The sequence below is a fragment of the Corticimicrobacter populi genome, from assembly GCF_003123725.1.
GTDB classification, from domain to species: Bacteria; Pseudomonadota; Gammaproteobacteria; order Burkholderiales; family Burkholderiaceae_B; genus Corticimicrobacter; species Corticimicrobacter populi.
This window is the reverse complement of record NZ_QETA01000001.1, coordinates 173,015-288,357: the sequence shown is the minus strand read 5'-3', so window position 1 is coordinate 288,357 and position 115,343 is coordinate 173,015. Positions and strand designations below refer to the sequence as shown.

General features: G+C 61.2%; 98 protein-coding genes and 8 tRNA genes (2 of these 106 running past the window's edge). 30 read left to right on the top strand and 76 right to left on the bottom strand.

Going from position 1 to position 115,343, the window contains the following annotated elements; translation table 11 throughout:
* Together DD235_RS01310 and DD235_RS01305 are read right to left on the bottom strand one after the other, a co-directional pair.
* Window positions 1-100, bottom strand: the 5' portion of a protein-coding gene (locus DD235_RS01310) for a hypothetical protein (RefSeq protein ID WP_109060253.1). Its footprint begins 287 nt before the window's first position; the window shows 100 of its 387 coding nt (coding positions 1-100); it begins with the start codon at window positions 98-100; its stop codon lies off the left edge, out of view.
* Between the two features lie 47 nt (window positions 101-147).
* Window positions 148-669: a hypothetical protein gene (locus DD235_RS01305; RefSeq protein ID WP_109060252.1), complete on the bottom strand. Its 522-nt coding sequence runs from the start codon at window positions 667-669 to the stop codon at window positions 148-150.
* A 76-nt stretch (window positions 670-745) separates the two neighbouring features.
* Between DD235_RS01305 and DD235_RS16935 the strand changes: the two genes are divergently transcribed.
* A complete protein-coding gene (locus tag DD235_RS16935; RefSeq protein WP_239989993.1) occupies window positions 746-1,609 on the top strand; it encodes an HD domain-containing protein in 864 nt (287 codons plus the stop codon).
* A gap of 163 nt (window positions 1,610-1,772) precedes the next feature.
* Here the strand turns inward: DD235_RS16935 and DD235_RS01290 are convergent, their stop codons facing one another.
* The 18 genes from DD235_RS01290 to DD235_RS01205 all read right to left on the bottom strand — a co-directional run bounded on the left by DD235_RS01290 (window position 1,773) and on the right by DD235_RS01205 (window position 19,269).
* The gene (locus DD235_RS01290) at window positions 1,773-3,407 is read right to left on the bottom strand and encodes an ABC-F family ATP-binding cassette domain-containing protein (RefSeq protein WP_109060249.1); all 1,635 of its coding nucleotides are present in this window, start codon (window positions 3,405-3,407) and stop codon (window positions 1,773-1,775) included.
* A gap of 244 nt (window positions 3,408-3,651) precedes the next feature.
* Window positions 3,652-3,730: transfer RNA gene (locus tag DD235_RS01285), tRNA-Ile, on the bottom strand.
* Window positions 3,731-3,790: 60 nt separating this feature from the next.
* Window positions 3,791-6,046, bottom strand: coding sequence for an RNA polymerase sigma factor RpoD (rpoD, locus tag DD235_RS01280; RefSeq protein WP_109060248.1), 2,256 nt, complete (start codon window positions 6,044-6,046; stop codon window positions 3,791-3,793).
* A gap of 132 nt (window positions 6,047-6,178) precedes the next feature.
* A complete protein-coding gene (gene dnaG / locus DD235_RS01275) occupies window positions 6,179-8,287 on the bottom strand; it encodes a DNA primase (protein ID WP_109060955.1) in 2,109 nt (702 codons plus the stop codon).
* 67 nt (window positions 8,288-8,354) lie between these two features.
* The gene (gene rpsU, locus DD235_RS01270) at window positions 8,355-8,567 is read right to left on the bottom strand and encodes a 30S ribosomal protein S21 (protein WP_066130597.1); all 213 of its coding nucleotides are present in this window, start codon (window positions 8,565-8,567) and stop codon (window positions 8,355-8,357) included.
* A 110-nt stretch (window positions 8,568-8,677) separates the two neighbouring features.
* Entirely contained in the window at window positions 8,678-9,229 is a 552-nt protein-coding gene (locus tag DD235_RS01265) for a phosphoribosyltransferase (RefSeq protein ID WP_109060247.1), read from the bottom strand.
* An 8-nt stretch (window positions 9,230-9,237) separates the two neighbouring features.
* Window positions 9,238-10,533 carry an adenylosuccinate synthase gene (locus DD235_RS01260; RefSeq protein ID WP_109060246.1) on the bottom strand — a complete coding sequence of 432 codons (1,296 nt, stop codon included), beginning with the start codon at window positions 10,531-10,533 and terminating at the stop codon, window positions 9,238-9,240.
* A gap of 81 nt (window positions 10,534-10,614) precedes the next feature.
* Window positions 10,615-11,778: an ATP phosphoribosyltransferase regulatory subunit gene (locus tag DD235_RS01255; RefSeq protein ID WP_109060245.1), complete on the bottom strand. Its 1,164-nt coding sequence runs from the start codon at window positions 11,776-11,778 to the stop codon at window positions 10,615-10,617.
* Between the two features lie 222 nt (window positions 11,779-12,000).
* Window positions 12,001-12,885, bottom strand: a complete 885-nt coding sequence (gene hflC / locus DD235_RS01250) for a protease modulator HflC (RefSeq protein ID WP_109060244.1) — start codon at window positions 12,883-12,885, stop codon at window positions 12,001-12,003.
* A gap of 13 nt (window positions 12,886-12,898) precedes the next feature.
* Complete coding sequence (gene hflK, locus DD235_RS01245) at window positions 12,899-14,236, bottom strand: FtsH protease activity modulator HflK (RefSeq protein ID WP_109060243.1); 1,338 nt, start codon at window positions 14,234-14,236, stop codon at window positions 12,899-12,901.
* Window positions 14,202-15,308, bottom strand: a complete 1,107-nt coding sequence (gene hflX, locus DD235_RS01240; RefSeq protein WP_109060242.1) for a GTPase HflX — start codon at window positions 15,306-15,308, stop codon at window positions 14,202-14,204. The genes hflK and hflX overlap by 35 nt, the downstream gene beginning before the upstream one ends.
* Before the next feature lie 145 nt (window positions 15,309-15,453).
* Window positions 15,454-15,690 (bottom strand): RNA chaperone Hfq, encoded by a 237-nt coding sequence (gene hfq / locus DD235_RS01235; protein WP_109060241.1) that lies wholly within the window; start codon window positions 15,688-15,690, stop codon window positions 15,454-15,456.
* 181 nt (window positions 15,691-15,871) lie between these two features.
* Window positions 15,872-16,258 (bottom strand): EF-hand domain-containing protein, encoded by a 387-nt coding sequence (locus DD235_RS01230; protein WP_109060240.1) that lies wholly within the window; start codon window positions 16,256-16,258, stop codon window positions 15,872-15,874.
* Window positions 16,258-16,506, bottom strand: a complete 249-nt coding sequence (locus DD235_RS01225) for a glycine zipper 2TM domain-containing protein (protein WP_109060239.1) — start codon at window positions 16,504-16,506, stop codon at window positions 16,258-16,260. The genes DD235_RS01230 and DD235_RS01225 overlap by 1 nt, the downstream gene beginning before the upstream one ends.
* Before the next feature lie 298 nt (window positions 16,507-16,804).
* Window positions 16,805-16,889 (bottom strand) — tRNA-Leu (locus tag DD235_RS01220).
* 51 nt (window positions 16,890-16,940) lie between these two features.
* Window positions 16,941-17,411 carry a preprotein translocase subunit SecG gene (secG, locus tag DD235_RS01215; RefSeq protein ID WP_109060238.1) on the bottom strand — a complete coding sequence of 157 codons (471 nt, stop codon included), beginning with the start codon at window positions 17,409-17,411 and terminating at the stop codon, window positions 16,941-16,943.
* A 24-nt stretch (window positions 17,412-17,435) separates the two neighbouring features.
* Entirely contained in the window at window positions 17,436-18,188 is a 753-nt protein-coding gene (gene tpiA / locus DD235_RS01210; RefSeq protein ID WP_193519534.1) for a triose-phosphate isomerase, read from the bottom strand.
* A 103-nt stretch (window positions 18,189-18,291) separates the two neighbouring features.
* Window positions 18,292-19,269, bottom strand: a complete 978-nt coding sequence (locus DD235_RS01205; protein ID WP_109060236.1) for an NAD(P)H-quinone oxidoreductase — start codon at window positions 19,267-19,269, stop codon at window positions 18,292-18,294.
* A 151-nt stretch (window positions 19,270-19,420) separates the two neighbouring features.
* On the opposite strand from DD235_RS01205, the gene DD235_RS01200 reads away from it, so the two are divergent.
* From DD235_RS01200 to DD235_RS01190, 3 genes are all read left to right on the top strand, one after another.
* Window positions 19,421-19,510, top strand: a tRNA-Ser gene (locus DD235_RS01200).
* Window positions 19,511-19,515: 5 nt separating this feature from the next.
* Window positions 19,516-19,602 (top strand) — tRNA-Leu (locus DD235_RS01195).
* A 21-nt stretch (window positions 19,603-19,623) separates the two neighbouring features.
* Window positions 19,624-19,926 carry a hypothetical protein gene (locus tag DD235_RS01190; RefSeq protein WP_109060235.1) on the top strand — a complete coding sequence of 101 codons (303 nt, stop codon included), beginning with the start codon at window positions 19,624-19,626 and terminating at the stop codon, window positions 19,924-19,926.
* Between the two features lie 41 nt (window positions 19,927-19,967).
* On the opposite strand, the gene DD235_RS01185 is transcribed toward DD235_RS01190, so the two are convergent.
* Both DD235_RS01185 and DD235_RS01180 read right to left on the bottom strand, forming a co-directional pair.
* On the bottom strand, window positions 19,968-20,132 hold the full coding sequence (locus tag DD235_RS01185) for a DUF1328 domain-containing protein (RefSeq protein ID WP_109060234.1): 165 nt from the start codon (window positions 20,130-20,132) through the stop codon (window positions 19,968-19,970).
* Window positions 20,133-20,190: 58 nt separating this feature from the next.
* On the bottom strand, window positions 20,191-20,391 hold the full coding sequence (locus tag DD235_RS01180) for a CsbD family protein (protein ID WP_109060233.1): 201 nt from the start codon (window positions 20,389-20,391) through the stop codon (window positions 20,191-20,193).
* A 374-nt stretch (window positions 20,392-20,765) separates the two neighbouring features.
* On the opposite strand from DD235_RS01180, the gene DD235_RS01175 reads away from it, so the two are divergent.
* Window positions 20,766-20,842: transfer RNA gene (locus DD235_RS01175), tRNA-Arg, on the top strand.
* Window positions 20,843-20,910: 68 nt separating this feature from the next.
* On the opposite strand, the gene DD235_RS01170 is transcribed toward DD235_RS01175, so the two are convergent.
* A complete protein-coding gene (locus tag DD235_RS01170) occupies window positions 20,911-21,810 on the bottom strand; it encodes an alpha/beta fold hydrolase (protein ID WP_109060232.1) in 900 nt (299 codons plus the stop codon).
* 127 nt (window positions 21,811-21,937) lie between these two features.
* Here DD235_RS01170 and DD235_RS01165 point away from each other — a divergent pair, with 127 nt between their 5' ends.
* From DD235_RS01165 to DD235_RS01150, 4 genes are all read left to right on the top strand, one after another.
* Window positions 21,938-22,348, top strand: a complete 411-nt coding sequence (locus DD235_RS01165; protein ID WP_109060954.1) for a hypothetical protein — start codon at window positions 21,938-21,940, stop codon at window positions 22,346-22,348.
* A gap of 3 nt (window positions 22,349-22,351) precedes the next feature.
* Window positions 22,352-22,555, top strand: coding sequence for a helix-turn-helix transcriptional regulator (locus tag DD235_RS01160; RefSeq protein ID WP_109060231.1), 204 nt, complete (start codon window positions 22,352-22,354; stop codon window positions 22,553-22,555).
* Window positions 22,556-22,695: 140 nt separating this feature from the next.
* Complete coding sequence (locus DD235_RS01155) at window positions 22,696-23,301, top strand: PIN domain-containing protein (protein WP_239989992.1); 606 nt, start codon at window positions 22,696-22,698, stop codon at window positions 23,299-23,301.
* A 134-nt stretch (window positions 23,302-23,435) separates the two neighbouring features.
* A complete protein-coding gene (locus DD235_RS01150) occupies window positions 23,436-24,872 on the top strand; it encodes an FAD-binding oxidoreductase (protein ID WP_109060229.1) in 1,437 nt (478 codons plus the stop codon).
* Between the two features lie 44 nt (window positions 24,873-24,916).
* Here DD235_RS01150 and DD235_RS01145 read toward each other — a convergent pair whose 3' ends face one another.
* The 12 genes from DD235_RS01145 to rnr all read right to left on the bottom strand — a co-directional run bounded on the left by DD235_RS01145 (window position 24,917) and on the right by rnr (window position 38,348).
* Window positions 24,917-27,046 carry a TonB-dependent siderophore receptor gene (locus DD235_RS01145; RefSeq protein ID WP_204524167.1) on the bottom strand — a complete coding sequence of 710 codons (2,130 nt, stop codon included), beginning with the start codon at window positions 27,044-27,046 and terminating at the stop codon, window positions 24,917-24,919.
* Entirely contained in the window at window positions 26,991-27,383 is a 393-nt protein-coding gene (locus DD235_RS16885; RefSeq protein ID WP_204524166.1) for an STN domain-containing protein, read from the bottom strand. Before DD235_RS16885 ends, DD235_RS01145 begins: the two co-directional genes overlap by 56 nt.
* A 115-nt stretch (window positions 27,384-27,498) precedes the next feature.
* Window positions 27,499-28,509: a FecR family protein gene (locus tag DD235_RS01140; protein WP_109060228.1), complete on the bottom strand. Its 1,011-nt coding sequence runs from the start codon at window positions 28,507-28,509 to the stop codon at window positions 27,499-27,501.
* Window positions 28,506-29,021, bottom strand: a complete 516-nt coding sequence (locus DD235_RS01135) for a sigma-70 family RNA polymerase sigma factor (protein ID WP_109060227.1) — start codon at window positions 29,019-29,021, stop codon at window positions 28,506-28,508. Before DD235_RS01135 ends, DD235_RS01140 begins: the two co-directional genes overlap by 4 nt.
* 105 nt (window positions 29,022-29,126) lie before the next feature.
* Entirely contained in the window at window positions 29,127-30,344 is a 1,218-nt protein-coding gene (locus tag DD235_RS01130) for a threonine ammonia-lyase (RefSeq protein ID WP_109060226.1), read from the bottom strand.
* A gap of 174 nt (window positions 30,345-30,518) precedes the next feature.
* Complete coding sequence (gene pnp / locus DD235_RS01125; RefSeq protein ID WP_109060225.1) at window positions 30,519-32,687, bottom strand: polyribonucleotide nucleotidyltransferase; 2,169 nt, start codon at window positions 32,685-32,687, stop codon at window positions 30,519-30,521.
* An 89-nt stretch (window positions 32,688-32,776) separates the two neighbouring features.
* Entirely contained in the window at window positions 32,777-33,046 is a 270-nt protein-coding gene (gene rpsO, locus DD235_RS01120) for a 30S ribosomal protein S15 (protein ID WP_109060224.1), read from the bottom strand.
* Between the two features lie 110 nt (window positions 33,047-33,156).
* Window positions 33,157-33,232 (bottom strand) — tRNA-Val (locus DD235_RS01115).
* Window positions 33,233-33,279: 47 nt separating this feature from the next.
* Window positions 33,280-33,552 carry an HU family DNA-binding protein gene (locus tag DD235_RS01110; protein WP_109060223.1) on the bottom strand — a complete coding sequence of 91 codons (273 nt, stop codon included), beginning with the start codon at window positions 33,550-33,552 and terminating at the stop codon, window positions 33,280-33,282.
* Window positions 33,553-33,799: 247 nt separating this feature from the next.
* Entirely contained in the window at window positions 33,800-35,041 is a 1,242-nt protein-coding gene (locus tag DD235_RS01105) for a cystathionine gamma-synthase family protein (RefSeq protein ID WP_109060222.1), read from the bottom strand.
* A 26-nt stretch (window positions 35,042-35,067) separates the two neighbouring features.
* The gene (gene rlmB / locus DD235_RS01100) at window positions 35,068-35,805 is read right to left on the bottom strand and encodes a 23S rRNA (guanosine(2251)-2'-O)-methyltransferase RlmB (RefSeq protein ID WP_109060221.1); all 738 of its coding nucleotides are present in this window, start codon (window positions 35,803-35,805) and stop codon (window positions 35,068-35,070) included.
* Between the two features lie 74 nt (window positions 35,806-35,879).
* Window positions 35,880-38,348, bottom strand: a complete 2,469-nt coding sequence (gene rnr / locus DD235_RS01095; protein ID WP_109060220.1) for a ribonuclease R — start codon at window positions 38,346-38,348, stop codon at window positions 35,880-35,882.
* Between the two features lie 182 nt (window positions 38,349-38,530).
* On the opposite strand from rnr, the gene DD235_RS01090 reads away from it, so the two are divergent.
* From DD235_RS01090 to DD235_RS01075, 4 genes are all read left to right on the top strand, one after another.
* Window positions 38,531-38,615: transfer RNA gene (locus tag DD235_RS01090), tRNA-Leu, on the top strand.
* A gap of 100 nt (window positions 38,616-38,715) precedes the next feature.
* Window positions 38,716-38,800, top strand: a tRNA-Leu gene (locus DD235_RS01085).
* A gap of 222 nt (window positions 38,801-39,022) precedes the next feature.
* Entirely contained in the window at window positions 39,023-40,384 is a 1,362-nt protein-coding gene (locus DD235_RS01080; protein WP_109060219.1) for a c-type cytochrome, read from the top strand.
* Window positions 40,385-40,397: 13 nt separating this feature from the next.
* On the top strand, window positions 40,398-41,288 hold the full coding sequence (locus tag DD235_RS01075; protein ID WP_239989991.1) for a c-type cytochrome: 891 nt from the start codon (window positions 40,398-40,400) through the stop codon (window positions 41,286-41,288).
* Between the two features lie 122 nt (window positions 41,289-41,410).
* On the opposite strand, the gene DD235_RS01070 is transcribed toward DD235_RS01075, so the two are convergent.
* Window positions 41,411-41,902, bottom strand: coding sequence for an Lrp/AsnC family transcriptional regulator (locus tag DD235_RS01070; protein WP_109060217.1), 492 nt, complete (start codon window positions 41,900-41,902; stop codon window positions 41,411-41,413).
* Between the two features lie 106 nt (window positions 41,903-42,008).
* Here DD235_RS01070 and rarD point away from each other — a divergent pair, with 106 nt between their 5' ends.
* Window positions 42,009-42,911 carry an EamA family transporter RarD gene (gene rarD, locus DD235_RS01065; RefSeq protein ID WP_109060216.1) on the top strand — a complete coding sequence of 301 codons (903 nt, stop codon included), beginning with the start codon at window positions 42,009-42,011 and terminating at the stop codon, window positions 42,909-42,911.
* Window positions 42,912-42,936: 25 nt separating this feature from the next.
* Here rarD and DD235_RS01060 read toward each other — a convergent pair whose 3' ends face one another.
* The 4 genes from DD235_RS01060 to DD235_RS01045 form a co-directional block, all read right to left on the bottom strand.
* Window positions 42,937-43,569, bottom strand: coding sequence for a response regulator transcription factor (locus DD235_RS01060; RefSeq protein ID WP_109060215.1), 633 nt, complete (start codon window positions 43,567-43,569; stop codon window positions 42,937-42,939).
* Window positions 43,532-45,286, bottom strand: a complete 1,755-nt coding sequence (locus DD235_RS01055) for a sensor histidine kinase (RefSeq protein ID WP_204524165.1) — start codon at window positions 45,284-45,286, stop codon at window positions 43,532-43,534. The genes DD235_RS01060 and DD235_RS01055 overlap by 38 nt, the downstream gene beginning before the upstream one ends.
* A gap of 124 nt (window positions 45,287-45,410) precedes the next feature.
* Window positions 45,411-45,881 carry a hypothetical protein gene (locus DD235_RS01050; protein ID WP_146193370.1) on the bottom strand — a complete coding sequence of 157 codons (471 nt, stop codon included), beginning with the start codon at window positions 45,879-45,881 and terminating at the stop codon, window positions 45,411-45,413.
* 82 nt (window positions 45,882-45,963) lie between these two features.
* Window positions 45,964-47,358, bottom strand: coding sequence for an aminotransferase-like domain-containing protein (locus DD235_RS01045; RefSeq protein ID WP_109060212.1), 1,395 nt, complete (start codon window positions 47,356-47,358; stop codon window positions 45,964-45,966).
* 203 nt (window positions 47,359-47,561) lie between these two features.
* Here DD235_RS01045 and ccoG point away from each other — a divergent pair, with 203 nt between their 5' ends.
* Together ccoG and DD235_RS01035 are read left to right on the top strand one after the other, a co-directional pair.
* Window positions 47,562-48,974 (top strand): cytochrome c oxidase accessory protein CcoG, encoded by a 1,413-nt coding sequence (gene ccoG / locus DD235_RS01040; protein ID WP_109060211.1) that lies wholly within the window; start codon window positions 47,562-47,564, stop codon window positions 48,972-48,974.
* A gap of 181 nt (window positions 48,975-49,155) precedes the next feature.
* Window positions 49,156-50,193 carry a DUF3829 domain-containing protein gene (locus DD235_RS01035; protein WP_162300382.1) on the top strand — a complete coding sequence of 346 codons (1,038 nt, stop codon included), beginning with the start codon at window positions 49,156-49,158 and terminating at the stop codon, window positions 50,191-50,193.
* Window positions 50,194-50,290: 97 nt separating this feature from the next.
* Here DD235_RS01035 and DD235_RS01030 read toward each other — a convergent pair whose 3' ends face one another.
* The 17 genes from DD235_RS01030 to DD235_RS00950 all read right to left on the bottom strand — a co-directional run bounded on the left by DD235_RS01030 (window position 50,291) and on the right by DD235_RS00950 (window position 74,667).
* A complete protein-coding gene (locus DD235_RS01030; RefSeq protein WP_109060209.1) occupies window positions 50,291-54,229 on the bottom strand; it encodes a type VI secretion protein IcmF/TssM N-terminal domain-containing protein in 3,939 nt (1,312 codons plus the stop codon).
* A complete protein-coding gene (locus DD235_RS01025) occupies window positions 54,226-54,921 on the bottom strand; it encodes a DotU/TssL family secretion system protein (RefSeq protein ID WP_109060208.1) in 696 nt (231 codons plus the stop codon). The genes DD235_RS01030 and DD235_RS01025 overlap by 4 nt, the downstream gene beginning before the upstream one ends.
* A complete protein-coding gene (tssK, locus tag DD235_RS01020; RefSeq protein ID WP_109060207.1) occupies window positions 54,915-56,312 on the bottom strand; it encodes a type VI secretion system baseplate subunit TssK in 1,398 nt (465 codons plus the stop codon). Before tssK ends, DD235_RS01025 begins: the two co-directional genes overlap by 7 nt.
* A gap of 22 nt (window positions 56,313-56,334) precedes the next feature.
* Complete coding sequence (gene tssJ / locus DD235_RS01015) at window positions 56,335-57,015, bottom strand: type VI secretion system lipoprotein TssJ (RefSeq protein ID WP_162300381.1); 681 nt, start codon at window positions 57,013-57,015, stop codon at window positions 56,335-56,337.
* Window positions 57,016-57,035: 20 nt separating this feature from the next.
* Window positions 57,036-57,440, bottom strand: a complete 405-nt coding sequence (locus DD235_RS01010; protein WP_109060205.1) for a DUF4150 domain-containing protein — start codon at window positions 57,438-57,440, stop codon at window positions 57,036-57,038.
* Window positions 57,441-57,451: 11 nt separating this feature from the next.
* Complete coding sequence (locus tag DD235_RS01005; protein WP_109060204.1) at window positions 57,452-58,156, bottom strand: DUF3540 domain-containing protein; 705 nt, start codon at window positions 58,154-58,156, stop codon at window positions 57,452-57,454.
* Between the two features lie 15 nt (window positions 58,157-58,171).
* Window positions 58,172-59,128, bottom strand: coding sequence for a pentapeptide repeat-containing protein (locus DD235_RS01000; RefSeq protein ID WP_162300380.1), 957 nt, complete (start codon window positions 59,126-59,128; stop codon window positions 58,172-58,174).
* On the bottom strand, window positions 59,121-61,892 hold the full coding sequence (locus DD235_RS00995) for a DUF2169 family type VI secretion system accessory protein (RefSeq protein WP_162300379.1): 2,772 nt from the start codon (window positions 61,890-61,892) through the stop codon (window positions 59,121-59,123). The genes DD235_RS01000 and DD235_RS00995 overlap by 8 nt, the downstream gene beginning before the upstream one ends.
* A gap of 7 nt (window positions 61,893-61,899) precedes the next feature.
* Window positions 61,900-64,803, bottom strand: a complete 2,904-nt coding sequence (locus tag DD235_RS00990; RefSeq protein WP_109060201.1) for a type VI secretion system Vgr family protein — start codon at window positions 64,801-64,803, stop codon at window positions 61,900-61,902.
* A 3-nt stretch (window positions 64,804-64,806) separates the two neighbouring features.
* Window positions 64,807-67,452 (bottom strand): type VI secretion system ATPase TssH, encoded by a 2,646-nt coding sequence (gene tssH, locus DD235_RS00985; protein WP_109060200.1) that lies wholly within the window; start codon window positions 67,450-67,452, stop codon window positions 64,807-64,809.
* Between the two features lie 20 nt (window positions 67,453-67,472).
* Complete coding sequence (gene tssG, locus DD235_RS00980) at window positions 67,473-68,462, bottom strand: type VI secretion system baseplate subunit TssG (RefSeq protein WP_109060199.1); 990 nt, start codon at window positions 68,460-68,462, stop codon at window positions 67,473-67,475.
* A complete protein-coding gene (tssF, locus tag DD235_RS00975; RefSeq protein ID WP_109060198.1) occupies window positions 68,459-70,174 on the bottom strand; it encodes a type VI secretion system baseplate subunit TssF in 1,716 nt (571 codons plus the stop codon). The genes tssG and tssF overlap by 4 nt, the downstream gene beginning before the upstream one ends.
* Before the next feature lie 30 nt (window positions 70,175-70,204).
* Window positions 70,205-70,624, bottom strand: a complete 420-nt coding sequence (gene tssE / locus DD235_RS00970; protein WP_109060197.1) for a type VI secretion system baseplate subunit TssE — start codon at window positions 70,622-70,624, stop codon at window positions 70,205-70,207.
* A gap of 13 nt (window positions 70,625-70,637) precedes the next feature.
* Window positions 70,638-71,126, bottom strand: coding sequence for an Hcp family type VI secretion system effector (locus tag DD235_RS00965; protein WP_109060196.1), 489 nt, complete (start codon window positions 71,124-71,126; stop codon window positions 70,638-70,640).
* A gap of 129 nt (window positions 71,127-71,255) precedes the next feature.
* On the bottom strand, window positions 71,256-72,743 hold the full coding sequence (gene tssC, locus DD235_RS00960) for a type VI secretion system contractile sheath large subunit (RefSeq protein WP_109060195.1): 1,488 nt from the start codon (window positions 72,741-72,743) through the stop codon (window positions 71,256-71,258).
* The gene (gene tssB / locus DD235_RS00955) at window positions 72,740-73,249 is read right to left on the bottom strand and encodes a type VI secretion system contractile sheath small subunit (protein WP_109060194.1); all 510 of its coding nucleotides are present in this window, start codon (window positions 73,247-73,249) and stop codon (window positions 72,740-72,742) included. The genes tssC and tssB overlap by 4 nt, the downstream gene beginning before the upstream one ends.
* Window positions 73,250-73,263: 14 nt before the next feature.
* A complete protein-coding gene (locus DD235_RS00950) occupies window positions 73,264-74,667 on the bottom strand; it encodes a TssA family type VI secretion system protein (RefSeq protein ID WP_109060193.1) in 1,404 nt (467 codons plus the stop codon).
* A gap of 197 nt (window positions 74,668-74,864) precedes the next feature.
* Here DD235_RS00950 and DD235_RS00945 point away from each other — a divergent pair, with 197 nt between their 5' ends.
* Entirely contained in the window at window positions 74,865-78,503 is a 3,639-nt protein-coding gene (locus DD235_RS00945) for an ATP-binding protein (protein ID WP_162300378.1), read from the top strand.
* Window positions 78,504-78,575: 72 nt separating this feature from the next.
* Here the strand turns inward: DD235_RS00945 and DD235_RS00940 are convergent, their stop codons facing one another.
* Window positions 78,576-79,526, bottom strand: a complete 951-nt coding sequence (locus DD235_RS00940; RefSeq protein WP_109060953.1) for an MBL fold metallo-hydrolase — start codon at window positions 79,524-79,526, stop codon at window positions 78,576-78,578.
* A 246-nt stretch (window positions 79,527-79,772) separates the two neighbouring features.
* Between DD235_RS00940 and cycA the strand changes: the two genes are divergently transcribed.
* Window positions 79,773-81,176 carry a D-serine/D-alanine/glycine transporter gene (gene cycA / locus DD235_RS00935; protein WP_109060191.1) on the top strand — a complete coding sequence of 468 codons (1,404 nt, stop codon included), beginning with the start codon at window positions 79,773-79,775 and terminating at the stop codon, window positions 81,174-81,176.
* Between the two features lie 9 nt (window positions 81,177-81,185).
* On the opposite strand, the gene DD235_RS00930 is transcribed toward cycA, so the two are convergent.
* Together DD235_RS00930 and DD235_RS00925 are read right to left on the bottom strand one after the other, a co-directional pair.
* Window positions 81,186-81,752, bottom strand: a complete 567-nt coding sequence (locus tag DD235_RS00930) for a cob(I)yrinic acid a,c-diamide adenosyltransferase (protein ID WP_109060190.1) — start codon at window positions 81,750-81,752, stop codon at window positions 81,186-81,188.
* 49 nt (window positions 81,753-81,801) lie between these two features.
* The gene (locus tag DD235_RS00925) at window positions 81,802-82,698 is read right to left on the bottom strand and encodes a LysR family transcriptional regulator (protein ID WP_109060189.1); all 897 of its coding nucleotides are present in this window, start codon (window positions 82,696-82,698) and stop codon (window positions 81,802-81,804) included.
* A 122-nt stretch (window positions 82,699-82,820) separates the two neighbouring features.
* Here DD235_RS00925 and DD235_RS00920 point away from each other — a divergent pair, with 122 nt between their 5' ends.
* Window positions 82,821-85,001, top strand: a complete 2,181-nt coding sequence (locus DD235_RS00920) for a malate synthase G (protein WP_109060188.1) — start codon at window positions 82,821-82,823, stop codon at window positions 84,999-85,001.
* A 129-nt stretch (window positions 85,002-85,130) separates the two neighbouring features.
* The gene (gene hemN, locus DD235_RS00915; protein WP_109060952.1) at window positions 85,131-86,552 is read left to right on the top strand and encodes an oxygen-independent coproporphyrinogen III oxidase; all 1,422 of its coding nucleotides are present in this window, start codon (window positions 85,131-85,133) and stop codon (window positions 86,550-86,552) included.
* A gap of 152 nt (window positions 86,553-86,704) precedes the next feature.
* Here the strand turns inward: hemN and DD235_RS00910 are convergent, their stop codons facing one another.
* Window positions 86,705-87,904, bottom strand: coding sequence for an NAD(P)H-dependent flavin oxidoreductase (locus DD235_RS00910; RefSeq protein ID WP_109060187.1), 1,200 nt, complete (start codon window positions 87,902-87,904; stop codon window positions 86,705-86,707).
* Window positions 87,905-88,061: 157 nt separating this feature from the next.
* Window positions 88,062-90,038, bottom strand: coding sequence for a BCCT family transporter (locus tag DD235_RS00905; protein WP_109060186.1), 1,977 nt, complete (start codon window positions 90,036-90,038; stop codon window positions 88,062-88,064).
* 188 nt (window positions 90,039-90,226) lie between these two features.
* Between DD235_RS00905 and DD235_RS00900 the strand changes: the two genes are divergently transcribed.
* Entirely contained in the window at window positions 90,227-90,391 is a 165-nt protein-coding gene (locus DD235_RS00900; protein WP_109060185.1) for a DUF1328 domain-containing protein, read from the top strand.
* Window positions 90,392-90,443: 52 nt separating this feature from the next.
* Here DD235_RS00900 and phaR read toward each other — a convergent pair whose 3' ends face one another.
* The 5 genes from phaR to DD235_RS00875 all read right to left on the bottom strand — a co-directional run bounded on the left by phaR (window position 90,444) and on the right by DD235_RS00875 (window position 95,426).
* Window positions 90,444-91,007: a polyhydroxyalkanoate synthesis repressor PhaR gene (gene phaR / locus DD235_RS00895; RefSeq protein WP_109060184.1), complete on the bottom strand. Its 564-nt coding sequence runs from the start codon at window positions 91,005-91,007 to the stop codon at window positions 90,444-90,446.
* Window positions 91,008-91,024: 17 nt separating this feature from the next.
* A complete protein-coding gene (gene phbB, locus DD235_RS00890) occupies window positions 91,025-91,762 on the bottom strand; it encodes an acetoacetyl-CoA reductase (RefSeq protein WP_109060183.1) in 738 nt (245 codons plus the stop codon).
* A gap of 93 nt (window positions 91,763-91,855) precedes the next feature.
* On the bottom strand, window positions 91,856-93,445 hold the full coding sequence (gene phaC / locus DD235_RS00885; RefSeq protein ID WP_109060182.1) for a class I poly(R)-hydroxyalkanoic acid synthase: 1,590 nt from the start codon (window positions 93,443-93,445) through the stop codon (window positions 91,856-91,858).
* A 136-nt stretch (window positions 93,446-93,581) separates the two neighbouring features.
* A complete protein-coding gene (gene pgeF, locus DD235_RS00880; protein WP_109060181.1) occupies window positions 93,582-94,391 on the bottom strand; it encodes a peptidoglycan editing factor PgeF in 810 nt (269 codons plus the stop codon).
* A gap of 48 nt (window positions 94,392-94,439) precedes the next feature.
* Entirely contained in the window at window positions 94,440-95,426 is a 987-nt protein-coding gene (locus tag DD235_RS00875) for an RluA family pseudouridine synthase (protein WP_239989990.1), read from the bottom strand.
* Between the two features lie 109 nt (window positions 95,427-95,535).
* Here DD235_RS00875 and DD235_RS00870 point away from each other — a divergent pair, with 109 nt between their 5' ends.
* The gene (locus tag DD235_RS00870) at window positions 95,536-96,327 is read left to right on the top strand and encodes an outer membrane protein assembly factor BamD (protein ID WP_109060179.1); all 792 of its coding nucleotides are present in this window, start codon (window positions 95,536-95,538) and stop codon (window positions 96,325-96,327) included.
* Between the two features lie 79 nt (window positions 96,328-96,406).
* Here the strand turns inward: DD235_RS00870 and DD235_RS00865 are convergent, their stop codons facing one another.
* Window positions 96,407-98,383 carry a DNA repair helicase YoaA gene (locus DD235_RS00865; protein ID WP_109060178.1) on the bottom strand — a complete coding sequence of 659 codons (1,977 nt, stop codon included), beginning with the start codon at window positions 98,381-98,383 and terminating at the stop codon, window positions 96,407-96,409.
* A 99-nt stretch (window positions 98,384-98,482) separates the two neighbouring features.
* On the opposite strand from DD235_RS00865, the gene DD235_RS00860 reads away from it, so the two are divergent.
* Window positions 98,483-100,885 carry a Tex family protein gene (locus tag DD235_RS00860; RefSeq protein ID WP_109060177.1) on the top strand — a complete coding sequence of 801 codons (2,403 nt, stop codon included), beginning with the start codon at window positions 98,483-98,485 and terminating at the stop codon, window positions 100,883-100,885.
* A gap of 8 nt (window positions 100,886-100,893) precedes the next feature.
* Window positions 100,894-101,532, top strand: a complete 639-nt coding sequence (gene grxB, locus DD235_RS00855) for a glutaredoxin 2 (RefSeq protein ID WP_109060176.1) — start codon at window positions 100,894-100,896, stop codon at window positions 101,530-101,532.
* Here the strand turns inward: grxB and DD235_RS00850 are convergent.
* The 3 genes from DD235_RS00850 to DD235_RS00840 all read right to left on the bottom strand — a co-directional run bounded on the left by DD235_RS00850 (window position 101,526) and on the right by DD235_RS00840 (window position 103,741).
* Window positions 101,526-101,717, bottom strand: a complete 192-nt coding sequence (locus tag DD235_RS00850; protein WP_109060175.1) for a YgaP family membrane protein — start codon at window positions 101,715-101,717, stop codon at window positions 101,526-101,528. The genes grxB and DD235_RS00850 overlap by 7 nt on opposite strands.
* Window positions 101,714-102,247 carry a rhodanese family protein gene (locus DD235_RS00845; RefSeq protein WP_109060174.1) on the bottom strand — a complete coding sequence of 178 codons (534 nt, stop codon included), beginning with the start codon at window positions 102,245-102,247 and terminating at the stop codon, window positions 101,714-101,716. Before DD235_RS00845 ends, DD235_RS00850 begins: the two co-directional genes overlap by 4 nt.
* Before the next feature lie 120 nt (window positions 102,248-102,367).
* The gene (locus tag DD235_RS00840; RefSeq protein ID WP_109060173.1) at window positions 102,368-103,741 is read right to left on the bottom strand and encodes a tryptophan--tRNA ligase; all 1,374 of its coding nucleotides are present in this window, start codon (window positions 103,739-103,741) and stop codon (window positions 102,368-102,370) included.
* 54 nt (window positions 103,742-103,795) lie between these two features.
* Here DD235_RS00840 and DD235_RS00835 point away from each other — a divergent pair, with 54 nt between their 5' ends.
* The gene (locus DD235_RS00835; protein WP_109060172.1) at window positions 103,796-104,176 is read left to right on the top strand and encodes a DUF423 domain-containing protein; all 381 of its coding nucleotides are present in this window, start codon (window positions 103,796-103,798) and stop codon (window positions 104,174-104,176) included.
* Here DD235_RS00835 and zapE read toward each other — a convergent pair.
* Window positions 104,146-105,240: a cell division protein ZapE gene (gene zapE, locus DD235_RS00830; protein ID WP_109060171.1), complete on the bottom strand. Its 1,095-nt coding sequence runs from the start codon at window positions 105,238-105,240 to the stop codon at window positions 104,146-104,148. The genes DD235_RS00835 and zapE overlap by 31 nt on opposite strands.
* A gap of 171 nt (window positions 105,241-105,411) precedes the next feature.
* Here zapE and DD235_RS00825 point away from each other — a divergent pair, with 171 nt between their 5' ends.
* The 5 genes from DD235_RS00825 (at window position 105,412) to DD235_RS00805 (ending at window position 111,458) form a co-directional block, all read left to right on the top strand.
* The gene (locus DD235_RS00825) at window positions 105,412-106,206 is read left to right on the top strand and encodes a MipA/OmpV family protein (RefSeq protein ID WP_109060170.1); all 795 of its coding nucleotides are present in this window, start codon (window positions 105,412-105,414) and stop codon (window positions 106,204-106,206) included.
* The gene (locus DD235_RS00820; protein WP_109060169.1) at window positions 106,206-106,892 is read left to right on the top strand and encodes a response regulator transcription factor; all 687 of its coding nucleotides are present in this window, start codon (window positions 106,206-106,208) and stop codon (window positions 106,890-106,892) included. The genes DD235_RS00825 and DD235_RS00820 overlap by 1 nt, the downstream gene beginning before the upstream one ends.
* Window positions 106,861-108,210: an ATP-binding protein gene (locus tag DD235_RS00815; protein ID WP_109060168.1), complete on the top strand. Its 1,350-nt coding sequence runs from the start codon at window positions 106,861-106,863 to the stop codon at window positions 108,208-108,210. The genes DD235_RS00820 and DD235_RS00815 overlap by 32 nt, the downstream gene beginning before the upstream one ends.
* A 162-nt stretch (window positions 108,211-108,372) precedes the next feature.
* Window positions 108,373-109,533 (top strand): YncE family protein, encoded by a 1,161-nt coding sequence (locus DD235_RS00810; protein WP_109060167.1) that lies wholly within the window; start codon window positions 108,373-108,375, stop codon window positions 109,531-109,533.
* Window positions 109,534-109,535: 2 nt separating this feature from the next.
* Window positions 109,536-111,458: a TonB-dependent receptor plug domain-containing protein gene (locus DD235_RS00805; protein WP_204524163.1), complete on the top strand. Its 1,923-nt coding sequence runs from the start codon at window positions 109,536-109,538 to the stop codon at window positions 111,456-111,458.
* Window positions 111,459-111,539: 81 nt separating this feature from the next.
* Here the strand turns inward: DD235_RS00805 and DD235_RS00800 are convergent, their stop codons facing one another.
* From DD235_RS00800 to DD235_RS00785, 4 genes are all read right to left on the bottom strand, one after another.
* Window positions 111,540-111,962 carry a hypothetical protein gene (locus tag DD235_RS00800; protein WP_146193366.1) on the bottom strand — a complete coding sequence of 141 codons (423 nt, stop codon included), beginning with the start codon at window positions 111,960-111,962 and terminating at the stop codon, window positions 111,540-111,542.
* A gap of 131 nt (window positions 111,963-112,093) precedes the next feature.
* Window positions 112,094-113,524: a dihydrolipoyl dehydrogenase gene (gene lpdA, locus DD235_RS00795; RefSeq protein ID WP_109060165.1), complete on the bottom strand. Its 1,431-nt coding sequence runs from the start codon at window positions 113,522-113,524 to the stop codon at window positions 112,094-112,096.
* 34 nt (window positions 113,525-113,558) lie between these two features.
* Window positions 113,559-114,770, bottom strand: coding sequence for a 2-oxoglutarate dehydrogenase complex dihydrolipoyllysine-residue succinyltransferase (odhB, locus tag DD235_RS00790; protein WP_109060164.1), 1,212 nt, complete (start codon window positions 114,768-114,770; stop codon window positions 113,559-113,561).
* Window positions 114,771-114,861: 91 nt separating this feature from the next.
* Window positions 114,862-115,343, bottom strand: partial view of a 2-oxoglutarate dehydrogenase E1 component gene (locus tag DD235_RS00785; protein ID WP_109060950.1) — the final stretch only. The gene runs 2,386 nt beyond the window's last position; 482 of the gene's 2,868 nt are visible here — the last part of the coding sequence; its start codon lies off the right edge, out of view; it ends in the stop codon at window positions 114,862-114,864.

Genomic DNA, 115,343 nt, shown 5'->3' with positions numbered 1-115,343 from the left:
ACGCCGTGCGACAGGCAAAGCAGGCCCAGCGGCTGCGGTAATCACGCGTATCTGCCTGTGCCACCACCGTTTGCAGCTCTTCACTCCATACTTTGCGCATCCTTGCTCTCTCCATCCGACCGATTCGCCCGACCAGGCCCGTATCGCTCAGGCCGTACTGTCCCAATAGAAATGCAGCCAGCCATCGCGATATTCTGCCAGCAGGGAAATAATCAGGTCACGATCGATTTCCTGCATCAGCAAAGCCCCGACAAAACCTGCCAGCGGCGGCAGAAACAGAGGATCCCGCAGGTCGCTGGCGCTGGCCTGCAGGCGCGTATTGAATTCGTCTTCACCTATGGGCCGGAATGCAGCACTGCGCAGATAACAGGTGAACACACTTGCACGGGTCGCTCCGCACCCCAAGCCTTCTGCCCCCACGACCTGCCCCTCTCCCGCCTGCCACTCCGCGGCCAGCCACATTGCCAGTCCATCATGCGCTGAAGATTTGCGCAACCAGCTCACACGGATGGTTTCCTCTGAACTGGCATGGCTGAATGCATCCGGTAGATACACCCGCGTCTCAAGCACACAAGCCGTGCGGCGGACCATGGCTTCGAGATCGCCAGCCTCAATCACCCGTTCAAGATCGGCTCGGGTAAACAAGTGGACGGGCTCAGGCAATGCCATATCGATTCCTCAGAGCGTCCGCCAGATAATGGCCGTAACCTGCAACGATAACCTGCTCGGCCGTCGGCATATAGCGATGTACTACATGCGGCTTGAGAAAATAGAGATCCCCGAACGGTGTGTCACAGCACACGCAAATCAGGCGTTTGTTCGACATGGCAGCCTCGATCCGATCAAGGTCATCCAGATCGACATACAGCGTATCGCACTCATGGCAATGCACCCAGATATGGCCGCAATGCGCGCAACGCAAAAACACCAGATCCTCGTCGCCACAGCAGCGAAAATGGGACGGATCAACCGGCTGATCTTCCGGAAACAGTACGCAATTGTTTGGCAGGCCACGCATTTGGACAAGGCAACTCAGAAAGTGATCGATGCAATAATGGTAGCCACAACCCTCATCGATATATACGGAAGAAGCATCGTGTCCATCGCATTCGAAGCCATGATTTTTGCACGACACGCGCACAGGAATCAGGTACGAAAATACTCCGGCACCCCTTATGCAGACCATCTGGCAGAAGTCGCCGGTATTGTAGCCACAGTCGCCCACGAGGCCCATGACGGTGCCACCGCAGACGCGATGATCGCATCGGCATGGCTGCACGACTGCGTGGAAGACCAGGATGTCACGCTAGCGGACATCGAGAGCCGCTTCGGCGCGACCGTCGCCCTGGGCGTGGCGGGTCTGTCCGACCTGGAGCAGGGCAACCGTGCCACGCGCAAGCGCCTGTCATGCGAGCGGCTGGCCGCCTGCCCCGGCTGGATACAAACCATCAAATGCGCCGACCTGATCAGCAATACCAGCAGCATCGTCAGGCACGATCCGCACTTCTCGATTGTCTACCTGCGTGAAAAGCGTGATCTGCTGAATGCGATGACGAAGGCGGATCGGCGGTTGTGGGCGTTGGCTTGGGAGGAGCCAGTGGTGGGATGATCGATTGTGGGTGACGGTTTTCGACCCATCGCAGCCTTTGGAGCCGGCCTAGCCCATGGCTGCCTTGCAGTGAACGCAGTCGGTCGCCAATCGCTTAAGGCTCATTGGAATTTCCCCCAATGAACTTCGACATCACTGGCGGTGCGCAACATGGCAGCGTGCTTTATTTCAGGGCCGTGTTGGCCTTGGCGTTCAGCTTGGTCTTGAATAGCCAGTCGCGGTAGTCGTTGAGGTCGCCGTCGAAGGGTTCGACCTGGCCGTCGGCTACGATGATGAACTGGTCGGTGGTGGCACGCAGTAAGTGGCGATCGTGCGATACCAGCATCAGAGTGCCTTCGAATTGCGCCAGGGCCATGGTAAGCGCTTCGCGGGTTTCCAGGTCCAGGTGATTGGTCGGCTCGTCCAGCAACAGCAGGTTGGGTCGTTGCCAGACGATAAGCGCCAAGGCCAGGCGGGCTTTCTCGCCGCCCGAGAAGGGCGCGATGCTGCTTGTTGCCATCGCCCCGGCGAAGTTGAAGCTGCCCAAGAAGTTACGCAGTTCCTGTTCGCGGGTGCCGGGAGCCTGCTTGATCATGTGCCACAAGGGCGATTCATCGTGGCGTAGCATCTCGACTTGATGCTGGGCGAAATAACCGATCGACAGGCCCTTGCCGAAAATCGCCTCGCCGCCCAGCGCCTGCAATTCCCCGGCGATGGTCTTGATGAAGGTGGACTTGCCCGCTCCGTTCACGCCGAGCAGTCCAATGCGCTGGCCGCCCTGCAGCGAAAAATTGATGTCCTTGATGACAATCTTGTTGGCACCGCCGTCGTCTGTGGCGGGGTAACCGGCCTGGACGGCGTCCATGAGCAGCAGCGGATCGGGTGCGCGGTCCGGCTCCCGGAATTCGAAGGAGAACTCTGCAGCGGCGCGCAAGGGTGCCAACTCTTCCATCTTCGCCAGTGCCTTGATCCGGCTTTGCGCCTGGCGCGCTTTCGAGGCCTGGGCTTTGAAGCGATTGATGAACGATTGCAGATGTGCGCGTTGGCGCATCTGCTTTTCGATGGCACCGGCTGCCAGTTCCAGTTGTGCGGCGCGCTGGCGTTCGAAGGCGGAATAGTTGCCCGCATAGCGCTTTAGTTTGCGCTCATCGACATGAACCACCACGTTGACCACCTCGTCGAGGAAGTCGCGGTCATGCGAAATCACCAGCAAGGTGCCGGGATAGCGCTTCAACCAGTCTTCCAGCCACAGGATGGCATCCAGATCCAAGTGGTTGGTAGGTTCGTCCAGCAACAGCAGTTCGGACGGGCACATTAGCGCTTGCGCCAGGTTCAGCCTCATCCGCCAGCCACCTGAAAAGCTGGTCAGGGGCTGGTCCATCTGAGCCATCGAGAAGCCCAGGCCGGTCAGCAACTGTTCCGCCCGCGAGCGGACGGTGTAGGCGTCGGCATCTGCCAGGGCTGCATACAGCTCGCCGATCAGCAGGCCGTTTTCGGGTGTGTCGGCAGCGGTTTCCACCTCGGTCAGCCGGGCCTCAAGGCGGCGCAGTTCTACATCGCCGTCGATTGCGTAGTCAATGGCCGAGCGATCCAGCGCCGGTGTTTCCTGCGCCACGTAGGCCACGCGCCAGTTCGGGGGGTAGCTGAGATCCCCCTGGTCGGTGTGAAGTTCACCGCGAAGCAGGGCGAACAGGCTGGATTTGCCCGCACCGTTGGCGCCGATAAGGCCTATCTTGTCGCTGGGGTTGAGGATGAGATCGACTTTCTCCAGCAAGGGCTTGACGCCTCTTGCCAGCGAGACTTGCTGAAACCGGATCATGCAGGGAAGGACCGCTTGGGAATAGAAGTAAGGCCGAAAACCGGCGGGGAGAGGATAACCGATTCAGGCGATGGCTGCCCGTACGGTATCCTGATAGGGGTGCGTAAGCGGTGGCCCACAACCGAATGACTGGTGGTATCCGGCCCCCCACGCAAACGTGGTCACGTTTTGGTCACAGCAAGACGTGGAAAGAGAAACGCCACCGGGCAGGGTGGCGTTAGTTGCTTGATTCAGCAAGGCTTTTTGGTACCCCCCCCGTGAGTCGAACACGGCACCAACGGATTATGAGTCCGCTGCTCTAACCAAGCATGAGCTAGAGGGGCGAAAAGAGGGCTATTTTACACATTTTGGTGTGCCATTGCCCCCTGATGCCTGCAAAAGGCTTACTGCCCTTCCAGGAAACTCTTGAGCTTGTCGGCGCGGCTCGGATGGCGCAGCTTGCGCAGTGCCTTGGCCTCGATCTGGCGGATGCGCTCGCGGGTCACGTCGAACTGCTTGCCGACTTCTTCCAGCGTCTGGTCGGTGCTCATCTCGATACCGAAGCGCATGCGCAGCACCTTGGCCTCGCGCGGGGTAAGCGAATCGAGTACTTCCTTGACCACGTCGCGCATCGAACCATGCAGCGCGGCTTCGGCCGGGGCCAGCGTAGCCGTATCCTCGATGAAATCGCCCAGGTGCGAATCGTCGTCGTCGCCGATGGGGGTTTCCATCGAAATCGGCTCCTTGGCGATCTTGAGGATCTTGCGGATCTTGTCCTCGGGCATGTCCATCTTCTGTGCCAGGGTAGCGGGATCGGGCTCGGCACCGGTTTCCTGCAGGATCTGGCGATTGATCCGGTTCATCTTGTTGATCGTTTCGATCATGTGCACCGGGATCCGGATGGTGCGGGCCTGGTCGGCGATCGAGCGCGTAATGGCCTGGCGAATCCACCACGTGGCATACGTGGAGAACTTGTAGCCGCGTCGATATTCGAACTTGTCCACCGCCTTCATCAGGCCGATGTTGCCTTCCTGGATCAGGTCGAGGAACTGCAGGCCGCGGTTGGTGTACTTCTTGGCAATCGAGATCACCAGACGCAGGTTGGCCTCGGTCATTTCGCGCTTGGCCTTGCGGGCCTTGGCCTCGCCGGTGGCCATGCGCTTGTTGACGTCCTTGAGTTCCTTGAGCGGCAGCACCACGCGCGTCTGCATGTCGATCAGCTTCTGCTGCAGTTCCTGCACATCAGGCAACTGGCGCTCCAGCGTGCCCGAGTAGGCATGGCCTGCCGCGATCTCGTCGAGTGCCCATTGAAGGTTGGTTTCGTTGCCGGGGAAGACCTTGATGAAATGGCTGCGCGGCATGCCGGCACGATCCACACAAGCCTTGAGCACGGCACGTTCAAGCTCGCGTACTTCATCGACCTGGGCACGCAGCGTGTCAGCCAGGCGCTCCACCATCTTGGCGGTCAGGCGCACGCCCATCATTTCCTGCAGGATGGCTTCCTGTGCCTGTGCGTAGGTCTGCGACTTGTAGCCGTCGTTTTCATAGGCCTGGCGCATCTTGTCGAACCACTGGGCGATCTGGTCGAATTTGGCCAGGCCCATCACGCGCAGCTCTTCAAGCTGCTTGCTGCTCATGCCACCGGCCGGGCCATCTTCGTCGGCACCACCGCGCGCGCCCGAACCGGCATATTCGGTGCCGTCGTCGGTATCGATCAGGCCATCGACGATCTCGTCGATCTGCATGTCGCCAGCCTTGACCTTCTCGATGTGCTCGAGGATCGCGTTGATAGTGGTCGGACACGCCGAGATCGCCATCACCATGTGCTTGAGGCCATCTTCAATGCGCTTGGCGATTTCGATTTCGCCTTCGCGGGTCAGCAGTTCGACCGAACCCATTTCACGCATGTACATACGCACCGGGTCGGTAGTACGACCGAAGTCCGAATCCACCGTGGTCAGGGCCGCATCGGCCTCGTCTTCGACATCGTCGTCGCTGGACGCAACCGGTGCGTTCTCGCTCATCAGCAGGGTTTCGGCATCGGGGGCCTGGTCATAGACCGCAATCCCCATGTCGCTGAACGTGCTGATGATACCGTCGATGGCCTCGGCGTCGACCAGATCGTCGGGCAGGTGATCGTTGATCTCGCCATAGGTGAGATAGCCACGATCCTTGCCCAGCTTGATCAGTTGCTTGAGACGGTTGCGACGGGCTTCATATTCTTCTGGCGTCACAGGACCACGTGCAATCAGATCCTTGGCATCTCCCTTACCCCGCTTGCCTCGCTTGGGCGGCTTCAGATCGGGCAGGATTTCATCCGACTCATTGTCGCCGTCATCGAAATCGACATCGTTATTGTGACGTGCAGGGCGACCAGGCTTGCGGCCCGACGGCACAGCCTTGGACGACTTGCGAGCCTTGGGCTTGACTTCATCATCGGTATCCACCGCTGACTCGTCCTGCGGCTTGGCTGCCTTGGCCACCTTGCGCACGATCTTGGGCGCTGCCGCTTCGGGCGCTGCCGCATCTGCCGACTTGCGCACCACACGCCGGACCTTGGATACGGCAGACGTGGCTGCCGCGACCTCGGCCTCGGCCGGCTTGGCAGCGGCGTCGGTCTTCGGGGTAGAGACTTTTTTCTTGATCGTGATTTTTGTCATATATATGCCTACAGCCCTGAAAGGGCTGCTACGGGAGAAGAAAGGGGGATGCTTTGGGGGTGTGTGACGTAATTAGACCAATGAATAAAACTGGAAGTTCCCCAAACACATGAAACAAAATGAAACTACAAATTAGAGCCGTGTCAACAGCAACAGCCGCATGGAAAGATCCTTGTACTGCTGGCGCGATGCCTCATCAGGCAACCCCGCCTGCGCCAGTGCCGCCTGCTGCACACGGATCGAATCAATCTCCGCGCGACGCAGCGCGTCATCCCATTCGGCCTGTGGATTGGGCAATTCTTCCTGGACCAGCGCCTCGGCTTCCATCCCGCGCAGCATGGCCTCCAGATCCGAACCGGGAGCAACTGCATGCTTGAGCGCACCGACGTGCTGGGCCCCGGAAGACTTGGCCAATGCAATCAATTCGACCACCAGGTCGAATCTGGGGATTTGTGCCAGCATTTCAATCTGCTGCTCGCCCATGCCCTCGACCAGCCCGGGATGCACCATCAGCAATCGCAACAGGCGCTTGGCCAGCGAAGGCACGACCTTGGGTTCATTGCGCACCGGCCCCTGGTCATCGTCGCGCCAGCCCTTTTTGCCACCCTTGCCCTTCCAGTCACCCTTCTTGCCTTTCCAGTCGCCTTTGCCCTGCCAAGCCCCCTTGCCGCCACCAGCCTTCCAGCCCGTGGACTGCGCCTGCTGCTGTCTGGCCTGCGACGGCATGCCTGCCGACTGCATACTATCGAATCCCCCCCCCTGATCGGGCGCATCAAACTCTGGATACCAGACCTGCCCGCCCTCGTCCTGCTCGTAGGGCACCAGATGATCGTCGGGCATCCAATGCCCCATGCCATCGGGATCATGCACAGCAGATGACTCATGCGGAGCACTGCCCACAGCGCCAGCCATACCGGCAGCGCGCCCGCCAGCAGGCGATACCACAGTAGTCGATACCCCCATGACGGCTGCCAGCTCTTCCGGCGTAAATTTGACGCGCTCGGCCAGGTCACGCTGCAACTGCATCTTCAGCACGCCTTCGGGCATCATGGCAAACAGAGGACGAGCTTCGTGCACGCAGGCCGAGCGCCCTTCTGCTTCGCGCAAGTCATGCCGGGAGGACAACTCGTCGAGCAAAAAGCGCGACAGCGCCACCGCCTCTCCCAGGCAGGCACGAAAAGCCTCCAGGCCCAGATCGCGAATATAGGAATCCGGGTCGTGCTCGGCAGGCAAAAAAAGGAAGCGGATCGAGACATCATCTCGCAACAGCGGCAGGCATGCCTGCAGGGCGCGCCAGGCTGCCTTGCGGCCGGCTCGATCGCCATCAAAGCTGAACACAATGCGCTCGCTGGCCCGCATCAGTTTCTGCACATGATGCTCGGTCGTGGCCGTACCCAATGTCGCCACGGCATTCTCGAGGCCATGCTGAGCCAGGCCGACCACATCCATGTAGCCCTCGACCACGATCACCTGACCTTCCTTGCGGATACCCTGTCGGGCTTCCCAGAGGCCGTACAGCTCGTGCCCCTTGGAAAACAACGGAGTCTCGGGCGAATTGAGGTACTTAGGCTCACCAGGCCGGATCAGGCGTCCGCCAAAGCCGATCAACACCCCCCGCCCGTTGCGGATCGGGAACATGATGCGCTCACGGAAGCGATCATAGCGCCGACCATCCTCCGACTCGATCACCAAGCCGGTTTCGACCAGCGAAGCCGCCTGGTAATCGGCAAATACACGCATCAGGCCCTGCCGCTCTTCTCCGGACCAGCCCAGCCCGAAACGCTGGGCGATCTGCCCGGTCAGGCCACGCTTCTTGAGATAGGCAATGGCATCGGGAGAGGCTCGGAGCGATTTGAGATAGAACTGCTGGGCACTTTCGAGCGCCTGCTCGTGCAACGAGCGTTCGGCACGGCGCTCACGATCTGCCGCCATCTGGCGAGGGCTGCGCGGCTCTTCGGGCACGCGCATGCCTACCGTAGCCGACAGATTGCGCACCGCTTCGGGAAAGCTGGCTCCGGTATGCTCGATCAGAAAGCCGATGGCCGTGCCATGCGCGCCGCAACCAAAGCAGTGATAGAACTGTTTGGATGGACTGACCGTGAACGAGGGGCTTTTTTCGTTATGGAAAGGGCAGAGGCCAAGCAGGTTGACCCCAGCCTTTCTGAGCTGGACATACTTGCCAACCACATCAACGATATCGACGCGGGCAAGTAGATCTTGTACGTATGAATCGGGGATCAATGCGGGCACCATCCCCAGGCCATAAACAAGGGCACCCTAAGGTGCCCGAGGTGGCCTGAAAAGAAAATCAGTACAGGCGCGGGGGCAGTTGCTGGCTGCGGATGCGCTTGTAGTGGCGCTTGACAGCGGCAGCGTGCTTGCGCTTGCGCTCGGCCGTGGGCTTCTCGTAGAACTCGCGTGCGCGCAGCTCGGTCAGCAGGCCGGTTTTTTCGATAGTGCGCTTGAAGCGACGCAGGGCGGCTTCAAACGGCTCGTTTTCTTTCAGGCGAACGATAGGCATGGATGGTCTTGTGATCTTTGATTGACTAAATATAGCTTGGAATCAACTGTGCATTCTAGCACGGTCGTAGCATAAAGCACAATGCGCGCCGACCATACGGCGCGCCTGCATCATGCTGCCTCGAATCCGCCCTTGCGCAGCCAGGGGCTGAGCTGGTGCGGGCGCAGGCCATCATATACCTCGAAAGGCTGATGGATCCAGGGATTTGTCGGCAGTTTGTCGACAAAATAGTCGGGGATGGCCTTGGAGTGGCCTTTCCACCACAGTACGGCGCTCTTCAACTCGGTGATGGCAGGAAACTGCTCGCGCAGGTGTTCGCGTACCTTGTTGAAGGTGTGGCCCGTATCGACCATGTCATCGACCAGCAACACACGACCATCGAGCGTACCGTCGGTGATCGTAATGTAGCGGGCGATATCAAGGCGGCCCTGCTGCGTGCCGGCGGCCTCACGATAGCTGCTGGTAGCCAGGATACCCAGTGGCACATCGAAAATGCGCGACATCACATCGCCCACGCGCACACCGCCGCGCGCCAGACAAATGATCTTGTCGAACGCCCAGCCCGATTCATAAACCTGCAGTGCCAGTCGCTCGATCAGACGGTTGTAGTCTTCCCAGCTGACCCAGACGTCGGTATCGGTGCTTTTCGGATTTTGAGTCATGATTCAATTCAACCCTTGAACGGATGGCGCAACACAATGGTTTCGAGCCGGTCCGGGCCCGTCGACACCAGGTCGATGGGTACGCCGCAAACCTCGGCAATCCGCTCCAGATAGCGCCGCGCGTTGACCGGCAGTTTATCGTATTCGGTGATGCCGACGGTGGATTCCGACCAACCCGGCAGCTCTTCGAGCACCGGCTCGGCGCGAGCCACAGCAGCCGCGCCATAGGGCAGCACGTCGCGGAACTCGCCATCCAGACGATAGCCGACACCAAACTGGATAGTTTCCAAACCGTCGAGCACATCCAGCTTGGTCAGGCACAGGCCGGAAATACCATTGAGCTGTACCGAGCGACGCAACGCCGCCGCATCGAACCAGCCGCAGCGACGCGGACGACCGGTCACCGAGCCAAACTCCTTGCCGACATCGGCCAGCCGCGCACCGACGTCATCATTCAATTCCGTCGGGAACGGACCCGAGCCCACGCGGGTAGCGTATGCCTTGGTGATGCCCAGCACGTAGTTGAGCGCATTGGGGCCGACACCGGCACCTGCAGATGCAGCACCTGCCACGCAGTTGCTGCTGGTCACATAGGGATAGGTACCATGGTCGATATCGAGCAGCGCACCCTGGGCACCTTCGAACAGCAGATTCTGGTCAGCCTGCTGTGCTGCATACAGCGCACGCGAGACATCGCCCACCATCGGCTTGATTACGGCAGCCAGCGCCTGGGCCTGGTCAAATACCTGTTGCGCATCGACTGCTTCGGCACCCAGGTACTGAGTCAGTACAAAGTTGTGATAGTCGAGCGCCTCATCGAGCTTGGCCCGGAAGGCTTCGACATCGTACAGATCCTGCACGCGAATGGCACGGCGGGCCACCTTGTCTTCATAGGCCGGGCCGATGCCGCGACCGGTCGTGCCGATCTTGCCCTCGCCCTTGCGACGCTCGCGCGCCTGATCGACGGCCACGTGGTACGTCAGGATCAACGGGCAGGCCTCGGAGATCAGCAGGCGCGAACGCACGTCCAGGCCAGCCGCTTCCAGCTCTTCGATTTCCTTGAGCAGCGCTTCGGGCGACAGCACCACGCCGTTGCCGATATAGCAGGTGACATCGGGATGCATGATGCCCGACGGAATCAGGCGCAGGATGGTTTTCTTGCCGCCGATCCACAGCGTATGGCCGGCATTGTGGCCGCCCTGAAAACGCACCACACCGCGCACGGACTCCGCCAGCCAGTCGACGATCTTGCCCTTGCCTTCGTCACCCCACTGGGTGCCAATCACAACAACGTTTTTGCTCATATCCGATCACATGAAAAAGTTTCGGCCACAAGCTGCGGCCACCCGCACGAGACGGGAAGTTCAAGATAAAAACTGCACGCCTTACAGCTGACGCAGCACCCACGCGCCATCCTGCCGCACCAGCTCACGATCGAAGAAAAACTCTTCCTGGTCGTGAACATGGCCCGGCAGCAACTGGATCACGATCTCGCCCTGCCGACGCAACTCCTGCATCCGCAGCGCAAGCGCCGGATCCTCGCTCCAGGGAGCTGAGATGGCACCACTGCGCCGGGCCGGGGGCAAGCCTGCCGCCACCTTGCGCAGATCGAAACTGAAACCGGTCGCAGGACGCGCCCGACCAAAGGCCGCACCGATATTGTCGTAGCGGCCACCCCGTACCAGGGCATCATGCCAGCCCTCGGCATACAGCGAGAACATGACACCCGAGTAATAGCCATAGCCACCGACATCGGCCAAGTCCAGGCTGATATCGATATCCGGCAAGGCCTGTACCAGCGCCTGAAGATCATCCAGCGCACGCGCGATGCCAAGCAACGGCGGCAACGTCTGGCGTGCCTCTGCCAGCACATCGGCAGGCGTGCCATACAGCATCGCCAGCGTGCGCAGCGCCGCCAGGGTTTCGTTGCGCGGCGCATCGCCCTGCCCGGCCAGGGCCAGCAGTGCGGGAACGTTCTTTTCGCTCAGCAGCCGATGGATCTCGTCTGCCTGGGCAGCCGCTCCCGGATCGGTCGCCAGGATGGCCCCGACCACGCCAGGATGACTGAGGTCAAGCCGCATGGTGCCGACATTGGCCAGTCGCATGCTTTCCATGACCAGTCGCAGGATTTCCAGATCTGCTTCCAGGCCGGCATGACCGTAGATTTCGGCCCCCAGCTGCAACAGTTCGCGGCGATCCAGCAAGCCGACGGGACGCGCATGGAAGACACTGCCGCAATAACAGAAGCGCCCCACCCCACTGCGATTGAGCAAGTGCGCATCTATGCGCGCCACCTGCGGGGTCATGTCAGCGCGCACGCCCAGCGTACGACCAGACGCCTGGTCCACCAGCTTGCAGGTGCGCAGGTTGAGATCGGTGCCCGCGCCAGACAGCAGGGAGTCGATGTACTCGACCAGCGGTGGCGCGACCAGCTCGTAGCCGTAGGTGCGGTAAAGATCCAGCATGACACGCCGGAGTTCTTCGATCCGCCTGGCCTCGGCAGGCAAAATATCCGCCAGTTGTTCTGGCAGCAGCCAATTACCCTTCATGACTTCGCAATACGTTGGTGAACGGCCCTGCCCGGCATTTGCTGCTCACCGGGTACGGACAAATAAAAAGCGGCTCGGGGACGTAAGCCCGGCGAGCCGCCTGCGAAATAGATATCAAGATATATCTAGCTTACGCGGTATTGTACATGTTCTGACAAAACGCGAAAGCCCGCTGCGGACAGCGGGCCGAAATCGGGCCCGTACTGTCCTCCTCATGCCACATCACTGCTGCTGGGGAGCCCCCTCGGCAGACTTGAGGAAACGGAAAAAGTCGGAACTGGGATCAACCACCAGCACATCGGATTCATCCTTGAAGGCTTGCTTGTAGGCGTCCAGGCTCTTGTAGAAACGGTAGAACTCGGGATCCTTCTCGAAAGCCTCGGCATAGATACCTGCAGCCTCGGCATCGCCCTCACCGTGGACTGCCTGTGCCTTGGCATAGGCATCGGCCAGGATCTCGTCGCGCTGGCGATCCGCATTGGCGCGAATGCGCTCGCTTTCTGCCGCGCCAACCGAACGCAGGTTATTGGCCGCCTGGGTACGCTCCGCCATCATGCGGTTGTAGACCGACTCGGAAATTTCGGGCGCGAACTCGATTCGCTTGAGGCGAACGTCGACCACTTCGACACCCAGCGGTGCAGCGCGTCGCGCTACGTTACTGAGCACTTCGCTCATGATCTTGTCGCGTTCCTTGGAAACGACATCATTGACGGTACGCACGTTGACCGACGCATTGAGCGCATCACGGATCTGTGCCAGCAGACGCTCCTGGGCGGCACGCTCGGTGGCACCAAAAGTCACGTAGTACAGACGCGGATCAGCGATTCGCCACTTGATATAGGAATCGATCAACAGGTTTTTCTTTTCGGAAGTCTGGATGCGCTCGGCATCCGGGCTCTCGATGCTGAGCACCCGCTTGTCCAGCAGAACCACGTTCTGGAATGGAGGCGGCAACTTGAAGTACAGGCCGGGCTTGTCGATGACGCGACGCACTTCACCCAGCGCGAACACCAGAGCGTAGTCGCGCTCGCGCACGATGAAGGTCATGGAAGAAAAGGCCGCCACAGCGATCAGGAGGCCGACGACGATAGGCACAAGACGATGCATGATCAGGCTCCAATCAACGGGAAAAACGGTCGCGCGTCAGGCCGCCGACATCGCCGAAACCGCTGGGAGCGGGGCGCGACGGGACGCTGGCGGGTTGCGGGGCAGCCTGCGCTGCCGCTGCGGCCGGAGCCGCACCTGCCTGACCGGAACTGCCTGCGACAGCATCCTGCCCGGCATCCGTGTTGGATCTGCTGGCCTGCTGGATGATCTTGTCCAGCGGCAGATAGATCATGTTGTTGCCATCCTTGGTATCGACCATGACCTTGCTGACGCGACCGAAGATGTCTTCCATGGTCTCGAGGTACATGCGGTCACGCAGCACCTGCGGCGACTTCTGGTACTCGGCCACGATGCTGTTGAAACGTGCGGCATCACCGCGGGCATCACCCACAACACGGGCACGATAACCCTCGGCCTGCTCCAGCAGACGCGAAGCCTGACCAGATGCCAGCGGCACGACCTTGTTGGCATAGGCCTGACCTTCGTTGATCTGGCGCTCGCGATCCTGACCTGCCTTGACGGCATCATCGAATGCAGCCTGCACGGCTTCGGGCGGCTGCACGTTCTGGATGGCCACGGTACTGACTTCGATCCCAGTCTTGTAGCGGTCGAGAATGCTCTGCATCAGCGCCTGCACTTCGCCGGCCACTTCGGTACGGCCTTCATACAGGACAAAGTCCATGTGTTTCTTGCCGACCACTTCACGCATGGCCGTCTCGGACGCCTGACGCACCGACTCATCGGGGTTGCTGGTCTTGAACAGGTAATCGGGTGCACCATCGGCACGCAGACGATACTGAACCACGAACTGCATGTCGACGATGTTCTCGTCGTCGGTCAGCATCATGGCCTCAGGCAGCACCTTGTTGCGTGAGCTGCCACGAAAGCCGACTTCAAACGTACGCAACTGGGAAATATTGACCAGTTCTTCCTGCTGGATCGGGTACGGCATACGCCACTGGAAGCCCGGCCCCACGGTCTTTTCGTACTGGCCGAACTGGGTGACGACGGCTACCTGACCTTCCTGGACGATATAGAAGCCACTGGCCAGCCACAGGCCCAACGCACCCACCACGACCACGCCCGCACCGATGCGGGTGGCACGAGGCGAAGGCATCTGCGGACCGTTACCGCCGTTGCCCCCGAATCCACCGCCGCCGCTGCGCTTCTTGCGTCCGAACAGCGAGCCGAGCTTGTCGTTGAAATCTCGCCAGACCTCGTCGAGGTCCGGTGGTTCATTATCACGCTGCGGCTTGCGAGGAGGCTCCGAACCCGGCTTGGATCCGTTGTTTTGGCTCCCCCGGCCCCAGCCCGGGTCATTCAGATTGAAGAGTTTGGTGATTGGACGCATTGTTTCCGATAGGTTGAGCCGCCTCGGCGATGGCGCTGCGCAGCAGGTCGAGTCCCGAGCGCTCTGCGGCGCTGACGAATACCCGCGCAATCGTACCATGCTCGTGACGTTCTATCCGGGGCGAAATACCGGCCCGGTCGATTTTGTTATATACAAGGATGCGAGGGGTATCGGCCGCACCGATTTCCGCCAGCACTTTGTCTACTTCCATGATCTGTTCATCGCGCTGCGGATTGGCTGCATCGATGACGTGCAGCAGCAGATCAGCCTGCACCGTCTCTTCGAGAGTAGCACGGAACGCCGCGATCAGCGCATGCGGCAAATCACGGATGAAGCCCACCGTATCCGACACGACAACCGACCCAGCCCCCTCGATCCAGATACGACGCGTCGTGGTATCCAGAGTGGCGAAGAGCTGGTCGGCCGCATAGGCACCAGCCCGGGTCAGTGCATTGAACAGCGTGGACTTGCCGGCATTGGTGTAGCCAACCAGCGATACCGACAGCACACCACCGCGTGCACGGGCACGACGCTGCGTGCTGCGCTGGCGAGCCAGCCGGGCCAGCCGCTCCTTGAGCGCCCGCACCTTGTCACCGATGATGCGTCGATCCATTTCGAGCTGCGATTCGCCCGGCCCACGCATGCCGATCCCGCCACGCTGGCGCTCAAGGTGAGTCCAGAGACGAGTCAGTCTGGTCGACAGGTGCTGCAATTGCGCCAGCTCGACTTGCAGCTTGCCCTCATGACTTTGGGCGCGCAGCGCAAAAATATCCAGAATCAGGGTTACCCGATCCACGACCCTCAGGTGCAGGACCCGCTCCAGATTGCGCTGCTGCGCCGGCGAAAGGGACTGATCGAAAAGAATCACTTCGGCCCCTTCGGCCTCGGCCATCAGTGCCGCCTCTTCGAGCTTGCCCGAACCGATATAGTGGGCCGCATCGGGACGCGCCCGGCGCACCTTGAGCGTGCCGACGATTTCGGCACCCGCCCCCCTGGCCAGCATATCGAATTCGGCAGCATGGGCCTCGTAGTCGGGCTGCCCCATATCTACGCTAATGATCAGCGCTTTCACGTGTAGTTCCTGCCGATGGGCAATAGGTCATCATGCATGCTGGCCGCATGAAGCGGATTCCGCCTTGCATGCCAGCGCAAAAAAATGGCGCAAGCCGCCGAAGCTGCCGCGCCATCGCAAGTCATGCCGAAGGGTGCAACCGCACTCAGTCTTCGGACTCCTCGACCGGCAGATTGACCGGACGGGCAGGCACGACCGTCGAGATGGCATGCTTGTAGACCATCTGGGTCACGGTATTGCGCAACAGCACGACATACTGGTCGAAGGACTCGATCTGGCCTTGCAGCTTGATACCATTGACCAGGTAGATCGACACAGGCACATGCTCTTTGCGCAGTGTATTAAGGAAAGGATCCTGCAGGATTTGCCCCTTGTTGCTCATTGACAAGGCTCCATCATGTTGTTGTTTGGTTCATCGGTGGCAACCACCTTAAAAGTGGTCGAATGCGTTACTTTACAGGGTTTTCCCGGCAGGCGCCACCTGGATTGGGCTTCTGGAGAACAGGCAAAATGCGAGGCCCGGCAACCCGGCAGAAGGATGATGCATCTGCCGGGCAACACGATCAACGACGCTTCAGGTATCCATCCCCATCGCGGTCCTGACGCTTGAATTCAGCCGTGACCTGCACGATGAATTCATCCAGCTCGACCTCGCCGTCCTTGTTTTTGTCGAGAAAATCAAACTGCTCCTCGGTGAGCACCTCAAGCGTCTCGGCACGGGTCAGGCGACCATTGCCATCCTTGTCGAGCTTGTTGAAAGCATCGCGCATGAAGATTTCATACTCTTCCACACTGACGCGGCCATCCTTGTCGATATCGATTTCCACGAAATAGGCATCATCCCATTGCATCGTAGAAGGAGCAGACTGTGCCATGGCTGATACGGGCAATACCATGGCCAAGGACAACGCCACGCGGCAGGCCGTTTTTGTGAAGGTGGTTTTGATCATCAGTGGCACCCCATGCTGTTACCCAGATAACCACCGGCACCGATGCCGGCGGCAGTTGCAACCGTGCGGCCGCGACCGCCTCCAATTGTGTTGCCCAGCAAGCCGCCGATAACGGCACCGCCGACGGTACCTGCAATGCAATCGAACTCTGACGTGCTCGATTGCGAGCCGCGCGAACCGGCTGGTGCCTGGCAGGCGGCAAGCGCCCCCAAGCTGACAATCGCAATAATGACAGTGGCTTTTCTCATGTTTTCGTTCCCACTCAATCCCCTTGGGGCAAAAGCGTTGCGGCGCAACGTTGAGAAACATCGTATTGCATGGTGGTGACAGACGCAATCGGGATAATGCCTGCCATCATCAAGAATCAAAAACTTCTGGCGCGCAGAAAAAAAGCACATGAACGGCAACATCGCGCAATCGAAACTGGCGAGCAACCAAATAGATGAAGAGTGATTGATGATCTTGAACGCAAGATCTGCTTGCGTTGCTTTAAACCTGTTGAATCTGATGATTTTTGATTCTGGATGATCAACAGGTTTAAATCTTTGGTGCCGTCGGCGAGACTCGAACTCGCACAGCTTTCGCCACTACCCCCTCAAGATAGCGTGTCTACCAATTCCACCACGACGGCATCAGGAAAGTCATAAATTATAGCACAACATTATGACCGTGTGCAAACTCGTTATTGTTGCGCTGGCTGCGTTTCTGCGGGCGCTTGCTGCGCCTCGGGCACAGCCGTCGGCACATCGCTGGCTGCAGGTGCCTGCGGCACAGCTGCCGGCGCTGTGGGCACCGATGCATCGGGCACACCAGCAGGCGCAGGTGCCGGCACAGGATCAGAACCCGGCAACTGCGGCACGGAGCGATCATTGCTGTATTCCTGCATCAGGCTGCCGCTATCAACAGCCTGGCGTGAACCATAACCCAGATAGGCCAGGCCGCCGGTAGCGCAAAAAAACACGATCGCGGCCCATTTGGTCATGCGCGACAGAAAGTTGGCTGCCCCGGTCGCACCAAAAAGACTGCCCGCCGAGCCGCTGCCGAACGAAGAGCCCATGTCGGCCCCCTTGCCCTGCTGCAACAGCACCAGAATGATGATCGAAAGCGCGGCAATGATCTGGACGACCATCAGGATATTGAGAGCAAATGACATCAGAAAAGACTCCGAAATACTTTTTTAAGCAGCAGCAATGGCAATGAATTCATCCGCATCCAGGGATGCGCCGCCCACCAGGGCACCATCGATATCTTCCATGGCAAACAATCCGGCGGCGTTGTCTGGCTTGACGCTGCCCCCATATAACAACCTGACCTGCGCCGCGCCGGCTGCCGCCAGCGTTGCACGAATAAACGCATGCACTTCCTGGGCCTGTTCCGGCGTGGCCGTCTGCCCTGTACCGATAGCCCAGACAGGCTCATAGGCCACCACGAGTCGGGCCAGCCGTTCGGCCCCAAGCGCGAGAACCGGCCCCAGCTGGCGCGCGATCACCTCATGAGCCAACCCATCCTGATGCTGCTGCAGGGTTTCGCCCACACAGACCACCGGCGCCAAGCCGGCAGCAAGCGCCACCTCTGCCTTGAGCGCCACCAGCTCATCGGACTCGCCATGATAGGCTCGTCGCTCCGAATGGCCTGCCAGCACCCAGCGCACGCCAAAATCATGCAGCATATCGGCCGACACCTCACCCGTGAAGGCACCACGCGCATGCACACTGACATCCTGCGCACCCCATGCAATGGCCGCCTTGTGCCCATCCAACGCCTGCGCAGCCTGAGCCAGATAGGGATAAGGCACGCAGACAGCCAGCTCGGCATCCTGTGCCCGGCCAGACTGATCAAGCAAGGCCGACAACAGCCGGCCATTCTCTGCCAGGCTGCCGTTCATTTTCCAATTGCCTATGACCAGGCGACGCATTGTGGAAGTATTCACTCGATGGAGACTGAGGTCTGGCCCGATTCGGGCGCACATGAAAACCCGCTATTGTAGCGTGTGTTGCGCCCGGTGTGTTGCTCCGCCCGACACATAGCTGCCATCAGGGCGTCAGCAGGATTTTCCCCGTATGGCCGCTCGACTCCATCAAGGCATGGGCCTGGGCCGCCTCACGCAGCGGAAAGGTAGCATGCACAACCGGCTTGATTCTCCCCTGCCCGATCAGTGGCCAGACCCTTTCGCGCAAGGACTGCGCAATCTGCGCCTTGAACTCTACAGAACGGGGACGCAGGGTAGAGCCGGTCAGGGTGATACGACGCAACAGAATATGGCTCATGCTGATTTCGGCCTTGCCTCCCCCCAGCAGCGCAATGACGACAATACGCCCGTCATCGGCAATACAGCGCAGATTGCGATTGATATAGTCGCCTGCCACCATATCCAGGATCACATCCACGCCACGCCCATTCGTGGCTGTCTTCACGACATCCACGTAGTCTTGCGTGCGGTAGTTGATGCCCCGTGTCGCCCCCAGCGCCTCGACGGCACGCACCTTGTCGTCGCTGCCGACCGTGGCATAGACCTCGTGCCCCAGCGCATGGGCAATCTGGATCGCCGTCGTACCGATCCCGCTGGCACCGCCATGCACCAGCAGGCGCTCGCCCGGTGCCAGCGCGCCGCGATCGAACACATTGCTCCAGACCGTAAAGCATGTCTCGGGCAACCCTGCCGCATCAATCACCGACAAGCCTGCCGGTACAGGCAGGCAGTTGCTGGCCGGCGCAACGCAGTATTCAGCATAACCACCACCTGGTGTCAGGGCACACACCGCATCGCCGATCCGAAAGCCGCCCGCTTGCACATCTCCCGCCACGATTTCGCCCGACACCTCGAGCCCCGGCAGATCGGAAGCCCCCGGCGGCGGTGCATAGCTGCCCATGCGCTGGAATACATCGGGTCGATTGATACCTGCCGCCGCCACCCGGATCAACACTTCCCCAGGACCAGGCTCCGGAATGGCACGTTCGACAGGTGCCAGTACGTCCGGGCCACCCGGTTTGGAAATTTCGATTGCCAGCATGATGCGGATTCCTGTGTTGTCTGTGTCCGTTTTTTTGCCGGACCTTTGCCTTGGATGTTGCAAATCGATTATCATGGCGCCCTTCATGCTGCTACGATGCAAGATCGCAGAGCACGAAACCTTCCATGAAGACCCCATGGAGTGTACACAAGGAAGCGTGGCAGAGTGGTCGATTGCACCGGTCTTGAAAACCGGCAAGGGTTTGCGCCCTTCGTGAGTTCGAATCTCACCGCTTCCGCCAGATCAGCCCGAGTGGTGAAATTGGTAGACACAAGGGACTTAAAATCCCTCGGCCTTGCGGTCGTACCGGTTCGATTCCGGTCTCGGGCACCAGCCAGATCAATCACTTGCCTTATGCTGAAAGACCGTCGATTTCAAGTATGGCTCGTCATCTTCGCCGTGGTTGCCATCCCGCTGGTTGCTTTGCTGTGGCCTCGCAGCCCGCATCACCCTTCCATAGGCGGAGGGTCGTACGATCTGAGCGGTTTTGTCTACACGCTTTGTCTGCTCGCCTTCAGTGGCCTGTGGTCCTTGATCGCCCTTCTCACAGCTTTCAGCCGTGACAATGCCTGGGCGGCCAGGCGTGCCTACTGGCTGGCTGGCGTCAGTGCCACAACCTTCGTTGCAGCACTGATCGCATTTGGCGACAACCTGTAATTATTATTCAGGCACACGCACACCTGACGATATGGCCCGCCTTATTTCTTTCTCAGCACGCCGCTCAGGATCGACAGAACGGCGAGAACCAGAAAGACAAAAAACAGAATCTTGGCAATCCCTGCCGCGCCTGCAGCAATACCGCCAAAACCCAGTACGGCCGCAACGATTGCAATCACGAAGAAAACTGCAGCATAGTAAAGCATCAGCCACCTCCCAGTTAATCCAGTTTATGGGTGCTTCCTGCCAAATACATACCGCCGGTCAGGGATTGTGCTTGAAAAATTCGCGCACTTCTTTCTCTGCCTGATCCCTGGTCTTGCCATAGCGCTCTTGCACCAACCCGACCAGGCGCTCGGCATTGCCTTCGGTTCGCGTCAACTCATCATCACTCAACTCTCCCCATGCGGCCTTGGCCTTGCCGGTCAACTGCTTCCATTTTCCAGCGACAATATCATTGTTCATTGATCAGCTCCTGAAAAATAGCGACTCACTATTTATTGGCCATAAAATCATCGAGAATCGCAGTTCATGAAATAACGGCCAGTTTTTATTTATGGATCACACCCGGAACAAAAACGTATGCTTTCATGTGAACCAATGATTTTCATACTGGCACACAGATTTCATGACCGCAAGAATAAATTTATTTTTTAAATTTAAATTTTAGTTTCATTCAAACGCAACAGACTCCGGGCGTCCCGAGCAATGTGGCCACGCAAGCGCACAGGCTTGCCAGCAACTCACTCTCCCCCCCAAAAAAAGCCTCTTGCAAAAGAAAAATCAGTCTGCTATAGTTCTCCCTCTTTGCTGAACACGCAGTTCGTGCCACAGCAAATGCGCCCGTAGCTCAGTTGGATAGAGTACTTGGCTACGAACCAAGGGGTCGTGGGTTCGAATCCTGCCGGGCGCGCCAATTCGAAGGGGTCTTCCATATGGAAGACCCCTTTTTCGTTTGGGTTGCCGCGCCCTGTAACCAAAAACTCACCGCAAAAACTCGAGCACTACGCGCTCGAACTGCGCCGGCTGATCCAGCATGATGAAGTGAAAGCTCTCATCGATGCGCCTGAAGACAACCTCCGGCACTTCATTGTAAGCATCACGGAAGGTCATATCGACGCTGGCCACCGGCACCCCATACGCTGTGTCATAGGCATAGACCACCTCCACGGGTACCGTGATACGGCTGATTTCCCCCCGCAGATCTGTCATCATCAATTCATGACTGGCATTGGCTACAGTCTGCCGATCAGAACGCATACTGGCAGCAAGCAATGCCGGCCTGGCAGCCTCATTGCGGACCAAGCTTGCCAGCGCGGCAGCCTGCATGATCTCGGCCTGCGTATCCGTTGCAGCCAGCCAGGCCGCCCGGAAGGCATCGGCACCCGGCCGGGCCGTCTCGCTGGTAGCCGCAGGATCGAACAACAAGCTGTAAAAAGGCAAGGCATCAACAATCATCAGCCTGCCCACCTGATCAGGATGGCGGGCACCCAGCATCAGGGCCACCTCCCCTCCCAGCGAGTGACCGATAATGGCCGGCCTGTCCAGGTGCTCGCGCTCGATGTAATCAGCGATGGCCTCGGCCACCGGCGCAGCCACAAGCCCATCGGCATCGCCTGCAACGGGCGACGAGCCAGCAAACCCTGCCACTTGCACAAGATGCAACCGATGGGTCTGTCGCAGGCGCGCCGCCAGGCCGGACCAGACTTCGCGCGAGGATGCCATGCCTGGCACCAGAATGACATCCGGCCCCTCCCCTGCGACCTCCACGGAAATCCGGTCGTGCCCGACGCCTTCGGCACCCATCATCACGGATTGAGCCAACGCGGCACTGGACAGTGAGAATGACAGTCCGACGGCTGCCAGCATGATTGATAGACGCATGAGGTGCTTCCTTTATTTGAACAGCTTTTAATGTAAAGCAAACTTTACTTATTGACAAGAAAACATGACACCCATACAGTCATGATTCCCTCATCCACATCCACTTTTCTCTATGGGCTGTCACACCATGCACACCGGCACCACTAACTCGGACATCCCTTCACCCGCCCGCATCTACATGATCCGCACTGCCACGCTCATGGGCATCTATGTGCTGCTCAATCTGGCCGCCATCCTGGGGGTGTTCGATGGCATTCTCGGACAGGCGCTCGGCTGGATCCTGGCAGTGGCAGTGGCGCTGCCCGTGATGGCCCAGATATGGGCCACCCTGCGATTGATGGCTGACAGCGATGAATACGTGCGAACCATCGTCGCCAAGTGCTTCATCATCTCGGCCGGCAGCACCATGGCCCTGTGGAGTGCCTGGGGGTTCGGGGAAACCTACGCAGCTGCCCCACACCTGCCAGGCTGGCTCATCTACCCGCTGTTCTGGGGCATCTACGCCCTGGTATCCCCCTTTGTTCGCACAAGCCACTGAAGCATGAAAAACAGATTGCGAGTACTGCGTGCCGAGGCCAGCTGGACACAGGCCGACGTCGCAACACGCCTGGGTGTCTCGCGCCAAGCGGTCAACGCACTGGAAACCGGGAAGCACGATCCTTCACTGGATCTGGCATTCCGGATCAGTGTCCTTTTCGAGCGCCCGGTTGAAGAGATTTTCGAAAATCCCCACACTATCCGGTAAGGGGAAGTTTTCCCCATCCATTGTGGACAACCCTGGGCACAACCCCGGCACATGTGGCGCGAACGGCACAGCTATGCGCATTGCCGGTTCCCTGCGCAAGAAAAGCGCAGCCCTGCAACCGTCCTGTAAGATGCGCACCCATGCTTTCCATGTCCCTGACTACACCACCGGTCTGTGTGCTCGATGCCTGCGTATTGATGTCGGGCATCGTGCGTCCCTTCCTGCTGAGGCTGGCCGATGCCGGTTGCCTGCGACCAGCATGGAGTCCTCGCATCGGCGAAGAATGGCGACGCAACGCGACACGCATCTGGCAGGTCGAACCGCAGGTGCTGGAGCAGGCCTGGGACGACATGCAACAGCAGTTTCCACAGGCCCTGACCCCCGATCCGTCGCAGTGGGAATCAGGCCTGCACTACAGCGACCCAAAGGACTGGCATGTCATTGCAGCCGCCCGCCACATCCAGGATCAGTTGCAACAGCAATCCGATACAACGGACACGCTGACCTGGATCATCACCTGGAACCTCAAGGATTTCAATCGTTCCGAGCTGCGCCGCCTGGGCTTGCGGGCCATGACACCGGATATGCTGATGCAAGCCCTCTGGCCGGCGCATGCCGATGCCATTATCGCGGCACTGGCGCAGACCCCCGATGATGCCCTGACATTGGGCCGCACAGACACCGATCTCCATGCCATTCTGAAACGCGAGCGGCTATTCTGGCTGGGTGGCAGGCTGCAGCCCTGATTCCGGGCCAGGCCTGAACACTGCAAAGCCCTGTTCAAACCGCTAAAATAGTCGTTTGCCTCCTGTATCGGCACAGTGTCCGAAACAGCCTGCCCGCACACGCTTTCCGTCTTTCTGACCGATCATTGCCTGCCATGTCGCATTCCTCCACGCCGCTGCCGGCACCCGCAGATATCCTGGCCCGCCTGAGTGCCGAACTCGACGCGTCCATTCTTCTGACCCAGCCTGACGACATCGCGCCCTACGTGCGCGACTGGCGCGGCATGTACCTGGGTCAGGCCGTGGCGGTTCTGCGCCCACGCAATACCGAAGAAGTGTCGCATTGCGTGCGCCTGTGCCACGAACTGCGTGCACCCATTTCACCCCGTGGCGGCAATACCGGGCTGTGCGGTGGCGCCACCCCGGATCAGGACCCGCGCAACGTGGTTATCAGCCTGGACCGGATGAACCAGATCCGCACTATCGACACGCTGGCCAACGTCATGGTGGCCGATGCCGGCTGCATACTGGGCGAACTACAGCGTGCCGCCGAGGCCGAACATCGCTTTCTGCCCCTGAGCCTGGCGGCACAGGACTCCTGCGTGATCGGTGGCAACGTCGCTACAAATGCGGGAGGCATCAATGTTGTGCGCTACGGCATGACCCGCGATCTGGTCCTGGGCCTGGAAGTCGTGCTGCCTGACGGTGAAATCTGGAACGGGCTGAATACGCTGCGCAAGGACAACACCGGATACGACCTCAAGCAACTCTTCATCGGTGCAGAGGGTACGCTGGGCATCATTACCGGCGTAGTCCTCAAGCTGTTGCCACAGTGCACGGCACGCGGCGTGGCACTGGCCGCAATCGACAACCCGCAACATGCACTGGAACTGTTCAGCCTGCTGTACCGCAGTTGTGGCCAGCGCATCCAGGCTTTCGAGTACTTCACCCACGATTGCCTGGAGCTGGTGCAGACACACGTGCCGCAGATGCGCTCGCCCTTCGATGCGCCCTACGCAGGCTACGTGCTGATCGAGCTGGGCGACACCACCGACGAGGCCGGCCTGTCGGCACTGCTCGAAGAAGCACTGGGCGAAGCACTGGAGCAGGAACTGTGCGTGGATGTAGCGATCTCCACGTCACTGGCGCAGACCACCCAGTTCTGGCGCATGCGCGAAGAGATTTCTGAAGCTCAGCGCGCCGACGGCCCCCACCTCAAGCACGATATCTCGCTGCCCATCGGTCAGATCCCGGATTTCATGGCATCCGCCGCCCAACGGGTCGAGGCGACCCGTCCCGGCACGCGCCTGTTCGTATTCGGCCACTTCGGTGACGGCAACCTGCACTACAACCTGTCTCGCCCGGAAGGTGCCGCCACCAGTTGGGCTTCCGATGAGGGAGATGCCCTGACCGAGGCAGTCTACGACGAAGTGATCAGGCACGGCGGCAGCATCAGCGCCGAGCACGGAATCGGCCAGCTCAAGCGCCATGCCTTCCTGGAATACAAGGATCCGCTGGCCCTCAAGCTGATGCGGCAGATCAAGCAGGCACTCGATCCACACGGCATCATGAATCCTGGCAAGGTACTGTAAAAACAGTCCCACTCGAACAGGCCCCGCAAGGGGCCTGTTCCACATCAGAACTGATAGCGCAGTGTCAGCATGGCATTGCGCGTCGGTGCGTACAGTCCGGTATGGAAGGTCTGGTCCAGACCCTGCAGGTATTTTCTGTCGAACACGTTATTGATATTCAACGTGGCCGACAACTGATGACTGAAATCATAGCGCGTCATCAGGTTCACCACGGCATATGCCGACTGCTGACCCTGCAACACAACACCAGGCAAATCCCATGTCGTGGCACTGTAGTGAATGCGACTCTGCCAATTGATGCCGCCGCCCAGCGTCAGTCGGTTCAGATCACCCGGCAACCTGTAAGTCGTCCACAGCTTGGCCATGTGGCGCGGGAAAATCGTGCGGATCTGTTCGCCATCGGCATTCCTGGACAGGGCATAGTTGTAACTCAACCCCAGTTGCCAGCCAGGCAGGACCTCACCCGCCAGTTCCATGTCCAGACCCGTGGTCTTCGCACCCTTGACCGCACGATAGGCGGCTTCCACCGGTGAAGTCCCCGGCACGGTCTGTCCCGGATCGAGCTCGGCCAGATTGTCCTGCCGGATCTGGTAGAGCGCAATCGCGCTGTTGAGCCGCCCCTCCAGGAATTCACTTTTGAGACCGATTTCAAAATTGTCTCCCTTGCGCGGGTCAAGTACGGCCCCGCTGCTGTCGCGCTGGCTCTGCGGCTTGAAAATACTGGTGTAGCTGGCATAGACCGAATGCGTATCGTCAAGATCGTAGACAATGCCAGCATAGGGCGTCACCACGCCGGATTCATGCATGCGGGTAACTTTGTTGAAACGTGCCAGGGCCGGGCTGGCATAGATCTGCGACAATTGGTAGTCGTAGCGGCTGAGACGTGCGCCCACGATCACCGCCAGATCATCGCGCGGCCTCAGGCGCAGGGCAGCATAGGCACCACGCTGTTTCTGCCAGCCGTCGTAGTCCATCAGCTTCCCATCCACGACCGATGACAGTGTGTCATTGTGCCAATGGTAGAGATTGACATCACGCCCTTCCATATCATCGTTCATGGGCTCATGATCATTTTCGTATTCTGACCAGTTGAACCCAAGCACGGCATCATGGCGTCGCCCCCATAGTTCAAACGGCCCCTGAAACTGCAAATCGATTCCGGTCTGGCGCTGGACAGCACGCCCAAGCCCACCATACAAACGCACGCCATCCCCCGTATGCCTGTCAGGGAATCCCCAACTGGCATCTCCGCCGGAGAACTTGCGCGTGCCTTCAAGATGATTGGCCGACACCTTGAAAGTCCAGTCTGCAGGCAATTGCTGCTCCACGCTCAGGAACGTGTTGTAGACCCTCATTTCGTTACGGTTCCAGCGTGCCGCTGCATTGTCCGAGGCATCGAAATCAGTCTGCGAGCCATCGTTGTAGAACAGAGGCAATCCGGTAGAGGACTGGCCGCGTGGATTGGTATGTTGGTAATCCACCCCCAGCGTGACCAGCGTACTGTCGGTGGCATCCGCCTCCAGCACGCCATACAGCACCGTCTTGTTCTGACTGTAGTAGTCGATATGGGTATTGCCTTCCTCATGGGCTCCCACGACCCTGCCTCTCAGGCGGCCATTGGCGGCCAGCGGCCCGGACAGATCCAGTTCGGCGCGGTAGCGGTCCCATGTACCGCCACTGACAGCAACATGCCCCTGGAATTCATGCGTGGGTTTCTTGCGGACCAGATTCAACGTCCCGGACGGGTCCCCTGCCCCGGTCATCAGGCCGGCCGCACCGCGCAAGACTTCGACCCGATCATAGATGGCCATGTCCGACTGGCTCTGGGGGATATTCTGCGACACGATATCCATGGCCGTCACGATGCCATCGAGCTGGAAATTGTCGATGGCATAACCACGCGAATAGATCGTATAGCGGCTTGCACCGACATTCTCTATCGAAATACCCGGTGTCTGGTTCAACACCGCCTCGACGCTGTTGAGTCCTTCGTCCTCGATACGCTGGCGTGTCACCACACTGATGCTCTGTGGCGTTTCGCGCAGCGTCATCGGCAGGCGCGTGGCCGTACGCGACACACCCGCCACGGCATAACTGCCGCTGCCTTCGGTGGCCGCATCAGAAGCGCCACGCACCGTGACAGCCTCCAGGGCCTGAATCTGCAGCAGGCGCACGCTCCAATGTCAGCACACCGCTTGCCGTCACACGCAGCACCAACCCGCTGCCTGCCAGCGCCTGCCGGACAGCCTGCTCGGCCGTCAGGTCACCACGCACTGCAGGTGCCTGCAGACCTCGCGTCAACGAGGGGGCAACAGAAATCAGGCGGTCGCTGCGGGCGGCAATGGCATTGAGAGTTTCGGCCAGTGGCGCTGCCGGCAGGTCGAATGCCTGAATCTCCGCACTGCCCTGCTCCGCCCTGACCTCCTGGTGCCAGAAAGTGGGTATGCACAGCGCCAGGGAAATGGCTGCCGCCAGGATGCCTGGACGAAACGGCATGTACTGCTTGCTCATTGAAACGCTCCTGATAGGTATTTCGTGTTGTGTTCAGGAGGTATGTGCATTGACACCAACACCATCGGACACGCAGTTACAAATTGCCCGCTGGCCTCGGCACGTCATGCAGACATCAACGAGGCCGCACCATGACAATCCAGCGGCTGTAGTAATCGATACGCAGAGGCTGCGTCTCGGCCAGAGCTCGCAGCGTCCGGTCGGTATCGTCCAGTGAAAACACGCCCTGCACGCGCAGGTCAGCCACGGCAGGATCCATCCGGATTATGCCGCTGCGATAGGGTCGCAAACGATCCAGCACATCAGACAAGGGAGCATCCAGCACGGCCAGGCGACCCTGTAGCCAGGCATCCGGGTCGATACTCGCAGACTGAGCCCCCACCCGATGCACACCATCGACATCGATCCAGGCCTGGTTGCCCGCTTCAAGCCGTAGCGACGCATCTGCGCTCATCCCTGCTGCCTGACCGGCAGAGGCTTGCACCGCATGTTCCAGCACACTCACCCAGGTACGCCCGCTGCCAGGATCGCAACGCACCAGGAAACGCGTGCCCAGCGCCCGCACCTGACCTTGTGCAGTACGGACGACAAATGGCCTGCCCGGATCGGAAGCCACCTGCACCAGCAACTCACCGTCATGCAGCGTCAGCAGCCGTTGCTCAGCATCGAATGCCAGATCGACAGCAGATGCAGCATTGAGATAAAGCGTGCTGCCATCGACCAGTTGTCGTTGCAATCGTTGTCCTGTCCCGGTTTGCAAGTCGGCGAGCATGGGTCTGGACCATTGAACGCCTTCCCTGACCAGCAATGCCGCCGCCCCCGCGCCCAGTCCCAACCCGAGCAAGTTCTTGAGCGTTCCGCGACGTCGTGGCTGTGTCAGCAGCTCGCGAACCTGCCGGGCCTGACCGGCGGCACGCCGGTCCACCGTTCGGACTGCAGCAGCAATCTCAAGGCGCGTCTGCAGGCGTGCCCAGGCATCGGCATGATCAGGGTCCTGGACCAGCCAGCGTTCGAAATCGGCCTGTTGCACAGGGTCCGGCATTTTTCCGGCACCCTGGCTTTGCAGGCGAACCGCCCAGTCAATGGCTTCGTGGATGGCACGCTCCAGCCGAGTGGTATTCGTCATGTATCCCACTCCGCCAGATAGCAGCAAGTCATGGCCAGCCGGATATAGCGACCGACCGTGCGCACGGATACATTGAGGCAGGCGGCAATCTCTTCGTGGTTCATGCCATCAAGCTGATTGCACAAAAAGGCCGTACGGGCCTCTACCGTCAGCGTTGACAGCGCATCGTCCAGCAGGCGAATCGCTTCCATCACCAGGAACTGATCTTCGGGAGAAGGTGCCAATGCTTCGGGCAACAGCGCCAGACGTTCGAGATAGGCCCGCTCAAGCGCGGCACGGCGCTGGAAGCGATACAGCAGGCGCTGTGCGATCGTGGTCAGGAATGCCCGGGGCTCGCCGAGCGACAGAGGATCGACACGCGAACGGACGATTTCGACGAACGTGTCTGCCGTGAGGTCTTCAGCATCGGCATGATTGCGCGTACGCCTGCGCAAGCGGGACAGCAGCCAGCCGTGATGGTCCAGGTACAACGTCCGTACAGCGGACTTGGGATCGGCAGAAGGCTCCGACATCGCTCAGCATCAAATGAAAACGCAAAGCATAATCAAAAAAATACAGCATGAGAAGCTTTCCGATTTTCGTGATGCCAAGCAAACCACAGTTATCTCAAGAAACGCTCAATGACCATGATCACCTGCCAGGAATCCGGCCGCATTGAGGCGTGCAATCACATCCTGCACATGCGCATGATCGCGAGTCTGGATCACGAAATCGACCTCGACATCCTGCACCGGCAATGCCGTGAAGGCGCGCTGGTGATGCACTTCGGTCACGTTGGCATGGGCATCGGCAATCAATTGCGTGGCACGTGACAGCGCCCCCGGCAGATCACGCAACTTGACCCGGATGCGTGCCAGGCGGCCGGCCCGCACCATGCCGCGTTCGATCAGATCAGCCAGCATCAGGGGGTCGATATTGCCTCCTGTCAGCACCAGCCCGATGCGGCGTCCGCGATAATCCATGCGCCCGTCCTTGCGCGCGCGCAGCAAGGCCGCCAGGCCGGCAGCCCCCGCCCCTTCGACGACAGTCTTTTCGATTTCGAGCAGCATGACAATGGCATGCTCGATATCGCTTTCATCGACCAGTTCAATGCGATCCACATGCCGGGCCACAACCTCGCGGGTCAAATCGCCTGGCGACTTGACCGCAATTCCCTCGGCAATCGTATAGTGGCCCGACTCCCGCACTTGGCCCGTGATCGCGGAAAACATCGCCGGGAAGCGTTCAGTCTGGACGCCGATTACCTGAATATCAGGCCGCAATCCCTTGGCCGCTGCCGCAATACCCGAGATCAGGCCACCACCACCGATCGGGACGACCAGCATATCCAGGGCCGGCTGAACGTCCAGCATTTCCAGCGCGACCGTGCCCTGCCCCGCCATGACAAGTGCATCGTCATAGGGATGGATCATGATCAGGCCGCGTTCACGCGCCAGCCACTCGCCATGCGCCTTGGCGTCATCGAACGTCTCGCCATGCAGGACAACCTCGGCACCGAAGCGGCGCGTATTGGCCACCTTGACGGTCGGTGTGAAGCGGGGCATCACGATCACCGCCGGCACATTCATGCGTTGTGCGTGGTAAGCCACACCCTGGGCATGATTCCCGGCCGACACGGCGATCACCCCCTGCTGCCGCTCGGACTCTGTCAGCGCCAGCATCCGGTTCAGGGCACCGCGCTCCTTGAACGAAGCCGTGAACTGCAGGTTTTCGAATTTGAGCCAAAGCTCGGCACCGACAATGTCGGACAGCGTGCGCGACAGCACGAACGGCGTATTCTGCACCTGACCGCCGATATTTGCCTTGGCCAGCCTGACTGCATCCAGATCGATCATCCCGAATCCTTGAAATGAAAAATGCCCCCACGCTAGTCGCCACGCGCCGGCGCTACCCCTCCCAAGGGGGCTTTTTGTCTTGGGGTGGCCCCAGACAAAAAATGGCACCCAGAGGTGCCATTATGCTACTTGAGCATACCCGCAGACAGAGGTCAGCGGGTATGTGCAGGCCGATTACTCGGCCGTGTTGTCTGCGGCGGCAGCCGGTTCGGCACCCGGCGCTGCCGGACCGCCCTGCTGTTCGATGCCACCGATGGCCTTGACCGACAGGCGCAGACGGCCCTTGTCATCCGCCTCGATGACCTTGACGCGAACGTGCTGACCGACCTTGAGCACATCGTTGATGTTGGCGATGCGGTAGTTGGCAATCTCGGAGATATGCAGCAGACCATCACGACCCGGCAGGACCTGCACAATGCCGCCGAAGTCCAGCAGACGCAGCACCGTACCTTCGTAGACCTGACCCACCTCGACATCGGCCGTCAGTTCGGCGATGCGACGCTCGGCGTCCTTGGCGCGCTCCAGATCCACGCTGGAGATCACGATGGTGCCATCGTCGGAGATATCGATCTGTGCACCGGTTTCTTCGGTCAGCGCACGGATGGTGGCACCGCCCTTGCCGATCACGTCACGGATCTTTTCGGGGTTGATCTTCATGGTCAGCATGCGCGGGGCAAATGCCGACAGCTCCTGGCGCGACTCGCCCAGCGCATCGCGCATCTTGCCGAGGATGTGCAGACGGCCTTCGCGAGCCTGGGCCAGCGCAACCTGCATGATTTCCTTGGTAATGCCCTGGATCTTGATGTCCATCTGCAGCGCGGTGATACCGTTTTCGGTACCGGCCACCTTGAAGTCCATGTCACCCAGGTGATCCTCATCACCCAGGATGTCGGTCAGCACGGCAAACTTGCTGTCTTCCTTGATCAGGCCCATGGCCACGCCGGCCACGTGATCGCCCACCGGCACGCCGGCATCCATCATGGCCAGCGAACCACCGCAGACCGACGCCATCGACGACGAGCCATTGGACTCGGTGATCTCGGACACCAGACGGATGGTGTACTGGAAATCCTGCGCCTCGGGCAACAGGTGTACCAGGGCACGCTTGGCGAGGCGGCCGTGGCCGATTTCGCGACGCTTGGGCACGCCGATGCGGCCGGTTTCGCCCGTGGCGAACGGCGGCATGTTGTAGTGGAGCATGAAACGGTCGCGGTACTCGCCCATCAGCGCATCGATGATCTGCTCATCCTGCTTGGTACCCAGCGTGGCCACAACCAGTGCCTGGGTTTCGCCACGGGTGAACAGGGCACTGCCGTGCGCGCGCGGCAGCACGCCCAGGCGCACGCTGATCGGACGCACGGTGCGGGTATCGCGGCCATCGATCCGGGGCTCGCCGTTGAGGATCTGGCCACGCACGATGCGCGATTCCAGGTCGAACAGGATGTTGTCGACTTCGACCGAATCCGGTGCGGACTGACCTTGCGCTTCGGCATCGGCAGCCAGCTTGGCATGCACTTCGGCATAGACCTGCGACAGCTGGGCCGTACGGGCCTGCTTTTCGCGGATCTGGTAGGCGGCCTGCAGGCCACTTTGTGCCGTAGCCGAAACAGAGGCAATCAGCGCTTCGTTGCGCGCTGCAGGCTGCCAGTCCCAGGCCGGCTTGCCGGCTTCGGCGGTCAGGTCACGGATGGCCTGGATGACTTGCTGCAGTTGCTCGTGACCGAACACCACGCCACCCAGCATCACTTCTTCGGACAGTTGCTTGGCTTCGGATTCGACCATCAGCACGGCATTGTCGGTACCGGCGACGACCAGATCCATCTGCGAGCCCTTGAGCTGGCTGGCAGTGGGATTGAGCACATACTGGCCATCGATGTAGCCAACGCGGGCCGCACCGATCGGGCCATTGAAGGGGATACCGGAAATGGCCAGCGCAGCCGACGAGCCGATCATGGCAGCGATGTCGGGATCAATCTCGGGATCGACCGACAGCGTGTGGATCACGACCTGGACTTCGTTGTAGAAACCTTCGGGAAACAGCGGACGCAGCGGACGGTCGATCAGGCGCGAGGTCAGGGTTTCCTTTTCGGAAGGCTTGCCTTCGCGCTTGAAGAAACCGCCGGGAATACGGCCGGCGGCATAGGTCTTCTCGATGTAGTCAACGGTCAGCGGGAAGAAGTCCTGGCCGGGCTTGGCCGTCTTGCGGGCCACAACGGTTGCCAGCACGACGGTGTCTTCGATCGACACCTTGACGGCACCGGAAGCCTGGCGGGCGATCTCGCCCGTTTCCAGCACCACAGTGTGCTGGCCGTACTGGAACGATTTGCTCACTTTGTTGAACATAGATTTTTTCCTTGCAAATAAAAAACCGTGGCCGCTGCGATGAAATCGCATCGACCACGGTTGCTTTTACCGGATGCCGGTCCTGTCGATCACTTGCGCAGGCCGAGCTTTTCGATCAGAGCGCGGTAGGCGTCGGGGTTGCGACCCTTGAGGTAGTCGAGCAGCTTGCGACGGCGGCTGACCATGCGCAGCAGACCGCGACGCGAGTGGTGATCTTTCTTGTGCTCTTTGAAGTGACCCGTCAGTTCGTTGATGCGGGCGGTCAGCAGTGCGACCTGGACTTCAGGGGAACCCGTGTCGCCCTGGGCACGTTGGAATTCGGCGACGATGTCGGACTTCTTGATATCAGCAACAGACATTTCTATCCTCGTATGTACTGGCGTCAGGGCCGAGGAGCCTTGACGTGGAATGATAAAAAAACAAACGGTCGCATGCACGACCGTTCTGACTTCTGCAATCGCATTCGGTATGGTGGGTGCTGAGGGGCTCGAACCCCCGACCTACGCCGTGTAAAGGCGCCGCTCTACCAACTGAGCTAAGCACCCGGAGGCACCACTCGCAATGCAAACGCGGATGCGATTATAGCAGAAATTTAGTTCACTGCATCCTTCAGGCTCTTGCCAGGACGGAACTTGGGCAGGCGAGCCTCTTTGATCTTGAGTTCTTCGCCGGTGCGGGGATTGCGGCCAGTGCGGGCAGCACGGGTCGACACAGCGAAGGAACCGAAGCCAACCAGGGTCACGGTGTCGCCGTTCTTGAGCGTGGTCGTCACGGCATCCACAAACGCATCCAGCGCGCGCGCAGCGGAGGCTTTGGAGATGTCGGCTTCACTGGCGATGTGATCGATGAGCTCTGTTTTGTTCATTGAAGTAATACCCCTATGCAAGGTCGTGAAATTAAATGTGCAAGCCAGAGCGCCAGACTACGGAACGGCCTGGCACAGCCTGGAACCTCCCCCTGGCACCTGCACGTTGCAACAACCCGGCCATGTTTCGGCCGGACAAGAGTGGCAGGCACAGACGCGTATTAAGCCCGTTCAGGGCCCGCACTGTCAAGCAGCGCCTGCCTCCGGACAATCCCGCATGACTGCGGGAGCATCCGAAAAAAGCGCATTATGCCAGCATTTTTTTCAGGGCTGCCCCGAAATCATCAATCAAATCGTCGATTTCTTCAATTCCGACCGAAACACGGATCAGGCTATCGGCGATTCCCATCTGCGCACGACGCTCCGCCCCCATTTCATGGTAGATCGTATGCGCGGCAGGCAGCGCCAGCGTGCGCGTATCGCCCACATGAGTGGACAGGATCACCACCTGCAACAGGTTGAGAAACTCGAAGCAGTCGATACCCTCGGCCAATTCAACACCCAGCAGCGCGCCGTAGCGGTGGCCAAACAGTTCGCCGGCACGCACATGCTGTGGATGCTGCGCCAGGCCCGGATAATGCACGCGAGCAACACCAGGATGCGCTTCCAGGAAACGGGCCAGCGCCAGCGCGTTGTCGCAGGCTCGGGCCATGCGCAGCGCCAGCGTTTCGCAGCCGATCGCGATGCGGTGCGCCGTCTCGGACGACAGCGTACCACCCATGTCGCGCAGGCCTTTTTTCTTGATCTGGGTCAGCCCCCAGGAGGTCGGTTTTCCGCCCTTGTAGGCATCATAGATATTGGGATAGGCACTCCAGTCGTAGAGTCCTGTATCGGTCACCGAACCACCCAGCGCATGTCCGTGCCCGCCCATGTACTTGGACAGGGAATTCATGACCAGCGAAGCACCCACCGTGGCCGGGCGGAACATCCACGGCGAGGTCATCGTATTGTCGACGACATAGACGAGATTGCGTGCCTGGCACAGCGCGCCGATGGCCGCCAGATCTGCGATCTGCGTACCCGGGTTGGCGATCGTCTCGGCAAAGACCATGCGGGTTTCGGGCCGCAGCGCCGCTTCGACCTGGGCCACATCGGTGGCATCGACCAGCGTGACCTCCACGCCCAGCGCACTGAGCGTGCCCAGCAGACTGTTGGTATTGCCGAAAATATACTGGCTGGCCACCAGATGGTCACCGGCGCGCAGCAGACTAATGAAAATCCCTGCCAGCGCCGCCATGCCCGTGGAGAACGAGACCGTACCGACACCGGCCTCCATCACGCTGACCTTGCTCTCCAGTGCAGCGGTGGTCGGCGTACCCTGGCGCCCATAGCTGAAGCCCGGGCGCCCCTGGAACACGGCCACCAGATCGCGTACGTCATCGTAGCGATAGGCGGCTGCCGTATGCATGGGCTGGTGGGTGGCACCGTACTCGATGGATTGTCGGCGGTCGGAATGCAGAATGGAAGACGTAAAGCCGTGCGAGGCCATGATGGTTCTACTTGCAGAAAATGAAATCAGGATTGCCGCTGGCGTACGGTTTCGTACAGACAGACGGCGGATGCCACGCTGACATTGAGGCTTTCGACCGACCCGAGCATCGGAATGCGCACAAGCTGGTCGCAGGTTTCACGGGTCAGGCGACGCATGCCCTCGCCTTCGGCACCCATGACCCACGCCATGGGTCCTGCAGCATCGACAGCATGCAGTGTATCAGTCGCCTGGTCGTCCGTACCGACCAGCCAGACGCCACATTCCTTCAGGTGCCGCATTGTGCGCGCCAAATTTGTGACGGTTATATAGGGCACCGTATCAGCCGCACCGCAGGCGACTCGCTGCACCACGGACGTCAGGCCGACCGAGCGGTCACGCGGTGCCACCACCGCATGCACGCCAGCGGCATCAGCCGTGCGCAGGCAGGCCCCCAGATTGTGGGGATCGGTCACGCCATCCAGAATCAGGAGCAAAGGTGGCGTCGTGGCACTTTCAAGCACTTCGTCGAGGTCGACAGCCAATTCGCGGGCCTCGACCACGGCGACCACCCCCTGGTGGCGTACGCCCTTGGCCAGCCCGTCCAGGCGCGCGGCATCGACCGCATGCACGCGGCAGCCATGCCGCTCGGCCTGATCAGTCAGCGACTGCATGCGCTTGTCGCGCCGGCTGGCATCGACATAGAGTTCGCGTACGGAATCAGGCGCATGGCGCAGCCGGGCCGTCACTGCGTGGAAGCCGCTCAATACTTGTGTTGCTTGCATAGGAAAATTGACTCAATAGATCCATCACCATGCCGATCTCCGTCCGGAGAATCGGCATGGCATACATTACACCATCACTTCTTGCCGCGGCCGCCCCGCTTGGCAGCCGCCTTGCGCGCACCGGACTTGGCCGGCACATGCTCGTCCGGACGCTTCCTGGTCTCTACCTGACGGGCATCCTTGGCGTCCTTGCGCGCAGCAGCACGGCGCTGGCTGGCCGTGGTGCCCTTGAGCGCCTCAGGCTTGGCACCTGCTGCTTTCTTGATGCGTCGCCCCCCCTGCTCCTGCTGGGACTGGCGGGCCGCTGCCTTGTTCAGCGCCTGGAATCCGGTACCCTCGACCAGCCGGAACTCGATCCGGCGCGCCTCCAGGTCGACGCGGGCAACCTGCACCTGAACGGCATCCATCAGGCGATAGCGCATGCCGGTACGCTCACCACGCAACTCGTGCAGGGCTTCGTTGAAGCTGAAATACTCGCTGCCGAGTTCGGACACATGCACCAGCCCTTCGACGTGGAGGGTGTCGAGCGTGACGAAGATACCGAAACCGGCCACACCCGTGACCTTGCCGCTGAATTCCTCGCCCACCCGTTCACGCACGAACCAGCATTTGAGCCAGGCCTCGACATCGCGGGAGGCCTCATCGGCACGGCGCTCAGTAGCCGACAGCATCAGGCCCTGGCGCTCCCAGAGCGCGTGCTCGCTTTCCTTGCGAGTCCCCACCGGCACCATCTTGACGATGGCATCGGGGACATAGCGTTCCCGCTTGAGCAGCGCCTTGATGACCCGGTGCGTCAGCAGGTCGGGATAGCGCCGGATCGGAGACGTGAAATGGGTATAGGCCGGATAGGCCAGACCGAAGTGGCCGACATTGTCAGGACTATAGATCGCCTGCTGCATGGAGCGCAGGCACATGGTCTGCACCAGTGCAAAATCTGGGCGTGCGCGCGCAGCCTGGATGGTCGCACCATAATCGCTGGCAGCCGGCTCGTCCCCCCCACCCAGTGTCAGGCCCAGCGTACGCAGGAACTCGCGCAGATCAGCCAGTTTTTCGGGCAAGGGCCCCTCATGAATGCGGAACAGCCCTGGATGCTTGCTGCGCGCCATGAAATCGGCTGCGCAGGTGTTGGCCGCGAGCATGCACTCCTCGATCAGCTTGTGCGCATCATTACGCACCATCGGTACGATCTGTTCGATCTTGCCCAGTGGATTGCAGACGATACGGGTCTCGACCGTATCGAAATCGATGGCACCACGCTTTTTGCGAGACTGGATCAGCAACTGATAGAGTTCGTACAGACCCTGGAGCTGCGGCAGCACATGCTGCATGGCACGCGCCGCCGGGCCGCTGTCGTGCTGCAACGCTTCCCACACATCGGTATAGGTTGTACGGGCATGCGAGTGGATTACGGCCTCGTAGAACTGGTAGGCCGACACCTGTCCGGCCTTGGCCCCCGTGGCCGGGATCACCATGTCGCACACCAGCGAAAGACGATCGACGGAGGGATTGAGCGAGCACAGGCCGTTGGACAGTGCCTCGGGCAGCATCGGGATCACCCTGCGCGGGAAATAGACGCTGGTGCCTCGCTCGAAGGCATCATGATCCAGCGCATCGCCGGGCCGCACGTAATGGCTGACATCGGCAATCGCCACCAGCAGGCGCCAGCCGGGCCGCTTGCGTCCCCCCGTACCCAGATCGATGACTTCGCAATAGACAGCATCGTCGAAGTCGCGCGCATCTTCGCCATCGATGGTCACGAACGGCAGATCGCGCAGATCGACGCGCCCCTTGAGATCGGACGCGCGCACTTCTTCCGGCAGCTTGCCGGCCTGACGCTGCGCTGCCTCGGAAAACTCGACGGGCACGTCGAACTTGCGTACCGCGATCTCGATCTCCATACCGGGATCGTCCACCTCGCCCAGTACCTCGATCACGCGCCCCAGCGGCTGGCTGTGGCGGGTTGGCTGTCCGGTAATCTCGACCGTGACAACCTGGCCATGCTCAGCATCACCGATCTCATCCGGCGGAATCAGGATATCGTGCTTGATACGCTGGTCTTCCGGCACCACGATGTGCACACCGCGCTCATCCAGGAATCGCCCCACCAGGCGGGCCGTGCGACGTTCCAGCACTTCGACGATGGTCGCTTCCGGCTTGCCACGATATTCGCCCGTGGGCTTGACCAGCACACGATCCCCGTGCAGCACTTTGCGCATCTCCCGAGGGGACAGAAAAAAATCCGGGCCGGCACGATCCTCGCGCACCAGAAAGCCGAAACCATCACGATGCCCTACGACCTTGCCAGCCACGAAGTCCAGCTTGGTTGCCAGCAAGAGCACCCCCTTGCGGTTGGGCATCAGTTGCCCGTCTCGCTCCATGGCACCGAGTCGGCGCTCGAAGCCGTCGAGCGTGGCCCGGCGCTTGAGCCCCATGCGCTGCGCCAGCTCTTCGGGCGACAGCGGGGATGGTGCATCACGCAGGGCCTGGAGAATCGCTTCGCGCGTCGGGACATCAGGATCGAAACCGGGAGGCAGTTGTGGCATAAGCAGAGGTTGCGTCAATATATATAAGGTAGAGATTCAAGGCTCAGTTGTAGCAAAGATACACGTCAGGAACGCCCTGCGCAGCAAAAAAATAAAAAAATGACACACAGGGCTTGCAGAACCAGCCACGAACTGCATATAATGCCATTCTTCTGTGAACGGCAACGAGCACAGAGTGCAGTGCCCAGATGGCGGAATTGGTAGACGCGCTAGCTTCAGGTGCTAGTGCCTTCGGGTGTGGAGGTTCGAGTCCTCTTCTGGGCACCAAGTATTCCGGTTGTGTTTCACTTCGCCAGAAACACAGTCAGCAATTCGCAGCATGCGAATTTTCTGATAACGGACTGCAGTACGCGTGCATTGCACGAACGCCCAGATGGCGGAATTGGTAGACGCGCTAGCTTCAGGTGCTAGTGCCTTCGGGTGTGGAGGTTCGAGTCCTCTTCTGGGCACCAAATTCCAAGGATTCATCTCTGATGAATATGTAGAAAACCCGCACGTGCGGGTTTTTTTACGACCATACCTGCCGCACGGCCTCCAGCCAAGTCGCCGGATAGATCAAATTACCTATTGCCCTCTGCAGAACCGTCTATTCGCGTGACTTATCACCCCAATAGCGGCATGGGTATTGCTCGCGTAACCTTTTCCTGTCATTACACCAAGGCAAGGAAAGTATCATGCGACTCACCGCCTCCCTCAGGCCCCTGGCACGCGCCGGCCTTCTGCTTGCGCGTATCCTGCCGGCTGCGCTGGCGCTCTGTCATCTGCCGGCCGCCCAGGCCGACGAAGAAAACGCCACAATCATGTCGCGCGGTGCCTACCTGGCGCGTGTCGGCGACTGCGTTGCCTGTCATACCGCCCCGGGTGGCGACTTCATGGCAGGCGGCCTCGCACTGGACATGCCTTATCTGGGCCGGGTCTATTCAACCAATATCACGCCCGATGCCGACACGGGCATCGGCAACTACAGCTTCGAGGAATTTGACAAGGCGATGCGGCACGGAGTCACATCCGACGGACGCCGCCTCTATCCCGCCATGCCCTACCCTTCCTACGCCCGCATCACGGCAGAAGACATGCAGGCGCTGTATGACTACTTCATGGAAGAGGTACCGGCCGTGGCACACGCCAACCAGCCGGACGAAGTGCCCTGGTATCTGTCGGCCCGCTGGCCGCTGGGCATCTGGAATGCCCTGTTCTCGAACGCAAAACCCTTCACGCCCGACCTGAACGAGGATGGTGTCTGGAACCGGGGGGCCTATCTGGTCGAAGGCCTGGGCCACTGTGGCACCTGCCATACCCCGCGCGGCATCGCCCTGCAGGAAAAGGCCCTGAGCAGCAGCGAGGGCAACGCATTCCTGGCAGGCTCGAAAATCGATGGCTGGTATGCGAAAAGCCTGCGGGGCGAACATGCTGCCGGGCTGGGCACATGGAGCGTGGAAGAAATCGTCGAGTTGCTCAAGACCGGCCGTACCGCCAAAGGGGCTGCCATCGGGGCCATGGCCGAGGTAGTCGGCCACAGCACGCAATACCTGACCGACAGCGATCTCTATGCCATGGCGAAATTCATGAAATCACTGCCCGCCAGGGATGCCTCGGACACGTCAGCCCAAAGTGCACTGATTGCCGACGATGGCGCTTTCGATGCGCTGCAGGCAGGCGTCTACGACCGTGCCGGCTCGCGTGAATACGTCGAATTCTGCGCCGGCTGCCATCGCCAGGACGGTATGGGTGCCCCCCGCGTATTCCCGGCGCTTGCCGGCAATCCCTCGATCCTGGCAACCGACACCAGCTCGCTGATCCGTGTCGTACTGCAAGGCGGCCGCATGGCCACCACGCAGCACGATGCCATGGCCTTTGCCATGCCGGCCCTGCATGAGATGACCGACCAGGAGGTGGCAGAGGCGCTCACCTTCATTCGCAGCAGTTGGGGCAACCAGGCCCAGGCTGTCGCCGCCGCCGATGTGAGCCGCGAGCGCAAACAGCTCGACGCCCCTGCCGCCAGCCATGTCCCAAGTGCCGCATCGCGCGCGCAATGAAATGGAATCCATCATGAAAGCCCATCTTCCCGCCCTGACACCCGTTCGCCTGCTGGGCCTGCTTTTTGCATCCGCAGCCACCATCGGCACCCTGGCGGCACACGCCGCGGACCAGGCAACCCCGCGCCCCGAACCCGTCCCCTTCGTGGCCCCGCGCAACAGCGACATGCCTGCCGGTCCAGAGGGCGAACTGATCGACTACGGCCGACGCCTGATGGTCGAAACCCGCCGCCTGCTGCCCAACAATGTCGGCGCAGCCATGAACTGCACCAGTTGCCACCTGGGCGAGGCCAAAGTCCCCTTTGCATCGCCCTTCGTCGGCATTTCCCACCGTTTTCCCCAGTACAACCCGCGTGCCAACCGCGTCGTCACCCTCGAAGATCGTGTCAACGGCTGCATGATGCGCTCCATGAATGGCAAGCCGCTGGACAAGCGTTCGCGTGAGATGGCCGCCATGATCGCCTACATGGACTGGCTGTCGGAAGATATCCCCGAGCACGGACTGGTCCAGGGCATGGGCATCGGCAAAGTCGACACGACGCTGGTTCCCGATATGGAAAACGGCCGGCGCATCTATGTCGCCCAGTGCGCCTCCTGTCATGGCGCAGAGGGTCAGGGCCTGCAGGATGCCGCAGGCGAATTCATCTTCCCGCCACTCTGGGGCGACCTGTCGTTCAATATCGGTGCCGGCATGGCCCGGCTGTACAAGGCCGCCGAATTCGTCAAGACCAGCATGCCGGTCGGCGTCCACACCGATGGCCGCCTCGGCCAGGGCTACGTTCTGTCCGACCAGGAAGCAGTGGACGTGGCCGGCTATTTCACCCATCAGCCGCGTCCCGACTTTCCAGCCAAGGTCAATGACTGGCCCGACCCGTCGAAGCGCCCCAAGGACGCACGCTACTGAGTGCCTGCCACCGACCATCCCCTAGCGCCTGTACGCTCTCCATGGTTCGCAGGCGCGGCCGGCCTTCCGCAAGGGAGGCCGGTTTTTTCATCCCGCCAGGCCCAGCCACAGACGATGGTCCATTATGACTTGCGCAGCGTTTCCAGCGGTACATGCAAGGTTGTCTTGACCCGCTCCAGGGCCACGGTCGTCCGAAAGGAGCGGACATTCGGATTGTCATGGAACAGGCGCTGGGCAATCTGCTGATAGACGGTCATGCTGGCCACGGTCAGGACCAGCAGGAAGTCTGCCTCGCCCGTCACGTAATAGCACTGCTGGATCTCTGGCCCCGAGAAGGACTGCTTCATGTCCTCCAGGTCCACGGATTGCGTGCGCTCGGCATGTACCTCGACAATCAGCGTAATCACCTGGCCGACGCGATCCGGATCGACCACGGCGGTATCGGCCAGGATATAGCCCTCTTTGCGCAAACGCTGGAGCCGCCGCTGCACGGATGCCGTGGACAGATGCACCAGGGTAGCCAATTCGCGCAGGGGCCGGCCATTGTCCAGTTGCAGGGCATCGAGCAGGGTCACATCAAAGCTATCGAGAGGGGAGGCTGAAGGCAGGCTCATGACGATAAATTTTCCCGAATAAGCACTCAAAAACAAGGCCAATTATCGCAGCAGAAGAAATATATTACCCACCCTGTTTCCATTTGCCTTACATGAAGGACATCACATGTCACCCAGCCATGCCTCGGCCGGCGTCCTGTTCAACGTACTCGGCTCCATGCTGTTTGCCGTGCTGTATGCATATACCAGCCTGCTCCAGCCACTGACGGGCGAAGCAGTGTATGGCTGGCGCATGCTGCTGACTCTGCCCTGCCTGACACTGTTGATCCTTGCAACGGCACGCTGGCACGAAGTCCGCATCCTGTTCGCACGGCTGCGGACGGAACGCCACTTCTGGCTGCAGCGCCTGCTGTCTGCGGCCCTGCTCGGCACCCAGCTCTGGCTGTTCATGTGGGCTCCCATCAACGGCTATGGGCTGGATGTGTCGCTGGGCTATTTCCTGCTGCCGATTTCGATGGTGATCCTGGGGCGCTTCGCCTTCGCCGACAGGATCACGCCGCTGCAGTTGCTGGCCTGCCTGCTGGCCATGGCCGGCATCGCTGCCCAGGTTGTCGCGACCGGGAGCGTCTCCTGGCCCGCTCTGCTGGTCTGCCTGGGCTACCCAGGGTATTTCTGGCTGCGACGCGCAACCGATACCAATACGCTGGGGGCGCTTTGGTTAGACATGCTGCTGAGCGTGCCGGCCAGCCTGTTTTTCATCCTCCAGGATGGCAACCTGCTGCCACCGGAGGCACCGGCAGCATTGCCCTGGCTGATCCTGGGGCTTGGCCTCATCAGCGCCTCGGCACTGGGCTGCCAGGCACTGTCCGCCCCCCGGCTCAACCTGACGCTGTTCGGGCTGCTGCTCTACGTGGAACCGGTACTGCTGGTGGCCGCTTCCCTGCTGCTGGGCGAAACCATTCCCGCCGCACAATGGCCTACCTATACCGCCATATGGCTGGCGGTACTGGCCCTGATCATCGAAGGCGGCTGTGTACTGCGCAAAGGCAAGCGCGCGCTGTACACCTGAATTCCGCCCCCGCGCTGTTTGTCGTTCAGTCCAGCGCGGTGGCATCTGCCGCCAGCATCAGGCGCGTCAGTTCCGCCGCACTGCCCACCCCGGTCTTTTCCATCACGTGCTGGCGATGCACGTGCACCGTTTTCTCGCTGATGCCAAGCTCACGGGCCACCTGCTTGTTGGGTTGCCCCAGCGCTACCAGGCGCGCCACTTCGCATTCGCGCGGCGACAACCGCTCCAGTGCGGCCCGAGCCTGGGCACGGCGACCGGCATGTCGAAAGGCCTCACGGCTTTTGCGCACGGCCAGATCCACGGCATCGAGCAAGGCCTGGTCCTTGAAGGGCTTTTCCAGGAAATCGCAGGCACCGGTCTTCATGGCCTCCACGGCCAGTTCGACATCACCATGGCCCGTCATGAAAATGACGCTCAACTCCCATCCCATCCGGCGCAACTGCTGCTGCAGAGCCAACCCGCTCATCACCGGCATGCGGATATCTAGCAGCAGGCACCCCAGGTTCTCCGGCGGTACGGCATGCTGCGACAGGAAGGCTGCAGCACTGTCGTACTCGACGACCGGCCAGCCAACCGACTCCAGCAGGAATACCAGGGACCGCCGGAAGGCGGCATCGTCATCAATCAGGTAAATCGACAGATTCTGCGGTTCGCTCATAGACAGGTAAACACAGGGAAAAAACCATGCCCGTACCGTCGTCCGGACGGGCACCGGAAAGCTGGCCACCATGCGCTTCGGCGATGCTCTTGCAAATGGACAGCCCCAGCCCCAGACCATCTTCCTTGGTCGTGTAGAACGGCTCGAACAAACGCGCCAACTGGGCATCGCTCATGCCGACGCCACGATCACGAACACGGAGGCAGACCCATGCACCACAGGCTTCGAGCACGATATCGATACGCTGCGCGTCCGGCGATGCGGTACGCAACGCATCCAGCGCGTTTTTAAGGAAATTCAGCACCACCTGCTGTATCTGCAACGGATCGACCATGATTCGCAGACCTGGTGCCAGACGGTCATCGATTTCTATATGCGGAGCCTGCGACAGCATGCCGCTGAAAAGCGCCACGGCATCCTGCACCAGTGCAGGCAAGGCATGGATCTCGCGCAGGCCGGCGCGCTTGCGCACGAAACCCCGGATACGCCGCACGATTCCCTCGGCCGCCTGCGCCTGCGACATGATACCGGTCGAGGCTTCGCGAACGGCCTCCGGCGTCAGCCTGCCATTATCAAGCCTGCGCAACAGGCTTTGTGCATAATTGCCGACGCCGGCCAGCGGCTGGTTCAGTTCATGCGCCAGCGTGCTGGACAGTTCCCCCAGCACGGACAGACGCGACAGGTGATCGGCCTGTTCCTGACCTGCCCGCATGCGGGCCTCCAGGGCTTCGCGCTCCTGCAATGCCCGCTCCAACGCAGATGTACGCTGACGCACCAGATACTCCACCCTCAGCGTATAGCCCCCCCACCCCAGCAATGCCAGCGTTGCCAGCAGTAGAAACAGCCAATAGCGCTGCGCCAGGTGTTGCAGGGTCGGCACCTTGAGATGCGCATAAGGGCCGATCTGCAAGGCCTGGAACAAGGCATGAACCGATTGGTAATCGGCCGGCACGGTCCAGGCGATGCCCTGGGGATTATCCGGCATCTGCAATAAGGCCACGGCCACGTCACGCGCTAGGTCAGGCGGCGTATGTCGCAACGTCGCCATCGGCCAGTCCGGATACAGGCGCGAAGACACTGCACAGTCCAGCGCACTATGCTCGTGCTGGCCCAGTACCCGGTAGTGGCGCTGCCAGTCAGGCAGGCTTTCCAGCAGGCAGGCCCGGACGATACCGACATCGGCCCGGCCATCGGCCACGGCCTCCAGCACACGCTGCATCGGAAATCCCACGAACAGACGCCCAGCCAGATCGCGTTCGGGATCGAGGTCCAGTTCGGCCAGTTCGCGCCAGATAATCTGGTAACCACCGAATCCTTCCTGTGACGTGGCGGCCAGCACCTGCCCCCGCATGTCTTCCAGTGTCTGCAAGTCCTGGCGCCCGGCTGCGGCGATCACGGTAGCCCCCAGAGCCTGGTCGGCCACAGGGCTGAACGCCTGCTGCAACGTGGCAATGCGGCTGATGCCGACTTCAGCCTCGAGTTCGGCGTAATGCCCCGGATTGGTCAGCACAAAATCCACGCTGCCGGCCACGATGGCCTTGCGCAGATTGTCCAGCTCCAGATAGAGGGCCACGAAACGCTGCCCTGGCAGTGCGTGGTTGAGGTGGTCGATCAGGGGAGCCCACTCGCGGATCGACTGCTCCACGCCCCGATAGGCCAGGATGCCGATCCTGACCGTATTGCCGGATCGCGCCTGGGCCGGCTGATGCCCGGACACGACGGCCTCGGCAGGAACAGTGGATATCCCTGCAAAACATATAACTGCCAACAGGGATAATATCCAGGTTCTCATAACCTGTGATTTTATACGGCATTGGCATGCCGTCCGCACACTTTCGCGCTCAGTCTGCCGCGATCACGCCACGCAAGCGTATGTGCTTGCGCACTGCCAGCGCATCCAGTTCAGCCACTTCGTTGGCATCGGCCACGACGCACAACAGCGGATACTGTACGGCCCCCGTCCAGCGTTGCATCGCGGCTTCGGCCACGGCTGCAGCCAGCGCGTTGTTGTCGGACACCACGATCACTCCCTCCAGGGAAGGATTGCGCAGGTATTGATCCAGCGCCACCGACATGGAGGTCTGCAGGCCCGTCCTGATTTCGAGCACGGTTGCGGCATCCGAGACGGGATTGCCTGCCGACGGCACATTGAAGACCATCGAGGCGGGGCAGCCCGCCAACCTTGCTGCCTCAGTCCGGGCATGGGAGGCCGGCCAGGGTGCACTTGCCGGCGGTGCAGAGTAATCATGCAGATAGGCGCAACCGGAAAGCAGTCCGATCACTGCAGCACTTGATACATACAATCTGGCCATGCAGCGTCCCTCGAAATCCTGTAACCCAGTGGTTCCGGGATTCTAGCGCATGCCCTCAGGAGATCGACATGCATTTCAACATTCACACCACCATGGTCGTGGCCGCAGGCGGATGCGCAAGCAGATAAGCCACCCGGTGCAGGCTGCGAGCCAGTTCGTCATGATCGGCGGCGACCCCGACCCCCAGTCTCACCGCCTCGGGCGGCATGCCGGTCGAAAAGGCATCGCTGCCCACCACGCCGATCGCCTCGGCACGCATGCTGGCGACAAACTCGCGACGCGTCCAGGGATGTGGCAGGTTCAGCCAGACCAGGGATCCGCAGGGATCGGCCTGGAACGTCCCTGCCGGCAGGATCTCCGCCACGAGAGACTGACGCAACCCGACCTCACGCCGGATGGCCTCCAGCACGGCGTCGGCCGTGCCGTCCTCGATCCACTGCGTCGCCAGCGCTGCGGTGAGCGGCGATGCCACGGCGGCCGTACCGCGCATGGCATGGATGGCCCCAGTGAACTGGCGAGGATCCGGCAACACCAGATAGGCAATCCGCAAGGCCGGCGACAGGCATTTGGCCAGGCCGGCAATGTAATAGACAACATCCGGCCCCAGGCGCGCCAGGGCAGGTTCGGGATGCAGCGGCAAGGCACCATGTGCATCGTCTTCGATGATGGGTACGTGATAGCGGCGGGCAATATCGATCAACGCCTGGCGTCGCGCCAGCGGCATGGTCACCGTGGTGGGATTGTGCAGGGTCGGGTTGCAGTACAGCGCCTTGGGGCGCTGGGTCTTGCAGGCCGCCTCGAACGCTTCGGGCAACAGCCCCTGGTCATCGATGGGAATCGGCAACAGACGCACCCCCTGATGTGCCGCCAGAGAGAGAAAGCCGGAATAGCTGAGCGCCTCGACACAAATGGCATCCCCAGGTGCCGCCAGCATGTTCAGCACGATTTCCAGCGCGCCCTGGGCACCCGCACACACCAGCAGCCTGTTTTCAAGCGGACCATCCAGACGACGCGCCAGCCAGCGTGCCCCTGCCACGCGGTCATGCTCGGTACCACCCGCCTCCTGGTAGCGCAGCAACAACCCCAGTACATCTCCTGTCTGCAGCTCGGCCATGCCCCGGCACATGCGCGCCACCACGGCTGCGTCATCAAAACGGGGCGGCATGATCATGCTGAGATCGACCTGCCCTCGTGACAATTGTGTCCGTGCAGGTGTAGCCTGTCGGACATAAGTACCGCGCCCGACCTGCCCTTCGACCAGGCCGCGACGCCGCGCTTCGGCATAGGCACGCGTCACGGTGGTGAAATCGATATCGAGGTGTTCAGCCAGTTGCCGTTGTGGCGGCAAACGATCTCCGCCCCGGAGACGGCCAGCGAGGATATCCGATTGCATGACATCTGCAATGGCAAGGTACAGCGGACCATGTGTCCGGTCGATACTCGGCCGCCACGGGCCTTCAGGTTGCGCCTGGTTCATGCCGGACTCTTTCCTTGACAAAAATCATGGTACATACATAAAACCTACAATACGATATCACACCACAATAGTATGCATAATGTTGGAATACACATTTGATCCAACGCAACCCGGAGCATCACGTGAAAGCAGAAGAGGCCTCTCGAAAACCCGGACCCTCAGCCCTGTCCAAACCACAAGCGGATGGGTCGGCGACGATTTCCATGAAGGCGATACAGGACATCCAGCCAACCGTGACCGACACGGGCGGCAAGATCTACAACAAATCGGTCAGGGGGCTGTATGCCAACTGGCGAATTGCCATGGTCTGGTTTACCCAGATCATCTTCTACGGCCTGCCCTGGCTGGCCTGGAACGACCGCCAGGCATTCATGTTCGACCTGGGCGCGCGCAAGTTCTATATTTTCGGTCTGGTCCTGTGGCCGCAGGATGTGATCTACCTGACCTTCCTGCTGATCCTCTCCGCATTCGGGCTGTTCCTGTTTACGGCGGTGGCAGGTCGCCTGTTCTGTGGCTACGCCTGTCCGCAGACGGTCTACACGGAAATTTTCATGTGGATCGAAAAGCATGTCGAAGGAGACAGGATGGCCCGCATACGGCTCGACGACGGCCCCTGGAATGCCCGCAAGCTGCGCCTGAAATCCACCAAGTACCTGCTTTGGGCGCTGGTGGCCTTCTGGACCGGCTTCACGTTCATCGGCTACTTCGCGCCGATCCGCGAGCTTGGCCATGATCTGATCACCCTGTCGCTGGGGCCGTGGCAATGGTTCTGGCTGGGCCTGTACAGCCTCATGACCTGGGGATTCGGTGGTGTGCTGCGTGACCAGGTCTGCAAGTACATGTGCCCTTACGCGCGCTTCCAGAGCGTGATGGTCGACCAGGACACCTACATCGTGACCTACGACCCGGTACGCGGCGATCCGCGCGGCAAGCGTTCCCGCAAGACCGACCACAAGGCGGCCGGCCTGGGCGATTGTGTGGACTGCAGTCTGTGCGTGCAGGCCTGTCCGACCGGCATCGATATCCGCAACGGCTTGCAATATATGTGCATTGGCTGCGGTGCCTGTATCGATGCCTGCGACGAAGTCATGGACAAGATGAACTATGACCGTGGCCTGATCCGCTACAGTTCGGAACGTGCCATCACGGAACGACTGACCCCGCAGGAAGTGCGGCGTCATACCTTCCGACCACGCATCCTGGTCTATACAGTGCTCATTGTGGTGTTCATCGCCGTTTTCATCGGCTCCCTGGCCACCCGCAACCCGCTGCGCATCGACGTTATCCGCGACCGCGGTGCCCTGGGTCGCGAAGCCCCTGGCGGCTGGATCGAGAACGTCTACCGCCTGCAGATGATCAATGCGGCCGAAGAACCCCTGACGCTGACCATCCAGGCCACCGGCCTGCCCGGCCTCGAAGTCCTGGTCGGACAACAGCGGACATCGCACATCACACTGGAACCTGCAGCCAACCGACTCGAACCCGTCATTGTCCGCATGCCGGCCAGCGAAGCACAGTCTGGCCTGCACGAGATCAAATTCGTGGCCGAAGGGAAATCCCCCAGCGGCAATGAAGTCGGCCTCCAGGAGAAATCGAGCTTCGTCGTCCCGCAATAACAAATAGTTTCAATAACAACAGAATGGCGCAATTCTTCCGGGAATTGCGCCATTTTCTTTACTACTTCATGAAATCAGGGAAAACCCTGTGTTGTTACAATTGCGCCGCGATTTCGTACCCCGCATGTGCCAGGCCTCCCCTGCCCCACATCCGGGGCATTTTCATTTTGCTGGAGTATGCATGAAGAAAGTAGTCAATGGCCTGCTCGTGGTGGCCATTTTTGCCGCCCTGATAGCCTACAAAATGGGGCTGTTCCACTCGTTGCTGAACGGACTGAACAGCCAGGACACGACGCCTCTGCTGTCGCAGGAAGACACGGCCATCGTGACCAAGATGGGACCATTCATCACCTGCGTCAACGGCGTGGACAACAAGTGGCGCGGCAGCTATGCCCGTTACCATGACACCTATGAAGCACAATTGGCCAATGCAAGAATGGTCATGTGGAACCTCCAGACCAAGTTCAGGCTGCAACAGCACGACGATCCATATACCGGCGTCCTGAGCTGCGCAGAGGGGCTGGAAGCGGTCATCAAGACCGAACCTGCCGATGCAGAACTGGACAAGGCCGGTGCTGATTACGCCCAGACCCTGCGGCAATTGCTGCCCCTGGTTCAGGAAGTCGATACCTACTATGCACAGAATGATTACGAGGACGACAAGATGGCCAAGGGCAAGGCCCTGCAGGCCCAGATCGAGCCTCTGTTCCAGAACCTGTTCGCAACGTCCGACAATATCCATACAATCGTGGCTGCACGCAATCTGGCTTTGCAGCGCAAGACGCTGGATGCCATGGAACAGCGCAACGGCAAGGATGCCTGGTGGCATACCGAGAACCTCATGCTGGAAGCCCGCCTGGCTGCCGACGGCATCGAGGCCCTGATCCAGCAGGATCGCGCGACCACTGAAAACCTGCAGGCGATCGAAACGACCTATCAGCAAGTCTATGATGCCGCCAAGGCCTATGCAGACAGCCATCCCGACGAAATCCGGCCGGACAAGAAAACCTCTTATCCTACCGATCCGTTCTGGCCGCAGCTCGAAAGCTATGCATCCTCCCTGCTGAGTAATATCAAGGATGTGCGCCGCAATATCGCCAACCAGCAAACCCTGGAAAGCAATTACAACAGCATGATCAATTCGTTCAACCGGCTGGTCGAGCAGTACAACCGCAGCAACGACAGCCGCAACCGCTACATCGATAGCATGAACAGCTGATTACCATCGCGTTCGCCGGGCCGTCCGTCTTGTACGAAGCGGCCTCCCGAGTCGCCAAACGGTCATTGCCTCAAACCGGTAATGACCGTTTTTGCATTCAGCGCCTGACGATACGGGTGCGCAGGGCCAGCGCCCGATCGATGCGTGCCACCATGGCCTGGGCCTGCTCGCGCCCATCGAACGGCCCAGCCATCAGGCGAAACATCGATCGCCCACCCTCGGCAGGCAGTTCCTCCTGATAATGGGGAATGCCCAGCGTCTGCAGGATGCCACGCGCACGCTCGGTCGCGGCAAAGACACCGACCTGCACCAGCCAGCCCGGCTGCGCCGCCTCCTGCCCTGCGGGTTGTGCCGCCGACCCGCTGGATGACTGTGCCATATCGCCCTGACCGGGTGTCGATGCAGCGGGCACATCGGCATACAGAACCGACGCTGCCACGGGTTGCCAGCAGACACCTGTAATCCGAGCCGGTACCGCGCCAGGGTCGGCCGCCCGCGTCAGGACTTGCTGAGCCTGTTGCACCTCCTGTTCGCGAACACTCCGGATGGTCGCCTGGTGTTCCACCATTTGACCTGCAGCCTGCCTGAGCCCATCGGCCAGGGATTGCACCGACTGCGCATCCTGCAGTTGCCAGCGCACTGTCAGTTGCTCCAGCCCCTGCGCCCTCAGGCGAGCGGCCTGTTCCGGAAAGTCATCAGGTGAGAAGCCATGTCGACCATCGGCAAATTCAGCCAGAAAATCCGCAAATCCGTAAGGTCCGGCGTAGGTTCTACTCAGTGTCAGGTCCGGAAAACGGATTTCCAGCACGGTATCGCCACAACTCTGGGCAGACCAGGCAAACGTGCGGCTGACAGGAAAATTGAAATTTTCGATCGACACAGGCCCGTCTGCACATTGCAGCGTCAGGCGAACCTGTTGCGGCAACAGGCGGGCTCCCGGGTTCACCAGCGGCGGTTCTCCTGTCAGGCGCACCCTGGCGACAGTGGCACGCATCTGCGCCTGCTGTTTTTCAAGGTCGGCCACCTGTTCCTGCAATGTCTGCAGATCCACTTGCTGGCGCTTCTGATCCACAGCCTGCTGCTGGCCCACTTGCATGCGCCGCACCTGTTGCTGCTGAGCCAGGCTGGCAAAGGCATAGAACTGTCCATTCAGAGGAACCGTCATGCCCAGCGCCTGGCGCGGCCGGTAACGGACCGTGTCCCGGTCGATGAAATAACGGACATCACCCTGAAGGAAAGCGGGGACCTGACCACGCTCGCCATACAGCAGATCATCGACCAGCGACGCGCTCGCTACCCCCTGTACAGCACCGAGAACATCATTTTCCCAGCGTGACTGCAGTTGGCAGGCCGTGGCTTTTGCGACGTAATCGAGTGTCAGCAGCAATGGGCCTTGCATCAGGTCCCAGACCACGCTGTCACCAACCTCGTCGCTACCCAGCCTTTGCTGGAGCAGGTCGAGCGCCTGTTGCGCCCGCAGCAACGGTCCGGCCTGGACCGAAGGGTCGTGTCCGAAATTCCAGGTTTCGCTGGCCAACTGGACAGCCCCCGCCACGCCCATCAGGCTCTGCTGCGCCGCTTGCATGACATCCTGTCGATACAGACGCATATCACCCACTGTATCCAGACTGCGTTCGAGCTGACTGGCACTCTGCTCGAACGAGGCCCCTGCGGTCAGGTTGCGCAGTTGCGCGCCACCCAGCGTACCCGCCATCCTGGCCCGCTCAAGCAACCCGCCCTGCGAATCGGCATCAGCCCCCGTCTGGGTCGCCTGCAGAAGCCGGCTCAGCTCAATGACATGCGATACCCAATCAGGTCGGTCCTGCTGCGGCATCCCGTCGAACAGCGTCGTGATATGACGCATCACCGAAACGTAGGGATCCTGGAGTGTCATGGTACGGGCAACCTGGCTACGCCAGGCCTCCTCGTTCGGCAACTGTCCCCTGGCATCTGGAAAACTGTCGGCAAAACGATACCAGGCATCGAACGAAGCCTGTCGGAAGCGTCGTTCCAGTTCTTCGCGACGACTTTGCCATGCGGCTCCATCCTGTGGCATGGCCTGGGCCATTTCATCGACAAAGCGCTGGATTGCATGGGTACCATCCGGTGTCAAACCTGCCGGGATCTGCGGTGCAAACGGATCGTAGGGAATCATCCAGAAGTCGCTCAGCGTGATGGGACGCAAATCGCCCTGCAGATCGGCCCAGGCCAGCAGCCAGGTGGGTGAGCGCGCGCTCAGCCCAAGCTGCAGCAAGGCCGCGCGCAGGCTGTCCTGTTCGCTGCGCAGCAGTGCCATCTGAGGCTGCCAGAGCAGGTAGTCACGGTAGAGCTGACCCGTCAGTATGGCAGCCTGGGCCCCAGGTGCCGGACGGCCTGCCGCCAGGAAAATCTCGCGCAGTTCGGCTCCCGGCAATGGCATGCCTGCCAGCGGCCTGCCATCCAGGCGGGCTTGAATCAGGTTGATGCGACGCGTCAGGTACTGTGCCCAGGCAGCCAGTTCGATATCGTGGCCACGCTGGGTGACATCCGGCAGGATCTCGGTCAACAGGGGATCCAGGCTGTCGCCCAGTATCTCCTGCCGGTACAACTGGGCAAATTGCTGGCGATAGCCATCGTGCAACTGCGCGAGGTATCCCATCAAAGGCAACCTGTTCTGCCACCCCTGCTCGGCACGCAGCAATTGCGCAGTGGCATCCCGCCATACATGCAGCGACTGCAAATCGCTTTCGAGTCCATCATCGAAGTTGAGTCCCTCCAGTGGACGTGCCTCCAGCTGGGCGATTTCCTTGCCGACATGCCGCCAGGAATGGAACAGGCCAAACGCACACAGGGCACATACGGCCAGCCATGCCACCACCACCGTACGGCGGGCCAGACGCCGTGACTGGCGCCAGCGATCCAGCGGCACCCAGGCATCGCGCTGGGCAGGCAGGATGGTGTCGTAAAGCGCCTGCGAGAACCAGGGCACCCACTGCTGCTGTTCGCTGCCCTGCGCCGTCAGATACACACCCTGGAGCAAGGGCGCAGGCGCATAGGGAGAAGCATCGAATGCCGGAGCCAGCATCCGCTGCACCGGCTCCTCAAGTTTCAGAACCTGCAACGGGAACTCGAACACATCGGCAGGCAATGGGCCATGCAAGCCCTGCGCCACCCGCAACTCGAAAAGACGCAGATTCATATCGGCAAATAATTGCCGTACCCGCGCACTGATGGCCTGCTCCCGCTGTTCCGGCGTCAGGGTCGTACCCAGCGCGGCATGGCGTACACCATCCTCCAGCGCCATCGCCCAGGCCTGCAAGCCGGGCAAGGCCTGGGCCCCCGTCATCACCAGCCAGACCGGCATGCGCGCATCCATGACCCGTGCCAGCTCATCCAGCCGGACTCGCACGCTGCGCCCCAGCTCAGCCAGGGCCAGTTCGCCATCCTGCATCAGACGGGCCGTATCGACGCGCAGTACCACGCCATTCAATGGTTCCTGGCGCCGCAATCTGTTGAGGCTGTACAGCAGCCGCCGCCAACTACTGTCGGGCTGGTCTGCTCCCTGCATCACCATCTCGTGTCCGGCATGCAGCATGACGCTGTGACGCAGGAAATACCAGCCAGGCGTGACAGCCCCCGCCGAGGCATCGGACTGACCAGCCAGGGACTTGACCGCCAGACCTGCAAAAGCCTTGCTGGGAATGTCATGCAGATCCAGCGAGAGAATCCAGGGCAGACGCCGCGCCGAGGAAGACAGCCCGGCATGGCGCGCCTGGCGCAACACAGCCAGACCTGCCTGCCACTGGCGATCGAACGCAGCATGATCGACACGTATACCGGCTGGCTGCATATCCCGCGCCAAGCGGCGCTTGAGCCGCCAGTTGCGCCAGCGCCGCCAGCCCCAGCACAGCACGGCACCGCCCGCCAGCACGACAACGCACAACAGCAGGGCCGACCACCAGGGCCAGCCCTGATAGATCGCAAACAGCCAGCACAGGCCGATAAGCAAAACCAGAAGCAACAAACCGGCCAGCACTCTGTACATGCGCAGCATCATGACAGGCTCCCTCCCGACAGAGCATGGATCTGTGCCGCCAGCGACAAATCGAATGCCATATACATCAGCACCAGCAAAAGTACCGGCCCGCCCAGAATCAACAGCCAGGCGAGCACGGGCCGCATGCGGCGTACATAGCGGCGTGATTCATAACGTCCCGGCTCTGCGGCCGGGAAAAGCGGATGAGCCGGGCTGGTCGGACGCATGCCGCCATCGGCCTGCAGCCGTTCGAGCAGCCGCCGACGATAGAGGCTCAATTCACCAAGCCGTTCACCGCCATAGTGGCCGGTAAACCCCGCCACCAGCATCAGGCCATAGACTTCCCGTGCCGCACCTTCTTCCTCGCCCAGGGCATCCAGCCTCTGGAAAAACTGCGCACCGGCACGCGTCGTCGAGAAATAGCGTCGCTGCAACGGTGCCAGCCGCCAGGCCCGGGCCCCCGGCCAGTCCGTGGTCATGGCCTGTTCATCGATCCAGGCCACGGTGGCAAACAGGGCATGCTCCACGCTCTGTGCATCAAAGCCATGCTCATGGGCCCGGGCAGCAGCCTGATCCAGCGCCGCCGAAATCTGCGCAGCAAGCTGAACGGCATCTGCCTGAGCAGCCGCGATAAAGCCACGACGCGCCTGCGTCATGACGGACAGCCAGAAATCGGCCAGCCTTTCTGTATGTTCTGACGCGGTATTCACCATTTGCTGACGATCAGTTCAAGTTGCAGGGAAGCCGGTGCATCCGGCAGGAACAAGGCCAGCCGATGCGCCTGCACGACACGAGCCCAGGCATCGGACAGCGTATCGACGTGGAAATATTGCGCGCCGGCGCGGCGTGGCACGCCACGCGGGGCCTCCGGCAGATGAATCAGATCCAGGCCCGGCAGCGAATGCGTGACCAGCATTTCGATCTGCTCAGGCACAGCCATCTTGGCGCTCGTCACCATCATGACGGCAAGCTGGCTGCCCTCCATCTCGCCACTGGCCACGAGGTGATAGCGATGCCGCTGACCAAAGAAGCCTTCCGGCAGGTCCGCAACGTAGTAACCCGGCGCGGCCCCCTCCTGCTGCATGCGCACCAGCATCTCCGGCGCAGCCGCAATCTCGTTGAGTTGGCTTCGGATCAGTGTCGCCAGGGCATGAAAGCCTGCGCCCAGGTCCATGTGCCGATAGGCAGACAACAGCATGCGCCCGTCCCGTGTCTCGCCCAGCATGTTGCAGCGATCGGAAAAGGTGGACAATGCACCGACCAGTTGCCGCAACAGACCATCGGCCTCCCAGGGATGGGTCGTGGGCGACTCCATCAACTGATGCAGCGCCGGCCCGAACTGATTGAGCACGGACAGCGCCAGCAGCAGGTCGATATGACCGGCATCGATCTCCAGGCCATGCGCGGCACCGGACTGGCGAACCTTGAAGACCTCCAGTTGGCGAGCCCGGCCTGCCACCTCGTCACGCAACTGGCGCAACAGCTTGCCCAGTGCCGGACTGGCCGCCAGATTCAGGCAGGGCGGGATGAACTCGTGCTGCACGCGAGCCTGGTCTCCATCCTGGAAAAGGCGGGCCACCGGCATCAGCTCATACTGTCCCAGGCTGGCGATTTCGTCCTCCCAGAACAGCCTGACCACATAAGACATCAGTTCGACCTGTCCATGCGGTCCCTGCTCATAGGTATCGGGCAGCTCGGCCGGTTCCACCGTCGCCGCCAGGCGGGTTTCGGCCTGTGCTGCCTGTTCGATCCGCTCGACGACCTGCACATTGGCCTGGTCAGGCAACATCCGCCGGACCCCGACATACAGCGTACGTCCCCCGCCCAGCCGGGACAGGTCAAAACGGCGGCGTTCCAGCACGGCATTGCCGGGATATTCGATCAGCAGGCCATCCCGCATCAATACCGTCAGGCGGTTCATCATCACGGACTGGTCGGCCAGTGCAGCCTCATCCAGCTCCATATCGGCCACCCCCCAGACGTAGGGCATGGTCAGCGCAGACAGGCGACTCTGACGATGGCGCAGCAAATAATCGTTGTGCTGGAAATGCTGGGGCTGGAGAAACAGTCCCTGGCGCCAGAACACGGGTTGCAATGGATTCATTTTTTGCCTTTTGAATAATGCATCAGGGTGCGATCACCGGTGCCGGGAAAGGGCCATCGAACTCCACCAGCCCGGATTCGGGCTGGACCGGCGCAGTGTCCTCCGCCCGCATGCTGAGACTGTCCTGAATACCCTCCGGGCCGAGCCTGAGGCGGATTTCAAGCGCCTCGGGCGCGGCCGAATAGTCTCGCACCACCCAACCGCTGCGATCCACGGCCACACCGATCTGGTAAAGCCTGGCGCTGCGGGCCGGCTCCAGCTGGGCATAGCCTGCCGCAATGCCGACATAACGGGCCGACTGGACCCTGGGCACATTGATTTCACGCTGGCTATCAGGTGCGATATGAAACCGCTGCACATCGAGAATGCCCTCAGGTGCCGTCTCCGCCAGCAGCAACTCGGCCAGACGCTCCGGCTGTCGGGCATAAGCGGCAAACGCATTCGGGTCTTCCATCTGCGCCAGCACCAGCAGCAACATGTGTGGCTGTCCGGCCGTGGCATTGAGCATGGGATCAGCCTGCACGTTGAGACGGATACCATCCTGTGCGTAATTCCATGCAAGCTCCTTGAGTGCCTCATCGCGTGACTTGCCCTGGAACATGCCGCAGCCGGACAACACCAGGCAGGCACACAGCGCCAGGGTCCGATACGGCAATCTGCGGTCTGTCGAACTGCCAGCCCTGCGCTCCGTCATTGATGGCATTTTCATCATGCTTTTCCCTCTCAACTCATCACCATGACCTTGGTCTGACTGGGTGACACCACCGAGCCGACCGCATTGGCCGGAGCACCGTTCTGTCCTGTCTGCGCCCCGACCCGCAATGCGGGCTTGCCGCCCACCATGACCTTGCTGCTGCCCACCAGGAACTGCACCTGGCCCATAATCCGGTTGCTGACCACGCCGCCGGTTGAACCGGCCTGATCGCCATTGGTCAGGGTGATCTTGCTCATCAGGTTGAGTGCCGGCATGTTGACAACCAGCACCTTGCGAACCAGTCCGCCCGGATCAGCCATCTGTGTCGTGCCCAGGTTGGGAAACGGCGTCGGCACCGGCCCGGCCGGCGTCGGCACCTTGCAGACATCCGGCGTCGCACTGCACTGGGAACCCCCGTTGTTCAGCATCTGCATATCGTCCTCCGCTAACCCAGCTGCACCGTATCGGCATCGACCTTGACGCGTCGGCCACCCAGCAGATCGGCACTGTCGGCACGCACACGCCAGTCACGCGCCACCACCAACCGCACCGAACCGGCCGACTGCTCCTCGTGTGTCGCCACGCGCCGCACGCCACGTTCGAGATACAGTTCCCGCCGGCCTATGAAAGACTGCTGCCGCGCCAGCACTTCGGTACTGCTGTCCCAGTGCGCCTGTCGCTGGCCTCCCGATTCCGCCAGGCGTGCCGCCTCGATCGACAGCAGGCCGGTCTCGACCATGCCTGTCTGCGCCCGGACTCGCCAGGCCTGTGCGGCCTGCATATCAATGGACTCGGCTGCCAGCCGCAGGCTGCCGCCGCGCACGTCCAGTTCGGTATCTCCCTCGACGCGCAGGCAGGCTGGCGTACCGGCCGCATGGCGCTGCAGGACCTGAATCACATAACCCTGGCCATCGGCCAGGCTGGCCAGCACCGTATCGCCCGGCTGCGGCTGCAGCAGGCAGCCTGCCGCCACCGGCAGGTTATAGAAGCCATCGGCGCAGATCACCACGCAGCAATCACCCTGCAGGGCCTGTACCTTGACGTGGTGCAGGCTGGCTCGCCCCGGACTGCTGCCTTGTGCTCCGGCCGCTGACTGAGCGGCCATGCTGTCGGCCGTGTCAGAAGCGAACGGCATCGTCGTCGTATTCATTTTTGTCTCTCCTGTCTATGGGTGCGCCGGCCGCCATTGCTGCGCCTGCAGCCGCTCCGCATCCGTCGGGCGTATGCGACTGCGGTCACTGCCGGTCAGGCACGCCGCATCGAAATGCGCATCGTGCATATTGGCCAGCACCAGTTGCGCCTGTGAAAAATCAGCATCTCCCGCCTCCAGATGCGAAAGATCGGCCTGTGACAGATCTGCTGCCACAAAGCGGGCTCCTGGGGTACGCGCCGAGACCAGCCGTGCCTGCCGCAAGTTGCTGGCATCGAACACGGCCCCGGCCAGATCCGCCTGCTCGAAATTGGTCCCCCCCAGTTGTGCCCCGGACAGCACGGCCTCACGCAGGCTGCAACGCCAGAACGCGGCGTAGGGTGCCTGCAGTCCCGCTGCCTGCAAACGGTCCATGGCACACTGTACAAAGCCACACTGGTTCAGTTGCGCATGTTCCATCTGCCAGTCTTCAAGCTGACAGTCCTGAACCTGTACCTGCTGCCAGTTCGACCCAGGTTCCAGCCTGGCAGCCGGTAGCCGACAGTTCGACAGCCAGAGCCCACTGAGCTCCTGGGGCCAGCGCACCGCAGCAAACGTGCAATCCATGGCAGCCATCCGATCCAGTCGGGCGGTAGCAAGATTCACCTGTGCCAAGACGCAACCCTGCCACCAGGTCTCACCCAGGTCGGTATGCTCAAAACTGACATCCTCGCCCCGGCACCCTTCGAAACGGCTGTGCGCCAGGTCGCAACGAACAAACCGGGTCTGGTCGAAACGGCCACCCTCCCAGGCAGTTTCATGCAGCGTGCAATCCTCGAACAGCGCACTACTGGCTTCTACCCCTTCGAAACGCATGCCCGACAGATCCAGGCCGACATAGTGGCCTCCCGCCATCGACACCCCGGCAAGCTGACCCGATCCGGCCCGTGCCCGCAGCGCCTCTGCATCGCAAAAGATCGTTTGCTTATCCATGCGCATGCTCCTGCAGCAAACGGCTGTTGCCCAGCAATGCGCCCTCGACACGGACGCCTTCCACACAGGCCAGCCGGGTCTGCACGGCATGCAGGTTGCTGCCCGACAGGTTCACGCGCTGCAGGATGGCGTAGTCGAACGTTGCTTCCATCAGATCGGCCTGGCGCCAGTCTGCATCCTGGATGCGGCAATCCTTGAAACTGGCCTGCCGTGCCCGGACGCCTATGGCCCGGCTACCACTGAGGTCACAACCGGCCAGCAACCCATCGTGCAGGCTGGCAGCATCCCAGTCGCTGCGCTCGAAGTGGCTCTGCATGAAACTGCAACCGGACAGATCGGCAGCACGAAACGAGGCAGCCTCCAGTCGCGTATCGCTGTCGATCCGCAGTCCGACAGCCCTGCTGCGGCTGAAATCGGTCGCCACGCCCAGCACACCCGACAGGGTCGCGGTTTCAAGCACGGCTTCGATCAGGCAGGTATCGTGCAGCATGCACCGATCCAGCATGGCTTGCGACAAATCCGCGCCCGTCGCATCCACGCCCGTCAGATCGCAGGTTGACAGCGAGACGCGCTGTGCCTGTGCCAGACGCCAGTCTGCCGCCTGGAATACGGTGTCCGTGATGTCGGCATCACGCAGGCAAACCTGTCCCATCCGGGCACCGCTGAAATCACAGTCCTCAATACGCGCCCCTTCGAAATTTGCCCCCGTCAGGTCGGCACCGGCAAAATTGCAGCCGGTCAGGACCGCACCGGAAAAATCCCCACCCGCCAAAGTCGCATGGCTGAAGTCCCTGCCTTCCAGCGTCTCGCCACGAAGCATGGGGGCCTGCGAAGAAGCGGTCGTTGCTGCGGCTCTCAACGGTTCAGAAGCTGCCGACGCGGTTTCGGATGCATCTTGCGTCGCCGTGTCTGCCACCCCGTCCATTGCCTGTACGGGTCCCGCTGCTACCGTACCGGCTGCAGTCTCCCCTGCCGGCGAAAAGGTCCGCACCAGCTCCTGCTCCAGTTGGTCGAACTGTGCCGACATGGCCTGCATTTCGGTTTCTGCACGGGCACGCAGCTCGGGGGGAAGATTGCTCAGGATCTCTTCCATCTGCGCTTCGGTCGGTATCTGCGGCGGCTGCGTGCTATCGACCCTGACCAACACCGACTCAATCAGTTCTGGATGCTCGGCGCAGGCATCACGCAACGCAGCCTCAAAGACCTGGCGTCCTTCCGCCAGGGCGTCCTCGACCTCGCGGATCAGGCTTGCCGCGAAGTCCACCGGCAACCCCATGCTGTCCGGCGCAGACATACCGGGACGCGGTGGCGCGACGAAAGGAGCCACCTCTGGAAACTTCACCCCATACGCTGCCTGCTCTTTTTCCATCTCCAGCACGGTCTGGCGGGCTTCTTCCCACGCGGCACCATACTCGGCGCAAATTTCATTCCATAGCGCGTCGGCCCAATCCGTCCGGGCTGAGGTAGAAGCTGCGACAGCTTCTGCTCCAGCAGGCTCTGCTTCAGGCAGGGAAACATCCAGTCCCGCGGCGCTGTTCGGAGAATCCTCATCCGGATTCAGATCCTGCGAACTACCCTCAATCTCCGGCGCACTCTGTCCGGACGCGACAGCAGGCTGCTCTCCAGACAGATTCGTGTGGCCTTGCCCTGCTTCTACCACAGAAGCAGCAGTCGCAACCATCCCGGCAGCAGTACCTGCCAAGGCAGCCGGCATCAGCCGGGTCGCCATCTGCGGCACCTGCTCGGCCCAGCGCGCTGCCTGGATATTCAATGCCGGTATCTGCGCCCCTGCCGGCAACGTATCGATCCACACCGCCTCGACATCGCCAGCATCTTCACGCTGCACCGCAATGGCGGCCCGATACAACAATGCCTGACGACGGCTTTCCGGAAACAGCCAGACCGTATCCAGGGCCAGCGCCGCACGCTGCGGCAGCGCGACAGGCCGTGCCGCCCATGGTCCTGCTGCCCCCTGCAGCCACAGCAATTGTGGCTGCAGAGCCGGTAAACGGCCTTCCACCAACGGCTGCTGAAGATGCATGCCCGCGACCGACCAGCGCTCATCGCCCTGCCAGTACGCATCGGCACACTGATCCTGATCCAGACGGTCAAAGAAACGCGGATCGGTATCCTCGGGCAGCCAGGGCAACTGCCGGGCCTGCCAATGTGCATCGAACGTGCCCGCCCAGTCCGCCTGACGCGGATCCGAGGCCGGCAGGTTACCGAAACCGGCGACACGCGGACGATCATGGATGGACATCACGGGTCGATCCGGCCATTCGATGTTGGCCAGCGGCATGCCCGCCGGGTCAGCATGGGCCGACACCCAACCGCAACCGTGCGGATTGGCGGCATTTTCCGGACCGCCAAAAGCATGGGCCAGGTCGAGCGGCATATTGAGGAAAGGTTCAGGCTCGGAAGGGTTCCAACCTGTCAGGCCATGCTGCCAGACACGGTTGCCGATCACGTGCAGGGTTTTCTCAAGCGGGCCGAAGCGGGCTTGCACGGCCATGCGCTGCACAGGTTTCCCACCGGGCGCATGCGCACGACCGGCCACGCCAAAGGTGCCACGCCGCTTTTGCAGGCCGAGATCAAATGGCTCGTCGGCAAATTGCGGGGCCAGCCATTGCCAGGCATCCTTTTCACTGACAAGGCTGCCATCGGCGTCGACGACGTAGCCTACCGTCAGGATCAGGTAGGACTGGCCGGCACGGCGCTCGAATCCCTGTAAAAGGAGGACGTTGTCGGGCTTGGTGATGTTCATGGTGTGCCTAGCCCAGTTTAAGGAGGCCATTGGCGTTAAGCATCATCGTGCCCTTGGCCTTGGCACCAAACTGGGGGGACTCGAGATTAATCGCACCACTCGAAATTAAATCAATGTTTTTTGAATTTTTAGTAGTTAATTCAATGCCATCCATGCCGATTGTCGCAGAGCCATTATCGCCAGCCACAAACGCACCATTTGGAGAAATCAACTTCACAATTCCATCGGAGTGATCCACCGAAACGACAACTTCCTTGCCTCCAGAAACATATACATTATTTTTCCCTACCAGCTTTGCATGCTCCTCATTCAGAAGAAGACTGCTCTGGGCAGCCTCATCCAATTTCCCGCCATCAGTATCATAAGCCAAAATGGAGTCCTCTTCTGGCCCCATACGTTTCGGCAACGAAACATCCGGAATCAGGCTTTGCAAAAATGTTTTGGCTTGCACAGCAGTATCCAGCATAAGCTCGGCCTCGGAAGTACCAAGAACAATGGGCTTTCTCGTAACAGAAAAAACCAAAGCTTGACCAGCCTCGATCCGACTCACACTTTCTGCTTGAACATGTTGGGAACCGTAAATACTCTCTTTACGAATAATCCTGTCAATACTTTTTCCTGCTTTGGTTTCCTCTTCTATAAACATAGCCTTGCGACGTTGAATTTTTAGAGAGTCTTCCTTTTTCACATAGTCATAAGACAGAAAATTGATATCTGTCTTCGCAGAAAAGCCGACCGACCAGTCTGCTGCCACCACTCCGGAAAACGACACACCCATTTTGAGCGCAAAATCCAGCGACAGAGACGCAGACACACCTGTGTTGACCTTCGCCGATACCGAAGGCTTGTCCAGCGTGACACCAGTGTCCCCTTTCAGCCAAGGCAGATTGAACGATTTTCCCGTTTTGTAGAGCTCGCCTTTTTCTTCCTTTTTTTCCTTTTCAGGCATTGCTGGCGTCAGGTCATAGACACGACGCATCCCTTTCCCTGCAATATTTTCAGTCTTGGAATTCGCCATCACGGAAATATGCTTTTCCGAATGCAACAGAATGCCCTGAGCCTTTCCATCGGATTCACGTCCCCCCATGACCATATAGCTGTCAGCTACCGGCGACTGCAACACCAAGGTCTGCTGCCCCTCTGCATTATTGAAAGCCAGCATATTGCCGCCCTGCATGCGCAAGCCACCTATTTTGCTGTTGGGCGCATCACGATAGTCACCTTCCTGTGCCATACCCACGCCTTCCTTGCGTCCGTTTACCAGACTGGCGTTATCCGAATTGGGTACAGCCCCCATGATCACTGGACGATCGGGATCTCCATTGAGGAAAGACACCAGGACCTCCGCGCCCTCATTAAGCGGCAGGTAGAGCCCAAATTCTTCGCCTTCCACACCACTGGAGCCGGCATAAGGCGTTGCCATTCTCACCCAGCCTGAATTACGCGGCACCTGGGCTACCGGAACCTTCGCTGCGTCATTTTCCCGAACCGCAGCCAGACGGGCCGACTCTTGCCAGCGCTGGCCGTTTTCTGCAAAATGAAAGCGGATACGGTAGTAACCGTTTTCGTTCAGATAGGGATAATCCCGCAACTGGGATTGCATATCCCTTTGCATATGCAAGGCCGTATATTGGCCGCTCAGCGGGTCATACACCCCTTTATCAGACTCCACCACCGCCGTCACCAGCCCAGGAATACGCGGTATCGGCGTCACCAGCGATGGCCGATACGTTACATCCTCGGCGATACCCGTCCAGACAGTCGAGGCCTGCGCCTCTGCGGCGTCATCTGTGGCCTTGCCTGGCAAGGGCTGACGCCCTTGTTGCCGGACGCTCACCACCCGCAATGTGAGTGCACCATCCGCTTTCGGATAGCCCTGCACACGCGCTAGGTCACCTGCCTTCAACTGCGGCGCATAGCCGCTGGCAGTGCGTCGGCTGCGCATGCAATCGGTCATCTCTGCTCGCAATCGGGCCATGAACTTGCCGCAGTCCTGTGTGGCATAACCTTCGCCATAGGTACCGTACTGACCATGGCGTCCCTCATCGAACTGCTCGATTCCAACCTTGCCCAGCGGATATTCGGCAAACAGATCCAGCGCCACGTTCTCGGGCAGATAATCACGCACCACGGCACGCCCGTAGCCGAGTTCAGAAGCCTCGGTCAGTGTCTGCACACATGCAGCGGACACATCCAGCGTCTGCGCAGAAGCGGGTCGCCAATGCAGCCCCAATGGCTGCTGGCCGTAGCTGGCATCCCCCAGGAACACCATTTTCTCGCGCGCATCGCCCTGTTCGAAACAATAGGCGATCCCTGCATGCTCCAGCCGCCGCGACAGGAAGGCATAGGCCGTTTCTGCATACTGGCAGACGAAATCCGTCCGGAAATGGCCGGCATGTTCTGCCGACACATGCCAGGCATAGTCCCCAAAATCGTCGGGATCGGCTGGTTTGCCGGGCTCAGGTGCCAACGGCATGATCTGCAGGCCACAACCACGCAGCGTGAAATCGACCAGATCCTTCAACTCGATCGTAGCGCTCTCGGCAGCATGTACCCGGCTGGCCAGATCCAGTCGCGCCAGCACCCACTGAGGCTCCAGCGTGACACGGAGATAACGGTACTGGCTGTCCTGCCCGGTCTGTTCCAGACGGGTCACGATGCCATGCCAGCGCACGCCCTGTACCGGATCTGCATGCGCAAAAGTGGCACGCGTGCCCAGCAATGGCGCGCAGGAATCCTCATCGCCCATCGCCTGCGCCAGATCAATGACAAAGCGGTAGCCCCGCGACAGGGCATCCTCGCCGTCCCATTGCCAGACCCGCAATTTGTCCTGCTCGTCAAAACCTTGCGCCTGGCTGGTAAAAACATAGGCGCCTTCGAATGCCGTCATGGCCGGTGTCGTCATAGTCATTGTTTATGCCTCCTGCACTTCGATTTGCCACTGCCCCTGTTCATCCAGCCCGACACGCAGGGCGGCCAGGGTTTTCTGCTCGGCCAGTGCGCCCAGCAGGCGATCCGACAGCATTGGCAGCAGGGACTGGCGCAGGATGAAATCGATATTGCGCGCACCGGTCTCAACCTGGGTACATTGCCGCGCCACGGCGTCGATCACCTTCTCGTCGATTTCCAGGCGAATGCCGTTGGCTGCCTCCAAGCGTGCCGCCGTGTGCACCAGCTTCTGGGCCACAATGCCACGCAGCGCCTCCGCACCCAATGCGAAATAAGGCACCACCGTCATGCGAGCCAGCAAGGCCGGCTTGAAATGCCGCGACAGGATGGGCCTGATCGCATCGGCCAGCACCTCGGCCGACGGAGGCTGCGCCTGTCCGGTCGTGGCCGCCGTGATTTCGTCGGTCGCCAGGTTGCTGGTCAGGAACAGCACGGTATTGCTGAAATCGATCAGTCGGCCTTCACCATCGGCCAAGCTGCCCTTGTCAAAGACCTGGTAGAACAGGTTGACCACATCCAGGTGCGCCTTTTCCACCTCGTCGAGCAGCACGACCGAATAGGGCCGCTTGCGCACGGCCTCGGTCAACACACCGCCCTCGCCGTAGCCGACATAGCCCGGCGGCGAACCGACCAGGCGGCTGACAGTGTGCTTTTCCTGAAATTCGCTCATGTTGATGACGGTCAGCGCCTGTTCACCCCCGAACAGTTGATCGGCTACTGCCAGTGCTGTTTCGGTCTTGCCCACGCCGGACGGCCCCACCAGCAGAAATACCCCCAGGGGCTGGGCCGGATCACGAAGGCCGGACTGGGCAGACTTGAGCGCAGCGGAGATCTGGGCCAGGGCGGGGTCCTGTCCCCGAATCCGTGCCGCCAGACCGGCCTGCAGGCCCAGCACGCCGCCGGCCGCATCACGCAGCATCTTGCCCAGCGGAACACCGGTCCAGTCCGAGACAACCTGGGCCACGGCATCGCGGTCAACCTCGGTAAATACCATCGGGGCATCACCACGTAATGCCGCCAGCTTGGCGCTAGCCTGGGCAATGGACGCGTCTTCATCCGTCTCGCGCACCTCGATCACATCGTGGGACTCCCCTGCATTGCCTCGACGCCCACGCGCAGCCAGCACGGCCAGGGCAGCCTCGCGCTCGGCCTGCCAGGCCGCAGCCAATTGGACATGTTCTCCCTGTACCTCGGCATATTCTTGGTCGATCGCCGCCAGACGGGCCGGATCGACACCATGGCCATGCTCCGCATCACGTTCCAGGGCTTCGCGCTCACGCGACAACCCAGCCATGCGACGCGCCATCCGTTCGAGCGCTGCCGGTTTGACCGCCTGGCTGATACGTACCCGGGCAGCAGCCGTATCGAGCAAATCGACCGCCTTGTCAGGCAACTGACGTCCCGTGATGTAGCGATCCGACAGTTCCACGGCAGCCACCACGGCGTCATCGCGCACCGTCACGCCATGATCGGCCTCGTAACGGTCCTTGACGCCACGCAGGATCTGGATGGCAGTAGCGGTATCCGGTTCATCCAGCTTGACCAGTTGGAAACGGCGTGCCAGGGCCGGATCCTTCTCGAAGTATTTCTTGTATTCGGCCCAGGTGGTGGCCGCGATGGTCCGCAGCTCGCCACGCGCCAGAGCCGGCTTGAGCAGGTTGGCGGCATCGTTGCCACCGGCCGCGCCACCCGCGCCGATCAGCATGTGCGCCTCATCGATGAACAGAATGACCGGGCGCGGCGAGGCCTTGATTTCATCGATGACGGCCCGCAATCGTTGCTCGAACTCACCCTTGACGCTGGCACCTGCTTCGAGCAACCCCAGATCCAGCCCGAGCAAGCGCGTATCGCGCAGGAAATCAGGCACGTCGCCTTCGACGATGCGCACCGCCAGTCCTTCGACCACGGCTGTCTTGCCCACGCCGGGATCACCCACGCAGATTGGATTGTTCTTGCGACGCCGTGCCAGAATGTCGATCATCTGGCGAATTTCGTCATCCCGGCCAAATACCGGATCAATGCGACCGGCAGCGGCCTTGGCCGTGAAATCCTCGCAATAGCGGCTCACGGCCCCAGTCTCGGTCGCGGCAGAACCGCTGCCGCGAGTCCCGTCTGTCGCATCCTGCGTCTGCCTGGACTCGATCGAGCCGGAAACGGCAACTTGCCAGTCACGCTCCAGCGCATCCGGCAACAGCGGTCTCAAGGTTTCGGCCCAGGCAGCCTGCGCGCCGTAATAATCGAGTCGAGAGACCAGCGCCAGCAACAGCCCGGCACCGCGAATATGGTCCTGACCCAGCGCAATGGACGAAGCCAGCCAGGCATCCTGCACCCACTGGGTCAGGAAAGGCGCAAATACCGGTCGCCCGCTGTTACCGGCCGGGCATGCCGAGAGCGCTTCGTCGAGTCGCGCAGTCAGCCGCAAGGGATCGATCCCGGCCTGCGTCAGCACCAGCACCACATCGCCATGAGCCTCGTCCATGAGACGTCTCAACAAATGGGCCACGCCGATTTCGTAATGGCCACGCGACAGGGCCAATCCTGCTGCACCTTCCAGCGCCGTCTTGCAGACGCCATCCAGACGGCCGAACAAGGGTTTGAGTGCTACCTGCATATTCCAGTCTCCAAAACTCATCAATTGCGTGTCAGGGGAAAACGCACCGCGCGCAACGGCAACCTATCCCAGCCCGTTACAGGACCGCCCAGCCAGGTCTGCTCGCCCAGTCGCGACCAGCCCTGCCCCAACGTGGCAGCGCGCCGCTGCCCGGGCACGATCAGCAAATGCAGCATGCAGCGCAAAGGCGCTTCAAGGTAATGCGCCAGCGTTTGCCGGATACGCTCGAAACCGGCGGCACCCGGCAACAGATCCATGAATGCATCGGCCGTCACCGGACCGACCACGATCAACAGATTGCCGGCCCGGTCGCGCACGCGCTGTCCGAGCACAGCGCACTCACCCAGTACATGGGCCTGTGCACCCAATCGGCATTGCGCGACATGCGGGATGGCAACGGCACGTTCCGCGCAGGGCTCTACCCGCACCGGCGCCCCCTTGAGCAATTGCCCAAGCAGGCTTTCCAACCCCAGGGCAGAACGCGGCCGCTGGCCGAACAGGCCGGCATACGGCAACAGGGCACGGGCCATCGGTGCCTGCTGTGGCCGTGCCTGCAACCCAACCAGCGCAAAAAGCTGATCCAGCCGCGCCATGTCACCCTGCTCATCGATCTGCAGCCACAGCCGATATTTCTCCCAGGCGCGATACAGCAGCGGGTACAGGGCAGCATGCAGAATGTCGAGAAAGTCCCGCATCGACGACTGCCCCTGCATGGCTTCGTCGATCAGATCCTCGGTGTAGAAAGTGGGCAAAGGCGAGGTCACGCCGTACAGTCCGAAAAAATTGGCCTCGACCTGCCACTGCCCGTCTTCGTCACGCCGTGCCGACTGCACATCGGTTTCGGGAAAGGCCAGACTCAGCGTCGGCCTGACCCGTACCCCAGCATGAAACGCCGCCTCATCGCCCTGCATCCGCCGCAGCAGACGCAGCAACTGGAAAAATGCATAGTTATCGGCCTCCAAAGACAGGCCCGTGCCGGTATCCCCAACACCCTGTGATACCGTCGTCATAGCAACCGTCCCCGGCCCACCTTGGCGGGCCATGACAATTGCTCTCCGGTTTCACCGTCGGTCAGCGTCAGCGCCGTGAACGTATTGACGGCGGCACAACTGGCAAAGAACTCGTCCAGCATTGCACCGAACAGGAAAACAGCGCCCGGACCTGCAAAATGACTGCCTCTGCAGACAACCTCGATGGCACTGCCCTCGACTGCCATGCCGCGTGCCAGGCGACGCTCCTGGCGTACCTGCACATCCTGCAGTGCATCGACCTGCCGCTGGCCAGCCGCCTGGCGATAATCACTGCCGCGCTGCCAGGAAAGGTACAGGCTCAGCAGATCACGCAGGTGCTCACAATCGGCCAACGTGACATGGTTGGCATTGAGATGGGACAGGACACGCCACAACAGGGTGCCCTGCCCGGTCGGCTCGCGATAGGGCGTCACCCCCATGATGTTGGTGCAACCCACGCGGGCCGGGGAACTGTCGGTCGCCTGGCCGATCTCGCCCAGCCGCAAACCGTCCGGACGCGGCCCATCGGTACACAGCAGGTTGACGGATACGGTCCGCATTGCTCCGGCATCGCCCTGATGCAGCGGAAAAGAGAGATAGCAGTCATAGCCACTGCCTTCGTTGAGTGCCGGCTTGAGCCGCATCTGATAGGAAGGCGCACCGCCTGCCAGCGCGCTGAAAGGCTGGTAGGTAGATTCCTGCCCCTGCGCGGTGCGCCCGCGCACATCCTCGATACTGAAAATACGACGCTGCCCCCGCCCTTGGGATACCGGCTGGATACGATACGCCGGTTGCCGGTGATCAACCTGCAACGGATGCGCATCATGCCGATACAGGTTGACGGCCGGCGTCGCATTGAGCACCAGGCTGGACTCCGTCAGATCCGGAGCCCAATCCGGCAGGCTGTCCAGCACCAGCCGGAGCTGCAACAGGTCGCCACGGCGCTCACGCCAGGCCGACAAGCCTGTCAGATCCACGAACAGCAGTTTTTCGGGCAAGGCAAAATAGTCATACAGCAGACGCCATGCAGGATGCGCACCCGCAGGCCAGGGCACCAGCGCTTCGGCCTGCTCGAAACCAGCTGGTCGCAGGGCCGATGCCGGCAGTCGCTGGGGAGCCTGATCAGGCGCGCTCATTTCGATCCGCGTCACCTGCCTCATCAGTACGCGATAGAGATTCGCGGCCTCGGCCAGACTGCCCCCCAGCCAGAAGCGCAGACGATCCCCGCGCCACTGTGCCGCCATGCCGGGCGCAAACTGCAGGTTCAGACGCAAGGCTGGCTGTCCGTTGCCCCGCTCCCAGCTCAGGCCGGACATTGCCAGCGGCTCGATATCGACCTGCTGGGTTGAGCGAAATATGGCCCGTTCTCCATCGATGGGCACCGAACCGTAGGCCGTCCCGACCGGAACCCGGACTGCGCGGGCACCATCGGCCGGGGCATTCAGGCGCAATATTGTCATGCAGGGCATGGGCCGCAGAAAATGCGGAAACAGCATCTGCGCCAGTGTCTGGGTAAACTCCGGGAAATCGTCATCGAGTCGCTGATGTACCAGCCCGGTCAGGAAGGCCACCCCCTCCAGTACGCGCTCAACATCCGCATCCACCGCCGCCGAGCTGCCCAGCAAGGGAGCCAGGGCCGGATTGCGGCGGCCGAACTCGGCGGCCAGCGTGCGTAGATTGTTCAATTCCTGCTCGTAGTACGGATTCAGCATCTCGACTCCCGATGACCTGCTGCGCCAGCGCTACTGCCGCATCAGGGAAACCCGGCCCGACGCGGACACCCGCGTTGCCAGGCGAATTGGGACAATCCTGTCACTGACCTCTATGCTGCCCTCCAGCGTAAAGCTCAATGACAGGACCTCCGTGCCGGACTCTGCCAGCTGGATGCGCACGGCTTTCAGGCGCGGCTCGTAGCGCGCGACCATCCGTGTCATGCTGGCAGCCATTTCCTGGGTCGTGCCCGCCACCGACGAGCCTGCCAGGTTGGTAAAGTCAGGAACGCCGAAGTCCGGATCGATCGGCACGCTGCCCTGCCGCGTATTCAGGATGCGCTGCAGGTGGGCGCGGATCGATTCGATCAGGACCTCGACGCGAGTCTGATGCGAACGCGCCTGGCCATCGCCCAGGCCGGAGATGCGTTCGAGCAGTCTCTGTTCCTTCATGGAGATACCCGCGTCAGGCCTTGGGTGCCAGCCAGGAGTCCTCGGCCTCGATGCCGTCGGATTCCCAGGTCCAGACGATCTTCTCGTAGGTCAGGCCGATGTCTTCCATATGACCGTACTGCCGGTTTTCAGGTGCCAGGCAATTCGGCACCCAGGTACGGGCCGACACGATCACGGCCTTTTCCAGCTTGATGGTGTAGTACTTTTCTTCGGTGCCCTTGGGGCTGATCCGGTAGAACTCCAGGATCACTTCCTTCATCTGCTCACCGGAGGTAAGCGCCTGGAAGATCTTGGGCGAAGACTTGTCGATCTCCTTGGTCAGGGTGATACCCAGGTGCTGGCGCTTGCCGGAAGGCAGGCCGGTCTGGGGATTTTTGGGCAGTTCGACCAGATGCTCGACGGCCTGGACCAGGATTTTTCCCTTGTGGCCCTGGACTTCGCTGGATCCTTCGATCTTCCCTTGCTGGTTGCCTTCCAGCGTCAGATAGCATGGCATTGGCATGATATAGTGCTCCTTGCGTTGAAATTGGCCGGCGTCGCGCCTTGCACGTCACGTCGCCGGTACAGCCGCCCCCGGGAGCGGCGCCCGTCGCCGCTCCAACCACGGGGACCTTCCCCTTTCGGGGTGTCTTTACGATTTGTCCAGCTTGCCGACCAGCGACAGCGTGAACGACGCCCCCATGTACTTGAAGTGCGGCCGCACACGCAGCCCCACCCGGTACCAGCCCGGATCGCCCTCCACGTTCTCCACCGCCACTTCCGCCTGGCGCAACGGGCGACGGCTGCGCACGCCGGCTGTCGGGTTGTCCATGTCGGCCACGTACTGGCGGATCCAGTTGTTCAGCTCGGCCTCCAGGTCGTTGCGCTCCTTCCAGGTGCCGATGTTCTCGCGCTGGATCACCTTGATGTAGTGGGCCAGCCGGCTCACCACGTAGATATAGGGCAACTGGGTGCCAAGCTTGTAGTTGGTCTCGGCCTCCTTGCCTTCCTTGGTGTTGCCGAAGAACTTGGCCTTCTGGGTCGAATTGGCCGAGAAGAAAGCTGCGTTATCGGTGTTCTTGCGCATGGTCAGGGCAATGAAACCCTGTTCTGCCAGTTCATACTCGCGCCGCTCCGACACCAGCACTTCGGTCGGAATCTTGGTCTGGGTCTCGCCCATGGCTTCGTAGTGATAGACCGGCAGATCACCGACTGTCCCGCCGCCCTGCGGGCCGACAATATTGGCACTCCAGCGATACTGGGCAAAACTGTCGGCCAGGCGATCGGCAAACGCAAAAGCGGCATTGCCCCACAGGAAATCACTGTTGCCGGTACCCACGCCTTCGTTGTAGTTGAACTTGCGTGTCGGCACTGTATCCTCGCCGTAGGGCACGCGCAGCAGGAAATGCGGCAACGTCAGCCCCACGAAACGCGCATCGTCCGACTGGCGAAAGGCATTCCACTTGGCATATTGCGGCCCCTCGAAAACTGCATTGAGGTCCTTGAGATTGGGCAGCTCTGCAAAGCTGTCCACCCCGAAGAACCGGGGACCGGCCGCTGCGATGAAAGGCGCATGGGCCATCGCAGCCACGCCTGCCAGCGACTGCAGCAACTTGATGTCCTGCGGTCCGGGACCAAACTCGTAGTTACCGATGATGCTGCCGAACGGCTGGCCACCGAACTGACCGTACTCGGCGGTGTAAACCGTCTTGTAGAGGCCTGAACGCACAATATCGGGTGCATCCTCGAAATCCTCGAGCAACGCGTCCTTCGACACATTCAGGATGGCGACCTTATTGTTTTCGCGGAAATCCGTGCGGTCGACCAGGAACTTCAGCGAGCGCCAGGACGATTCCAGCTTCTGGAACTGGCTGTCGTGCAGGATGGCATCGACCTGCCGGCACAGCTTGCGGTCCAGGCCTGCAATCATTTCATCGATCAGCCCCTGGCTGACCTTCTCCTCGGCCCGGCCCGGTTCGAGCAATTCGGCCACGAATGCCTCCAGTCCCTGGCGAGTGATCGCATAGGCATCATCTCCCGGACGTACCCGGGTCGCCTCGATCAACTGATCGATCAGGGAATTTCCGCTCTCGGTGCCACCTGCTGCGGCATGGGTCTGTGCTTGCTTTGCTTCGCTCATGATGCGTCCTTGCCTTGGTCCTTGACACCCAGTTCGGCGAGCAGCTGCGTACGAGCCGCATCGCTCTGAATCAGTTGCTGCAGTTGCTTGCGAAACTCGGGCAAATTGCCCAGCGGGCCCTTGAGCGCCTTGAGCGCATCGCGCAACGCCACCAGTTGCTTGAGCTCAGGCACCTGCTCGACCAGGGCGTCAGGCTCGAAATCACGGATCGAATCGAATTTGAGATCAACGCTGAGGCGCTCATCGCTCTCGCCCTGTTCGGCCAGTACATTCGGCACGGCCAGCGACAGAGACAGCCTGTGCGCCTTGAGCACATCGTCGAACGAATCCTTGTCGACATTGACAGGCGTGCGTTCATCCAGCGGCTGCGACTCTTCGCGCAGTGTGAAATCACCGATGACCAACTGCTTGAACGGCAGTTCAACATCCTCGCGAGCATCGCCCACGGACGACTTGTAAACGATATTGACCCTTTCCTTGGGGGCCACGGAACCCTCTGAAGCCATGTGCTTCTCCTATCTCAAGATGGTTGATGCTCTGGGGATGCATACCGCGCTACTTGCTGTGCGCTGTCATGCAGACGGGACAGTGCCGATGCCAGCAGCGTCTGTGCCGACTCGGCCTGAGCTGTGGCACCAGCCAGCGCAGTTGCCAGTGCCACCATGCCGGCAGTAGCCTGGGCAGGGACTGCCTCGGTACGATGCGTCGGCGTGGCAACGGGAAAAGCATTGCCTGGTGCCGACACGTCGATAGAAGATTGCGCCATGAGTCCTGCCAGCCAATGTCGGGTTTCATCGTCGGCAAAGGGCGTGCCATCCGAAAATGCCAGCATCTCAAGCCCAGGCAGGCGTGCCAGCAATGCAGAGGTTTCCCGAGCCACGGCACCGGCGGCTGCCTGGCACTCCGGCAAGGCATGCAACGCGACATGCGCGGCACGATTCAGGTCGAGCCAGAAACGGCAGGTCGGCAACTGGGCTTCCGCATATTGCAACAGCGCATGCTGCTCGCCACCTGCCAGGCGCTGCGCCAACTGTTCCCGCTGGCGCTCCTGGGGGGCGGGAATGCGTGTTACCCCCTGCTGTGCAGGCGGTACCTGCTCAATACCGGACCAGACCCGGACACGATTCAGGCGATACCAGAGCGCAACCTGCGGATACAGCCTCACGCCCGCTTCCAGCGGCCCGTCCATGGCATCCATCACCTGATCGAGCGCACGCTCCAGCGCCTCGGGTGCTGCATCGTCGTCCATGTCTGGCCTGGGCACCGTGAACGGCGTCACTCGTGTCTCGGCAGTCTCCACTGGCCCGGTTGCAGGACTGGCAACCGGCAACGCTTCCGTTTCCTCCAGCGTCGCCACAACGGCCTCTTCCTGCGCGTCGAGCCCGGCATCCTGCACAGGCCACTGTGCCAGTCGGCGCAGGATGCCCATTACCGGCGAGATTTCGTCATCCCTGGTCTGCCAGATCTCGTCGATTGCCCGCCAGTCGGCCAGCAATACAGCATGTGCCTCCGCTTCAATCGGAGACAGATCCTGGTCTGCGGCCATGAAGCGCTCTATCTGTTCAGCCAGCCACTCCATCTGGTTGCGACGGGTCCGCAGACGCGGCGGCAGCATCTCGTCCCAGGCATACCTGTGCAAGTCAGCCAACACGCGGCTGCCGGCCACCAGACCGGCCCCTTGCTCCGTATAGAGCCAGGCTGCCAGCAACCAGCAGGCGACAGAGAAGTCCTTCGCCTCCTCACGCAAATAGCGCTGAGCCAGCAAGGCCACTCGGGGCCAATCGGGCATGCCGGCCGCATGCATGCTGGACAAGCGTCTGATCTCGGCCTGCAGCGCAGCGTACAGCTCACCCTCCCGCGGATCGTGATCCGCAGGGTGTGACGCAATCGCGCATTGTCCGAGTTCGCTGTCCAGTTGCTGCATCCGGCGCTCCTTGTTTGTCAATGGACCGAATGCTACGCAACATTACGTTTAATTATCGTTTATTGGTTTTCGTTAAGAAAAATGCATCCTATAGTTACGTTAAACGCCTGCTAAACGCTTTTGCCGCGACGATTGCTTCTTCACAGCGGTATAACCAGACGCTCACAGATTTCCTCGACCTGCTTGCCTGCCACACCATGCCCGCTACGCCGCCCGCCTCCCTTGACGCTCCAGCCGATTCCGCCCCCGCACTCCTGCGCCTCATGGGCGGATTCAACCTGACCATCCAGGGCGTCGACTGCAGCCATCGGCTGAACTATGACAAAGTCCGACTGATGCTGGCCGTCCTGGCACTGGCCCAGGCACGGCCCGTCACGCGGGCCCAACTGGCAGCCATGATCTGGCCCGACACCGAAACAGCAGACGGACGATCCCGCGTACGCCATGCCCTGCATACCCTGCGCCAGGCATTCGAAACCCTGCCCGAGGCGCTGGAAGCAGACAACACCCGTATTACGCTGCGAACCGATATGGTGCAGGTGGATGTCCTGAGCCTGCTGGGCGACGAGTCCACGCCTTTCCGGATTGACGACCCGCAGTGCCTGTCGTGGTACCGGGGGCCCTTGCTGGACAGCCTCAACCTGCCTCCGTCGGATACCGTACAGGCATGGCGTCAGGGCTGGCAGGCACGCATCGAAATCGAAATGGCCCAATGCCGGCAGCGACTGATAGAACGCTATGTTCAGGAAAATGACCTGCCCAGGGCCATCACCGATACCAAGCGCTGGATCGAACAATGGCCTGAAGACGAAGCCTGCCACCGGCAACTGATCCGCCTGCTGCTCGAAACCGGTCAGCGCGAAGCCGCCATGCTGGCCTTCGAGCACTGCAGCCGCATCCTCGGAGAACGCCTGGGTGTGCCACCATCCCCGGAAACCCAGGCCCTGCTTGGACTGACTCCACGACAGGCGATCATCGTCACAACAACGGCAACACGGCACCATGAACGCGACTTTCGTCCGCTGGCCATCGTGGCCGTCACGCTGAACTGGCGCACCCCGACGCGCGACGCAGAACTGGCAGTCGAGATACTGGAGCAGACGCGCCATGCCATATCAAGTGAAATCCAATCTGCAGGTGCCTGGTCTGCCCCTGCCAGCGGCAACACTTTGCTGGCCTACTTCGGTTATCCCGAACTGGTCGAACGCCCGATCGAGAATGCCATCGACCTGGCCCGACGGCTGTCCGGCCTGCCCATGCATGAATCGGTCAACATCGGCATCGGCCTGCATGCCGATATCGCACTGACCAACGCCGATAAGCACCCCGATGCTGCTGGCCTGATGGAGCAGGCCGCCACGCCACTGTCGTGGCAAGCTCGCCATCGGGAAATCCTGCTGAGCCAATCGGCCCTGCAACGCCTGCCGCCTCGGCAATACATTACGCTCAAGCGTGCCGGACGCACCGACCATGTGCTGGAACACAGGCCCGGCACGGCAGTCGTGCCGCGCCTGCATGGCCGCAGCCGTGAATTCGATCACCTGGCACAGCAATGGATGCGCCTGCTGCCCGGTCGCCCTCCGACCGGCATCGTGCTGACCGGCTTTGCAGGCATCGGCAAATCCCTGCTGGTCGATGCGCTGGCCGAATACGCGGCCAAGACTGAGGGTCACTGCCTCCGGCTGGAATGCCGCGATGCATGGCGAGCCCAGCCGCTGCAGCCTATGCTGCACTGGCTGAGAAACCAGCTCGAGGCCGGCTCGGCCCGCCTGCCCGAAGAATCCGCCAGTACAGTCACCGAGCGCCTTTACGAGCAGTTCGGGCTCAAGCCCGGGCAGGCCGCGATGATTGATGCCCTGCTCCAGTCTTCCATACGCCAGCCCATTGCGTCCGACATGCTCGAGGCACTGGGAGCTGCCCTCCTGCACGAGGCCGTCCATGGCGGACAACCGCGCCTGATCGTCGTCGAAAACCTGCAATGGGCCGATCCTGCCACACTGGCGCTGCTGCGAGGGCTCCTGGGCAAGCCCCAGCGAACACCGCTCATGCTGCTGGGCACCTCCCGCCAGCAACCCGCCGACGACCTGTGCCAGACACTGCAACTGGGGCCACTGAACGAGATCGACATGGCGCAATTCGTCATGCACCGGTCGCGCCAGATCAAATTGTCGCGCAAACAGCGCCAACACGTCATGCAACTCAGCCATGGCGTCCCGCTCTATGCCCTGCAACTGATGCGCCAGACAGCCCAAGACCTGCCCCTGGATCATTCCTCGTCACTGACGGACACGCTGTGCCTGGTACTGCGGCAGCTTGACAGCGGCACACAGGAAATCGCTCAGTTGATCCTGCTGCTGGATGAGCGCCCCGACAGCGCGACGCTGGGCCGCATCCTGGCCCTGTCCAGCGACAGCATCGACACCGCGCTCGTTCGGCTGCGACATGACGGTATCCTGATGACTGCAGTCGATGGCCAGCCCGAATGTCCTGTACTGGTACGCCTGGCCCTGCGACGCACGGTGCCGCGACGCACGGCCCAACGTCTGCATGCCCTGATTGCCCGCCACATGATCGATAACGATGCCCTGGCGACGCGTATCGCGCCGCACATGGAACAGGCCGATGATCCAGCGACCCCGCTTTGGTGGCAACGTGCCGCACGACAAGAAATTCTGGAACGCCAGCCCCGCCGTGCCAGTGCCAGCCTTGAGCGCGCCCTGAGTCATGCCCATCGCATCGACACCAGCGAAGCACGCCGCCTGTTTGAATTCGAATGCCAGTTGTTCCTGGGCGAACTGGCCTCTGCCACGACCGGACCCGGTGCAGCGCAAACCGCCCGAGCCTACGAAGCCGCCAGCAGGCTGGCTCCCGCCGACAATGCCAACGCGGCACTCATGGGACTGTGGGGACAGTGGATCGTCAGCCAGCACACCGGACGCTATACCGAGGCACTGGAACTGGCACGACGCCACCTGCGAGTCGCCCTCGACCTGCAGCACCCCGAGGCCGAGGGCTGGGCCCACTATGCCATCGGCCAGACCTATCTCTGGTGCGGCCACCTGAGGGATGCAGAACACGCGCTGGAACAGAGCATTGCCATTCTCTCTGCCGTACCTGCCAACGATGGCTCCAATATTTATGGCCAGCATGCCGCTGCCTTGACTCACGCCACTCTGGCCCTGTGCCAGGCACTGCAGGGACAGGGCGAGCAAGCCTTGCTGCGCTGTCAGGCCGCCATCCAGATGGCCATGCAAAGCGATGCCGGTGTCACCCTGGCAGGTTGCCTGTTGTTGTGCGCACGCATTCATTATCTGCTGGAAGACATTCCGGCCGCAGCCGCACTCTGCCAGGGGCTGCTGCCGTACATGCCGGCGACGGACCAACCCGATCCATGGCAGTCGCTGACTCGTGCCTATGCCGCCCTGCCCCGTGCGCTCGACGGCCAGGACACGGCAGCTCTGGAAGAACTGCAGTCCACGTTGCCCGTCATCCAGGCGGGTATGCCGACGCTGCTGAACTCCCAGCTCTGCCTCGTGGCACGCGCCCTGATCGCACACCGGCAATTCGATGCCGCCCAGGCTCTCCTGGATCAGGCCGACGAGATCAACCGCAGCCAGTCATCCTATACCGTCGAACCTGAAATCCAGTGTCTGCGAGGTGATATCTGGCTCGCCTCCGGTCACATCCAGCAAGCGTGCAGAGCCTGGAGCCTGGCACGGGAAAACGCCTTGCGTCACGGCCTGCTGCCCTACGTATGCTGGGCAGATCAGCGCATCCAGAAGTGGCCTGCCCCCGATGAGCTCAGCCAGCCAGAATCTGCGACTGCGCCGCAATAACGATACTTCCCCCATGCCTGACCGGCTGCGACACAATCCGGCCAGGCATGGGCAAGCACTCAGTTCAGGCGCTTATCTCCATTCCATTTCGCCCTTGGCGACCTTGGCGCTCAGTTCCAACGAGCCGTCCCCACCCAGACCGGGATAGCGGGCCTGCATGGCCGCGATCAACTCGGCCGAATTGGCGGCCTTGGCCGTTTCCTCGTCGAATGCCTGGATATACTCGCTGGTAAAGTCAACAGCACCCACGCCCTCGGGCAGCGTTCCGACAAAATGGCCTGGAATCACGGTTGCCGGATTCAGCGCCTTGATCTGCGCCAGCGTTTCGAGCCATTGCTTGTGCGACTCCGGCGTCTGGGTGTCAGCCATCCACACATGCTCCCCCCACAGCACCGGAATGCCTCCCGCCACGGTACGGATCGACGGAATCCAGACCACGGTGCGATCCGGCGTAGCGCCGTCCAGGCCAATGATCTTCAGTTCCTGGCCTTCCAGCGTCAACGTATCGCCTTCCAGCGGCTGCGGCACAACGATCTTGCCAGGGGCATTCTCGCCCAGTTGCGGCCCCCAGACCTTCAGCTTTTCATCCTTGGTGGCCTCGATATGGGCAATGGTCTGGGGTGTTGCCAGAATTTTTGCCTCCGGAAACGCGGCCTGCAGTGTATCCAGCCCAAAGTAGTAGTCAGGATCACCATGGCTGATATAGATGATGCCCAGTTTCTTGCCACTGGCCTTGATCTGGTCCGCCAGTTTGCGGGCCTGTTCGGCGGAGAACTGGGCATCGATCAGGATAGCCTCGTCCTTGCCCTGCACCAGCACCGACGACACGGCAAAAATGGCCGCCTCACCCGGATTGAACACCTCGGTGGTCAGAACCTCTGCCTGTGGCTGCGCAGAAGCAGGCTGAGCCGCCGGTGCTTCCTGGCTCACGGCAGCCGCAGGTGCCTTGCTGGACTCATCGCTGCAGGCTGCCAGCGCCACGGCCAGCGCGGCAACGGAAAAAGCGCATACGTTTTTTTTCATGCCCATGTTTTTCTCCTGGATGATTGATTGGCTACACACAACCGGATCGACTGTCCGGCAAGTCTTCGGCTACAGCCATGCATCTTATCTGCCTCTCATCAAAAAACAAATACAACACATTCAAACTTACCGTATCGAAAAAACAAACAATGAACATCATGCCAATCGCTCTGCGCTATGCTGGATTACCCCGCCTGAAAAGTTGCCGTACACTTCAAGGTTTCCTTCCTGAAACATCCTGACACCATGAGCGCAGCTCCCTCGCACCACACCGCCCACGATGGGCAGGAAGAGCCGACCCGGCTCGCCCGCAACCTCAGCAACCGCCACCTGCAACTGATCGCCATCGGTGGTGCCATCGGCACCGGCCTGTTCATGGGTTCAGGCAAGACGATCTCGCTGGCCGGGCCTTCCATCCTGCTGGTCTACGCCATCATCGGCTTCATGCTGTTCTTTGTCATGCGGGCACTCGGCGAACTGCTGCTATCCAACCTGCACTACCGCTCCTTTGCCGACTTCGCGGGTGACCTGCTCGGTCCCTGGGCCAAGTTTTACACCGGCTGGACCTACTGGCTGTGCTGGATCGTGACCGGCGTGGCCGATGTGGTGGCGGTGGCCGGCTACATGGCCTTCTGGTTTCCGGAACTGGCGCTATGGATACCGGCACTGGGCCTGATCCTGGTCTTGCTGGTGCTCAACCTGCCCTCGGTACGCAATTTCGGTGAAATCGAATTCTGGTTTGCACTGATCAAGATCATCGCCATCGTGGGCCTGATCGTGACCGGCATGTTCATGCTGCTGACCCAGTTTGCCCTGCCCGATGGCACACGAGCCTCGATCACGCACCTATGGGCCAATGGCGGCTTCTTCCCCAACGGTTTCATGGGCTTCGTGGCGGGTTTCCAGATCGCCGTCTTTGCCTTCGTCGGCATCGAGCTGGTCGGCACCGCCGCCGCCGAAACCGAAAATCCCGAGCGCAATCTGCCCAAGGCCATCAACTCTATTCCCTGGCGCATCGTACTGTTCTATGTTGGCGCGCTCTTCGTGATCATCACGGTCACGCCCTGGGACCGCATCAGTCCCGAGCACAGCCCGTTTGTCGCCATGTTCTCGCTGGCCGGCCTGAGCATCGCCGCCCATGTGGTCAACTTCGTGGTCCTGACCTCGGCGGCCTCCAGCGCCAACTCGGGCATTTACTCGACCTCGCGCATGATCTTCGGTCTGGCCGACAGCGGCCATGCTCCCAAGAAGCTCGGCGAGCTCAACAAGCGCAAGGTGCCCGTGAACGCCCTGTTCTTCTCGTGCATCTTCCTGCTGTCGGGCGTCGCCCTGTTGTATGCAGGCAAGAGCATCATCGAAGCCTTCACGCTGGTCACCACGATCTCGGCCGTGCTGTTCATCTTCGTCTGGTCGATCATCCTGGCATCGTACATCCAGTACCGTCGCACGCGCCCCGAGCTGCACGCACGCTCGCACTTCAAGATGCCAGGCGGTGTGCCGATGGCCCTGGTCGTCTTCGCCTTCTTCGGCTTTGTGCTGTGGGCACTGGCCCAGAAACCCGATACGGCCCTGGCGCTCGTCGTCACGCCGCTCTGGTTCGTGTTCCTGGGTGTGGTCTACTTCTTCATCCGCAACAGGCGCAAGGGCTGAGCCCGATCATCAGGACTGGGGCCGATTGCGGCTCCAGGAGCGATCCCACAGAACATCCTGGCCCCCCGCAGCGGCATTGAGGCTGCGGGCCAGCACGAACAGCAGGTCGGACAGGCGATTGAGATACTGCTGTGGCAGAACACCGAATGTCTCCTGGCGCGCCAGCGCCACCACCGACCGCTCCGCCCGACGGGCCACCGTACGCGCCACATGCGCCAGTGCCGCCGCACGGCTGCCACCAGGCAGGATGAATTCACGCAGGGGCGGCAATGCCGCGTTGTAATGCGCCAGCATGCGATCCAGGCGCAACACATGCGTTTCCTGCAGCATCACATGACCCGGAATGGCTAGCTCACCGCCCAGATCGAACAGGTCATGCTGGATAGCCAGCAGGTCCGTGCCAACCGGATCCGGCAGGGTTTCGGCCAACAACACGCCCAGATGACTATTCAATTCGTCCACGTCACCCAGGGCAGCAATGCGCAGTTCATCCTTGGACACCCGCCGCCCATCGCCCAGGCCAGTCGTACCATCGTCTCCGGTACGGGTTGAAATCACACTCAGGCGGTGCCCCATGCTCATGCTCCAGATATATCAGGTCAATACAGATTCAACGCGCAGGCAATCAGAAATCACGGGCAAAGCTGTCCCGCAGCCAATCCACGAACACCCGCGTGCGCAACGGCAAATGCTTGCGTTCCGGAAGGATAGCGAAAATCCCGTTGGGCGGGGCACGAAATTCATCCAGCACCGTCACCAGCCGCCCCTGGGCAAGGTCATCACGCACCTCCCACATCGACCGCCACGACAGCCCCAGCCCCTGCAGCGTCCACTCATGCAGCACACTGCCATCGCTGCACTCCAGTGCCCCGCTGACACGCTGCGCCACGGTCTGGCCCTTGACGCTGAAGAGCCAGCCACGCGCCTGATTGCCGCCGGCGCCACCGAAAGTCAGGCAATCGGCATGCGCCAGATCGGCAACCGTGCGTGGGCACCCTCGGCGTGCCAGATAGGTAGGTGCCGCCACCACGACCCGCTGGTTATCAGCCAGACGGATACCAATCAGACTGGAATCGACCAGATCACCGATGCGCACGGCACAGTCGAAACGCTCCTCGACGAGATCCACTAGGCGGTCACTCAACTCGAGCGCGACATGGACATCCGGCCAGGCACGCGCAAAGGCTGGCAGCAACGGAGCCACGTGACGCCGTCCGAAACCGGCCGGGGCACTGACACGCAGGCGGCCGCTGGGACGCCGGCTCCCCTGTGCCACCATGCCTTCGGTGGTTTCCAGATCGCGCAGGATACGCTGTGACTCAACCAGGAAGGTTTCGCCTTCGGCCGTCAGCGAGAGCCGCCGAGTAGCGCGCACCAGCAACTTGACACCGAGCCGCGCCTCCAGCGCATCAATGCGCCGACCAATGATGGCGGGCGTCACCCCTTCGTCGCGCGCGGCAGCGGACAGGCTGCCCAGCGTGGCAACAGCCACGAAACTGCTCATTTGCTTGAAGCGATCCATGCCAACCTTATACTTTAAGTAAAAAATAAATCTACTTTTACATCCTTTTTATTTATGCCGCCAGTCCATACACTGGTTGCTGTCTTGCAGCATTCAGCCCTCAAGCACACAGGAGACAAACAATGACTACCCGCACCTCCCGCCACGGCCTCCAGGTCGCCGAGATCCTCGATCGCTTCGTGCAGGACGAGGCACTGCCGGGCACCGGTCTCGACAGCGACAGTTTCTGGCAGGGTTTCTCGGCGCTGGTCCACGAGCTCGCACCGCGCAACCGCGAGTTGCTGGCCCGCCGCGACAAGCTCCAGGCCGAACTGGACACCTGGCATACCGCTCACCCCGGCCCGATCCAGGATATCGCCGCCTACCGGACATTCCTGGAAGGCATCGGTTATCTGGTTCCCGAACCCGGGCAGGTCAAGGCCGGCAGCGACCAGGTCGATCCCGAGATCTCGCAGCAGGCAGGGCCGCAACTGGTCGTGCCGATTTCCAACAAGCGCTATGCGCTGAATGCCGCCAATGCACGTTGGGGCAGCCTGTACGATGCGCTCTACGGCACCGACGCCATCCCAGCCGACAACGGCCAGGAAGCCGGCAGCGGCTACAATCCCAAGCGGGGAGCCGCCGTCATCGCCTATGCCCGTGCCGTGCTCGACGAAGCAGCACCGCTGGCACAGGGATCGCATGCCGATGCCACCGGCTACAGCGTCGAAAACGGTACGCTCAGCATTACACTGACCAACGGTTTGACCGGCCTGAAACATCCCGACCAGTTTCGCGGCTACCAGGGTGACAGCACGGCCCCGCAGGCCATCCTGCTGCGCCACAACGGCCTGCATCTCGAAATCCAGATCGACGCCAGCCACCCCATCGGCAAGACCGATCCAGCCCATGTCAAGGATGTCCTGGTCGAGGCCGCGCTGAGCACCATCATGGACTGCGAAGACTCGGTTGCCGCCGTCGATGCCGAGGACAAGACCGAGGTCTACCGCAACTGGCTCGGCCTGATGCGCGGTGACCTGACCGAAGAAGTTGCCAAGAACGGCAAGACCTTTACCCGCCGCCTGAATCCCGACCGCAGCTATACCGCACCCGACGGCTCGACCCTGACACTGCACGGCCGCGCACTGCTGTTTATCCGCAACGTCGGTCACCTGATGACCAATCCGGCCATTCTCGATCGTGACGGCAACGAAATCCCGGAAGGCATTCTCGACGGCGTACTCACCAGCCTGTGCGCACTGCACGATCTGCCGCGCAAGGGCAACTCGCGCGTCGGCTCGGTCTATATCGTCAAGCCCAAGATGCACGGCCCCGACGAGGTCGCCTTCGCCGACACCCTGTTTGCTCGCGTCGAAGACCTGCTCAAGCTGCCGCGCCATACGCTCAAGATGGGCATCATGGACGAAGAACGCCGCACCAGCGTCAACCTCAAGGCCTGCATCCAGGCCGCCGCCGCACGCGTGGCCTTCATCAATACGGGCTTCCTTGATCGTACCGGCGATGAAATCCACAGCGTGATGCGCGCCGGCGCGGTCTACCGCAAAGGCGACATCAAGAGTACCCCCTGGATCCTGGCCTACGAGCGCAGCAACGTGCTGACCGGCCTCGACACCGGCCTGCGCGGCCGCGCCCAGATCGGCAAGGGCATGTGGGCCATGCCCGACCTGATGGCGGCAATGCTGGAACAGAAAATCGCCCATCCCAAGGCAGGTGCCAATACGGCCTGGGTGCCTTCGCCCACGGCCGCCACCCTGCACGCCCTGCATTACCACCGGGTCAGCGTGGCCTCGATCCAGCAGGAACTGGAGCAGATCCGCCTGGCCTCGGTCCGCGACGAACTGTTGCGCGATCTCCTGACCATCCCGGTGCCGGCGGATCACCCGTGGTCTGCCGAAGACATCCAGCGGGAGCTGGACAACAACGTCCAGGGCATTCTGGGCTATGTGGTGCGCTGGGTCGAACAGGGCGTGGGCTGCTCCAAGGTGCCCGATATCCACAACGTCGGCCTGATGGAAGACCGGGCCACGCTGCGCATTTCCAGCCAGCACATTGCCAACTGGCTGCTGCATGGCATCGTCACCCGCACGCAGGTCGAGGACACCTTCCGGCGCATGGCCGGTATCGTCGACGGACAGAATGCAGGCGATCCAGCCTACTCGCCGATGCATGGGCGCTTCGATGACTCGTTCGCCTTCCGTGCAGCCACGGCGCTGGTCTTCGAAGGTCTGGTCCAGCCCAACGGCTATACCGAGCCACTGCTGCATCGATTCCGCCAGGAATTCAAGGCGGCGGCACAGCGCTGAAGCGTGCTTCGGCGGCGAGCCGTCGCCGAGGCACGCCAATCAGTGGAAACCCTTGGTGCCAGCGGGTCATCGCCCGCCACTTTGAGGCAAATCAAAGCGATGGGCATACGCCCATCGCACAATCTGTCCATGCACACCAACACGCCCACGACCTCGTCTATCATCCGTCCGGTTTTCTCTGACGCGCTCAGGGCAAAACTGGATACCAGCGGGCCACGCTATACCTCGTATCCCACGGCAGACCGTTTCAATGAACGATTCGGACCGCTGCAATACTCGCAGGCACTCCAGCATCGGGTCATCGGTACCGATATCGGCAAGCGCGCACCCTTCTCTGTCTATCTGCACATTCCGTTCTGTGAATCGCTGTGCTACTACTGCGCCTGTAACAAGATCATCACCAAACACCACGAGCGGGCCATGCCCTACCTCGATGCGCTCGAGACCGAACTCGACATGCATGTACGGGCGCTTGGACGAGGCCAGCCGGTTTCCCAGATCCACTTTGGAGGCGGCACGCCGACTTTCCTGAGCGATGCCGAGCTCGAACGGCTGATGGCCAGCCTGCGCCACGCCTTCAGCATTACCTCGGATGCCGAGATCTCCATCGAGGTCGATCCCCGCACAGCCAATCGCGAACGTCTCGCCAGCCTGCAGGCCATGGGATTCAATCGCCTCAGCTTCGGCGTGCAGGATTTCGACGAAACCGTCCAGAAGGCCGTCCACCGCATCCAGAGCTATGAATCGGTGCGCGATCTGATGGAAGGTGCCCGCGAGCTGGGCTACACGTCGATCAACATGGACCTGATCTATGGCCTGCCTTTCCAGACCGCAGAGTCCTTCGCCACCACGCTGGAACGCGTACGTGCCCTGAGGCCCGATCGGATTGCCCTGTACGCCTATGCGCACCTGCCAACCCGCTTCAAGCCCCAACGCCGCATCAGCGAAGACGACCTGCCGTCGGCACCGACCCGGCTGACGCTGCTGCAAAGCGCCATCAATGGCTTTCTCGACGAAGGCTATGTCTATATCGGCATGGATCACTTTGCCCTGCCCGACGACACACTGGCCAAGGCACGCCAGGCTGGCCGGCTGCAACGCAACTTCCAGGGCTACAGCACGCATCCCGACTGTGACATCATCGCGCTCGGCGTCTCGGCCATCGGCCGCATCGGTCCGACCTACAGCCAGAACGTCAAGACGCTCGACGAGTACTATGCCCGCATTTCACAACGCCAGTTCGCCATCGAACGCGGCCTCAAGCTGACGCGCGACGACCTGATCCGACGCGCCGTCATCATGGAGCTGATGTGCCAGGGTCGCCTTGATTACGAGCTCACCAGTTGCCATCTGGGCATCAATCCCCAGTACTACTTTGCAACCGAACTGTCGGAACTCGATGCCTTCGAAGAACACGGCCTGCTGGAGCGCACGCCCCAGGGCATCCAGGTAACGCCCACAGGCTGGTTCTTCATCCGGGCCATCGCCATGACCTTCGACTATCACATCCGCGCCAGCGGACGGCTGGCGAGCTTTTCGCGAATCGTCTGATCCTGCTGCAATCCAGCGCCCCCAAAAAAAGGGAGCGTGTTCTGATCTGGGGCGGCCTGGCGAAAAAAATGCCTGTTTCCTTTCGGGAACAGGCATTTTTGTACTGGTTCCAGTACACGCCCTGCAACCACAGGGCGTTTTATATCGGATGATCAGGCCAGCGCAGCCACCGGCTTTTCGAAGAAAGAGATCTTCTGTTCCTGGGTCGGGCGGTTGCCAGTCAGCAGGTAGTCGATCAGTTCACGGACCGAGCGGATCTGATCACCGAAGGGCAGCTTGCCGGCCCCCCTGAAGAACAGGCCACGATCCACTTCACCGCGCAATGCGGCGGCCAGCTTGAGGTCGATGCAGAACTGGCCGATCTTTTCGATGCCATCACGCAGGCCGCAGTGCGTCAGGCAATCCATGCGCTGCGAACAACGGCGCGGATCGGACTTGGCATTGGCCTGCAGCGTGCTTTCGCTGCGCAGGTAACGATTGAGCCAGGGCGTGCCCACGGCGCGCGCCGGCAAGCCGGCCACGCTGACGAACTCGCGCAGGTCGCCCTGTTCGGCACCGATCAGCACCTTCTTGAAATTGACGTGCGCATCGCTCTCTTCGGTCACGGCAAAGGCAGTACCCAGTTGCACCGCATCGGCACCGTTATTGAGCCAGTGCTTGACCTTGTCATGCGAGTCGATACCGCCGGCCACGATCAGACGCGGCGCATCACGGCCCAGACCCAGTTCGCGGAACAGGTCGTGGCAGCCTTGCAGTACTCGGGCAAAATCGAAGCGGTCGTTGCGCAGTTCCTCGATCTTGGCCGCACCCAGGTGGCCCGCAGCGAAGCCGGGATGCTCGATGACCATGGCAGCTGCATTGCGACCCTTCTTCATCCAGCGCTTGAGCACGATGCCGACACCGCGCACCTCGGACAGGATGGGAATCAGGTTGACCTTGGGATAGTCTTCGGTCATCTCCGGCAGGTCGGTCGGCAGGCCAGCACCCATGACGATGGCATCGGCACCACTTTCGCACGCCTGGCGTACCAGCTCGACGTGATCGCGCACGGCCTTCATGACGTTGACCGCAATCATGCCGCGCCCCTTGGCCTGCGTCTGGGCGGCCTTGATCTCGCGATCCAGTGCCACGCGATTGACCTGATTGATCAATTCGCGGTCCTTGCACTTCTCGGTCTGTTCGAGCAGGTCAGGATGATGGTGGCGCAGATCGACGCTGGCAATCGTGCCGACTGCATTCTCGCTGGCGACGGCACCGGCCAGCCGGTGAGCCGATACGCCCACGCCCATGCCGCCCTGCACCACCGGCAGCAGCTCACGTCCAGCCAGCACCAAAGGTTTAAACCAAGTCATTCCTGATACCTTGTAGATAATGTCACGCGAGACTAGGGCAAACTGCGTGCCCTGTCGTTGCGTGAGATCAAGTTATACCGCATTTGTTCGACAGAACGACTTAAAAGCCACGCAACCGGCCGGGTCAACCCGGCGACAGCGTTGCGAAGCAAGGATGTCAGCGGACCAGGTGCAGGAAATGCAGGTGCTTTTCATATTGGTCGAGAATGTCGCTGATGATGGCGTCGCGGCTCCATCCCATGATGTCGTAGTTCTGCCCACCTTCCTGGAGATGGACCTCGGCACGGAAGTATTTGCGGTCTTCGCGCTCATCTTCCGTATCACGGAATGCGAACGCAGGCTGCACATAGGCGCGAGGGCGAACTTCGTAGACAAAATCGACTTCGTCGCCATGCAGGACTTCCATCCTGATCCGTCCATTGTCGTCCTGCACGACCTTGACGTCAACATTCCTGTCGCGCAACTCGGCTGCCACAGCCTCGCAGGCCGGCTGCACCACGTCGGTCACAAAACGGGTGACATGGGTTCGCCGGGGAAACATCATCATCGTCCGCAGCCGCTGCTGCCAGTTGTCGCTGGAGCCACCCGTGCGCGGCGCAAGATGGGTACGGTAGTAGGTACCCCGCTTGGTGATATCCAGGCTGAGTGCCTTGAGCAGCCCCCACACCGACGCCAGCAGGATGACCGAGAAAGGCAGCGCACTGGCAATGGTAGCCGTCTGCAACGCCTGCAGGCCATCTGCCAGCAACAGCACAATCGCCACCAGGCCCGCCGCCACCGACCAGAAGATGCGTTGCCAGATCGGCGTATGTTCCTTGCCCCCCGAGGCCAGCATATCGACCACCAGCGCCCCCGAATCGGCCGAGGTCACGAAGAAGATCACGACCATGACGATAGCCAGGCCGGACAGGAATGACGAAAACGGAAATTGCTCAAGAAAGGCGAACAATGCCAGCGAATTGTCATTCTGCACAGTGTCGGCCAGGCTGGTCAGCCCTTCCTGCAGATACATGCTGATCGCGCTTTCGCCGAATACCGTCATCCACAGGAATGTGAAGCCCGCAGGCAGAAAGATCACCCCGGCAATGAATTCACGAATGGTACGGCCCCGCGACACCCGGGCGATGAACATGCCCACGAACGGCGACCAGGACAGCCACCAGCCCCAATAGAACAGGGTCCAGCCGCCCAGCCACTCGGTCGGCTCGTAGGCGTACAGGTTGAAGGTCTTGCTGACGATACCCGACAGGTAGGTGCCGGTCGCCTGCACATAAGCCTTGATCAAAAATACGGTCGGCCCCAGGAACAGGATCAGCAGCATGAGCGCGACTGCCAGAATCATGTTCAGCTCGGACAGGCGGCGGATACCCTTATCCAGCCCACTGGCGGCAGAAAGGGTAGCCAGGGTAGTCGTGACTACGATCAGGATGACCTGTTCAGGCACCCCGACCGGGATACCAAAGAGATAATTCAGACCGCTGTTGATCTGCAACACGCCAAAGCCCAGCGAAGTCGCCACGCCGAACACCGTACCGATGATGGCGAAGATATCGACGGCATTGCCGATGGGGCCGTAAATCCGTTCGCCGATCAGCGGATAGAGCGCTGACCGCAGCGTCAGCGGCAGACCATGTCTGAATGCGAAAAAGGCCAGGATCAGCGCCACCATGGCGTAGATCGCCCAGGCATGCAGCCCCCAGTGGAAAAAGGTGATCTGCATGGCCTCGCGCGCAGCAGTGGCCGTGGAGGCATCGCCCACGGGGGGCTGCAGGGTATGCATCAACGGCTCGGCCACGCCGAAGAACATCAGTCCGATGCCCATGCCGGCGCAGAACAGCATCGCGAACCAGGTGATATTGCTGTAATCGGGCTGGCTGTGATCTGGCCCGAGCTTGATGTTGCCATAGCGACTGACCATGCAGAATATGGCTGCCATCAGGATCAATGCCACCGCCAGGATGTAGAACCAGCTGGCATTGATGACGATCCAGTCCTGCACTTGCGCGAACAGTTGCTGCGACTCCTGTTTGAACGCCAGCGTCAGCACCAGTATCAACATGATGATGCCGGCCGAGCCAAAGAACACAGGGGGATTAATCACAACTTTCGGTCTGCGGGATGGGTCATTGGTCATGCACGTTATCCTTGAAAATCAACAAGATAAACAAATGCTACTACAGAGACCAACCTAAAATCACCCACAAAATATTACATACGGAATAATCTTTTCCCGCATCCCCTCGTATCATGGCCCCCAAAGCCACTGTTCATGTGACATTGCCATTTCGTCACAAAATGATACGGTCGCGGGGGATTTTGACAATGCTTAAATATTCGATCGTTTTTTTCATCATCGCCGTCGTCGCCGGCGCACTCGGATACAGCGGTATCGAAGTCGGTGCCATCGCACTGGCCAGGATCCTGTTCTTCATTTTCATCATCCTGGCGATACTCTCGCTGATCGGCAGCCGCTTCAGCAAGGAGTAGTCATGGCAGGAGCACCGCACGGTGCCCTGCCATACCATGCTCGGCCTACCCGCTACGGCTTGCCATCGGGGCCGCGCCCGCCAGGAAAGCCAAAGCCGGTAAACATATTGCGGGTCTGATCCTGCATCTGCCCCTGCATCTGCACGAACATATTCTTGCTCTGCTCGATGTAGTTGTTCATCATGTTCTGCATCATCGGTGTCTGCAGGTTCATGAACTGGGCCCAGGCCTCGGGACCGAACTGCGGGCCATAGAGCCCCTTGGTCTGCTCGGCCATACGATTCTGGATATCGATGAAGGCCTGCATGTTCTTTTCGAGATACGAGCCCATGATGCCCTGCATGGCATTGCCATAGAAACGGATGATCTGGGCCAGCATCTCCGACGAGAACATCGGCATGCCGCCGCTTTCTTCCTCGAGAATGATCTGCAACAGGATGCTGCGTGTCAGGTCCTCGCCGCTTTTGGCGTCGACCACCTGGAACACCTCGTGCTGCAGTACCAGTTGCTTGACGTCGGCAACCGTAATGTAAGAACTGGTCTGCGTGTCGTACAACCGGCGGTTGGGGTACTTCTTGATCAGGCGCTGCGGCGCGCCGGTCTTGGCTTGCGTCATGTTGATTTCCTACAAGTTCAACCCATGTGCAGTCCGCCGTTGAGCGAGAAATCCGCTCCCGTCGCGAACCCGGCATCGTCGGACGCCAGCCAGGCCACCATCGACGCAATCTCTTCGGGGGAACCGAGTCGACGCACAGGAATGGTCGCCACGATCTTGTCGAGCACATCGGTACGGATGGCCCTGACCATGTCAGTACCAATATAACCCGGCGAAATGGTATTGACCGTCACGCCCTTGCTGGCGACTTCCTGAGCCAGTGCCATGGTGAAGCCATGGATGCCGGCCTTGGCGGTCGAGTAGTTGGTCTGGCCGAACTGGCCTTTCTGACCGTTGACCGAACTGATATTGATGATACGCCCCCATTGGCGCTCGACCATGCCGTCGATCACCTGTTTGGTCACGTTGAACAGGCTGTTGAGGTTGGTATCGATCACGGCACGCCAGTCATCCAGCGTCATCTTGCGGAACAGGCCATCGCGGGTAATGCCGGCGTTGTTGACCAGCACATCGACGGGGCCATGCTCGGCACGGATGCGTTCGAACGCATCCACTGTGGACTCCCAATCCGACACGTTACCGACCGACGCAATAAAGGAAAACCCCTGCTCGGCCTGATCGGCCAGCCACTGTTCATGATCGCGGCTGGGTCCACAACCGGCAATCACCCGAAAACCATCGCGCGCCAGGCGCTGGCAGATTGCCGTGCCGATGCCACCCATGCCACCCGTTACGTAAGCCAGTTTTTCACTCATCTCTCTCTCCTTTGGGAAAGCAGGATCGCCGGAGCGGACCCTGCGTTTCCGGTCTTGCACATCTATTGTGCTGTTTCTATAAGTTTCTATAAATCAGACTGCGCGTACCTTGACGTAGCGGCCGGGTGCCGGCTCGATCGGCGGATAGGCACTACTGCCCAAGCGTTTTTTGGCTGCCACCTGCTTGCCTGCATAACCCGATAGCCAGTTCATCCAGTCCGGCCACCAACTGCCGGGATGTTCGGCAGCCCCGGCAAACCAATCATCGGCCTGCTGTGGCAGGCTACCTGGTTCGGCCGTGCCCTCTTCGGCCCAATAGCTGCGCTTGTTGCTGGCAGCAGGATTGATGACCCCGGCAATATGCCCGGATGCGCCCAGCACGAAGCGAATTGGCCCCTGCAGGATTCCGGTATTGAGATAGGCCGTTTTCCAGGGCACGATGTGATCTTCGCGCGAACCGAAGACATAGGCCGGCATGTCGAGCAGGCGCAAGTCCTGGGGCTGCCCGCCCACGGACAGCCGACCCGGCTGGCAAAGATTGTTTTCCAGATAGGTATTGCGGAAATACCAGGTAAAGAAAGGCCCCGGCAGGTTGGTACTGTCACTGTTCCAGTACAGCAGGTCGAACGCCTTGGGCGATTCGCCCTTCAGGTAATTGCCGACCACGTAGTTCCAGACCAGTTCGTTGGGTCGCAGGAACGAGAAGGTCGTCGCCAGTTCCTGCGCCGACAGCAGGCCGCCCTGCCCGATGGTCTGTTCACGCAGGCGAGTATGGGTTTCATCGACGAACACATCGAGGATACCTGTATCGCTGAAATCCAACATGGTCGTCAGCAGCGTGATCGATTCGGCCAGATCCTGGCCCCGCGTCTTGGCCAGTGCCAGCGCCGACGCCAACAGCGTACCACCCACGCAGAACCCCAGGATATTGATCCTGGGTTGAGCCGTGATATCGGACACGACACGAATCGCCTCCAGCACGCCCTGTTCGATATAGTCGTCCCAGGTAGCGGACAGCAGATCCTGATCCTCGGGCAGCGGATTGCGCCAGGACACCAGGAACAGGCGATGCCCCTGCTCGACGGCATGCCGTACCAGCGAATTGTGCTGCTGGAGGTCGAGAATGTAGTACTTGTTGATGCAGGGCGGCACAAACAACAGAGGCCGCTCGTAGACCTTGTCCGTTTGCGGCGCGTACTGGATCAACTGGAAAAAGCGGTTTTCATAAACGATCTGGCCCGGCGTGGTGGCCACATTGCCGCCCACCTCGAATTGGCTTTCGTCGGTCTGAGAAATACGGCGACGACCGACATCCTGCAGGAAATTGGTCAGGCCGGCCTGTAGGCTGGCCCCCTTGCTGTCGATCATGCTCTGCAGGGCATCGGGATTGAGCGCCAGGAAATTGGACGGTGCCAGAGCATCAGTCCATTGCATAAGCGCGAAGTGCAACCGCTGGCGTGTGGACTCACCCAGGTCGGCCGCATCGGCCATGCGCTTGAGTGTGCGCGTCGACAGCAGGTAAAGATGAGCCAGCAACAGGTGCGGCTGGCTCTGCTGCCAAGCCTCGGCCGCAAAGCGCCGGTCCTTGAGTGCCGGGAGCGCCCCCTGACGGGCCGCATCCATCAGCCCGCCCCATTCCTGAAGGAATTCATCCTGGATAGCCTGCAACACGGCAGGATCCATGGAAGGGGGGGAATACGTATCCTGCTTGCCTTGCGCTGCCTTCACTCTCGCACCTCGCTTTGTAGCATCCAGAAATATTCACTCACTATATATCAATTCTTGATCGAAATCATCTTGCATCAGCAAACCCATGCTGTCAACCTGGGAAAGCCTCGTCCAACCAGGCCAGCGTGGCGATCCGGCCCGTCACATTGGCACGTCGGTAGGAAAAGAAACGGCGATCCGTGGCGGTGCAGAAGCCGCACCATTCAACCTCCTGCACACCGGCACGCCGCAGCCGCTGTGCGGCCAGCGCAGGCAGATCCATCCACCACTTGCCGGGCTTCCAGCCCACCGGCCGGAAACAGGATGCCGCTTCGGGAGCCCTGGCCAGAAAACCGGCATGCACGTCTTCGCCCACTTCATAGGCCTGAGGTCCGATCGCCGGGCCTATCCAGGCGCGCCAGGCCAAGGCGTCCGATGTACCGCCCTGCGCCTCGGACAATCGTGTCTGCATCTGTGCCAGCGTGCGCTCCAGCACGCCATCGAGCAATCCACGCCAGCCCGCATGAGCCACGCCCAGCACACATGCCGAGGTATCCGTAAGCACGACCGGCAGGCAATCGGCCGTCATGATGGCCAGCACCCGACCGGGCTGCATGGTGACAGCGGCATCCGCTTCGATCGAACGATTTTCTGCCGTGGCCTGGCTGCCGGCGTCGGCATCGTGCACCGTCACGCCATGCACCTGGCGCAGCCAGAGCGGCGCACCCGGCAAGACAGCACGCAGATGTTCCCGATTGCGACGCACCACCAGGGGATCGTCGCCGACATGGTCACCGAGATTGAACGTATCGTAAGGTGCTTCGCCAACGCCCCCCTCGCGGGTCGTCGCCAGACTGCGCACGCCTGCCCATTGCGGGCCGGACACACACGGCAAGCCCGCCCACTCATCCAAAGTCCGCATGCCTGCCCCCTTGTTGTGTCGATTTGGCTGGGCCTGTGAGGCTATCGCCTACCCATCCTGCCAGTCTACCTGATCCAGCACCGTCCGCATATCCTGGGGCAGGGCTGCCTCGAACGCCAGCGGCCCCCTCTGTCCGGGGTCATCAAAACGCAATGCACGGGCATGCAGCATCTGCCGCTCTGCCCCCCCAAGCAACCGACCGCCATAGAGCACGTCGGCCACCAACGGATGCGACAGACTGGCCAGGTGCACTCGGATCTGGTGCGTACGCCCCGTCTCCAGACGGCAGACTACTTCGGTGACCGGTTGACCATCCAGCCGTCCCAAACGCTGCGGTACATAATGGGTAATGGCCTCCTTGGGAGCCACCGGCCGCGCCACGCTCATGCGCACCGGCACCTTGGGATCTCGACCTATGGGCTGGCTGACGACGCCCGGTCTACGCAGCCAGCCGTGGGCCAGCGCCACATATTCGCGGCCGACGCTGCGCGCCTGTAGCTGCCGCACCAGCAAGGTCTGCGCCTGCTCATGACGTGCCACCACCATCAGGCCGGATGTGTCCTTGTCGAGCCGATGCACGATGCCGGCCCGCGCCACTCTCACGAGCTCAGGGTACCGATACAGCAAGCCATTAAGCAGCGTACCGCTCCAGTTGCCGGCACCGGGATGGGTGACCAGCCCGGCGGGCTTGTCGACCACGATCCAGTCCGGCGCATCGGCGATCACGGCAAACTCGATGGGCTCGGGCATGAAAGCCAGGTCTTCGGGGGCAGGCTGGGCCTGCACCGTGATCTCGTCGCCCGGCCCGGCGCTCTGGCGCACCTTGGCAGGCCGGCCATTGAGCAGCACATGACCGGCCTCGATCCAGCCCTGCAGGCGGCTGCGCGAATGCGAAGGCAAAAGGCGGGCCAGGACCTTGTCGAGTCGGTCCACGTCACTGTCGTCAGGCACTGCCAGCAGCAGCACGCTATCCTCTGCCGACTCGTCGACGCTTTCATCCGGATGCGACCCGGAATGTTTTATTGAATCATCCATCGCTACACGCCCTATAATTGCCCGCAATGCTAACACCAAGGGTGCTTTCGTGATTCGTGTTCCTGCCATCCTCTCCCCTGCTGCACAACCGCACCGCCTGTTTCTGGCGATGCTGCTCGCGCTGACCATGTTGCTGGTCGCCGGCTGCGGCGGCACCGGTAACAAGGAGCCTGACCCCACAGCGGGCTGGAGTGCCGACAGGCTCTACCGTGACGCCAAGGAAGAAATTGCCGCCGGCAACTGGGCCCAGGCACGTACCCGCCTGCAAAGCATCGAGAGCCGCTACCCGTTCAGCGTCTATGCACAGCAGGCCCTGATCGACACCGCCTACGTCAACTGGAAAGACAACGAGCCCGAGCAGGCGATGGTCACCATCGACCGCTTTCAGCAGCTCTACCCCAATCATCCCGGTACTGACTACATGCTGTACCTCAAGGGACTGGTCAACTTCACGCCCAACAGTGCCTTCCTGAGCAGCGTGACCGGACAGGACCCGAGCGAGCGCGATCCCAAGGGTCTGCGTCAATCGTACGAAGCCTTCAATGAACTGATCGAGCGTTTCCCCAACAGCCGCTACACTCCTGATGCCAAGCTGCGTGTGGCATGGCTGGTCAACACCATCGCCATGAACGAAGTGCACGTCGCCCGCTACTATTACGAGCGCGATGCCTATGTGGCTGCCATCAACCGGGCTCAGGCCGTGATTACAGATTTCGAAGGCGTACCGGCCACCGAGGAAGCGCTGGATATCCTCTACAACGCCTACGACAAACTGGGCATGACCGATCTGCGCGACGACATCCTGCGCGTACAGCAGGCCAACTTCCCCAACCGCTCGTTCGCCAACGAACAGAGTGGTGGCAAAGACCGATCGTGGTGGAACCCGCTCAACTGGTTCTGAGCGACGCGTCAACCAAGCGCAGATAAATTTGTAGTGGATACGGGCCGGGCGAACAGATTCGCCCGGCCCGTTTTACATATCAGTCAGTACTGGGCGTATCCACTTCTGCCATGCGGCCCGTATAGAAATCCAGCGCAACCTGCAGGTCGCGTGTCCGCGCAAACGGCGGCAGGCCGCGCCACAGGCGACGGCCATAGGGTTTGTCCACCAGCCGCACATCCCCCACCATCAGAACACCCCAGTCACGCTCGGTGCGAATCAACCGGCCTGCCCCCTGCTTGAGAGCAATGGCCGCCTCGGGAAGCTGGAATTCCGCGAATGGATTGCCGCCGCGTTCGCGGCAGGACCGCAAGCGCGCCTCGATAACAGGATCATCGGGCGGGGCAAACGGCAGCTTGTCGATGGCCAGCAGCCGCAGAGCATCACCCGGTACGTCCACGCCCTCCCAGAAACTGGCGCTGCCGACCAGCACGGCATGCGCCTCGGTGCGAAAACGCTCCAGCAACAGATGGCGACTGGTCTGCCCCTGGCGCAGCAGCGGCCAGTCCCAGCCACGCGCCTCGAAATGACGCGCCAGGCTATCGGCAAAGATATCCACGGCGCGCAGCGTGGTGCACAGCACCAGCGCACCGCCCTGACAGGCATCCAGCAAGGGCATCAGGGTATCGATGAAGCGCTCGTTGAAGGCCGGACTGTTGGGCAACGGCATATCCGAAGGTACAAACAGCAGCCCCTGTGAGGCATAGTCGAAAGGCGACTCCCATTTGGCGACTTGCGGCTCCCACAGGCCCAACTGGCGGGTAAAGTGGGTGAAGTTGCCCTGCACCGACAGCGTGGCCGACACCATGACCCAGGCCTGCTCCTTGCGCCGACAACGGGAAAACGCCTCGGCCACCGACAACGGCGCACTGTGCAGGCGCATGCCCTGGTGCGTCATCTCGACCCAGCGCACACAGCCCTGCGGATCCTCCGGCTTGAGCCACTGGCCGAGCTTGCCCAGCAGCGTCTGCGCGACCTTGGCCTGAGCGGCCAGGTCGGGGTGCTTTTCCTCGATCTTCTTGAGTCGGTCCGCGGCCTCGCCCACGCGCTCGATCAGCACGTCCAGCGCGGCATGGAAACCGTCGGCATCGGGCAGCGCCTCGGCCGTGGCCTTGCGCCCTGGCATCTGCTCAATGGCGGCTGCACTCAGGCGCCACTCGCGTACGGCATGTTCGAGCTGGCGACCGGCCTCACTCCAATTGAGCGCCTCACGCGCCTGCGCCAGGCCAACAGCCGCCATATCGCGGGCCAGATCCAGCAATTGGTGCGTGGAGACACTTTCCCCGAGAAAGCGGGTCGCCGTATCCGGCAACTGGTGTGCCTCATCGAACACCACCGTATCGGCCTGCGGCAACAGATCGACGATACCTTCTTCGCGCAATGCCAGGTCCGCCATGAACAGCGCATGATTGACGACCAGCACCTCGGCTTCCTGAGCCTGCTTGCGCGCCTTCATCACGAAGCATTCACGTACGTACGGACAGTCCTGCCCCAGGCAATTCTCGCGGGTGGAACTGACACGATTCCAGATGTCGGCATTCTCGGGCACGGCCGACAGCTCGACCTTGTCCCCCGTCTGGCTCTGTTTGGCAAACAACTGGATTTTGCGCAATTGCGCCGCCTCGGTACGCGAACGCAAGCCACGGTCATCGTCGGCCAGCCGCTCCAGATGATAGTGACAGACATAATTGGAGCGGCCCTTGAGCAAGGCCACCGCCACCGGCACCGACAGCGCCTTGCGCACCTTGGGCAGGTCTCGTTTGAACAACTGGTCCTGCAGGGTGCGGGTCCCCGTCGAGATAATGGTCTTGCCGCCCGACAGAATGGCCGGAACCAGATAGGCCCAGGTCTTGCCGGTACCGGTGCCGGCCTCCGCCACCAGCGTACCGCGCATGCGGATGGCCTCGGCAATGGCCTGTGCCATCTCCAGCTGGGCAGGGCGCAGGCGATAGCCGGGCGCCCCCTGGGCGAACGGGCCGTCTTCCGCAAAAATCGAAGCGAGATCATCCTTGAACATGGGTTCGCATGATACTGCCTGTCACGCATCGTGCGCACCGACTTGTGGCAAAATCATCCGCTTTGCCATCTTCCAGAACCAAGAGAGTCCGCCGTTCCCATGACCGATTCCATCGCTGCACAGCCGACCGACGTGGCCACTTATACGCCCGAGCCGCAAGCCACCGTTGCCGCCCGCATCGTCGCTCAGCTCGCCTCCGAACTGAATGCCCGTCCCGCGCAGCTCAATGCCGCCATTACACTGATGGACGAAGGTGCCACGGTGCCGTTCATCGCCCGCTATCGCAAGGAAGCCACGGGTGGACTAGACGACACTGTCCTGCGCAATCTGGAAACCCGGCTCGGCTACCTGCGCGAACTGGAAGGCCGGCGCGGAGCCATTCTCGAGTCCATTGCCCAGCAGGGCAAGCTCACTCCGGCCCTGAAGAAAGACGTGACCGAGGCCGACACCAAGCAGCGCCTGGAGGATCTCTACGCCCCCTTCAAGCCCAAGCGCCGCACACGTGCCCAGATTGCCCGAGAAGCCGGCCTTGAACCGCTGGCCGATGCCATCCTGGCTGACACGCAGGCTGACCCTGCCGTACTGGCCGCAGGCTACCTCAACGCCGAGGCCGGCGTAGCGGATGCCAAGGCGGCGCTCGACGGTGCCCGCGACATCCTCGCCGAACGCTTCGCCGAACACGCCAACCTGCTGTCGCACATGCGCGATCACCTCTGGCAAACCGGCTTCCTGTACTCCAAAGTCGCTGAAGGCAAGGAAGCCGAAGGCGAGAATTTCCGCGACTGGTTCGATTTCAGCGAGCCGCTGCGCACCCTGCCCTCGCACCGTGTCCTGGCCCTGCTGCGCGGCCGCCAGCAGGGGGTGCTCGAATTGCGCCTGGGGCTGGATGTCGAACGTGAGGCCGAAGTACCGCATCCCTGCGTGAGCCGGGTTGCCGAATTCCTCAAGCTCGGCCCCCATCTGTTCGGACTCGATGCCACGCCGCGCGCACGCTGGCTGGCCGAGGTCTGCCGCTGGACCTGGCGCGTCAAGCTGTCGCCCACGTTCGAGACCGAAATGGTCACGCGCCTGCGCGAGAGCGCCGAAACCGAAGCCATCCGGGTATTCGCCGCCAATCTCAAGGACCTGCTGCTGGCAGCACCGGCCGGCCCCAAGTCGGTACTGGGCCTCGATCCCGGCATCCGTACCGGCGTCAAGGTCGCTGCCATCGACAAGACCGGCAAGCTGGTCGAGACGGCCACAGTCTATCCCTTCGAGCCACGCCGCGACCGAGAAGGCGCAATAGCCACGCTGGCTGCCATCGCCCACCGCCACAAGATTGAACTGGTGGCCATCGGCAACGGCACGGCCTCGCGTGAAACCGAGAAGCTGGTGGCCGACCTGTGCGCCCGCCTGCCCGAACTCAAGCTGACCCGAGTCGTCGTCTCCGAAGCCGGTGCCTCGGTCTATTCGGCCTCGGAAACCGCTGCCAACGAATTTCCCGACCTGGATGTCAGCCTGCGGGGTGCCGTGTCCATTGCCCGTCGTCTGCAGGACCCCCTGGCTGAACTGGTCAAGATCGAACCCAAGGCCATTGGCGTCGGTCAGTATCAGCACGACGTCAACCAACGCGAAATGGCGCGCTCGCTCGACGCGGTGGTCGAAGACTGCGTCAATGCCGTGGGCGTGGATGTGAATACGGCCTCTGCCGCCCTGCTGGCACGCGTCTCCGGCCTCAACAGCCTGCTGGCGCGCAACATGGTGGCCTACCGCGACAGCCACGGAGCCTTTCCCAACCGCAAGGCACTCAAGGAGGTGCCGCGCTTCGGCGACAAGGCTTTCGAGCAGGCAGCCGGCTTCCTGCGCATCCCCGGCGGCGACAATCCGCTGGACGCTTCCGCCGTGCACCCCGAAGCCTATCCGGTGGTCAAACGTATCCTGACGAAAATCCAGGCCGATGTGAAACAGGTCCTGGGCAATCGTGAGGCACTCAAGGGCGTATCGCCGGCCGAGTTCACCGACGAGCGCTTCGGCCTGCCGACCGTGCGCGACATCCTGAGCGAACTCGAGAAGCCGGGCCGCGACCCGCGCCCCGAGTTCAAGACTGCCCAGTTCAAGGAAGGCATCGAAACGCTCAACGATCTCTTGCCGGGCATGGTGCTCGAAGGTGTGGTCACCAACGTGGCCAACTTCGGTGCCTTCGTGGACATTGGCGTGCACCAGGACGGCCTGGTGCACATCTCGGCCCTGTCGGAAAAATTCGTCGAAGATCCACGCGACGTGGTCCGTGTCGGCCAGACCGTGCAGGTCAAGGTGCAAGAAGTGGACGTGCCGCGCAAGCGCATCGCACTCACCATGCGGCTCAAGGACGACGTGCTGCCGGCACGACGCAGTGGCGACCAGCCCGCCCCCCGCAACAACGGTGGTCGCAACCAGGGTCGCCAGAGTGGCGGCCGTCAGCAGGACTCGGCCGCGCCATCCAACAACGCCATGGCTGCCGCCTTCGCCAAGCTCAAGCGCTGAGAGCCGTCATGAAACTCTACATCTACGAACACTGCCCGTTCTGCACGCGCGCCCGGATGATCTTCGGGCTGAAAAAGCTGCCTGTCGAGCTCGCCATCATCATGGAAGGCGACACCGACACACCCACCCGGCTGGTCGGCCGCAAGGTCGTTCCCATCTTGCAGAAACAGGACGGCAGCCACATGGCCGAAAGCCTGGATATTGTGCAATATGTCGAGGGCATCGGTGCCCCCGTGCTGACAGCAAAGTCCGACGCAGCACTCGATGCCTGGGGCCAGGCTGCCTGGAAACCGGCGCTTGGCCTCATCATCCCGCGCTTCACCCAGGGCGACTTTGCAGAACTGGCCACGCCCGAGGCCCGCGAAGCCTATCGCCTGCGTGAGGAAAAGGCTTTCGGCGACCTCGATGCCTTGCTACAGCGCACCCCTGAACTCCTCGCGCAGATCAACCCGCTGATGGCACAACTGGCCACGCTGCTCGACGGACGCAGCGAGGAAACCGGCCTGTCCGACATCCTGCTGTGGCCATTGCTGCGCTGCCTCAGCATCGTCGGCGGGCTGGACTTCCCGGCACCGGTCCTGGCCTATGCCCGACGACTCGAACAGCAAAGCGGCGTGCCGCTGCTTTTCGACCAGCAGATTCACTGACGCTTGCAGGTGGTGCTCCAGCCGAACGGCAGGTACAGCGGGCACCACTTGACCAGACCGGTCGCCAGAGGCACTACACCGATCCAGCCCCAGGCACCGATCTGCCCGCCCAGGGTCAGCCCGATCAGGAGCAGACCCAGCACGATCCTCAGAAAGCGGTCGATGCCGCCGATATTGCTTTTCATGATTTGCACTCCCGCTGCTGAAAGGAACGATTCCACGGCATGCGCAGCAGCAGACGCGCCATTCCGCAGAACCCGGTGATACCGGCGAACATCAAACCGGCCCCCACCAGGCCGGGCAAGACAAAAAACCAGGAAGACACCAGACTGCCCAGCAGCGTACCAGCCAGCGCCAGGCTGCCAGCCACGATCTGCACCTGGCGCATCAACTCCAGCGGCTGCGAGGGATCGCGTTCGACCGGCAGTCCCTGCCGTTTCCACGCATCCAGCCCGCCTTCGATCCAGTAGGCCTGGCAGGTAACCTGCTCGGCAAGCTGCTCCGCTGCCCGCTGCGTGCGAAGGCCCGAGCGGCAATGAAAGATAACCTCACCGCCAGCGGGCAGTGCCGACTGACAGAGCTGCGCCAGCGGCATATTGACAGATTGAGGAATGCGCTCGCGCGCGTGTTCGTCCGTATCACGAATATCGACCAGCACAGCACCCTGCCGCTGGAGAAGATCGGCGCGGCCGGGATCGATCGGTTCGATGGGCATGTCACACCTGCCTGGGTTAATTAATTATCTAATTCTAATTTAGAATTTACTAATTAACAAGCAGGTATCGTACCCATTATTGATGGCTGGTCACAGACCACGCGGCCAGCCAGGCAGGAATCAGTCCTGCTGCGCCAGTGCTTCCAGTGCCTGTTGCACGCGCAACTGCGCAGGCTCCAGATCTGTGGCAGCCGTAAAGCCAAGCACATTGCCATCCAGCAACAACTGCCCACCGCCCTCCGGCACCGTCGCCCAGGCAAGGTCTTTTTGCCGTTCCACCAGGTTGCGGCTGGCGGCACCCGCAGCGCGGGGTTCGTCGAACGGCACGGAATGCAGCAACTGGCTGCCATCGGCATCCAGCAGCCGGAACCTGAACTTGCCGTCTTCGTCACGATAGCTGACGAAACGCGCCGTCTTGCCGCCCTTGCCCTTGCCCTTGCCCTTGGCCTTGCTGGCCGGCGTGCCGGCCTGCGACACCGTTGCCAGCCGACGCAGGCCGACGGCCTCGCGCAGCGTCTGCATGAATGGCGTGGCAATGCGACGCGCCTTGGCGGCACCAGCCTGCAGGATATCCTCGATGCGCTCGGGCGCGGCAATCAGGCTCTCGTAGCGTTCACGCATCGGTGCCAGCGTCTGCTCCAGACGTTCGAACAGCGCCTGCTTGGCATCCCCCCAGCCCAGGCCGGTTTCCAGTTCACGGCGAAAGGTCGCGCTCTCGGCCTCGGTGGCAAATGCCTTGTAGAGCATGAACAGGTGCGAGTTTTCGGCATCCTTGGGCTCGCCCGGCTGACGCGAATCGGTCACGATGCGCATAATGGCGGCACGCGTCGCTTGCGCGCCCCCCTCGAAAAGCGGAATCGTGTTGTTGTAGCTCTTGGACATCTTGCGCCCATCGAGTCCCGGCAAGGTCGCCACATCCTCGGCAATCGCCACCTCGGGCAGCACGAAGAAATCCTGACCCGCACCATAGAGATGATTGAAACGCTGGGCGATATCGCGTGCCATCTCGATATGCTGAATCTGATCACGCCCGACCGGCACGCGATGCGCGTTGAACATCAGGATATCCGCCGCCATCAGCACCGGGTAGGAATACAGCCCCATGGTGACGCCATCGTCCGGCTCGACGCCCTGTGCCTGATTTTGATCCACCGATGCCTTGTAGGCATGGGCGCGATTCATCAATCCCTTGGCCGTCACGCAGGTCAGGAACCACGACAGCTCCGGGATCTCGGGAATGTCCGACTGGCGGTAGAATGTGACCCGTTCCGGATCCAGCCCTGCGGCCAGCCAGGTCGCCGCGATCTCCAGCCGCGAACGTGCGACCCGGGCAGGATCGCCGCACTTGATCAGAGCATGGTAGTCGGCCATGAAATAGAAGGCGTCCACATCGGGCTGCCGGCTGCTCAGAATCGCAGGCCAGATCGCCCCCGCGAAATTGCCCAGGTGGGGTGTGCCGGAAGTGGTAATGCCAGTCAGTACACGGGTATTCATGAATCAACCAGAAAGGACAGGAAAAGTCCTGACAGTTTACATTGGAGTCGTACCATGAACGAACGCCAGCTTGTCATCTTCGGCGCACTCAACCTGTTTCTGGCCGTCGCGGCCGGGGCCTTCGGTGCCCATGCCCTGGCCCCCGGTTTCACGGAGCGGGAACTGGAGGTCTGGAAGACGGCCGTGCAATACCATCAGGTGCATGCACTGGGCCTGTTCGCGATTGCCTGGCTGGCGGCCCAGTACGATGCCCGCGCCCTGTGCCGCGCAGGCACCATGCTGTCGGTCGGCATCGTGCTGTTCTCGGGCAGCCTGTATCTGCTGTCGCTGACCGGCATTCGCTGGCTCGGCATGATCACGCCCATCGGCGGCGTGGCCTTCCTGGCCGGCTGGCTGATGACGGCCTACAGCGTCGCGGTGGCGCGCCGTTCCTGATCCAGATATTCCTGCGACTGCATTTCGAGCACGCGCGACACGGTACGATGGAACTCGTTGGCCATCGGCCCTTCGGTATAGACCTGCTCGATTTCACACTCGGCCGACATGATGAGCTTGACCTTGTGGTCATAGAACACATCGATCAGCCAGGTAAAGCGCCGCGCCTCTGAAGCCTGCCGTGCCGTCATGCGCGGCACGTCCGACAGGATGACCGTCTCGAATCGGCTGGCCAGTTCCAGATAATCGTTCTGCGAACGCGGACCGCCGCACAGCGTCGCAAAATCGAACCAGACAATATTGGTCGCCAGCCGCACCGGGCAAATATCGCGGTTCTCGATGTGCAGGACAGGATCGGCGGCTTCCGGCCCTTCGGCCAGCCGCGCAAAGGTCTGCTCCAGTGCCTGGCGCGAGGCCTCGTCGAGCGGGCTGTGGTACAGCTTGACCTGTTCCAGCGCGCGCCGTCGGTAATCCACCCCGGTATCCACGTTGAGGATATCGAGCTTTTCCTTGATCAGCGCAATCGCGGGCAGGATACGGTCACGATGCAGCCCATCCGGGTAGAGCGTCGACGGTTCGTAGTTGGAAGTCATCACGAACGACACGCCATGCCTGAACAGGCCATCCAGCAACTTGTGCAGGATCATGGCGTCGGCCACGTCCGACACATGGAACTCGTCGAAACAGATCAGGCGGTACTTCGCGGCGATGCGTCGGGCCACCTCGTCGAGCGGATCCGTCTTGCCCTTGACCTCTTCGAGCTGGCGATGCACGCCACGCATGAATTCATGGAAGTGCAGGCGGGTCTTGCGACGCAGCGGCACGGCTTCGTAAAAAGCATCCATCAGGAAGCTCTTGCCCCGCCCGACGCCCCCCCACATATAGACACCACGCGGCACTTCCGGGCGGCTGAACAGCCGCTTGAGCGAACTGGAGCGGGCGGCCTTGAAGGCAACCCACTCGTCGTAATAGCGCTGCAGCCGCTCGATCGCCATGCGCTGCGCTGCATCCGGCTGATAGCCGTGTTCTGCCAGCGCCTTCTCGTAGTACTGGATGACACTCATACGTCTGCCTTGATCCGCCTGTTCCGGTGCCACTGCGGCAGGCTGTTCCTGCCACAGGGAGAAACCGTCTATTGTAGCCGCCCGTATTGGCATACCCCGACATCTGCCAGTAAGTGAAGGGTAAGGGAACCGCCTGCATGATGCAGCCTTCGTTTCCCCATGGAGCCCCTCATGCCTTGTCGTCCATCTCACCACCCATTCTTTCCGGTCTGGTGCCCGCAGCATATTGCCGCTGTTCTGGCAGGGCTGCTGCTGTCAGCGCCTGTTGCGGCACAGGAGATCGAATGGGGATTGGGTCTCGGTGTTGCCAGCAGCCAGACAGCCTATACAGACATGAAACGGGACCATGCCGCACTTCCCATGCTGTACGTCGAAAACCGGCACATGCGCTTTTTCGGCACAGATCTGGAGATCAAACTGCCCGGCCTGAGGTTCAGTGAGACCCAGCGGCTCGATTTCAACCTGATCGGACGCTACGACGGCTCGGGTTACAAGGCAGACGACGCCTGGATACTCAATGGCATGGCAAAGCGCAAGGGCGGCATATGGGGCGGACTGGGTGTCGAATGGCAGACCTCACTGGCCAGTCTCCAGGCCGACTGGACACATGACCTTTCCGGTCACAGCAAGGGCCAGCGCCTGCATCTGGAAATCAATCGGGCATGGCAGTTGGGTGAACGCTTCACGCTGACCCCACGCCTTGCGGCGACCTGGCATGACGGCAACTACGTAGACTACTATTACGGTGTCAGAGCAAGCGAAGTACGCTGGAATCGCCCTGGCTACCACCCAGCGTCGGCCATGAATACCAGCTTTGGCCTGCGCGGCGTCTATAGATTCGATCAGCACCACACTGTCACGCTCGACCTGCAGGCCAGTCGGCTCGCCTCGGCAATCCGGGACAGTCCTCTGGTTGACCGTTCAACCGTAAATCACTTATTCCTGGGCTACATGTACCGCTTCTGATGGGACGTATCCTCTTGGCCGAAGACCACGAGCAATTGGCCAGGCTCATCATCAAGGGCCTGTCCAGTGCCGGCATCGCTGTCGATGTCGTCACACGCAGCGAGTCTGCATGGCTTGCCATCCAGCAGGTTTCCTACCAGGCGCTGGTGCTGGACCGTGGCCTGCCGGATGGTGATGGCCTGCAGTTGCTGCAACGCCTGCGCCAGGCAGGCCAGTCGCTCCCCTGCCTGGTATTAACGGCACGCGACGCCCTGCATGATCGGGTCGAAGGGCTCGAGTCCGGTGCGGATGACTACCTGCCCAAGCCTTTTGCAATGGCAGAACTGGTGGCACGGGTACGGGCATTGCTGCGCCGCCCGGCCCACAGTCTGCCGTTGCAGCCTGCCTATGGCGACCTGCTTCTGTCGCCCGAATCCGGCACCCTGCAATGTGGCACCGACTCGGTTTCGCTGGCCCCTGCGGAAATGCAGATCATGCTGGCCCTGATCCACAGGCAGGGCTGCGTAGTCCGGCGTGGCGCGATGGAAGCAGCCGCCTGGGGACTGAGCGAAGCCGTGACGCCCAATGCCCTGGACGTAGCGCTGCATCGCCTGCGGCGCAAGCTCGCAGCAGTGGGGTCAGACTGGCAGATCGTCAACGTAAGGGGCCAAGGCTATGCACTTCAAAAAATCAACCTGGCTCGATAGCCTGGGACTGAAGATCCTGCTCGCCTATGTGGTCGGAGCCACGCTCAGCATCGTGTTGCTGATTTTGGTCGGAGCCATCGTACAGGATCGCCTGCCCGGCATGGATCTTTCCGGCCGAGCCAACGAACTGGCCCGAAGCCTTGACTTCGACACGCACGACCGCCCCATCGGCTTGCACGCCAGCTCGGCACACCCGGCATGGATATACGACAGCCTGCGCGACGAAACCGCCTATCGGGTTCTGGATGAGCACGGCAAGATCGTGCTGGCATCTCCGGGCACACACGACTGGCCTGACACGACCGGCCTCTCTGATTTCGAGTTTTCCCGCAACGGGCAGCCATACGATGGTGCCACGGCAGTCCTGACCCGAAATGGCAAGACATGGCATGTGCAGATCGCCGTGAGTTCACGCATCATCGAGTTCCTGCACCAGGAATTTGCTGTCCCGTTCATCAAGCGCGGCATTATCACTTTCAGCCTGGTTCTGCTGTTCGTTTTTGGACTATGCACCTACGTCAGCCTCAGGTATTCGCTCAAGCCGCTGCGACGGGCATCGCTGGCCGCGGCAGCCATTTCCCCCCAGGCACTGGGCAAGCGCCTGCAAACCGACCGCGTGCCTGCCGAAATCGTGCCACTGCTGCACAGTTTCAATCAGGCGCTGGACAGACTCGAAAACGGCTACCGCGTCCAGCAGGACTTTCTGGCCCAGGCTGCACACGAACTCAAGACCCCGCTCACCCTGTTGCGCGCCGAAGTGGAACTGATGGAGGCAGACGCCGCGCTCAGGAACGCCCTTCTCGCACACATCGAACACCTGGCCCGTCATGTGCAGCAACTTCTGTTGCTCGCCGAGGCCAGTGAGCTGCTCAGCTACCATTTCACCGATGTTGATGCCGGCACGGCCGTCCAGGACGCCGTTCAGTTCCTGGAGAAAATCGCCGCAGATGCACGCGTCGGGATCGTCATCACGGGCCCTGCCGTACCTGTTCGCTGGCGGGCAGATCGAGGCGCATTATTCACACTGCTGAAAAATCTGATCGAAAATGCCATACAGCATGCCCCTGCAGGCACTGAAGTCAGGATATCCATCATCTCGGATGGCATTCGCATACGGGATTGGGGACCGGGTGTCGAAACGACGCAGTTGCCCCTGCTCTTTATCCGCTTCTGGCGAGGAGCACATCGTCGTGACCTCGGCGCAGGACTGGGGCTGGCCATTTGCCAGGAAATAGTTCGCGCGCACGGCTGGAGCATTGCTGCCGACCATGCCCATCCCGGCCTGGCCGTGACTGTCTCGGGAATCCAGGAAAGATAAGTTGTCGCCAGGAAGTGACTGCCCTTGTTGCCAGCCCTGTGATCATGATATTTATCAATAAAAAACATCCCAATTATCAAAATCATCACCATTCAATATTGATAACCATTCTAAATAACATAGAATAAAAAGCGATTCATCAACTCGCTGCACCTGTCACACATGTCTCCCTCCGTTCTGCTCCGCGCCCTCGTCATGGCCTGCACGATGGCCACGCACGCCCATGCCACTCCGCCCGCTACCGTACCTGTCGCCGATTACACGTTGCAGGTCGGCTATCTGGATCATGCAGCCGAAGGCCTGTATGAAATCCAGTACAACACGCCCGGCAATCTGGTCATGACAGCCGTTATCGACCGGGCCCAGGCAGATCAGGACCTGGGCTATGTCTATGCCTTCGATGCCGACACACTGGAAAAGCGCTGGCGCCTGGCCATGCCGCACCAGGCTTTCGCCCTTGCGCAGGACCGTACACACAACAAGCTCTTCGTCAGCCACGGCAAGAATCGTGCCCTGAGCATCAGCCGCGTCGATATCGCGACCGGCACGCTGGAACAGACCAGCGCACGCCTGCCCATCCAGCCCGAGGATTTCAAGGGCAATGAAAGCCTGCGGCATATGGTGTACGTCCCACAGGTCAACCGCCTTTTCGTCAGCTACAGCGCCACGGGTGAATCCTCGACGGAATCGGGGCGCTACCACAAGCTGCTGGTCATTGATCCAGACACGCTGGAACTGATCGGCCAGGTCGAAGGGGCCTACCCCCGGACCGGCTACGCGCTGACCTATGACGATACCGAGCAGCGCATCTATACCGGCGGCAGTGGCTATATCAATGTCATCGATCCCACCTCCCTGCAGGTTGTCCGCAGCCTGGACATGAGTCAGGCCGAGCCGCAGGCCGCCAATCTGCTCAGTCTCGGCATCGACCATGCCCACAAGCGGATCTTTGCTGCACAGAACATTTTCCGCAGCGAAGGGGAACAGGACGGCCTGTATGTATTCGACCTGGAAACCGGCAAGCAACTGGCCTTTGTGCGCAGCGGACGCGGCAGCATCAACGTCGCCTACAACCCGGCGCGCGACGAGGCCTATGTCGCCAATTTCCGTGAAGGCACCATCCGCGTCATCAGTGGCAAGGACTACAGCGTTGTCCGTACGTTCGACATTGGTCCCCTGCCGAACGAGCTGGCCTACGATGCCGCGCAGCGACGTCTCTATGTCGGCCTCAAGGAGGTCTACAGTCCACGCTCTTCGACCGGTGATTTCGTCGAGGGTGCGAAAGAGCGCCTGCTGAAGATCACCCTGCCGTCGGAGCAATGATCATGAAGAAGAACACACTCATGCATTGCCTGCCTATCCTGGCCCTGACACCTGGCGTGCTGGCTGCCCAGCCGGACACACCGGTCGACCAGCTCGATACGGTGGTGGTCACGGCAACCCGCAGCGAGCAGAACCTGAACGATGCCCCTGCCTCGATCAGCGTCGTGACGGCCGAGGACATCCGCCGCAAAGGTGCCAGCAACCTGCTGGAAGCCATTCGCGGCACGCCGGGCATCACCGTGACCGGTCATGGCCTGGCCGGACGCAAGACATTCGGCATTCGCGGTGCCGACGACAAGCACACCCTGGTGCTGGTCGACGGCCAGCGCATTTCATCGACGGATGACTACATCGGCCACTCCGACTATCAGTACGGCTGGGTGCCGATGGAACAGATCGAACGCATCGAGATCATACGCGGCCCCATGTCGGCACTGTACGGTTCCGAGGCGCTGGGCGGTGTCGTCAACATCATCACCCGCAAGGCACCGGATGAGTGGACGGCCCGCTTCTCGTTGCGCGGCGATGCCACCAACGGCCACGGCGGCAATGGACACCAGGCGTCGGCCTGGGTATCCGGCGGACTGGGCGAGCATTTCGACCTGAGCATGACCGCCGAGCAGTCCCGGCGCGGCAGCGTGGCCTCCGACAAGGATCCCCGCCTGACTTCCATCGAAAGCAGCAACCGCCGTAGCGGCAGTGCGCGACTGGGCTTCACGCCGATCCAGGGGCAACGCCTGCAGGCCGACATCAGCCGCACCCTTGAGGACCGCGCCTACGATACCGTCAACAGTCGCCAGGTCTATTACCGCAACGAATATGCCCTGACCCGCGAACACAAGAGCCTGTCATGGCAGAGCGACTGGCAGGCATTGCGCACCGACATGAGCTATGCCGTCTCGAGCTTCGATGTCACCAACCGCCGCAGCAACGGCGTGGCAGCGACCCGTCCGCAATATCTGCGCGACAGAATCTGGAATGGCAATGCCTATTTCTCGCTGGGCAAGCGTCATGACTTCACGCTGGGGGCAGAACATCGCAATGAGTATCTGCGCAATGACGGCATGATCGGCGGTTCCGACGAGGTCGATCACCAGTCTGTCTACCTGCAGGATGAAATCCGCCTGCTCGACGACCTGGGCCTGACCCTGGGTGGACGCTACGATCATCACGGCACGTTCGGTTCACGCTTCAGCCCACGCGCCTATACGGTCTGGCATGCCACCGATCGCCTGACTGTCAAGGCTGGCTTCGGTACCGCATTCCGTGCGCCTACGCTCAAGCAGAGTTCGAGCAGCTACGTGGGTGCAGAAGGACCGCATACCTTCCTGGGCAACAGCGACATCAAGCCGGAAATCAGTCGCTCCTACGAACTCGGCCTGAGCTGGCAGGGCGATCGCAGCAGCTATTCGGCCACCGTGTTCGAAAGCTCGATCAAGAACCTGATCAGCACCCGCCTCGTCAGCATCCAGGGCGTACGCCGGACCTACATCTACGACAATATCGCCCGCAGCCGCCTGCGCGGCATGGAACTGGCAACCAGCCAGTCCCTGACGCATGGCTTCTCGGTCGATGCTTCGGTCAACCTGCTGCACAGCCGCAACCGCGATACCGGGGAAGACCTGCCCTACCGCCCCTCTGTCAGCAGCTCTACCACGCTGCGCTGGCAGCAGGGACAGGTCGATGCCGGACTGGAATGGCAATACATCGGACGCCAGTACATGTCCGATGAATCCAACGCACTGGCACGTGCCCCGGGCTACAGTCTTTTCCATGCCAACGTGCGCTACGCGCTGAACCGGCAGGTGGACCTGCGTGCCGGCATTACCAACCTGACCGACACCGACCTCGAGGCCAAGTCTGATCTGTTCGGCTACGCAGAGCAGGGCCGTACCTTCTGGCTGGGCATGGATGTGACCTTCTGAGGCGCAAGCCCAGCACTGCGCAAGTAACGGCATGGCCATCATGCCGTTACTTGCCTGGCAAGGCCACCCACCCGGTCGGAATTACTCCCGGCCTTCCAGTGCTTCCAGATCAGCCTGCAATCTTTGCAGGCGCTGGCGCATCATCTGCAGGACAGGAGCAGGCCGGGTCAAGGCCCGCATGAAAACAGCCATCACCACCGCAGCAGACAGAAACAGCACGCTCACCCCAATCCGGACGACCATACCCACCCAATATGACACATCGCCAGGGAGCAGGCGATGGCAATTGAGCGTCGAGAAGCGGGGACAGTCGAGCAGATAGCCCTGTGCAATAGCCTGAAATACCTGATAGGCAAAAACACCCGCCACCATCACGCCGAACAGCAACCCTGCTCCCAACAGGTACCACCGCTTTGCCCTGCCGCGTGCGATCTCCCGCGTGGCCTGATCCAGAGCACGCTGCTGATCCTCGCATGAGCGCCTGAGCTTTTCGATACGCTTCACGATATCTTCCACAATAGGAAAGCCCCGGCATGCCGGGGCTTTGTCGTTCCAGAACAGGCAAGACCCGATGGAACCTATCCGATCCCCGGTGTCATGTCATACCTGACACCGACAGGGATCGGGACGCACACTCAGAAGTTCAGCGCGCGCTTGTCGACAGCCAGAGCCGCTTCCTTGACGGCTTCGGACAGCGTCGGATGCGCATGGCAAATCCGGGCGATATCCTCGGCAGCGCCGCGGAATTCCATGATAGTCACGGCTTCGGAAATCAGCTCGGAAGCCTGCGGGCCCACGATGTGCACACCCAGCACCTCGTCGGTAGCGGCATCGGCCAGCACCTTGACGAAACCGGTGGTGTCGCCCAGCGCACGGGCACGACCATTGGCCAGGAACGGGAAGCTGCCAGCCTTGTAGGCGCGACCAGCCTGCTTGAGCTGCTGCTCGTTCTGTCCGACCCAGGCGATTTCGGGCGAGGTGTAGATGACCGACGGAATCGTGTTGAAGTTGACATGACCGTGCTGGCCGACGATACGCTCGGCCACGGCAACGCCCTCTTCCTCGGCCTTGTGCGCCAGCATCGGGCCGCGCACCACGTCGCCGACGGCCCAGACGTTGGGCAGGTTGGTCTTGTTGTCGTCATCGACGACCACGAAACCACGCTCGTCCAGCTTGAGGCTGACCGCTTCGGCATTCAGGCCACCCGTGAACGGCACACGACCGATCGAGACGATCAGCTTGTCCACTGCCAGCTTGTGGGCGGCACCCGCTGCGTCGGTGTACTGCACATTGACCGTGCGCGCCGTGGCCTTGGTTTCACCCAGTTTGACGCCGGTTTCGATCTTGAGGCCTTGCTTGGTGAGCGCCTTGTGGGCCTCCTTGGCCACCTGCTGGTCAGCCACGGCCAGGAACTCGGGCGCAGCTTCGAGAACGGTGACTTCGGAACCCAGGCGACGCCAGACGCTGCCCAGCTCCAGGCCGATCACGCCGGCACCGATCACGCCCAAGCGCTTGGGCACGCTGCCCAGTGCCAGCGCGCCGGTATTGGACAGCACGGTCTTTTCGTCGAAAGGCAAGCCCGGCAGCTCGCGCGGTGCGGAGCCGGTCGCGATGATCACGTGGCGAGCGACCAGCGCTTCCTTGGTCTTCTTGCCTTCGACCGCAACACCCCAGCCGCCTTCGACCTGACCGGTGAATGCAGCCGTGCCGTGGAAGAACGTGACCTTGTTCTTCTTGAACAGATAGAGGATGCCGTCATTGTTCTGCTTGACGACTTCGTCCTTGCGACCGATCAGCGTATCGAGCTTGAGCGACAGGCCCTTGACCTCGATCCCATGCTCGGCAAAGTGGTGGCCGGCCTGCTCGTAGTGCTCGGACGATTGCAGCAGCGCCTTGGAGGGAATGCAGCCGACATTGGTGCAAGTGCCGCCGGGAGCAGGCTCGCCCTTGGCATTGCTTGCAGCATCGACGCAGGCCACGCTCAGGCCCAGCTGGGCAGCGCGAATGGCGGCGATGTAGCCGCCAGGGCCGGCACCGATGACGACAACGTCAAAATTCTTGGACATATTTGTGTGACTCCTGTATTCGGTTGGCCGGGACTCAGACTTCGAGCAGCAGGCGTTGCGGATCTTCCAGCGCTTCCTTCATCGCGACCAGACCCAGCACGGCTTCACGACCGTCGATGATGCGGTGGTCGTACGACATGGCCAGGTAGTTGATCGGACGGATCACGATCTGGCCGTTTTCGACAACCGGACGCTCCTTGGTGGCGTGGATGCCCAGGATGGCAGCTTGCGGCGGGTTGATGATCGGCGTCGACAGCATCGAACCGAACACGCCGCCGTTGGAGATCGAGAACGTACCGCCGGTCAGCTCCTCGATACCCAGCTTGCCGTCACGGGCACGGGCACCGAAATCGGCGATGGTCTTTTCGATCTCGGCAATGCTGAGCTGGTCGGCGTTGCGCAGAATCGGCACCACCAGGCCACGCGGGCTGCCCACGGCGATACCGATGTCGAAGTAGCCGTGGTAGATGATGTCCTTGCCATCGACCGAGGCGTTCAGGACCGGGTACTTCTTGAGTGCGGCCACGGCGGCCTTGACGAAGAACGACATGAAGCCCAGCTTGACGCCGTGTTCCTTCTCGAACTTGTCCTTGTAGGCGTTGCGCAGGTCCATGACAGCCTTCATGTTGACTTCGTTGAAGGTGGTCAGGATGGCGTTTTCGGATTGCGACTGCAGCAGGCGCTCGGCCACGCGGGCACGCAGACGGCTCATCGGCACGCGCTGCTCGGGGCGACCGTCCAGCGACAGTGTGGGGGCCGGAGCGGGAGCGGCGGCAGGCTTGGCAGCCGAACCGGACTGCGCGTTGAGCACGTCGCCCTTGGTGATGCGACCGCCACGGCCAGTGCCGGCCACGTCGGTCAGGTTGTTGTCGGCCATCAGCTTGGCTGCGGCAGGCGAGGCAATCGCACCGGCAGCAGCCGGGGCAGCGGCAGCGGGTGCTGCAGCGGCAGGTGCTGCAGCAGGAGCGGCTTCAGCAGCGGGTGCCGGGGCAGCGCTGGCCTTGGCAGCCGTATCGATGCGGGCAATCAGTTCGCCCGAGGTGACGGTGCTGCTGTCGCCCTTGACGATTTCGGCCAGCACGCCAGCCGACGGTGCGGGGACTTCGAGCACGACCTTGTCGGTCTCGATTTCAATCAGGATTTCATCCGCGGCAACGGCTTCGCCGGGCTGCTTCTTCCAGTTGAGCAGGCTCGCCTCGGAAACGGATTCGGAAAGCTGGGGGACAACGACGTCAATTTTGGCCATGGTGATGGTTCCGGTAATGAAAGTTGATCTGTCAGAGAGGTGATCGGTCGAAAAAGCGTGCGCTCCACGAGAGAGCGCACGCAGCAGGACGTTACTTGGTCAGGCTGAAGCCCTTGAGCCGGCCGAAAGCCTGTTCGATCAGGGCTTTCTGCTGCTCGACGTGCTTGGCCAGGTAGCCGACGGCCGGCGACGACGAAGCGGCACGGCCTGCGTAAGCCAGCTTTTGACCGGCCTTCATGTTCTGGTAGATGTGATGCTGCACGTAGAACCACGGACCCTGGTTCTGCGGCTCATCCTGCACCCAGACGATTTCGGTAGCCTTGCTGTACTTGCCCAGCACGGTTTCGAAGGTCTTGTGTGCGAACGGATAGAGCTGCTCGACACGCACGATGGCCACATCCTTGAGATCACGCTCCTTGCGGGCGTTGACCAGATCGTAGTAGACCTTGCCCGAGCAGACCAGCACGCGCTTGACCGCAGCCGCCTTGATGGCCTTGTCGGTTTCGCCGATGATCGGCTGGAACTGGCCTTCGGCCAACTGGCTCAGCGGCACGCCGGCATCCTTGTTGCGCA

Coding starts and splice junctions, on each gene's coding strand:
- DD235_RS01135 (WP_109060227.1), bottom strand. CDS start 29,021: ATGTCGGAGCCTTCTGCCGATCCCAAGTCCGCTGTACGGACGTTGTAC.
- DD235_RS00840 (WP_109060173.1), bottom strand. CDS start 103,741: ATGAATACCCGTGTACTGACTGGCATTACCACTTCCGGCACACCCCAC.
- DD235_RS00925 (WP_109060189.1), bottom strand. CDS start 82,698: ATGGATCGCTTCAAGCAAATGAGCAGTTTCGTGGCTGTTGCCACGCTG.
- DD235_RS01150 (WP_109060229.1), top strand. CDS start 23,436: ATGTCGCATTCCTCCACGCCGCTGCCGGCACCCGCAGATATCCTGGCC.
- DD235_RS00865 (WP_109060178.1), bottom strand. CDS start 98,383: ATGTTCAAGGATGATCTCGCTTCGATTTTTGCGGAAGACGGCCCGTTC.
- DD235_RS01170 (WP_109060232.1), bottom strand. CDS start 21,810: ATGCGTCTATCAATCATGCTGGCAGCCGTCGGACTGTCATTCTCACTG.
- DD235_RS00875 (WP_239989990.1), bottom strand. CDS start 95,426: ATGGATGATTCAATAAAACATTCCGGGTCGCATCCGGATGAAAGCGTC.
- DD235_RS01045 (WP_109060212.1), bottom strand. CDS start 47,358: ATGAACCAGGCGCAACCTGAAGGCCCGTGGCGGCCGAGTATCGACCGG.
- DD235_RS01190 (WP_109060235.1), top strand. CDS start 19,624: ATGCTGAAAGACCGTCGATTTCAAGTATGGCTCGTCATCTTCGCCGTG.
- DD235_RS16935 (WP_239989993.1), top strand. CDS start 746: ATGTACTACATGCGGCTTGAGAAAATAGAGATCCCCGAACGGTGTGTC.
- DD235_RS00900 (WP_109060185.1), top strand. CDS start 90,227: ATGCTTAAATATTCGATCGTTTTTTTCATCATCGCCGTCGTCGCCGGC.
- DD235_RS01130 (WP_109060226.1), bottom strand. CDS start 30,344: ATGATCGATCTGGATGCAGTCAGGCTGGCCAAGGCAAATATCGGCGGT.
- cycA (WP_109060191.1), top strand. CDS start 79,773: ATGAGCGCAGCTCCCTCGCACCACACCGCCCACGATGGGCAGGAAGAG.
- DD235_RS01180 (WP_109060233.1), bottom strand. CDS start 20,391: ATGAACAATGATATTGTCGCTGGAAAATGGAAGCAGTTGACCGGCAAG.
- rlmB (WP_109060221.1), bottom strand. CDS start 35,805: ATGCAAGCAACACAAGTATTGAGCGGCTTCCACGCAGTGACGGCCCGG.
- DD235_RS00825 (WP_109060170.1), top strand. CDS start 105,412: ATGCCTTGTCGTCCATCTCACCACCCATTCTTTCCGGTCTGGTGCCCG.
- DD235_RS00815 (WP_109060168.1), top strand. CDS start 106,861: ATGCACTTCAAAAAATCAACCTGGCTCGATAGCCTGGGACTGAAGATC.
- DD235_RS00835 (WP_109060172.1), top strand. CDS start 103,796: ATGAACGAACGCCAGCTTGTCATCTTCGGCGCACTCAACCTGTTTCTG.
- tssJ (WP_162300381.1), bottom strand. CDS start 57,015: ATGCCATCAATGACGGAGCGCAGGGCTGGCAGTTCGACAGACCGCAGA.
- hemN (WP_109060952.1), top strand. CDS start 85,131: ATGCACACCAACACGCCCACGACCTCGTCTATCATCCGTCCGGTTTTC.
- rnr (WP_109060220.1), bottom strand. CDS start 38,348: ATGCCACAACTGCCTCCCGGTTTCGATCCTGATGTCCCGACGCGCGAA.
- DD235_RS00820 (WP_109060169.1), top strand. CDS start 106,206: ATGGGACGTATCCTCTTGGCCGAAGACCACGAGCAATTGGCCAGGCTC.
- DD235_RS01075 (WP_239989991.1), top strand. CDS start 40,398: ATGAAAGCCCATCTTCCCGCCCTGACACCCGTTCGCCTGCTGGGCCTG.
- DD235_RS01230 (WP_109060240.1), bottom strand. CDS start 16,258: ATGATCAAAACCACCTTCACAAAAACGGCCTGCCGCGTGGCGTTGTCC.
- DD235_RS01225 (WP_109060239.1), bottom strand. CDS start 16,506: ATGAGAAAAGCCACTGTCATTATTGCGATTGTCAGCTTGGGGGCGCTT.
- DD235_RS01205 (WP_109060236.1), bottom strand. CDS start 19,269: ATGCTGGCAATCGAAATTTCCAAACCGGGTGGCCCGGACGTACTGGCA.
- DD235_RS01025 (WP_109060208.1), bottom strand. CDS start 54,921: ATGGTGAATACCGCGTCAGAACATACAGAAAGGCTGGCCGATTTCTGG.
- DD235_RS00805 (WP_204524163.1), top strand. CDS start 109,536: ATGAAGAAGAACACACTCATGCATTGCCTGCCTATCCTGGCCCTGACA.
- DD235_RS01185 (WP_109060234.1), bottom strand. CDS start 20,132: ATGCTTTACTATGCTGCAGTTTTCTTCGTGATTGCAATCGTTGCGGCC.
- DD235_RS00860 (WP_109060177.1), top strand. CDS start 98,483: ATGACCGATTCCATCGCTGCACAGCCGACCGACGTGGCCACTTATACG.
- secG (WP_109060238.1), bottom strand. CDS start 17,411: ATGTCATTTGCTCTCAATATCCTGATGGTCGTCCAGATCATTGCCGCG.
- DD235_RS01030 (WP_109060209.1), bottom strand. CDS start 54,229: ATGATGCTGCGCATGTACAGAGTGCTGGCCGGTTTGTTGCTTCTGGTT.
- hfq (WP_109060241.1), bottom strand. CDS start 15,690: ATGAGCAACAAGGGGCAAATCCTGCAGGATCCTTTCCTTAATACACTG.
- DD235_RS01255 (WP_109060245.1), bottom strand. CDS start 11,778: ATGAAGGGTAATTGGCTGCTGCCAGAACAACTGGCGGATATTTTGCCT.
- DD235_RS16885 (WP_204524166.1), bottom strand. CDS start 27,383: ATGAGCAAGCAGTACATGCCGTTTCGTCCAGGCATCCTGGCGGCAGCC.
- grxB (WP_109060176.1), top strand. CDS start 100,894: ATGAAACTCTACATCTACGAACACTGCCCGTTCTGCACGCGCGCCCGG.
- tssK (WP_109060207.1), bottom strand. CDS start 56,312: ATGAATCCATTGCAACCCGTGTTCTGGCGCCAGGGACTGTTTCTCCAG.
- DD235_RS01260 (WP_109060246.1), bottom strand. CDS start 10,533: ATGAGCAAAAACGTTGTTGTGATTGGCACCCAGTGGGGTGACGAAGGC.
- hflC (WP_109060244.1), bottom strand. CDS start 12,885: ATGCATCGTCTTGTGCCTATCGTCGTCGGCCTCCTGATCGCTGTGGCG.
- DD235_RS01050 (WP_146193370.1), bottom strand. CDS start 45,881: ATGGCCAGATTGTATGTATCAAGTGCTGCAGTGATCGGACTGCTTTCC.
- DD235_RS01010 (WP_109060205.1), bottom strand. CDS start 57,440: ATGCAGATGCTGAACAACGGGGGTTCCCAGTGCAGTGCGACGCCGGAT.
- DD235_RS01290 (WP_109060249.1), bottom strand. CDS start 3,407: ATGATCCGGTTTCAGCAAGTCTCGCTGGCAAGAGGCGTCAAGCCCTTG.
- DD235_RS00950 (WP_109060193.1), bottom strand. CDS start 74,667: ATGCAGCAACTGGACAGCGAACTCGGACAATGCGCGATTGCGTCACAC.
- ccoG (WP_109060211.1), top strand. CDS start 47,562: ATGAAGGCGATACAGGACATCCAGCCAACCGTGACCGACACGGGCGGC.
- phaR (WP_109060184.1), bottom strand. CDS start 91,007: ATGACGCAAGCCAAGACCGGCGCGCCGCAGCGCCTGATCAAGAAGTAC.
- tssF (WP_109060198.1), bottom strand. CDS start 70,174: ATGCTGAATCCGTACTACGAGCAGGAATTGAACAATCTACGCACGCTG.
- phaC (WP_109060182.1), bottom strand. CDS start 93,445: ATGGATCCTGCCGTGTTGCAGGCTATCCAGGATGAATTCCTTCAGGAA.
- DD235_RS00850 (WP_109060175.1), bottom strand. CDS start 101,717: ATGAAAAGCAATATCGGCGGCATCGACCGCTTTCTGAGGATCGTGCTG.
- DD235_RS00995 (WP_162300379.1), bottom strand. CDS start 61,892: ATGAACATCACCAAGCCCGACAACGTCCTCCTTTTACAGGGATTCGAG.
- DD235_RS00930 (WP_109060190.1), bottom strand. CDS start 81,752: ATGGGGCACCGCCTGAGTGTGATTTCAACCCGTACCGGAGACGATGGT.
- DD235_RS01060 (WP_109060215.1), bottom strand. CDS start 43,569: ATGAGCGAACCGCAGAATCTGTCGATTTACCTGATTGATGACGATGCC.
- DD235_RS01165 (WP_109060954.1), top strand. CDS start 21,938: ATGCACACCGGCACCACTAACTCGGACATCCCTTCACCCGCCCGCATC.
- odhB (WP_109060164.1), bottom strand. CDS start 114,770: ATGGCCAAAATTGACGTCGTTGTCCCCCAGCTTTCCGAATCCGTTTCC.
- DD235_RS00965 (WP_109060196.1), bottom strand. CDS start 71,126: ATGCCAATGCCATGCTATCTGACGCTGGAAGGCAACCAGCAAGGGAAG.
- DD235_RS01080 (WP_109060219.1), top strand. CDS start 39,023: ATGCGACTCACCGCCTCCCTCAGGCCCCTGGCACGCGCCGGCCTTCTG.
- DD235_RS00940 (WP_109060953.1), bottom strand. CDS start 79,526: ATGAAAAAAAACGTATGCGCTTTTTCCGTTGCCGCGCTGGCCGTGGCG.
- DD235_RS01005 (WP_109060204.1), bottom strand. CDS start 58,156: ATGAATACGACGACGATGCCGTTCGCTTCTGACACGGCCGACAGCATG.
- DD235_RS00945 (WP_162300378.1), top strand. CDS start 74,865: ATGCCCGCTACGCCGCCCGCCTCCCTTGACGCTCCAGCCGATTCCGCC.
- tssC (WP_109060195.1), bottom strand. CDS start 72,743: ATGAGCGAAGCAAAGCAAGCACAGACCCATGCCGCAGCAGGTGGCACC.
- tssG (WP_109060199.1), bottom strand. CDS start 68,462: ATGACGACGGTATCACAGGGTGTTGGGGATACCGGCACGGGCCTGTCT.
- DD235_RS00990 (WP_109060201.1), bottom strand. CDS start 64,803: ATGACTATGACGACACCGGCCATGACGGCATTCGAAGGCGCCTATGTT.
- DD235_RS00920 (WP_109060188.1), top strand. CDS start 82,821: ATGACTACCCGCACCTCCCGCCACGGCCTCCAGGTCGCCGAGATCCTC.
- DD235_RS01110 (WP_109060223.1), bottom strand. CDS start 33,552: ATGAACAAAACAGAGCTCATCGATCACATCGCCAGTGAAGCCGACATC.
- pgeF (WP_109060181.1), bottom strand. CDS start 94,391: ATGCGGACTTTGGATGAGTGGGCGGGCTTGCCGTGTGTGTCCGGCCCG.
- zapE (WP_109060171.1), bottom strand. CDS start 105,240: ATGAGTGTCATCCAGTACTACGAGAAGGCGCTGGCAGAACACGGCTAT.
- DD235_RS01155 (WP_239989992.1), top strand. CDS start 22,696: ATGCTTTCCATGTCCCTGACTACACCACCGGTCTGTGTGCTCGATGCC.
- DD235_RS00905 (WP_109060186.1), bottom strand. CDS start 90,038: ATGACCAATGACCCATCCCGCAGACCGAAAGTTGTGATTAATCCCCCT.
- DD235_RS00870 (WP_109060179.1), top strand. CDS start 95,536: ATGCTGCTCGCGCTGACCATGTTGCTGGTCGCCGGCTGCGGCGGCACC.
- DD235_RS01000 (WP_162300380.1), bottom strand. CDS start 59,128: ATGGATAAGCAAACGATCTTTTGCGATGCAGAGGCGCTGCGGGCACGG.
- DD235_RS01265 (WP_109060247.1), bottom strand. CDS start 9,229: ATGACTCAAAATCCGAAAAGCACCGATACCGACGTCTGGGTCAGCTGG.
- phbB (WP_109060183.1), bottom strand. CDS start 91,762: ATGAGTGAAAAACTGGCTTACGTAACGGGTGGCATGGGTGGCATCGGC.
- DD235_RS01035 (WP_162300382.1), top strand. CDS start 49,156: ATGAAGAAAGTAGTCAATGGCCTGCTCGTGGTGGCCATTTTTGCCGCC.
- tssB (WP_109060194.1), bottom strand. CDS start 73,249: ATGGCTTCAGAGGGTTCCGTGGCCCCCAAGGAAAGGGTCAATATCGTT.
- DD235_RS00810 (WP_109060167.1), top strand. CDS start 108,373: ATGTCTCCCTCCGTTCTGCTCCGCGCCCTCGTCATGGCCTGCACGATG.
- rpsU (WP_066130597.1), bottom strand. CDS start 8,567: ATGCCTATCGTTCGCCTGAAAGAAAACGAGCCGTTTGAAGCCGCCCTG.
- rpoD (WP_109060248.1), bottom strand. CDS start 6,046: ATGACAAAAATCACGATCAAGAAAAAAGTCTCTACCCCGAAGACCGAC.
- DD235_RS01160 (WP_109060231.1), top strand. CDS start 22,352: ATGAAAAACAGATTGCGAGTACTGCGTGCCGAGGCCAGCTGGACACAG.
- tssH (WP_109060200.1), bottom strand. CDS start 67,452: ATGCAGGTAGCACTCAAACCCTTGTTCGGCCGTCTGGATGGCGTCTGC.
- DD235_RS00910 (WP_109060187.1), bottom strand. CDS start 87,904: ATGACTTGGTTTAAACCTTTGGTGCTGGCTGGACGTGAGCTGCTGCCG.
- rpsO (WP_109060224.1), bottom strand. CDS start 33,046: ATGTCTGTTGCTGATATCAAGAAGTCCGACATCGTCGCCGAATTCCAA.
- DD235_RS01070 (WP_109060217.1), bottom strand. CDS start 41,902: ATGAGCCTGCCTTCAGCCTCCCCTCTCGATAGCTTTGATGTGACCCTG.
- hflK (WP_109060243.1), bottom strand. CDS start 14,236: ATGCGTCCAATCACCAAACTCTTCAATCTGAATGACCCGGGCTGGGGC.
- DD235_RS01105 (WP_109060222.1), bottom strand. CDS start 35,041: ATGGCCTCGCACGGCTTTACGTCTTCCATTCTGCATTCCGACCGCCGA.
- DD235_RS00845 (WP_109060174.1), bottom strand. CDS start 102,247: ATGCCCATCGAACCGATCGATCCCGGCCGCGCCGATCTTCTCCAGCGG.
- DD235_RS01140 (WP_109060228.1), bottom strand. CDS start 28,509: ATGACGAATACCACTCGGCTGGAGCGTGCCATCCACGAAGCCATTGAC.
- rarD (WP_109060216.1), top strand. CDS start 42,009: ATGTCACCCAGCCATGCCTCGGCCGGCGTCCTGTTCAACGTACTCGGC.
- lpdA (WP_109060165.1), bottom strand. CDS start 113,524: ATGTCCAAGAATTTTGACGTTGTCGTCATCGGTGCCGGCCCTGGCGGC.
- DD235_RS01305 (WP_109060252.1), bottom strand. CDS start 669: ATGGCATTGCCTGAGCCCGTCCACTTGTTTACCCGAGCCGATCTTGAA.
- pnp (WP_109060225.1), bottom strand. CDS start 32,687: ATGTTCAACAAAGTGAGCAAATCGTTCCAGTACGGCCAGCACACTGTG.
- tssE (WP_109060197.1), bottom strand. CDS start 70,624: ATGAAGGAACAGAGACTGCTCGAACGCATCTCCGGCCTGGGCGATGGC.